Source organism: Streptomyces collinus, assembly GCF_031348265.1.
Taxonomy (GTDB): domain Bacteria; phylum Actinomycetota; class Actinomycetes; order Streptomycetales; family Streptomycetaceae; genus Streptomyces; species Streptomyces collinus.
The window spans coordinates 7,704,090-7,819,432 of sequence record NZ_CP133771.1 but is presented as its reverse complement, the minus strand read 5'-3'; the positions used below and the strand labels follow the sequence as shown (position 1 = coordinate 7,819,432).

90 protein-coding genes, 2 tRNA genes and 2 pseudogenes (1 of these 94 only partly in view) are annotated in these 115,343 nt (G+C 72.1%); 42 read left to right on the top strand and 52 right to left on the bottom strand.

Going from position 1 to position 115,343, the window contains the following annotated elements; translation table 11 throughout:
• The 8 genes from RFN52_RS35215 to RFN52_RS35180 all read right to left on the bottom strand — a co-directional run.
• Nucleotides 1-1,122 carry the 5' portion of an ABC transporter ATP-binding protein gene (locus RFN52_RS35215; protein ID WP_184852604.1) on the bottom strand. Its footprint begins 579 nt before the window's first position, so the window shows 1,122 of its 1,701 coding nt (coding positions 1-1,122); the start codon lies at nucleotides 1,120-1,122; its stop codon lies off the left edge, out of view.
• A complete protein-coding gene (locus RFN52_RS35210) occupies nucleotides 1,112-12,016 on the bottom strand; it encodes a non-ribosomal peptide synthetase (RefSeq protein ID WP_184852601.1) in 10,905 nt (3,634 codons plus the stop codon). Before RFN52_RS35210 ends, RFN52_RS35215 begins: the two co-directional genes overlap by 11 nt.
• Nucleotides 12,017-12,073: 57 nt before the next feature.
• On the bottom strand, nucleotides 12,074-13,861 hold the full coding sequence (locus tag RFN52_RS35205) for an ABC transporter ATP-binding protein (RefSeq protein ID WP_184852598.1): 1,788 nt from the start codon (nucleotides 13,859-13,861) through the stop codon (nucleotides 12,074-12,076).
• A gap of 4 nt (nucleotides 13,862-13,865) precedes the next feature.
• Nucleotides 13,866-14,924 (bottom strand): iron-siderophore ABC transporter substrate-binding protein, encoded by a 1,059-nt coding sequence (locus RFN52_RS35200; protein ID WP_184852595.1) that lies wholly within the window; start codon nucleotides 14,922-14,924, stop codon nucleotides 13,866-13,868.
• A 95-nt stretch (nucleotides 14,925-15,019) separates the two neighbouring features.
• The gene (locus RFN52_RS35195) at nucleotides 15,020-15,871 is read right to left on the bottom strand and encodes an ABC transporter ATP-binding protein (RefSeq protein ID WP_184852592.1); all 852 of its coding nucleotides are present in this window, start codon (nucleotides 15,869-15,871) and stop codon (nucleotides 15,020-15,022) included.
• Between the two features lie 39 nt (nucleotides 15,872-15,910).
• On the bottom strand, nucleotides 15,911-16,972 hold the full coding sequence (locus RFN52_RS35190) for a FecCD family ABC transporter permease (protein ID WP_184852589.1): 1,062 nt from the start codon (nucleotides 16,970-16,972) through the stop codon (nucleotides 15,911-15,913).
• Nucleotides 16,969-18,030: a FecCD family ABC transporter permease gene (locus RFN52_RS35185; protein WP_184852586.1), complete on the bottom strand. Its 1,062-nt coding sequence runs from the start codon at nucleotides 18,028-18,030 to the stop codon at nucleotides 16,969-16,971. The genes RFN52_RS35190 and RFN52_RS35185 overlap by 4 nt, the downstream gene beginning before the upstream one ends.
• Nucleotides 18,031-18,081: 51 nt before the next feature.
• Entirely contained in the window at nucleotides 18,082-19,440 is a 1,359-nt protein-coding gene (locus RFN52_RS35180) for a lysine N(6)-hydroxylase/L-ornithine N(5)-oxygenase family protein (protein WP_184852583.1), read from the bottom strand.
• A 247-nt stretch (nucleotides 19,441-19,687) separates the two neighbouring features.
• Between RFN52_RS35180 and RFN52_RS35175 the strand changes: the two genes are divergently transcribed.
• Complete coding sequence (locus RFN52_RS35175) at nucleotides 19,688-20,635, top strand: methionyl-tRNA formyltransferase (protein WP_184852580.1); 948 nt, start codon at nucleotides 19,688-19,690, stop codon at nucleotides 20,633-20,635.
• A 157-nt stretch (nucleotides 20,636-20,792) separates the two neighbouring features.
• Nucleotides 20,793-21,272: a MarR family winged helix-turn-helix transcriptional regulator gene (locus RFN52_RS35170; protein ID WP_184852577.1), complete on the top strand. Its 480-nt coding sequence runs from the start codon at nucleotides 20,793-20,795 to the stop codon at nucleotides 21,270-21,272.
• On the opposite strand, the gene RFN52_RS35165 is transcribed toward RFN52_RS35170, so the two are convergent.
• The 4 genes from RFN52_RS35165 to RFN52_RS35150 all read right to left on the bottom strand — a co-directional run bounded on the left by RFN52_RS35165 (nucleotide 21,254) and on the right by RFN52_RS35150 (nucleotide 26,143).
• On the bottom strand, nucleotides 21,254-21,955 hold the full coding sequence (locus RFN52_RS35165) for a response regulator (RefSeq protein WP_184852575.1): 702 nt from the start codon (nucleotides 21,953-21,955) through the stop codon (nucleotides 21,254-21,256). The two genes, RFN52_RS35170 and RFN52_RS35165, sit on opposite strands and share 19 nt — an antisense overlap.
• Nucleotides 21,952-23,580 (bottom strand): sensor histidine kinase, encoded by a 1,629-nt coding sequence (locus tag RFN52_RS35160; RefSeq protein ID WP_184852572.1) that lies wholly within the window; start codon nucleotides 23,578-23,580, stop codon nucleotides 21,952-21,954. The genes RFN52_RS35165 and RFN52_RS35160 overlap by 4 nt, the downstream gene beginning before the upstream one ends.
• A gap of 98 nt (nucleotides 23,581-23,678) precedes the next feature.
• A complete protein-coding gene (locus tag RFN52_RS35155) occupies nucleotides 23,679-24,170 on the bottom strand; it encodes a hypothetical protein (protein ID WP_184852569.1) in 492 nt (163 codons plus the stop codon).
• Nucleotides 24,171-24,247: 77 nt separating this feature from the next.
• Nucleotides 24,248-26,143 carry an ABC transporter ATP-binding protein gene (locus RFN52_RS35150; protein ID WP_184854150.1) on the bottom strand — a complete coding sequence of 632 codons (1,896 nt, stop codon included), beginning with the start codon at nucleotides 26,141-26,143 and terminating at the stop codon, nucleotides 24,248-24,250.
• Between the two features lie 300 nt (nucleotides 26,144-26,443).
• Here RFN52_RS35150 and RFN52_RS35145 point away from each other — a divergent pair, with 300 nt between their 5' ends.
• A complete protein-coding gene (locus tag RFN52_RS35145; protein WP_229856137.1) occupies nucleotides 26,444-27,343 on the top strand; it encodes a lysylphosphatidylglycerol synthase transmembrane domain-containing protein in 900 nt (299 codons plus the stop codon).
• Between the two features lie 263 nt (nucleotides 27,344-27,606).
• Nucleotides 27,607-28,704 carry a mechanosensitive ion channel family protein gene (locus tag RFN52_RS35140; protein ID WP_184852564.1) on the top strand — a complete coding sequence of 366 codons (1,098 nt, stop codon included), beginning with the start codon at nucleotides 27,607-27,609 and terminating at the stop codon, nucleotides 28,702-28,704.
• Nucleotides 28,705-28,717: 13 nt separating this feature from the next.
• Here the strand turns inward: RFN52_RS35140 and RFN52_RS35135 are convergent, their stop codons facing one another.
• Nucleotides 28,718-30,262 carry a M1 family metallopeptidase gene (locus tag RFN52_RS35135; RefSeq protein WP_184852562.1) on the bottom strand — a complete coding sequence of 515 codons (1,545 nt, stop codon included), beginning with the start codon at nucleotides 30,260-30,262 and terminating at the stop codon, nucleotides 28,718-28,720.
• 187 nt (nucleotides 30,263-30,449) lie between these two features.
• Here RFN52_RS35135 and RFN52_RS35130 point away from each other — a divergent pair, with 187 nt between their 5' ends.
• Nucleotides 30,450-32,669 (top strand): NADP-dependent isocitrate dehydrogenase, encoded by a 2,220-nt coding sequence (locus RFN52_RS35130; RefSeq protein ID WP_184852559.1) that lies wholly within the window; start codon nucleotides 30,450-30,452, stop codon nucleotides 32,667-32,669.
• A gap of 88 nt (nucleotides 32,670-32,757) precedes the next feature.
• On the opposite strand, the pseudogene RFN52_RS35125 reads toward RFN52_RS35130, so the two are convergent.
• From RFN52_RS35125 to RFN52_RS35105, 5 genes and pseudogenes are all read right to left on the bottom strand, one after another.
• Nucleotides 32,758-33,047 (bottom strand): annotated as a pseudogene (locus RFN52_RS35125) (DUF5713 family protein).
• Nucleotides 33,048-33,054: 7 nt separating this feature from the next.
• A complete protein-coding gene (locus tag RFN52_RS35120; protein WP_311241129.1) occupies nucleotides 33,055-34,674 on the bottom strand; it encodes an ABC transporter substrate-binding protein in 1,620 nt (539 codons plus the stop codon).
• 41 nt (nucleotides 34,675-34,715) lie between these two features.
• Complete coding sequence (locus tag RFN52_RS35115; RefSeq protein WP_184852553.1) at nucleotides 34,716-36,881, bottom strand: amino acid adenylation domain-containing protein; 2,166 nt, start codon at nucleotides 36,879-36,881, stop codon at nucleotides 34,716-34,718.
• Between the two features lie 178 nt (nucleotides 36,882-37,059).
• The gene (locus tag RFN52_RS35110) at nucleotides 37,060-37,965 is read right to left on the bottom strand and encodes an NmrA family NAD(P)-binding protein (protein ID WP_184852551.1); all 906 of its coding nucleotides are present in this window, start codon (nucleotides 37,963-37,965) and stop codon (nucleotides 37,060-37,062) included.
• 290 nt (nucleotides 37,966-38,255) lie between these two features.
• On the bottom strand, nucleotides 38,256-39,092 hold the full coding sequence (locus RFN52_RS35105) for an SDR family NAD(P)-dependent oxidoreductase (RefSeq protein WP_184852550.1): 837 nt from the start codon (nucleotides 39,090-39,092) through the stop codon (nucleotides 38,256-38,258).
• Between the two features lie 73 nt (nucleotides 39,093-39,165).
• Here RFN52_RS35105 and RFN52_RS35100 point away from each other — a divergent pair, with 73 nt between their 5' ends.
• Together RFN52_RS35100 and RFN52_RS35095 are read left to right on the top strand one after the other, a co-directional pair.
• A complete protein-coding gene (locus RFN52_RS35100) occupies nucleotides 39,166-39,756 on the top strand; it encodes a TetR/AcrR family transcriptional regulator (protein WP_184852547.1) in 591 nt (196 codons plus the stop codon).
• 172 nt (nucleotides 39,757-39,928) lie between these two features.
• Complete coding sequence (locus RFN52_RS35095; protein ID WP_184852545.1) at nucleotides 39,929-40,774, top strand: N-formylglutamate amidohydrolase; 846 nt, start codon at nucleotides 39,929-39,931, stop codon at nucleotides 40,772-40,774.
• On the opposite strand, the gene RFN52_RS35090 is transcribed toward RFN52_RS35095, so the two are convergent.
• From RFN52_RS35090 to RFN52_RS35080, 3 genes are all read right to left on the bottom strand, one after another.
• Nucleotides 40,771-41,280, bottom strand: coding sequence for a hypothetical protein (locus tag RFN52_RS35090; protein ID WP_184854149.1), 510 nt, complete (start codon nucleotides 41,278-41,280; stop codon nucleotides 40,771-40,773). The genes RFN52_RS35095 and RFN52_RS35090 overlap by 4 nt on opposite strands.
• A 92-nt stretch (nucleotides 41,281-41,372) precedes the next feature.
• Nucleotides 41,373-41,948: an RNA polymerase sigma factor gene (locus RFN52_RS35085; protein WP_184852543.1), complete on the bottom strand. Its 576-nt coding sequence runs from the start codon at nucleotides 41,946-41,948 to the stop codon at nucleotides 41,373-41,375.
• 62 nt (nucleotides 41,949-42,010) lie between these two features.
• Nucleotides 42,011-43,441, bottom strand: a complete 1,431-nt coding sequence (locus RFN52_RS35080) for a S8/S53 family peptidase (protein WP_184852541.1) — start codon at nucleotides 43,439-43,441, stop codon at nucleotides 42,011-42,013.
• A gap of 169 nt (nucleotides 43,442-43,610) precedes the next feature.
• Between RFN52_RS35080 and RFN52_RS35075 the strand changes: the two genes are divergently transcribed.
• Complete coding sequence (locus RFN52_RS35075; RefSeq protein WP_184854148.1) at nucleotides 43,611-46,169, top strand: CHAT domain-containing protein; 2,559 nt, start codon at nucleotides 43,611-43,613, stop codon at nucleotides 46,167-46,169.
• Nucleotides 46,170-46,370: 201 nt separating this feature from the next.
• Here RFN52_RS35075 and RFN52_RS35070 read toward each other — a convergent pair whose 3' ends face one another.
• The gene (locus RFN52_RS35070) at nucleotides 46,371-48,089 is read right to left on the bottom strand and encodes a LuxR family transcriptional regulator AbsR2 (RefSeq protein WP_184852539.1); all 1,719 of its coding nucleotides are present in this window, start codon (nucleotides 48,087-48,089) and stop codon (nucleotides 46,371-46,373) included.
• Nucleotides 48,090-48,188: 99 nt separating this feature from the next.
• Between RFN52_RS35070 and absR1 the strand changes: the two genes are divergently transcribed.
• The 3 genes from absR1 to RFN52_RS35055 all read left to right on the top strand — a co-directional run bounded on the left by absR1 (nucleotide 48,189) and on the right by RFN52_RS35055 (nucleotide 52,802).
• On the top strand, nucleotides 48,189-49,274 hold the full coding sequence (gene absR1 / locus RFN52_RS35065; protein ID WP_184852536.1) for a beta-glucuronidase AbsR1: 1,086 nt from the start codon (nucleotides 48,189-48,191) through the stop codon (nucleotides 49,272-49,274).
• A 475-nt stretch (nucleotides 49,275-49,749) separates the two neighbouring features.
• The gene (locus tag RFN52_RS35060; protein ID WP_184852533.1) at nucleotides 49,750-51,003 is read left to right on the top strand and encodes a cation:proton antiporter; all 1,254 of its coding nucleotides are present in this window, start codon (nucleotides 49,750-49,752) and stop codon (nucleotides 51,001-51,003) included.
• 83 nt (nucleotides 51,004-51,086) lie between these two features.
• Entirely contained in the window at nucleotides 51,087-52,802 is a 1,716-nt protein-coding gene (locus tag RFN52_RS35055) for an FAD-dependent monooxygenase (protein ID WP_184854147.1), read from the top strand.
• Nucleotides 52,803-52,904: 102 nt separating this feature from the next.
• Here the strand turns inward: RFN52_RS35055 and RFN52_RS40155 are convergent, their stop codons facing one another.
• From RFN52_RS40155 to RFN52_RS35045, 3 genes are all read right to left on the bottom strand, one after another.
• The gene (locus RFN52_RS40155; protein WP_370443954.1) at nucleotides 52,905-52,982 is read right to left on the bottom strand and encodes a 50S ribosomal protein bL37; all 78 of its coding nucleotides are present in this window, start codon (nucleotides 52,980-52,982) and stop codon (nucleotides 52,905-52,907) included.
• A gap of 210 nt (nucleotides 52,983-53,192) precedes the next feature.
• Nucleotides 53,193-53,266, bottom strand: a tRNA-Pro gene (locus RFN52_RS35050).
• Nucleotides 53,267-53,309: 43 nt separating this feature from the next.
• Entirely contained in the window at nucleotides 53,310-53,549 is a 240-nt protein-coding gene (locus tag RFN52_RS35045) for a hypothetical protein (RefSeq protein WP_184852530.1), read from the bottom strand.
• Between the two features lie 340 nt (nucleotides 53,550-53,889).
• Here RFN52_RS35045 and RFN52_RS35040 point away from each other — a divergent pair, with 340 nt between their 5' ends.
• Nucleotides 53,890-54,234, top strand: coding sequence for a cupin domain-containing protein (locus RFN52_RS35040; protein ID WP_161367280.1), 345 nt, complete (start codon nucleotides 53,890-53,892; stop codon nucleotides 54,232-54,234).
• Nucleotides 54,235-54,246: 12 nt separating this feature from the next.
• Here the strand turns inward: RFN52_RS35040 and RFN52_RS35035 are convergent, their stop codons facing one another.
• A complete protein-coding gene (locus RFN52_RS35035; protein WP_184852527.1) occupies nucleotides 54,247-55,245 on the bottom strand; it encodes a LacI family DNA-binding transcriptional regulator in 999 nt (332 codons plus the stop codon).
• 111 nt (nucleotides 55,246-55,356) lie between these two features.
• On the opposite strand from RFN52_RS35035, the gene RFN52_RS35030 reads away from it, so the two are divergent.
• Nucleotides 55,357-56,520 (top strand): Gfo/Idh/MocA family protein, encoded by a 1,164-nt coding sequence (locus RFN52_RS35030; RefSeq protein ID WP_184852524.1) that lies wholly within the window; start codon nucleotides 55,357-55,359, stop codon nucleotides 56,518-56,520.
• Nucleotides 56,521-56,529: 9 nt separating this feature from the next.
• On the opposite strand, the gene RFN52_RS35025 is transcribed toward RFN52_RS35030, so the two are convergent.
• Both RFN52_RS35025 and RFN52_RS35020 read right to left on the bottom strand, forming a co-directional pair.
• Nucleotides 56,530-57,141 carry a TMEM175 family protein gene (locus RFN52_RS35025; RefSeq protein ID WP_184852521.1) on the bottom strand — a complete coding sequence of 204 codons (612 nt, stop codon included), beginning with the start codon at nucleotides 57,139-57,141 and terminating at the stop codon, nucleotides 56,530-56,532.
• A gap of 63 nt (nucleotides 57,142-57,204) precedes the next feature.
• Entirely contained in the window at nucleotides 57,205-58,236 is a 1,032-nt protein-coding gene (locus RFN52_RS35020; protein ID WP_184852519.1) for a LacI family DNA-binding transcriptional regulator, read from the bottom strand.
• 108 nt (nucleotides 58,237-58,344) lie between these two features.
• Between RFN52_RS35020 and RFN52_RS35015 the strand changes: the two genes are divergently transcribed.
• The 4 genes from RFN52_RS35015 (at nucleotide 58,345) to RFN52_RS35000 (ending at nucleotide 62,445) form a co-directional block, all read left to right on the top strand.
• Nucleotides 58,345-59,502 carry a phytanoyl-CoA dioxygenase family protein gene (locus RFN52_RS35015; protein WP_184852517.1) on the top strand — a complete coding sequence of 386 codons (1,158 nt, stop codon included), beginning with the start codon at nucleotides 58,345-58,347 and terminating at the stop codon, nucleotides 59,500-59,502.
• Nucleotides 59,503-59,509: 7 nt separating this feature from the next.
• The gene (locus tag RFN52_RS35010) at nucleotides 59,510-60,286 is read left to right on the top strand and encodes an SDR family oxidoreductase (RefSeq protein ID WP_184852515.1); all 777 of its coding nucleotides are present in this window, start codon (nucleotides 59,510-59,512) and stop codon (nucleotides 60,284-60,286) included.
• 141 nt (nucleotides 60,287-60,427) lie between these two features.
• Nucleotides 60,428-61,432, top strand: coding sequence for a Gfo/Idh/MocA family protein (locus tag RFN52_RS35005; protein ID WP_184852513.1), 1,005 nt, complete (start codon nucleotides 60,428-60,430; stop codon nucleotides 61,430-61,432).
• Nucleotides 61,429-62,445, top strand: a complete 1,017-nt coding sequence (locus tag RFN52_RS35000) for a Gfo/Idh/MocA family protein (protein WP_184852511.1) — start codon at nucleotides 61,429-61,431, stop codon at nucleotides 62,443-62,445. The genes RFN52_RS35005 and RFN52_RS35000 overlap by 4 nt, the downstream gene beginning before the upstream one ends.
• Before the next feature lie 39 nt (nucleotides 62,446-62,484).
• Here RFN52_RS35000 and RFN52_RS34995 read toward each other — a convergent pair whose 3' ends face one another.
• Genes RFN52_RS34995 through RFN52_RS34975 form a run of 5 tightly spaced genes read right to left on the bottom strand, consistent with a single transcriptional unit; the run spans nucleotide 62,485 to nucleotide 67,439 of the window.
• Nucleotides 62,485-63,504, bottom strand: a complete 1,020-nt coding sequence (locus RFN52_RS34995) for a Gfo/Idh/MocA family protein (RefSeq protein ID WP_184852509.1) — start codon at nucleotides 63,502-63,504, stop codon at nucleotides 62,485-62,487.
• 18 nt (nucleotides 63,505-63,522) lie between these two features.
• Nucleotides 63,523-64,425: a sugar phosphate isomerase/epimerase family protein gene (locus tag RFN52_RS34990; protein ID WP_184852506.1), complete on the bottom strand. Its 903-nt coding sequence runs from the start codon at nucleotides 64,423-64,425 to the stop codon at nucleotides 63,523-63,525.
• 1 nt (nucleotide 64,426) lies between these two features.
• On the bottom strand, nucleotides 64,427-65,338 hold the full coding sequence (locus RFN52_RS34985) for an ATP-binding cassette domain-containing protein (protein WP_184852503.1): 912 nt from the start codon (nucleotides 65,336-65,338) through the stop codon (nucleotides 64,427-64,429).
• Nucleotides 65,339-65,343: 5 nt separating this feature from the next.
• Nucleotides 65,344-66,420, bottom strand: coding sequence for an ABC transporter permease (locus RFN52_RS34980; protein ID WP_184852501.1), 1,077 nt, complete (start codon nucleotides 66,418-66,420; stop codon nucleotides 65,344-65,346).
• Nucleotides 66,420-67,439 (bottom strand): sugar ABC transporter substrate-binding protein, encoded by a 1,020-nt coding sequence (locus RFN52_RS34975; RefSeq protein ID WP_184852500.1) that lies wholly within the window; start codon nucleotides 67,437-67,439, stop codon nucleotides 66,420-66,422. Before RFN52_RS34975 ends, RFN52_RS34980 begins: the two co-directional genes overlap by 1 nt.
• A gap of 322 nt (nucleotides 67,440-67,761) precedes the next feature.
• Between RFN52_RS34975 and iolC the strand changes: the two genes are divergently transcribed.
• The 8 genes from iolC to RFN52_RS34935 all read left to right on the top strand — a co-directional run bounded on the left by iolC (nucleotide 67,762) and on the right by RFN52_RS34935 (nucleotide 78,336).
• On the top strand, nucleotides 67,762-68,739 hold the full coding sequence (gene iolC / locus RFN52_RS34970; RefSeq protein WP_184852497.1) for a 5-dehydro-2-deoxygluconokinase: 978 nt from the start codon (nucleotides 67,762-67,764) through the stop codon (nucleotides 68,737-68,739).
• A gap of 13 nt (nucleotides 68,740-68,752) precedes the next feature.
• Nucleotides 68,753-69,631 carry a Cgl0159 family (beta/alpha)8-fold protein gene (locus RFN52_RS34965; RefSeq protein ID WP_184852495.1) on the top strand — a complete coding sequence of 293 codons (879 nt, stop codon included), beginning with the start codon at nucleotides 68,753-68,755 and terminating at the stop codon, nucleotides 69,629-69,631.
• A 13-nt stretch (nucleotides 69,632-69,644) separates the two neighbouring features.
• A complete protein-coding gene (iolB, locus tag RFN52_RS34960; RefSeq protein WP_184852493.1) occupies nucleotides 69,645-70,538 on the top strand; it encodes a 5-deoxy-glucuronate isomerase in 894 nt (297 codons plus the stop codon).
• Nucleotides 70,535-72,409 carry a 3D-(3,5/4)-trihydroxycyclohexane-1,2-dione acylhydrolase (decyclizing) gene (gene iolD, locus RFN52_RS34955; RefSeq protein ID WP_184852490.1) on the top strand — a complete coding sequence of 625 codons (1,875 nt, stop codon included), beginning with the start codon at nucleotides 70,535-70,537 and terminating at the stop codon, nucleotides 72,407-72,409. The genes iolB and iolD overlap by 4 nt, the downstream gene beginning before the upstream one ends.
• A gap of 42 nt (nucleotides 72,410-72,451) precedes the next feature.
• Nucleotides 72,452-73,945 carry a CoA-acylating methylmalonate-semialdehyde dehydrogenase gene (locus RFN52_RS34950; RefSeq protein WP_184852488.1) on the top strand — a complete coding sequence of 498 codons (1,494 nt, stop codon included), beginning with the start codon at nucleotides 72,452-72,454 and terminating at the stop codon, nucleotides 73,943-73,945.
• Nucleotides 73,946-73,966: 21 nt separating this feature from the next.
• The gene (locus RFN52_RS34945; protein ID WP_184852486.1) at nucleotides 73,967-74,752 is read left to right on the top strand and encodes a GntR family transcriptional regulator; all 786 of its coding nucleotides are present in this window, start codon (nucleotides 73,967-73,969) and stop codon (nucleotides 74,750-74,752) included.
• A gap of 106 nt (nucleotides 74,753-74,858) precedes the next feature.
• The gene (gene galE, locus RFN52_RS34940; RefSeq protein WP_184852484.1) at nucleotides 74,859-75,917 is read left to right on the top strand and encodes a UDP-glucose 4-epimerase GalE; all 1,059 of its coding nucleotides are present in this window, start codon (nucleotides 74,859-74,861) and stop codon (nucleotides 75,915-75,917) included.
• Between the two features lie 118 nt (nucleotides 75,918-76,035).
• Nucleotides 76,036-78,336 carry a putative bifunctional diguanylate cyclase/phosphodiesterase gene (locus RFN52_RS34935; protein WP_311241128.1) on the top strand — a complete coding sequence of 767 codons (2,301 nt, stop codon included), beginning with the start codon at nucleotides 76,036-76,038 and terminating at the stop codon, nucleotides 78,334-78,336.
• Between the two features lie 24 nt (nucleotides 78,337-78,360).
• Here RFN52_RS34935 and RFN52_RS34930 read toward each other — a convergent pair whose 3' ends face one another.
• Entirely contained in the window at nucleotides 78,361-80,199 is a 1,839-nt protein-coding gene (locus RFN52_RS34930) for a glycoside hydrolase family 15 protein (RefSeq protein ID WP_184852479.1), read from the bottom strand.
• A gap of 203 nt (nucleotides 80,200-80,402) precedes the next feature.
• Between RFN52_RS34930 and RFN52_RS34925 the strand changes: the two genes are divergently transcribed.
• The 10 genes from RFN52_RS34925 (at nucleotide 80,403) to RFN52_RS34880 (ending at nucleotide 93,588) form a co-directional block, all read left to right on the top strand.
• Nucleotides 80,403-81,143 (top strand): glycosyltransferase, encoded by a 741-nt coding sequence (locus RFN52_RS34925; protein WP_311241127.1) that lies wholly within the window; start codon nucleotides 80,403-80,405, stop codon nucleotides 81,141-81,143.
• Nucleotides 81,144-81,149: 6 nt separating this feature from the next.
• Nucleotides 81,150-82,625 (top strand): glycosyltransferase family 4 protein, encoded by a 1,476-nt coding sequence (locus RFN52_RS34920; RefSeq protein ID WP_184852476.1) that lies wholly within the window; start codon nucleotides 81,150-81,152, stop codon nucleotides 82,623-82,625.
• The gene (locus tag RFN52_RS34915; RefSeq protein WP_184852473.1) at nucleotides 82,622-85,063 is read left to right on the top strand and encodes a lipopolysaccharide biosynthesis protein; all 2,442 of its coding nucleotides are present in this window, start codon (nucleotides 82,622-82,624) and stop codon (nucleotides 85,061-85,063) included. Before RFN52_RS34920 ends, RFN52_RS34915 begins: the two co-directional genes overlap by 4 nt.
• Nucleotides 85,060-86,886: a glycosyltransferase gene (locus RFN52_RS34910; RefSeq protein WP_184852470.1), complete on the top strand. Its 1,827-nt coding sequence runs from the start codon at nucleotides 85,060-85,062 to the stop codon at nucleotides 86,884-86,886. Before RFN52_RS34915 ends, RFN52_RS34910 begins: the two co-directional genes overlap by 4 nt.
• Nucleotides 86,868-87,671: a PIG-L deacetylase family protein gene (locus RFN52_RS34905; protein ID WP_184852467.1), complete on the top strand. Its 804-nt coding sequence runs from the start codon at nucleotides 86,868-86,870 to the stop codon at nucleotides 87,669-87,671. Before RFN52_RS34910 ends, RFN52_RS34905 begins: the two co-directional genes overlap by 19 nt.
• Nucleotides 87,659-89,224, top strand: a complete 1,566-nt coding sequence (locus RFN52_RS34900; RefSeq protein ID WP_184852464.1) for an ArnT family glycosyltransferase — start codon at nucleotides 87,659-87,661, stop codon at nucleotides 89,222-89,224. Before RFN52_RS34905 ends, RFN52_RS34900 begins: the two co-directional genes overlap by 13 nt.
• Nucleotides 89,217-90,311 carry a glycosyltransferase family 4 protein gene (locus RFN52_RS34895; RefSeq protein ID WP_184852461.1) on the top strand — a complete coding sequence of 365 codons (1,095 nt, stop codon included), beginning with the start codon at nucleotides 89,217-89,219 and terminating at the stop codon, nucleotides 90,309-90,311. The genes RFN52_RS34900 and RFN52_RS34895 overlap by 8 nt, the downstream gene beginning before the upstream one ends.
• Nucleotides 90,308-91,618 carry a beta-galactosidase gene (locus RFN52_RS34890; RefSeq protein ID WP_184852458.1) on the top strand — a complete coding sequence of 437 codons (1,311 nt, stop codon included), beginning with the start codon at nucleotides 90,308-90,310 and terminating at the stop codon, nucleotides 91,616-91,618. Before RFN52_RS34895 ends, RFN52_RS34890 begins: the two co-directional genes overlap by 4 nt.
• Before the next feature lie 10 nt (nucleotides 91,619-91,628).
• Entirely contained in the window at nucleotides 91,629-92,696 is a 1,068-nt protein-coding gene (locus RFN52_RS34885; RefSeq protein WP_184852455.1) for a GNAT family N-acetyltransferase, read from the top strand.
• A 133-nt stretch (nucleotides 92,697-92,829) separates the two neighbouring features.
• Nucleotides 92,830-93,588 (top strand): TetR/AcrR family transcriptional regulator, encoded by a 759-nt coding sequence (locus tag RFN52_RS34880; protein WP_184852453.1) that lies wholly within the window; start codon nucleotides 92,830-92,832, stop codon nucleotides 93,586-93,588.
• On the opposite strand, the gene RFN52_RS34875 is transcribed toward RFN52_RS34880, so the two are convergent.
• The 7 genes from RFN52_RS34875 to RFN52_RS34845 all read right to left on the bottom strand — a co-directional run bounded on the left by RFN52_RS34875 (nucleotide 93,554) and on the right by RFN52_RS34845 (nucleotide 100,409).
• Nucleotides 93,554-94,378: a DUF427 domain-containing protein gene (locus RFN52_RS34875; RefSeq protein WP_184852451.1), complete on the bottom strand. Its 825-nt coding sequence runs from the start codon at nucleotides 94,376-94,378 to the stop codon at nucleotides 93,554-93,556. The two genes, RFN52_RS34880 and RFN52_RS34875, sit on opposite strands and share 35 nt — an antisense overlap.
• A gap of 54 nt (nucleotides 94,379-94,432) precedes the next feature.
• Entirely contained in the window at nucleotides 94,433-95,416 is a 984-nt protein-coding gene (locus RFN52_RS34870; RefSeq protein WP_184852448.1) for an aldo/keto reductase, read from the bottom strand.
• Nucleotides 95,417-95,625: 209 nt separating this feature from the next.
• A complete protein-coding gene (locus RFN52_RS34865) occupies nucleotides 95,626-96,813 on the bottom strand; it encodes an ABC transporter ATP-binding protein (RefSeq protein WP_184852445.1) in 1,188 nt (395 codons plus the stop codon).
• A gap of 90 nt (nucleotides 96,814-96,903) precedes the next feature.
• Nucleotides 96,904-97,737, bottom strand: coding sequence for a carbohydrate ABC transporter permease (locus RFN52_RS34860; RefSeq protein ID WP_308431886.1), 834 nt, complete (start codon nucleotides 97,735-97,737; stop codon nucleotides 96,904-96,906).
• Nucleotides 97,737-98,693, bottom strand: coding sequence for a carbohydrate ABC transporter permease (locus tag RFN52_RS34855; RefSeq protein ID WP_184852442.1), 957 nt, complete (start codon nucleotides 98,691-98,693; stop codon nucleotides 97,737-97,739). The genes RFN52_RS34860 and RFN52_RS34855 overlap by 1 nt, the downstream gene beginning before the upstream one ends.
• 70 nt (nucleotides 98,694-98,763) lie before the next feature.
• A complete protein-coding gene (locus RFN52_RS34850) occupies nucleotides 98,764-99,972 on the bottom strand; it encodes an ABC transporter substrate-binding protein (RefSeq protein WP_229856021.1) in 1,209 nt (402 codons plus the stop codon).
• A gap of 363 nt (nucleotides 99,973-100,335) precedes the next feature.
• Nucleotides 100,336-100,409 (bottom strand) — tRNA-Pro (locus tag RFN52_RS34845).
• A gap of 98 nt (nucleotides 100,410-100,507) precedes the next feature.
• On the opposite strand from RFN52_RS34845, the gene RFN52_RS34840 reads away from it, so the two are divergent.
• Nucleotides 100,508-101,047 (top strand): DUF309 domain-containing protein, encoded by a 540-nt coding sequence (locus RFN52_RS34840; protein ID WP_184852440.1) that lies wholly within the window; start codon nucleotides 100,508-100,510, stop codon nucleotides 101,045-101,047.
• Between the two features lie 94 nt (nucleotides 101,048-101,141).
• Nucleotides 101,142-101,912: a precorrin-6A synthase (deacetylating) gene (gene cobF / locus RFN52_RS34835; RefSeq protein ID WP_184852437.1), complete on the top strand. Its 771-nt coding sequence runs from the start codon at nucleotides 101,142-101,144 to the stop codon at nucleotides 101,910-101,912.
• A gap of 93 nt (nucleotides 101,913-102,005) precedes the next feature.
• On the opposite strand, the gene RFN52_RS34830 is transcribed toward cobF, so the two are convergent.
• Nucleotides 102,006-102,746, bottom strand: coding sequence for a cobalt-precorrin-6A reductase (locus RFN52_RS34830; protein WP_184852433.1), 741 nt, complete (start codon nucleotides 102,744-102,746; stop codon nucleotides 102,006-102,008).
• A gap of 162 nt (nucleotides 102,747-102,908) precedes the next feature.
• On the opposite strand from RFN52_RS34830, the gene RFN52_RS34825 reads away from it, so the two are divergent.
• A complete protein-coding gene (locus RFN52_RS34825) occupies nucleotides 102,909-103,709 on the top strand; it encodes an HAD-IIA family hydrolase (RefSeq protein WP_184852430.1) in 801 nt (266 codons plus the stop codon).
• Here the strand turns inward: RFN52_RS34825 and RFN52_RS34820 are convergent.
• Both RFN52_RS34820 and RFN52_RS34815 read right to left on the bottom strand, forming a co-directional pair.
• Nucleotides 103,695-104,468 carry a sulfite exporter TauE/SafE family protein gene (locus RFN52_RS34820; RefSeq protein WP_184852427.1) on the bottom strand — a complete coding sequence of 258 codons (774 nt, stop codon included), beginning with the start codon at nucleotides 104,466-104,468 and terminating at the stop codon, nucleotides 103,695-103,697. The genes RFN52_RS34825 and RFN52_RS34820 overlap by 15 nt on opposite strands.
• 105 nt (nucleotides 104,469-104,573) lie before the next feature.
• Nucleotides 104,574-105,761 carry a thiolase family protein gene (locus RFN52_RS34815; protein ID WP_184852424.1) on the bottom strand — a complete coding sequence of 396 codons (1,188 nt, stop codon included), beginning with the start codon at nucleotides 105,759-105,761 and terminating at the stop codon, nucleotides 104,574-104,576.
• A 213-nt stretch (nucleotides 105,762-105,974) separates the two neighbouring features.
• On the opposite strand from RFN52_RS34815, the gene RFN52_RS34810 reads away from it, so the two are divergent.
• The 4 genes from RFN52_RS34810 to RFN52_RS34795 are packed head-to-tail and all read left to right on the top strand — an operon-like array spanning nucleotide 105,975 to nucleotide 107,726.
• Nucleotides 105,975-106,205: a WhiB family transcriptional regulator gene (locus RFN52_RS34810; RefSeq protein WP_311241250.1), complete on the top strand. Its 231-nt coding sequence runs from the start codon at nucleotides 105,975-105,977 to the stop codon at nucleotides 106,203-106,205.
• A complete protein-coding gene (locus RFN52_RS34805) occupies nucleotides 106,202-106,678 on the top strand; it encodes a Dps family protein (RefSeq protein WP_184852418.1) in 477 nt (158 codons plus the stop codon). Before RFN52_RS34810 ends, RFN52_RS34805 begins: the two co-directional genes overlap by 4 nt.
• 52 nt (nucleotides 106,679-106,730) lie before the next feature.
• Complete coding sequence (locus RFN52_RS34800) at nucleotides 106,731-107,075, top strand: DUF3140 domain-containing protein (protein ID WP_184852415.1); 345 nt, start codon at nucleotides 106,731-106,733, stop codon at nucleotides 107,073-107,075.
• A 3-nt stretch (nucleotides 107,076-107,078) separates the two neighbouring features.
• A complete protein-coding gene (locus RFN52_RS34795) occupies nucleotides 107,079-107,726 on the top strand; it encodes an HhH-GDP family DNA glycosylase (protein WP_184852412.1) in 648 nt (215 codons plus the stop codon).
• Between the two features lie 24 nt (nucleotides 107,727-107,750).
• Here the strand turns inward: RFN52_RS34795 and RFN52_RS34790 are convergent, their stop codons facing one another.
• From RFN52_RS34790 to RFN52_RS40150, 8 genes and pseudogenes are all read right to left on the bottom strand, one after another.
• Nucleotides 107,751-108,440, bottom strand: coding sequence for an SDR family oxidoreductase (locus tag RFN52_RS34790; RefSeq protein ID WP_184852409.1), 690 nt, complete (start codon nucleotides 108,438-108,440; stop codon nucleotides 107,751-107,753).
• Nucleotides 108,437-109,318: a cupin domain-containing protein gene (locus RFN52_RS34785; protein WP_184852406.1), complete on the bottom strand. Its 882-nt coding sequence runs from the start codon at nucleotides 109,316-109,318 to the stop codon at nucleotides 108,437-108,439. Before RFN52_RS34785 ends, RFN52_RS34790 begins: the two co-directional genes overlap by 4 nt.
• Complete coding sequence (locus tag RFN52_RS34780; protein WP_184852403.1) at nucleotides 109,315-110,676, bottom strand: amidohydrolase family protein; 1,362 nt, start codon at nucleotides 110,674-110,676, stop codon at nucleotides 109,315-109,317. The genes RFN52_RS34785 and RFN52_RS34780 overlap by 4 nt, the downstream gene beginning before the upstream one ends.
• A gap of 41 nt (nucleotides 110,677-110,717) precedes the next feature.
• A complete protein-coding gene (locus RFN52_RS34775; RefSeq protein WP_184852400.1) occupies nucleotides 110,718-111,698 on the bottom strand; it encodes an alpha-ketoacid dehydrogenase subunit beta in 981 nt (326 codons plus the stop codon).
• Entirely contained in the window at nucleotides 111,686-112,663 is a 978-nt protein-coding gene (locus RFN52_RS34770) for a thiamine pyrophosphate-dependent dehydrogenase E1 component subunit alpha (protein ID WP_184852396.1), read from the bottom strand. Before RFN52_RS34770 ends, RFN52_RS34775 begins: the two co-directional genes overlap by 13 nt.
• Nucleotides 112,663-114,060: a M24 family metallopeptidase gene (locus RFN52_RS34765; RefSeq protein WP_229856023.1), complete on the bottom strand. Its 1,398-nt coding sequence runs from the start codon at nucleotides 114,058-114,060 to the stop codon at nucleotides 112,663-112,665. The genes RFN52_RS34770 and RFN52_RS34765 overlap by 1 nt, the downstream gene beginning before the upstream one ends.
• 52 nt (nucleotides 114,061-114,112) lie before the next feature.
• Nucleotides 114,113-114,754: a helix-turn-helix domain-containing protein gene (locus tag RFN52_RS34760; RefSeq protein WP_184852393.1), complete on the bottom strand. Its 642-nt coding sequence runs from the start codon at nucleotides 114,752-114,754 to the stop codon at nucleotides 114,113-114,115.
• 206 nt (nucleotides 114,755-114,960) lie between these two features.
• A pseudogene (locus RFN52_RS40150) lies at nucleotides 114,961-115,110 on the bottom strand (sensor histidine kinase); the annotation flags it as partial.
• Nucleotides 115,111-115,343: the final 233 nt, after the last annotated feature.

The window sequence follows — 115,343 nt, the reverse complement described above, 5'->3', positions numbered from 1 at the left end:
GTCGGCCGCCGCGCGGGGCTGGTAGGGGGCGATGGCGACGAACTCCCCCGCCTTCACCCGGAACTTCAGGTCGGTCAGGGTGCCGTGGCGGACGCAGTCGATCTCCAGGTCGCCGCCCGGGGACGGGTGTTCGGAGCCCGGGGTCATGACCGGCGGGGCCGACAGCACCAGCGCCATCCGCTCGGCCGAGGCACGCGCGATCATCACGTACTTGGGCATCTCCGAGAACAGCTTGAGCGGCTCCATGATGAACTGCGCCAGGCCCACGGCCATGACCAGTTCCCCGATGGTGATCCGTCCCTCGAACGCCAGCCAGCCCGCCGTCAGGGTCACGGCGCCGGCGAGGACGGCGTTGAGGGCCAGCGCGGTACCCGCGTAGGCGCCGTTCACCTTGGCGACGGTGATCGACTGGTGCTTCGCCTCGGTGCTGACCTCCCGGTAGGACCGGAAGGCGGCGTGGTTGCCGCCGAAGCCGTGCAGCGGGCGCAGGCCGGTGATCAGGTCGGCGACCTTCGCACCCGCCCGCGCCACCCGGGCCTGCTGCTCCTGGGTGCTGCTGCCGATCCGCTTCGACATCACGCTGAGGATCGACAGGATCGCGACGGTGCCCACGATCACCAGCAGACCGAGGCGGACGTCCGCCAGGCCCAGGGCGACCGCCGCGACCAGCACCGCGACGAGCGAGCTGATGAGCAGCGGCACCACCTCGATGATGTCGGCGGTCTGGTCGGCGTCCTCGGTGGCGATGGTCAGCACCTCGCCGGACTTGAGGTCGACGTCCCGGGCCACGGGCTGCAGGCCGCAGGCCGCGACCTTCACCCGCCAGCGGTGCGCCTCGGTCGTGTTGGCCTTCTGCAGGATCCGCATGCCGAAGCGCCACGACAGCGACACCGTCGTGATGATCACGGCGAGCGCGCCGATCGACACGGCGAGCGCCTGGAGGCTGCGGCCGCCGCGCATCGTGTGCTCGACGATCAGGCCGAGCGCGATGGGGAAGGCCGTCTCACCGGCCTGGTAGAGGCCCATGAGGAGGGTGCCCCAGGCCATGGCGCCGAGGTTGCGGCGCAGGGCGGTGCGGAGGATGGCGGCCCCTTCACGGGGCCGCTGCTTGTCAGTTTTCATCGAGGTGGCGGGCAATCGCTTCCGGGGTTCGCAGGGTGAACAGATCGCGGATCGTGATCACGGGACCATACTCGCGGCGGAGCAGCCCGACGAGCCGTACCGCCAGCATGGAGTGTCCTCCCAGGGACACGAAGTCGCTCACCGCGCTCACCTCGTCGTCGTCCAGATCCAGTGCCTCGGCGAAGTACTCGCACACCACGGTCTCGGTCTCGGTCTGCGGGCCCCGCTCCCCCGCCGTGGTCAGCGCGCCCAGCGGCTTGGCCTCGGGCAGCGCCTTGGTGTCAGCCTTCCCGTTCACCGTGAGCGGGATGCCGTCGACCTGGGCGTAGTGCGTGGGCCGCAGGAAGTCCGGCAGTCCGGCGCCCACTTGGGCGGCGACGGTCGCCAGATCCGCCCCGTCCAGGACCAGGTAGGCGGCCAGCCGGTGGGCGCCGTCGACCTGGGGGTCGGGCTGGGCGACCGCGGCGGCGAACCGTACCGCCGGGTGCGCGGCGAACACGGCCTCGACCTCGCCGAGTTCGACCCGGTGGCCGCGGATCTTGACCTGCTGGTCGGTGCGGCCCAGGTACATCAGGTTGCCGTCCGGCCGGCGGACCACCAGGTCCCCGGTGCGGTACATGCGCTCACCGGGAGCGCCGAACGGGCAGGCGACGAAGCGGTGCGCGCTCTGGGCGGGCTGCCCGAGGTAGCCGCGCGCGATGCCGATGCCCGCCACGTACAGCTCGCCGGGAACGCCGTCCGGCAGGGGCCGCAGCCACGGGTCCAGGACGTACACGTCCGTGTTGTCGATGGCCACGCCCACCACCGGGTCCTCGCACTCGAACGTGCCGACGCCGAGGGTGTTGATGGTGTACTCGGTGGGCCCGTACAGGTTGTAGCCGACCGTGCCCTCGGTGTCGGCGAGCCGCTGCCACAGCGTCGGTGTGACGGCCTCACCGCCGAGCAGCACCAGCGCCGGCCGCCGCGCCGGGTTGTCGAGCAGGCCCTCGGCCACCAGCTGCTGGGCGTAGGTCGGGGTCACGTTGACGACGTCGATCCCGTGCTCCAGGCAGTACTCGACCAGACGGGGCGCGTCCCGGCGCAACTCCTCGTCGCAGATGTGCACTTCGTGGCCGTCGGCGAGCCACAGCAGCTCCTCCCACGACATGTCGAACGCGAAGGACACGGTGTGGGCGATCCGGAAGATCCGGTGGCCGTGCTCGGCCAGCACCGGCTCGAAGATCCGGCGCTGATGGTTGATCAGCATGTTGGTGAGCCCGGCGTACTCGGTCACCACGCCCTTGGGCTTGCCGGTGGAACCGGAGGTGTAGATCGTGTACGCGGGGTGCCGCAGCCGGTCAGGGTCGTCCGGCGTGAACGTCACGAACGGCTCGGCCTCGGGAAGCGGCCGGTCGAGTTCGATCAGCTCGCCGGTCAGCCGGGGCGAGACCGCGCTCACGGTGAGGGTCACGTCCGGCCCGGCGTCCTCGACGATGGCGGCGATCCGCTCGTCCGGGTGGTCCAGCTCCAGCGGCACGTACGCGGCGCCGACCCGCAGGACGGCGAACAGGGCCACGATCCAGTCGAGGGAGCGCGGGATCGCGAGCCCGACGGTCGTCTCGGGGCCGATGCCGCGCGCGGCGAGCACACCCGCCAGGGCCCGGCTGCGGTCCCGGAGTTCGGCGAACGTCATCGTCGCTCCGTGGGCGACGAGCGCCACCCGCTGCGGGTCGCGGTCCGCCGCCTGGTCGAAGCGGTCGACGACGGTGTCCGTGCCGACGTCGGTGCGCTCGCCCGGTTCGGGCACCGGTCCGAGGCCCGGCAGCGCGCCGACCGGCCCGGTCGCCCGGGCCACGTCCTCCAGCACGCTCAGGTAGTCGTCCAGGAGACGGCGGGCGTTGGCCGTGTCACCGTCGCGGTACTCCAGCTTGACCGTGAGCCGGTCGCCGGGGGTGACGACCCAGGTGAAGGGGTAGTGCGTGGAGTCGTCGGCCTTGACCGCGGTGATGCCGTGCCGGGCGTTCATCTCGGCGAACGCGTCCATGTCCAGGAAGTTCTGGAGCACGAACAGGTTGTCGAACAGGGTGTCATGCCCGCTGGCCCGCTGGATCTCGCCGAGTCCGAGGTGCTCGTGTTCCATCGCCTCGACCCGGGCCGCCTGCACGGCCGAGAGGTAAGCGCGGACCGTGTCGTCCGGGCGGGCCCGGGTCCACATCGGCACGGTGTTGAGCAGCACGCCGACGATGCCGGACAGCTCCTCGCCGTCACGGCCGGAGACGGTCACGCCGAACACGGCGTCGCTCCGGCCGGTGTGCGCGCCGAGCAGCAGGCCGAACGCGCCGGTCAGCACCGAGTTCAGGGTGACGCCGTGCGCCCGGGCCGCTTCCCGGACGAGCGCGGACTGCTCGGCGGTCAGCGTGTGCACGAGGGCCTTCGGCAGGTCGTCCGAGAAGGCAGGTGCCGGTCCGGCGAGCAGGGTGGGTCCGGGCAGAGCCGCCAGGTGGTCCGCCCAGAAGCGCTCCGACACCGCCGGGTCCTTGGCGGCGAGCGCGCGGGCGTGGTCCTCGAAGCTCGGCGTGGCCGGTGACGGATCGAGGGGCTCGCCCGCAAGGACGGCACGGTAGGCGTCGAAGAGGTCCCGCAGCACGATCTCCCGGGACCAGCCGTCCCACAGGAGCAGGTGGTAGCTGAGCAGCAGGCCGTCCCGGTCGCCGGGCAGGTTCACCACGGTCAGCCGGATCAGCGGCGGCTCAGCCGGGTCGAAGCCCGTGTCACGGTCCCGGGCGCGCAGGGCGTCGACCTCCGCGTCCGTCGCGAGGGCGATCGTACGGACGTCGACCTTGCGGCCCGCCTTGAGGAGCTGCACCGGGTTTCCGTCGTCGTCGGTGCCGAAGCCGGCGCCGACGACCGGGTGCCGTGCGATCACATGGGCCATGGCCTCGGCCAGCGCGCCGGTGTCCAGGCGCCGGTCGAAGGTGAACCAGTTCTGCGCGACGTAGTGTCCGGCCGAACCCGCCATCTGGGCCTGGAAGAACAGGCCGCGCTGGAGCGGGGTGACCGGAGCGGTGCGCTCGGCCGTCGTCGCGGCGTCCGCGAGCTGCTGGAGCGCGTGCCGCCAGTGCTCGGTGATCTCGTCGGGGACGCCGTCGGCGAGGACGAACTCGGCGAGCAGGCTGCCGGTGGCCTCGTCGGTCCACGCGTTGACCTCGACGGCGTACGGGCTGCCCTGGTCGCCGCCGGTGAGGTGCAGCGCCTGGGACTCGCTGCCCCGGCCGAGGTAGTTGAACAGCACCTGCGGGCGGGCGGTCAGCAGCGGGGCCGTCTGCGGGTTGAGGTACCTGAGCCGGCCGTAGGCGACGTGCCCCTCCTCGTCCGGCTGACGCTCCACGACCTCGCGCGCGGCCGCGACGGGGTCGGTGTGCGGGGTGAGCCGTACGGGTGCGATGGAGGTGAACCAGCCGACCGTACGGGTGTAGTCGTGCTGTTCGACGACCGGGACCCGGCCGTGGCGCTCCAGGTCGATCGCGAGGTCGGTGGGCGACGGCTGGATCCGGGTCAGTGCGGTGCGCAGGGCGCCGCACAGCAGCTCGGTGAGGCCGACGCCGAGGGCGGCGGGGGCGGTGCGGGTGAGCTGGTCGCTCACGTCGGGGTCCAGTACGACCGTGGTCTCGCGCAGAGCGCCGGGGGCGGGCAGCAGTTCGGGCGCCTGGAGGGTGGTGATCCAGCCGCCGAGGTCGTCTGTGTCCTGGGCCGACCGGAGGGTCAGGGCTTCGGCGTACTCGGCGTAGGAGGTGGTCGGCGGGGCGAGCGGCTCGCCGCGCAGGGCCGTGGCCAGGTCGTCCAGCAGGATCAGCCAGGACACCGAGTCGACGGCGAGGTGGTGGACCGTGACGATGAGGGTCCTGCTCGCCTCCAGCCACGCGAACGCGACGATTTCCCCGGACTCGGGGTCGAGCCGTCCGGCGGCCTCGTTCGCGACGGCTGTCGCATCGGTGGTGTCGGGGCGTGCGAGGGTGATCTCGCGGGTGGGTTCGGTGCGGAGGGTCCACACTCCGTGTTCGGTGTGGAGTCGCAGGCGCAGGGCCGGGTGTGCGGCGACTACGGCGTTGGCAGCGCGTTCGATATCGGCGAAGGAGCTGCCCTCCGGGGCCGGGAGCGTCCTGGCCTGGGCGAACCGGGCCAGTGAGCCACCCAGTTCGCGCTGGCGCAGGATGATCGGCGTCGGGGGGAGCGGGCCGTCCTCACGATGGGTGGGGGCGGCGGTCTGCGGTGTGCTCGTCGCCAGGTGCGCAGCGAGTACGCGGGGGGTCTTGTGCAGGAACACGTCTCGGGGCGCGATCGGCAGGCCCAGTGCGCGGGCACGGTTGACGACCGTGATGGCGATGATGCTGTCGCCTCCCGCGTGGAAGAAGTCGGTGTCGGGAGTCACGTCCGAGCCGGGCAGCGTCTCTTCGAAGATCTTGGCAAGTGCGGACACCGCGATATCTTCGTCTGCGGGTGCGTAGTGGCTGGTCGCGCAGTTCCCCGCGCCCCTTGGGGCGTTCTCGGCCAAGGCCTTTCGATCCAGCTTGCCGTTCACTGTCAGCGGCAGGGCGTCGATCGTGAGCACCCTGCCCGGCACCATGTGCACGGGCAGCTTCCCGGCCAGCTGCTCGGCGAAGTCCGCCGGCGCCCGGCCCACCAGGTGCGCCACCAGGTGATCCCCGGTGTCCGCCACCGTCACCGCCACGTCGGTCACGCCGTCGAGTTCCCGGATCGCGGACTCCACCTCACCCAGCTCGATGCGGAAGCCCTTGAGTTGCACCTGGTCGTCGGCGCGGCCGGTGAAGACCAGCTCGCCGTCGAGGGTGCGGACGGCGAGGTCGCCCGTGTGGTACATGCGGGAGCCGTCGGCCGTGAACGGGTTCGCCACGAAGCGGCCCGCCGTGAGCCCGGGCCTGCCCAGGTAGCCGAGGGAGACCTGGTCGCCGGCGACGTAGATGGCGCCTTCCCGGCCCGGCGGCACCGGGCGGAGCCGGTCGTCGAGCAGGTAGGTGACCAGGCCGGGGATCGGGCCGCCGATGGGGCTGACGTCGTCGCCGTGGACGAAGTCGTCGTCGGTCAGCACCCGGTGGGTGACGTGCACCGTGGTCTCGGTGATGCCGTACATGTTGACCAGCTCGGGGGCGGCAGTGCCGTGCCGCTCGACCCAGCCGCGCAGCCGACCGAGGTCCAGTGCCTCGCCGCCGAAGATGATCCGGCGCAGTGCGGGCAGCGGTTCTCCTGCGAGCCGGTCGGCCTCGATGAACTGGTAGAAGGCCGAGGGGGTCTGGTTGAGCACGGTGACGCCCCGCTCCCGGACCAGCCGGTGGAAATCGACCGGGGAGCGCGTCAGTCCGTACTCGGGCACCAGCAGCTCGCCGCCGTGCACCAGCGCGCCCCACAGCTCCCAGACGGCGAAGTCGAAGGAGAAGGAGTGGAACTGGACCCAGACGTCGTCCGGGCCGAAGTCCATGTCCGGCTGAGTGTTCGCGAGCAGGGACACCACGCTGGAGTGCGGGACGACCACGCCCTTGGGGCGGCCGGTCGATCCGGACGTGTAGATCACATAGGCGGGGGTGTGCCAGTCGGGCTCGGGAGCGGGCTCCGTGGCAGCGGCCGGGGGTTCTTCGCCCTGCACCAGCACCCGGGCGGGCACCCCCGCCCGGGCCAGGAGTTCCGTGCAGCGCTCGCGCTGATCCCGGTCCACGAGGACGACCTGCGGGGCGGCGTCGGCGAGGACGTACTCCAGCCGTTCGTCCGGGTAGGCCAGGTCCAGCGGGACGTACGCGCCGCCCGCGCTGACGATCGCGACCAGGGCGACGACCTGCTCCAGGGAGCGCGGGACGGCCACGGCGACCCGCTTGCCCGGGCCGACCCCGGCCGCGCGCAGGGCGGCGGCCAGGTCGTCCTTGCCGGCGGACAGTTCGCCGTAGGTCAGGGAACGGGTGTCGCCGTCGAGTCCGCACTGGGTGACGGCGGTGGCCGCCGGGTCCCGGCGGGCGGCGGTGTCGAACAGTGCGCCCAGGGTGGCCGGGGTGATCGGTGCGGGACGCCGCTCGCTCTCGGGCGTCAGGTCGTCGACCGGGGTGTCCGGGTGGGTGAGCAGGCCGGTCAGGGTCCGGGTGAACGTGTACAGGACCGTCCGGGCGGTCGTCTCGCCCAGCAGTTCGCCGTCGTAGATGAGGTTGAAGCGCGGGCGGCCGTCGAGCGCGCGCTCGACCACGAGGGTCAGCGGGTAGTGCGGGGCGCCCTCGTTGACGAGCTCCGTGACGGTCAGGGTGTCGCCGGGGCGCCGCAGTGAGGCCACGTCGGTGGCCACGTCGAACACCACGAGCGTGTCGAAGAGGGAGCCGGCGCCGGCCTGGCGGCCGATGCGCGCCAGGGAGACGTGCTGGTGCGGCAGGACGGCGCTCTGGTGGTCCCGCACCGCGGAGAGCAGGTCCGCCGCAGTGGCGCCGGAGGCCCAACGGGCGCGTACCGGGACGGTGTTGATGAACAGGCCCACCATGTCCCCGATGCCGGGCACGTCGGCGTCGCGGCCGGAGACCGTGGAGCCGAAGACCACGTCACGGCCCTGGAGGATGCCGCCGAGGGTGACGGCCCAGGCGCTGTGCACTGCGACGCTCAGCGGCACACCGGCCTCACGGGCGGCCGCGTCGATGTCGCCCTCGGGCTCCATGGCGGTGTCGGCGAACCGGTCGGAGGGGGTGTGCCCCTCGGCGACCAGCGAGGGGCCCGGAAGTCCGGCGAGTTCCTCGCGCCAGACGCGGTCGCTCTCGTCGGCGTCGCGGCCGGCGAGCCAGTGCACGTAGTCGGCGAAACCGCCGGTCGGGTAGACGGTGCCCGGGGCGTGGTACTCGGCGAGCAGCGCGCGGAGCATGGGCGGTACGGACCAGCCGTCGGCGATGATGTGGTGCACGGTCTGCACCAGGACGCCGCGCCCGGAGCCGGTGCGGATGAGCGTGTACCGCATGAGCGGGCCGGTGGCGAGGTCGAAGCCGCTGCGGCGGTCCCGCTCGGCGAGGTCGCGTAGCTCCTCGTCGGTGATGCCGGGGCGGTCCAGGGTGGTGAAGGGGGCCTCGGCGCCGTTCTGCAGGACGGACACCACGCGGCCGTCGGCCAGGGCCGTGAAGCGCGCGGCCAGGTTCGGGAACAGGGTGAGCAGCCGGGTGGCCGCGGCCGCGAGCCGGTCGGCGTCCACCTCGCCGTCCAGCGTGAGCAGCTGCTGTTCGACGTAGGCGCCCGCGGAGTCGTCGTCGAAGACCGAGTGGAAGTAGAGGCCTTCCTGGAGCGGGGTCAGCGGCAGGACGTCCCGCAGCGACGGGCCGTCCAGGGCGTCGACGTCGGCCTGGGTGAGGGGCACCAGGGGGAAGTCGCTGGGCGAGTGGCCGCCCTGGTCGAGCGCGGCGAGTCCGGCCAGGGCCGTGCGGAAGTAGTCGCCGAGTGTCGTGATGTCGGCGTCGGTGAAGAGGCCGTCGGGCCAGGAGATGGTGGTGACCAGCTCGTACGCACCGGAGGCATCGGGTTCGGCGATCGCGTTGAACTCCAGGGCGCGCGGCAGGCGCATCCGCGGGTCGCGCTTCTCGCCCAGCTGGCCGGTGGTGCCGGCGAGTTGCCAGTCGCCGGGGGCGCCGGCGGCGAAGCGGCCGAGGTAGTTGAAGAGCACCTGGGGTGCGGGCGCGTCGAACTCGGTGTGGGTGAGGTAGCGCAGGGCGCCGTAGGAGACGCCGTTGTCCGGTACCCGGGCGAGGTCCTCCTTGACCGCCTTGAGAGCGGCGGTCAGGTACGCGGGCGTGGTGAAGTCGGGCGCTGTGCCGGGGTCCACGGTCACCGGGAAGAGGGTGGTGAACCAGCCGACCGTGCGCGACAGTTCCGGCTCGAAGCCGGCCGAACCGGCGACGAACTGCCCCTCGCGGCCGTGGCCTTCGAGTTCGATGTGGGCGAAGGTCTGGTCCTGTCCGAGGTCGCGGCGCCGCCGGGCCAGGGCGACGGCGAGCGCGGTGAGCAGCACGTCGTTGACGCCAGCGTGGAACTTCGCGGGGATCTCGTTCAGCAGCGCGGCCGTGACCTCGGGGCCGACGGAGACGGTCCGCAGGCGTTCGTTCGCGACGGTGTCGGTCCCGGACAGGGCTCGGCGGGCCAGCGGCTGGTCCTCACCGGGCAGGGGGCGCCGGTAGGAGGAGCTGTCGGCGTCGAACGCGGCGCGCTCCAGCAGCTGGGTCCAGCGCCGGAACGACGTGCCCACCGGGGGCAGTTCGATGGACTCGCCCGAGCTGAACTGCCGCCAGGCGGTGGCCAGGTCCTCCATCAGGACGCGCCAGGAGATGCCGTCGACGACCACGTGGTGGGCGACGAGGACGAGTTGACGGGCCGAGGGGCGCCAGACGGCCCGGAGCATCACGCCGTTCGCGGGGTCCAGGCCGGCGGTGGCGAGGGCGACGCAGTCGTCGAGCGGCAGGTCGCTCTGCTGCCCGGCGGGCACGGCCCGGTCCGCCTCGGGGATGTCGAAGCTCCAGCGCTCGCCGCGCACCAGCCGGGCGCGGAGCATGTCGTGCCGGGAAACGAGGGCGGTGAGGATCGCGTCGAGGGCGTCGGCGGTCAGGTCCGCCGGGGTGTTCAGGACGACCGACTGGACGAAGCCGTCGACGGCGTCCGTGGTCTCACCCAGCCACTGCACGACGGGCGAGCCCACGACGGTGCCGGTGGCGACGTCGGCGTGGTCGACGGTGGAGACGTCCTCGCGGCTCGCGACCGCTGCCAGCGCGCCGACGGTGCTGTGCGTGAAGATCTGCCGTGCGGTGACGTGCAGGCCCTGTTCGCGCAGTGCGCTCAGCAGGGAGATCGCCAGGATGCTGTCGCCGCCGAGCTGGAAGAAGTCCTGGTCGGCACCGACCTCTTCGAGGCGCAGCACCTCCGCGACCGCGGCGCACACCGCCCGCTCGTCGTCGGTGGCGGGGCGGACGAGGGAGCCCGTCTCGATCACGGGCTCGGGCAGGGCGTTGCGGTCGAGCTTGCCGTTGGCGGTGAGCGGGAACTCCTCCAGCACGACGATGTGGGCGGGCACCATGTACTCGACCATGTGTGCCGCGGCCCATGCCTTGACCTCGTCCGCCCGCAGTTCCTCCGCGCCGCCGGCGGCGGGTATGACGTAGCCGACGAGGTAGGTTCCGCCGGCCGCGTTCTTCTTCGCGACGACGCAGGTGTGCCGTACGCGGGGGTGTTCGGCGAGGCCGACCTCGACGTCCTCGATCTCCAGCCGCATGCCGCGGATCTTGATCTGGTTGTCGGCGCGGCCGAGGAAGTCCAGCGATCCGTCGGGGGCGAAGCGGGCGAGGTCGCCGGTGCGGTAGAGGCGGGAGCCGTCGTTCGCGAAGGGGTTGGCGACGAAGCGGGAGGCGGTCAGGCCCGGTGCGCCCACGTAGCCGCGGCCCAGGAGGAAGCCGCCGACGTACAGTTCGCCGCCGACGCCGACCGGGACGGGGCGCAGCTCGTCGTCCAGGACGTAGAGCTGGGTGTTGGGGTTGGCCTTGCCGATGGACGTCGACAGGCGCTCCGCGGCGCCCCGGTAGATGACGTGAGAGACGCCGATGGTCGTCTCGGCGGGGCCGTAGCCGTGGTACATGGGGACGTTGCCGAGCTTGGTGCGGAACCGCTCGTACAGCTCGGGGGTGAGCACTTCGCCGCCGCACCACACGTGCCGCAGGCTGTCGAGGCGGCCGGAGTCGCCGGCCATCTCCAGCAGTACGTCGAGCATGGACGACACCAGGTACGTGAAGGTGACCCGCTGTTCGGCGATGACGCTCAGCAGGTGGTGCGGGTCGCGTTCGCCGCCGGGCCGCAGGACGACGAGCCGGCCGCCGCAGACCAGCGGCAGGAAGATCTCGTTGATGGAGATGTCGAAGGACAGCGGCGCCTTGAACAGGGAGGCGTCGTCGTGTCCGAAGCCGAGGATCTCGTTCACCTGCCACAGCAGGCGCTCGCTGATCGCCTCGTGCCGGATCATCGCGCCCTTGGGGCGGCCGGTGGAGCCGGAGGTGAAGATCACGTAGGCCAGTGCGTCGCCGGGGACGGTGAGGCCGGGCGCCTCGGCCGGGTACGAGCCGTACCGCCAGTCGCCGAGATCGACGGCCACGGCGTCCGGTTCGGCCGGGTCGTGCTCGCCGGAGGCGTTGAGCTGGAGGACGACCCGGGCGTCCTCGATGACGACGGCCCGGCGCGCGGCGGGCCACTGCGGGTCGAGCGGTACGAAGGTGCAGCCGGCCTGGAGCACGGCGAGCAGCCCGATGACCATGTCGGCGGAGCGGGCCAGGGAGATGCCCACGACCTGCTCGGCGCCGAGTCTGCGGGCGAGCAGGTGGTGGGCCAACTGGCCGGCCCGCTCGGCCGCTTCACGGTAGGTCAGGGTGCGGTGCTCGTCGACGACGGCCACGGCGTCCGGCCGGGTACGGACCTGCTCGTGGAACATCTCCACGATGGTGGGGCGGACCCGGTCGGCCCGGTTGTCGTTCCACTCGGCCAGGGTGCGGAGCCTGGCCGCGACGCTGGAGGGGCCGATGGTGCCGAGCGGCCGGTCGGGGAAGTCGGCCAGGTCGTCCAGCGCGAGCTGTGCGTCCTCTGTTTCGACGCCGTGGGGGACGGTGATGCCGCGGCCGTCGGGGGTGATCTCCCAACCGCCGGGCGCACGGCCGCCGTTGTCGACCCAGCCGAGGACGTCGGCGAAGAGCGTGCCCGGGGTGAGGTCGATGCCCTCGGGGCTGCGGCCGGCCGCCCAGTACGACAGGCCGATGGCGCAGGCCTCGGTGATGGTCCTGTCCGGGTAGTCGCCGGTCCGCCGGCGGACATCGGCCAGGCGCGTGGGAGAAAGCAGTGCGAGACGAGCGCGCGGTTCCATCATCGAAGACTCAGCGTCCCTTCCAGAATGTGGAGTTAGGCTAACCTAAATTAGGGTTGCCTAACTACCCTCTCGCCAGGCCCGCCACAGTCGTGCGTACCGGCCGCCCAGAGCCACCAGTTCCTCGTGCGTCCCCTGCTCCACGACGCGTCCCGCGTCGAGCACGGCGATCCGGTCCGCGGCCATCGCCTGGGTCAGCCGGTGCGCCACGAACAGCGTGGTCCGGCCGGCGCACGCGGCCAGTACGGCCCGCTCCAGCTCGGCGGCGCCCTCGCTTCCGGCCTCCGCGGTCGACTCGTCGAGCACCACCACCGGCGCCCGGCCCAGCACCAGCCGCGCCAGGGCGATCTGGGCGACCTTGGTGACGTCCAGGCGCTCACCGCCCTCACCGACCGGCGTGTTCAGCCCGTCGGGCAGCGCGGCGACCCAGCCTTCGGCGCCGACGGTGCGCAGCGCGTCCAGCAGCTCCGCGTCGCTCGCCCCCGGCGCGGACAGCCGCAGGTCGTCGGCGAGCGGGCCGGAGAACACGTGCGTCTCCTGCGTCAGGATGCTCACCAGGGCCCGCGCCCCGGCCTCGTCCAGACCGGACAGATCCGTCGTCCCGATGCGCACCGAGCCGGCCTCCGGGGTGCCGATACCGGCGATCAGCGCGGCCAGGGTCGTCTTGCCCGCGCCCGTGGCGCCGACCAGGGCGAGGGATCCGCCCGCCGGGATGGCCAGGTCCACGTCCCGCAGCACCGGTTCCTCGGAGCCGGGGTAACGGAACGTCAGCCCCTGGACCGTCACCGGGTACGCCCCGGTCCCGGCCGCCGTGACGGACTCGTCCCCGACCAGCCGCTCCTCGGCGGACTCCCCCAGCACCCCGACCAGGCGGGTCAGGCTCGCGCCCGACTTCTGCGCCTCGTCGAAGGTGAACATGATGGCGCCCAGCGGGGTGAACAGCCGGTGGAACAGCAGCGGGGCCGCCGACACCTCGCCCAGGGTGGCCGCGTCGGCCTCCAGCAGGGCGTACCCGACGACGAGGATCAGGACCAGCCCGATGAACTCGGCGCGGTTCTCCCGGCCGACGAACCGGCCGAAGAACCGGAACACCTCGATGCCGAGCTCACGCACCCGCCACGACTCGGTGGTGACCTTCTCGCGGAAGGCCCCCTCCAGACGGTAGGCGCGCACCGTGTCGATGCCGTTCAGGCCGCTGATGAACGCCTGGGCCCGGTCGGCCTGGGCCACGCGCTGCTTGCGGTAGAGCGGGGCGGACCGGGGCAGGTACCAGCGCAGCGCCAGCGCGTAGGCGGGCAGCGCGCCGGCGCCGGCCAGACCGAGTCGCCAGTCAAGGCCGAACATGCCGAGCGTGGCGATGACGACCAGCACGCCGGCCGAGAACACCGTGGGGACGGCCGTGCGGATGCCCTTGGAGATGACGGCCACGTCGTCGCCGACGCGGGAGAGCACGTCTCCCCGGCCGACCTGCTCGATCCGCGCGCTCGGCATGCCGAGCACCGCCCGGACGGCGCCTTCGCGCAGCCGTGCCAGCAGATCCGCTCCCAGCCGTCCGATCAGGTAGGTGGAGACCGCGGTGGCCGCCGCGCCGAGCAGCGCGGCGGCACCGATCAGCACCCCGATCGTGACCAGGACCGAACGGTCCTCGCCCCCGACGACCCCGTCGACCACCCGGCCGAGCAGAAGCACCGGGAGCACCTGGAGCGCCGCCCCCGCGACCGTGGTGAGCACGGTCGCGGCCGAGAGTCCGGGCATGGCGCGGCAGTGTCCCGCGACCCAGCGGGCGGCCTCGCGTCCGGTCGTCGTGCGCAGGGCCGCCGGGGCGACGCGCGTGTCGGTGGTGCTCACTTCCCTACTCGACCGACTTGACGAGCTCGTCGATCGCGTACGGCATGGACAGCAGGGTGCCCTGGGAGATGGCCGCGCCGACGGCCGGTCCCTCGCTGTCGAGCAGGTAGGACACGTTGCCCTTCTTCACCGCGTCGAGGTTGGCGAACAGCTTGAACTTCTTCAGGGCCTCGGTGTCGGCCTTGTCGTTGATGACGAAGATGTGGTCGACGTCGACGAGGTCGATGCGCTCGGGCGAGAGCTTGGTGTAGAAGCTGCCCCCGGCGACCTTGTCGATCCCGGTCTGGTACTTGAAGCCGATGCCCGAGACGAGCCGGCCGCGCACGTCGGTGGAGGTGAACGGCGCCACCGAGTTCTCGTACCAGGACAGCGCGACGGCGGTCTGCTTGCCGAGCTCCGGGTGCTCCTTCTTGGCCGTGGCCAGCTTGCCCTCGATGTCGTCGACCATCTTCTGGCCCTCGTCGGCCTTGCCGAGGGCCTTGGCGATGTGCAGGGCGTTGTCCTGCCAGGGGGCGCTGAAGGGCTCCTTCTCGGCCTTGGTGCGGGCCACCGTGGGAGCGATCTTGGAGAGCTTGTCGTAGCCGGCCTGGTCGATCTCGGAGTAGACCGCGACGATCAGGTCGGGCCGCAGGGCCGCGATCTTCTCGTAGTTGGGGCCGGAGTCACCGTTCTTCATGATGACCTCGGGCTTGGTGTCACCCCACTTGTCCTTCACCCAGGGCCACTGGGTGTTGATGTCGGGGGACTTGCCCGGCGGGTTGGGGTACTGGTCGACCATGCCGACGGGCTTGATGCCGAAGGCCAGGATGGTCTGGTCGTCGGTGTAGCCGACGGAGACGACCCGCTGGGGCGCCTTCTCGACCTTCGTGGATCCGAATGCGTGCTCCACGGTGACCGGGAACGCGCCGGCCGCCGCGGCCTGGGTGCCCTCGTTCTTGTTGTCCGCCGTGTCCGCCGAGTCGGAGCCGCATCCCGCGAGGAGACCGACGCCGAGGGTGGCCGCGGACACGACCGCCGCCAGCCGCCGCCATGGCTTCCGGGACGTCGTTCGATGGAGGAGCATCCAAAACCCCTTGCTTTCGCGCTAGTTCGCTGCACCCTCGCCTAAAGGGCAGGCAAACCTTACCGTGACGGAGTGAGGTTAGCCTAGCCTTACCTCTACTCGTTTATCGGGATGTGTCCCGGTCGCACGTGCGTACGTCCGATGGGCACGATCAACGGCCGGTCGCCCACCGGGTCGTCGATCACCTGGGCGCGCAACCCGAAGGCCTCGTGCAGCAGTTCGGCGGTGACGACATCGTGCGGATGCCCCTGCGCCAGGATCGACCCCTCCCGCATCACGACGAGGTGGTCGCTGTAGCGCACGGCGAGGTTGAGGTCGTGGAGCACCATGACGACGGTGCAGCCCGACTCGTGCAGATCGTCGACCAGGTCGAGGACGTCGACCGCGTGCGCCAGGTCCAGATAGGTCGTCGGCTCGTCCAGGAGCAGCAGATCGGTGCCCTGAGCCAGCGTCATGGAGATCCACACGCGCTGCCGTTGACCGCCGGAGAGCGAGTCGACCGGGCGGTCGGCCAGGTCGGCCACGCCGGTCATGGCGAGCGCGCGCTCCACGACCTCGGCGTCGTCCGAGGACCACTGCCGCAGCCAGCTCTGGTGCGGGTGCCGGCCCCGGGCGACCAGGTCGGCCACCGTCAGCCCCTCCGGGGCGACCGGCGCCTGCGGGAGCAGGCCGAGCTTCTTGGCCACGTCCCGGGTCCGCAGCCTGCCGATGTCCTCGCCGTCCAGGACGACCGTCCCCTTGGTCGGCTTGAGCAGCCGTGACAGGGTCCGCAACAGGGTGGACTTCCCGCAGCCGTTGGGGCCGATGATCGTGGTGACGACCCCGGGCGGTATCGCCACGTCGAGGCCGTCGATGACGGTCCGGCCGCCGTAGCCGACCGTGACGCCTCGGGCTGCCAGCCGCGAGGCGTCGCCGACCGCGGCCTCGGTGACGGACTGTGCGACCACGGGTCCCCCCTTGCTTAGGTTCACCTGACTCTTGTACATCTACCGGAGGTTGGCCCGCACCAGCAGGTAGACGAGGAAGGGCCCGCCGATCGCGGCGGTGACCACGCCGACCGGGAGCGACACCGGCAGGACCGCCCGCGCGACGAGGTCCGAGCCGATCAGCAGCAGCGCGCCCACCAGGCCCGAGGCGAGCATCGGCGGTGTCGGGCAGCGCGCCAGCCGCATCGCCACCTGGGGGGCGACGAGCGCGACGAACGGGACCGGGCCCGCCGCGCTCACCGCCACACCGGCCAGCAGCACCGCGCACAGCAGCAGGACCGCCCGCACGGCCGCGTACCGCACCCCGAGGCCGGCGGCGACCTCGTCGCCGAAGTGCATCGGCTTGAACTGGAACGCCACGGCGGCCACGACGGCCAGCAGGACGAGCGTGCCCCACAGGGCCACCTCGACCTCGCCCCACGAGCGGTCGTCGAGCGAGCCGACCAGCCAGGCCTGTGCCTGGGCCACGTCCCTGATGTCGGCCGTGACGAGCAGCCAGGTGGTGATGGCCTCCATCACCGCGCTCACCGAGATGCCGATGAGAATGAGCCGGAAGCCGTCGATCCCGCGCCGCCAGGCCAGGAAGTACACCAGCAGCCCCGTGCCGAGACCGCCGGCGAGCGCCGCCGCCGACAGACCCACGGTCTCGGTCACGGCCGCGGCGGCCCCGCCCGACACCGTCACCAGGAACACCGCGACCGCGCTCGCGCCCGTGGTGATGCCCAGAACGTCCGGGCTGGCCAGGGGGTTGCGGGCGATGGACTGGGTGATCGCCCCGGACACCCCGAGCGCGATCCCCACGACGAGCCCGGCCAGGGCGCGCGGCATCCGCAGGTCCATGATGACGAACTCGTCGACCTGTTCGCCCCGCCCGAGGAGCGTGCGGATCACCTGCGGCAGGCCGATGGGGAAGTCCCCGACGCCGATGGACACGCAGAAGACCAGGAAGGCCGCCGCCGCCAGCAGCAGCGAGACCCCCACCAGCCAGGGCCGCCAGAAGAACGACACCCGGCCCAGCCGCACGCCCGGCGGCAGCGACGCCTTCACTTCGGTCACGTTCATGCGCTCCTGAACTTTCCGCGCCAGACGAGCACCGCGAAGAAGGGGGCACCGAGGAGCGCGACGACGACACCGGCGTCCAGCTCGCCCGGCCTGACCACCAGTCGGCCGATGATGTCGCAGACCAGCAGGACGACGGCGCCGAGCAGCCCGGCGCAGGGCACCAGCCAGCGGTAGTCGGGGCCGGTCAGGTAGCGGGCCACGTGGGCCACCATGAGACCGAGGAAGGCGATGGGGCCGCACGCGGCCGTCGCCGCCCCCGCCAGCAGCGTGATGGCGGTGATGCCGACGGTCCGGCTCAGCGCGATGTTCACGCCGAGCCCCCGCGCCACGTCGTCACCGAGGTTGAGCAGGTTGAGCGAGGGCAGCGTGGTCAGCCCCAGCACCACGCCGACGGCGATGAACCCGGTCACCGGCCAGATCACGTCGAAGCCGACGCCGGCCACGGAGCCCGCGTTCCAGAACCGCAGCGCGTTCAGCGAGGCCTGGTTCGACAGCGCGACGGCCGTGGTCATCGCCATCAGGAAGACCGTGATCCCCTGCCCGGCCAGGGCCAGCGTCAGCGGGTTGCCGGCGCCCCGGCCGATGCTCGCGAGACCGAACACCACCACACCGGCGACCGCCGCACCGAGGAAGGCGAACCAGACGTACTGGAACGGGTCGGAGAACCCGAAGACCGCGATCACCGACACCACGGCGAACGAGGCGCCGGTGTTCACGCCGAGCAGGCCGGTGTCGGCGATCGGGTTGCGGGTGAACCCCTGGATGAGCGCACCGCCGACCCCCAGGGCGATGCCCGCGACGATCGCGAGAACCGTACGGGGCACCCGTACGGTCTCCACGATGAGCCGGATCTCCGTGAGCCGCTGGTCGGACGTCGGGGCCCCGAAGAGCCCGTGCCAGACCTCGGCCGGACTCAGCGCCCGGGCGCCGACGGCGAGCGACAGCACCGCAACGGCCACGAGGACCGCCAGAAGGGTGCCCAGACCCATGACCCGTCGCCGACGGGTCTTCGCCGAGCCCCCGGGCGCGGGGCGCTCCATCACAGCAGTCGTGCCCATGTGGACGTACGTTATCCCTTGCGCCGGCGGTGAGTTGATCGAGCGCGGTGCTTACTGACGGGCCGTGCTGCCCGTGCCGTCGGCGAGCGTGCGGGCCTCGCCGGCGGCGGAAGCGGAGCCGCGTCCGAGGAGCGAGTCCAGGATCTCGCCCACCCTGATGGCCGTGTTGGACAGCAGGGACGAGGTGATGCCGTGCGTGTGCTCCGTGCCGCCCTGCAGGTAGATACCGCAGCGCAGGGCCGGGTCGGTCGCGATGCGCCAGTCGCGCTCGACGCGGACGCGGCCCTCCTCGTCGCGGACGCAGCGGTCGGCGACCTCGCCGAGCAGACCGGTCGGGTCGGCGGGGCTGTAGCCGGTGGCGAACACGACGACGTCGGCGTCGAGGTCGGTCTCCTCGCCGGTGACGAGGGACTTCACGGTCGCCAGGGCGCTGGTGGGGGTCTCCTTGACGGCGGTGAGGCGGGAGACGTTGAGGAAGCGCAGGCGTTCGGTGCCGAGGACCTTCTCCTGGTACGACTGCCGGTAGAGGTCGTCGATCAGGTCGATGTCCACCACGGAGTAGTTGGTGTTGCCGTGGTAGTCCATCAGACGGCGCTTGACGTCCTCGGGCGCCGCGAAGTACTCGTCGACGGCCTGGGGGTCGAAGATCCGGTTGGCGAAGCTGCTGTCGTCGGCGGGGCTGTAGCCGTAGCGGGAGAAGACGGCGCAGACCTCGGCCCCGGGGAAGCGGCGGTGCAGGTAGGCGACGTTCTCGGCGGCGCTCTGGCCGGCCCCCACGACGACGAACCGGGACGGCGAGGTGCCCTCCAACTCGTCGACACGTGCGAGGAGTTCGGAGTTGTGCCAGACGCGTTCGCCGCGCTCCACACCCTCGGGCATGAGGGGGCGCAGGCCGGTGCCGATGACGAGGTTGCGGGCCCGGTGGACCTCCAGGCCGCCGCCCGAGCGGACGGTCACCTCCAGGTGCTCCACGACGCCGTCCCGGGTCACGGGCGCGACCCCGACGACCTCGTGGCCGTAGGAGACCATGTCGTCGACCTGGGACGCGGCCCACTCGAAGTAGTCGTGGAACTCCACGCGCAGCGGGAACAGGTTCTTGTGGTTGATGAAGTCGATCAACCGGCCCTTGCTCTGCAGGTAGCAGAGGAAGCTGTACTCGCTGGCCGGGTTCCGCAGCGTCACCAGGTCCTTGAGGAAGGAGACCTGCATGGTGGCGTCGTCGATGAGCATGCCGCGGTGCCAGCCGAAGCGGGGCTGCTGCTCGAAGAAGTGAGCGGTGATCGCCTCCTGCCTGCCGACGCGGGTGTTGTGCTCGCGGAGCGCGATCGCCATGGCCACATTGGACGGCCCGAAGCCGATACCGATCAGGTCATGAACCGGTGATGCGTCATCAGGAAGAACCTGCGACATGTCACTCCCATCGTGCGGGGCAGCCGCGTGTCAGGTGTGGAGAGAACGAGAGATGGGCATGCAGACGGAGCAGCACCCCAAGGAACTTAGGTGAGCCTAAGCTAAACCCGGGAGGGTGTCGACAGGGCAAAACGGACGGCCGGACGTGCAGGGCCTCTCAACTGCGGCGGAACGCCCACCCGTTGCGGACTAAGGTAAGCCTTGCTTTACTGGCGTCGGCCAACACCTTGCTCTGAGGAGGAACCCCATGCGGGTCGTCATGTTCGGTTACCAGACCTGGGGGCACCGCACCCTGCAAGCCCTCCTGGAGTCCGAGCACGACGTGGTGCTGGTCGTGACCCACCCCAAGAGCGAGCACGCCTACGAGAAGATCTGGAGCGACTCCGTCGCGGACCTCGCCGAGGAGCACGGCGTCCCGGTGCTGATCCGCAACCGCCCGGACGACGACGAGCTGTTCGAGCGCCTCAAGGAGGCCGACCCGGACATCATCGTGGCCAACAACTGGCGTACGTGGATCCCCCCGCGCATCTTCGGCCTGCCGCGCCGGGGAACGCTGAACGTGCACGACTCGCTGCTGCCGAAGTACGCCGGGTTCTCCCCGCTGATCTGGGCGCTCATCAACGGCGAGCCCGAAGTGGGCGTCACCGCCCACATGATGAACGACGAGCTCGACGCCGGCGACATCGTCCGGCAGGAGGCCGTGCCGGTCGGCCCGACGGACACCGCGACCGACCTCTTCCACAAGACCGTCGACCTCATCGCCCCGGTCACCATCGGCGCGCTCGGCCTGATCGCCGCCGGGCAGACCGAGTTCACCAAGCAGGACCGCTCCCAGGCGTCCTTCTTCCACAAGCGCGCCGACGACGACAGCCGCATCGACTGGAGCTGGCCGGCCGAGGACCTGGAGCGCCTGGTGCGCGCCCAGTCCGAGCCGTACCCCAGCGCCTACACCTTCCACAAGGGCAAGCGGCTCGACGTCCTGGCCTCGTTCGTGTCCGAGGGCCGCTACGGCGGCACGCCCGGCCGCATCTTCTACCGCGAGGGCGAGGGCGTGGTGATCGTCGCCGGCGCCGACGCCCGGACGGGCCGCAACCACGGCCTGGCCATCACGCGCGTCCGCACCGAGGACGGCCGGGAGCTGCCCGCCGCCGAGTACTTCACCTCCATGGGCGGCTACCTCACCACCCGCCCCTGACGTGCCGGCCCCGGTACGGTCCCGGGGCCGGCCGGCATCGTCGCCGCGCGGCACGGGTCCGCGCGGCGACGGTCGCGTTCGACGCCCCTGAATCCTCCAAGTGACCTGTTTGCGGACGGCGTTCACAGGAAGGGCACAGCCGGGCTAACGTTCACGCATGACCCCGCCCAGCGTGCTGAACCTCAGCGCGTACCTGATGTACGCGACGGGAAAGGCCGCCCGCCGCACCCTGTCGGAGAAGCTCACCGCCCGAGGGCTGCGGCTGTGGCATCTGACCGTCCTGACCCTGGTCGCCGACCTCGGTCCGCAGCCCAAGGGCGTGCTGGCCGCCCGGCTGGACATGAACGCCAGCGACCTCGCGAAGATCGTGAAGGACCTGGCCGACGCGGGGCAGGTCACATGCGTCCGCAGCCTGGCCGACCGCCGCCGCGTCGATGTCCTCATCACCCCGGAGGGCAGACTCGCCCTCGACCATCTCAGCGCCGACATCGCGTCCGCGGACGACGACCTCCTGACGCCGCTGAGCGAGGCGGAACGGGAGCAACTCGCCTCCCTGCTGCGGCGCGTGCACGCCCACCACGAGGACACCGGTCCCTCGGCAGGCTTCCGGCCGGCGGCTCAGGCCCGCCAGCCGTAGCGCCGTTCGGGCCGGCCGGCGGCGCCGTAGCGCAGGGACACCTCCGCGCTGCCCGTGCCGTGGAAGTACTCCAGGTAGCGGCGGGCGCTGACCCGGGACACTCCGGTGAGGGCGGCGCACTCGGTCGCGGACAGCGTGCCGTCCGCAGCGCGCAGGGCCCGCTCCACGAGCCCTGCGGTCTCCACGCTCATGCCCTTGGGCAGGGTGGACGCCGGGGCGGGGGCGAAGGCACCGGCCAGGACCCGGTCCACGTCGGCCTGGCCGCGGACCACCGTGGTGAGCAGCCGGCCCCGCTGGGCGGCGTAGCGCTCCAGACGCAGGCGCAGATCCTCGAAGTCGAAGGGCTTGAGGAGGTAGTCGACCACACCGCGCCGGACCGCGCCGCGTACGGTGTCGGCCTCCGTCGCCGCACTGATGACCATGACGTCGCAGTCGTGGCCGGCGGTGCGCAGCCGGGGGATGACGTCGAGTCCGAAGAGGTCGGGCAGGTACAGGTCGAGCAGGATGAGATCGGGGCGCAGTTCGTCGGCCGCCTCGATGGCCTGTCCGCCCGTGTGGGCCGTACCGACGACGCGGAACGGCTCGACGCGTTCGACGAACGCGCGGTGGACCCTGGCCACCATGAAGTCGTCGTCGACCACGAGGACGTCGATCGCGTCCGCCTTGTCGCTTGCCGCGGTCATCGGGCCGCTCCTTCCGCCACCGTGCCCGGGAGGTGGCTGACGGTCATGCGTGCGGTGAACACGGCCCCCTCGGGGGTGTTGGCCACCGAGATCTCTCCCCCGTGCCGTTCGCAGACCAGCTTGGTCAGGGCCAGTCCGATGCCGCGCTCACCCTCCCGCGCGGCCTTGGTGGTGAAGCCGTGGGAGAAGACCTCGTGGGCCAGTTCGGGAGCCACGCCCGGCCCGGAGTCACGGACCGCGATCTCCACGCTGGAGGCGTCCTGCCGCAGCGCCACCTCCACCCAGGCGTCGTCGCGGGCGGCGGCTGCGTCGACGGCGTTGTCCACGAGGTTGCCCACCACGGTCGCCACGTCGGCGGCGTCCTCCGGGGCGAGGCGCTCCAGCGCGGTGTCGTCCGAGATCCGCAGGCTGACCTTCCGTTCCGCCGCCAGGGACGCCTTCGCCATCAGCAGCGCGGCCACCGCGGTGTCCCGGACACGGCGGCTGAGGGTGACGTCCAGGGACTGGCGGTGCCGGCTCAACGCGCGGATGTAGCTGACGACTTCGTCCTGCTCGCCGATCTGGATCAGCCCGGAGATGGTGTGCAGCTGGTTGGCGAACTCGTGCGCCTGCGCGCGCAGCAGCTCAGAGGAGCTGCGGAAGGAGCCGATCTCCCGCTCCAGCCGGGCCAGTTCGGTGCGGTCGCGCAGGGTGGTGACCGAGCCGAGGGACCGCCCGTCCTTGGTGACGGTCATCCGGTTCATCACCAGGACCCGGCCGTGGCGGACGACGACCTCGTCACGCTCGCCGGCGGCCGTGCCGGACAGCACGTCGCGCAGCCGCCCCTCGATGCCGAGGCCCGTGAGGCTCTGGCCGACGCAGTCCTCGGGCAGGTCGAGCAGGCGGCGTCCCATGTCGTTGACGAGGGTGAGCCGGTGCTGCGGGTCCAGGGCGATCACGCCCTCGGCGATCCCGTACAGCATCGCCTCCCGGTGTTCGGCGAGCCCGGCGATCTCACCCGGCTCCAGCCCGAGGGTCTGCCGTTTCACCCGCCGCGCCAGCAGCCAGGAGCCGGCCACTCCGAGTCCGCTGGCGATGCCCAGATAGGCGAGCAGGTAGGAGGAGGCACCGCTGAGCCGCTGCCACACCGTCGGATCGGCCTCGCCGATCATCACGGTGCCCAGGATCCGGCCCAGGTTCTCCTCGGTCGCTCCGAGGACGGGCACCTGGGCCGCCAGCTCGCGGTTGCCGTCCAGCGTCAGCTGCCCGGACCAGCCGCGCCCCCGGCCGGTGCCCGGGCCGAGCCGCATGCGCTCGCCGACGACCGTGGGATTCGTGGAGCTGACGATCCGCCCGGCCCCGTCGGCCACCGTCACCGACGTCACCCCCGCCTGCGCCTGCGTGGCGAGTACCAGCGGGGCGAGCGCCTCCCCCGGCGCGGGACGCACCAGCTGGCTGCGCACCAGGGGGTTGGCGGCCAGCTGCTCGGCGAGCGCGCTCACCCGGCGTCCCTCGACGCGGTTGAAGGTGGCCTGGGACTGGGCGAGGGAGACCGCGGCGACGGCCAGCAGCACCACCACGACGATGGCGAGCTGGAGCACCAGCATCTCGCCCGCGAGCGAGTGGCGGCGGAAGGTGGCGACCACGACGATCTCAATCTCCGATGCCGCCGCGATGGGGGCGGCTCATGTGCCGAGCCGCACCATCATGACGTCCACCAGCCGAAATCGAAAGGGAGCCGTCGCTACCCGGTGGGCTTGGGCCCGATCCCCCGCAGCTCCCTGATCGTGCCGCCGAGCTTGGCGCGGAAGGACTCCAGCAGCGCCGGCTTGGCACTGACCACCCAGCGCGTGCCGACGAGGTACTTCCCCCCGTAGACCCGCGCACTCTCCAGCCAGGTCTCCTTGAGCTTCTCCTCGGGGAAGGTGGTGATGAGGTAGTCGGCCTTCTTGGTGCGGCACAGCCCCTGGCGCAGCTCGTCGGCGTCGATGCGGATCTTCGCCTTGCAGCCGGTCAGCCCGGCGATCACCTCCACCTTGGCCGGGGCGACGACTCCGGCGTCGGGAGCGGCCGTCACACTCGGCGCCGCCTTGCCGCCGCCGGCGTCCTTGTCGCCGCCGCACGCTGTGACGAGGGGAAGCAGGGCCAGGACACCGGCCGCAGCGAGGGCGCCCGGCCGGTGGACGCGGGACGGGCTGCGGCGGGTGGATCGTACGGGCGGTTGCTGCTGGGACACGTCGCCTCTCCGGGTGCGGGCTGTCGGCGGGAGCACTGCACAGAAGTACGCACAGGTCCGGGCGGGTGTTCACGCTGCTAGGCGGCCGCCTCCACGGCTGCGCCCCGCGTGCCGCCGGCCGGTCCGGCGAACTGGGTGCGGTACAGCTCCGCGTAGCGCTGCCCCAGTGCCAGGAGTTCCTCGTGCGTGCCCCGTTCCACGATCCGGCCGGCCTCGACGACCAGGATCTGGTCCGCCGCGCGGACGGTGGACAGGCGGTGGGCGATCACGACGGCCGTGCGGCCTTCGAGGGCTTCGGTGAGGGCTTCCTGGACGGCCGCCTCGGAGGTGTTGTCGAGGTGCGCGGTGGCCTCGTCGAGGATGACGACGCGCTGGCGGGCCAGCAGCAGCCGGGCGATGGTCATGCGCTGGCGTTCGCCGCCGGAGAGGCGGTAGCCGCGCTCGCCGACCACGGTGTCCAGCCCGTCGGGCAGGGACCGTACGAGGTCGTCGAGCCGGGCCCGGCGCAGGGCGTCCCACAGCTCGTCCTCCGTGGCCTCCGGGCGGGCGAGCAGGAGGTTGGCGCGGACGGTGTCGTGGAAGAGGTGGCCGTCCTGGGTGACCATGCCGAGGGTCTGCCGCAGCGACCCGGCCGTGAGGTCGCGGACGTCGACGCCTCCGATGCGCACGGCCCCCTCGTCGGTGTCGTACAGCCGGGGCATCAGCTGTGCGATGGTCGACTTGCCCGCGCCGGAGGAGCCGACGAGCGCCACGGTCTGGCCGGGTTCGGCGCGGAAGGACAGGCCGTGCAGGACCTCGTCGCCGCCCCGTTTGTCCAGGGACGCGACCTCCTCCAGGGAGGCCAGGGAGACCTTGTCGGCGGCCGGGTAGCCGAAGCGGACCCGGTCGAACTCGACCGCCACGGGCCCGTCGGGCACCGGGCGCGCGTCCGGCTTCTCCTCGATGAGCGGCCGGAGGTCGAGCACCTCGAAGACCCGCTCGAAGCTGACCAGGGCGCTCATCACCTCGACGCGCGCCCCCGCGAGCGACGTCAGCGGCGCGTAGAGCCGGGTCAGGAGCAGCGCGAGCGAGACGACCGCGCCCGGTTCCAGGGCGCCGCGCAGGGCGAACCAGCCGCCGAGGCCGTAGACCAGGGCCAGGGCGAGGGCCGAGACGAGGGTGAGGGCGGTCATGAAGGCCGCCTGCGCGGTCGCCGTGCGGATCCCGATGTCCGCGACCCGGCGGGCCCGCTCGGCGAACTCCTGCGACTCCTCCTCCGGCCGCCCGAAGAGCTTGACCAGCGTGGCCCCGGGGGCGGAGAACCGTTCGGTCATGCGGGTGCCCATCGCCGCGTTCAGCGTCGCCGCCTCGCGCTGCATCCGGGCCATCCGGCTGCCCATGCGCCGGGCCGGGATCACGAACACCGGCAGCAGCACCAGCGCCAGCAGGGTGATCTGCCAGGACAGCGTGAGCATCACCGCGAGGGTCAGCAGCAGGGTGACGAGGTTGCTCACCACTCCGGAGAGGGTGTTGCTGAACGCGCGCTGGGCTCCGATGACGTCGTTGTTGAGCCGGGAGACCAGGGCGCCCGTACGAGTACGTGTGAAGAACGCGACCGGCATGCGCTGCACATGGTCGAAGACGGCGGTCCGCAGATCCAGGATGAGATGCTCCCCGAGCATCGCCGACAGCCTGCGGCCGAGGACGCCGAGCGCCGCCTCCACCACCGCGATCAGCGCGATGAGCAGGGCGAGACGTACGACGGTGCCCTCGTCGCCGTGCGACACGATCGTGTCCACGACCGACCCGGCCAGCACGGGGGTCGCCACGGCCAGCAGGGCGGTGCCCACCCCGAGCAGGACGAAGAGGGCGATGCGGCGCCGGTGCGGGCGGGCGAACGCGCCGATGCGGCGCAGGGTCGCCAGGGCGAAGGGGCGGTGCTCCCGTTCGGCGTTCATGACGTTGTGCAGCTGTGTCCACGCTGTGGTCTCCATGCTCATGGCAGCGACCGTAGAACCTCAAGCAATGTTGAGGTCAAGGAGCTCGCGTTCGGGCCCCGACATCCCGCACAATCAGCCCGATCCCCCTCTTCCCCGTCCCTTCGCGCAAAGGCCCCGATGACGCTCCCCACGCAGCCGCTTCCCGCGCGCAATCCCCAGTCCCCGCTCCCGCAACCCGCAGTTGGCCCGTCGTGGTCAGGCTCTGGGGATGTGACAGCGGTACAACTCCCCGACCTCCGCCCGGAACGACTCCCCCGTCGCGTCCCGGTGCGCCGCCTGCGGCAGATCCTGTGCCTGCTCCCGCTCCTGCTCGTCACCGTCGTCGCCGTGCAGCACCGGTCGGTGCTGGCCGCGGGTTTCGCGCATCTGCGCACCGCCGAGTGGCCCTGGCTGCTGGCCGCGGCCGGAGCGACCTGTCTGACCTGGGTCGCCGCCTCCTGCACCCGGCAGGGCGCGGTGGTCGAACGGCTGCCCCGACGGCGGCTGCTGGCCACGCAGTTCGCGGCGGGAGCGGCCAACCACCTGCTGCCGACCGGTCTCGGCGCGAGCGCGGTCAACCTGCGGTTCATGACAGTGTGCGGGCTGCCGCTCGCCCGCTCCTCGGCCGCTCTCGGCCTGTACCTGCTGGCCGAGAGCATCGGCCGGGTGGCGCTGCTGGGTGCCCTGCTCATCGCGTTCCCCGACGCGCTGAGCCTCGGCACCCTGGTGCCGGAGACGGCGTTCGGCCCCCTGCTGGCCGGCGTCGCGGTGGTGGTCGTGATCGCCGCGGCCGTGCTGGTCCTCGTCCGCAGGCTGCGCTCGGCCCTGGTGTCCTTCCTGCGGACGGCGCTCGGCGAGGCGCGTTCGGTGCACACCCGCCCGGCCCGGGCGCTGGCGCTGTGGGGCGGGTCCTTCGCGTTCCCGGCGCTGCAGGCGTCGGTGCTGGTGCTGACCGGGCGGGCGCTGGGGCTGGACATCCCGCCCGCGCACATGGCGGTGGCCTACCTGGCGGCGACGGTCGCCGTCGCGCTGGTGCCCACGCCGGGCGGGATCGGCTCGGTGGAGGCGGCGCTGGTCGTGGCGCTGGTGGCGGCGGGCGGCCCGGCCGCGGTGGCCACCGCCGTGGTCCTGGCCTTCCGGGTCATCACCGTCTGGCTGCCGCTGGTGCCGGGCGCGCTGACGCTGGCGGCGCTGGTGCGGCTGAAGGTGATCTGACCCGGGGGCGCACCGGCGCGGTCACGCGGCAGGAGCGCGCGTGACAGCGCGTCATGTGCACTAACTCACCCTCCCCCGCCCCCCGTCCGCGGTTCGGAACCCCGTGCGGGATGCGGCAGGATGAACGATCGTGCCGACCGCGGGTCAGGGTGGTCGGGCACCTTCGAGCATCCCGGAGAACGAGCAGGTGACGACGTGACGCGATTTCACATCCGGCCGTTGACGACGGCGTTGGCCGTGGTTTCCCGCCCCGGAGGTGACCGGTGAACCGGGACCTCACCGTGGACGACCTAGTGTTCGCCGGCATCGCCCTCGCCTCGGGCCTGCTGGCGGCGTTCGCGCTGCGGATCCTGCTGCGCTGGCTGGGCGGGCACGCCGACCGCACCCGCTGGACCGGCGACGACGTGATCGTGCACGCGCTGCGGGCCGTGGTCCCCTGGGCCGCGGTCGTGGGCGGCGCGGCGGGCGCGGCGGCCGTGCTGCCGCTGACCCGCACGGTGCAGCACACCACCAACCAGGTGCTCACCGTGCTGCTCATCTTCGTGGCCACGGTGTCGGTGGCCCGGGTGGTGACCGGACTGGTGCGCACGGTCACCCAGTCCCGCTCCGGGGTCGCCGGATCGGCCACGATCTTCGTCAACATCACCCGGATCCTGGTCCTGGCGATCGGCTTCCTGGTGGTGCTCCAGACGCTGGGCATCTCCATAGCCCCGCTGCTCACCGCTCTGGGTGTCGGTGGTCTGGCGGTCGCGCTGGCGCTCCAGGACACCCTCGCCAACCTCTTCGCGGGCATTCACATCCTCGCCTCCAAGACCGTCCAGCCCGGTGACTACATCAAGCTCAGCAGCGGCGAGGAAGGCTACGTCGAGGACATCAACTGGCGGCAGACGACCATCCGCAATCTGTCCAACAACCTCATCGTGCTCCCCAACGGTCAGCTCGCGCAGGCGAACATGACCAACTTCATGCGCCCCGAGGAGCAGCTGACCATCCTGGTCCAGGTCGGGGTGGCCTACGACAGCGATCTGGAGCACGTGGAGCGGGTGACCAACGAGGTCATCGCCGAGACGATGACCGAGGTCGAGGGCGCCGTGCCGGACCACGAGCCGATCATCCGGTTCCACACCTTCGGCGACTCCCGGATCGGCTTCACCGTCATCCTGGGCGTCGGCGAGTTCAGCGACCAGTACCGGATCAAGCACGAGTTCATCAAGCGCCTGCACAAGCGCTACCGCGCGGAGGGCATCCGTATCCCCGCCCCGGCCCGGACGGTGGCGCTGCAGCAGGGCTCGGTCGGCATCCCGCAGCAGCGGACCGGCGAGATCGAGCCGGGCGGGCTGAGTCCCGCCCGGTTCGACTGAGGCGCTCCGGCCCTTACAGCGTCGCGGAGTTCTCGTGGTGACGGCTGTCCCTCCGGTCGCGCGGTGCCGAGAGGGACGCCTTCGCCGGCGTCACGGTCCAGTCCGGGTGGCCCGGCATCCGAGGCGTCTTCGTGCCGTACAGCCAGTCCCGCAGGAAGCCGGTCAGATCCTGGCCGGAGACCTCCGAGGCGACGGCGATGTAGTCCTCCGTGGAGGCCGAGGAGTCGCGGTACCGCTCCAGGAACGTGCGCTCCAGGGCTGTGAAGGCCGCCTCGCCGACCTGCTGGCGCAGCGCGTAGAGCACGAGCACGCCGCCCAGGTAGCGCTGGCTGTCGAACAGGTTGGCCGCGTTGGGTGCGGCGACCGGCCCGGAGGTCTGGCGCCACTGGTCGCCGAAGGCGTAGGTGTCCTTCATCCGGGCTTCCATGGTGGTCATGCCCTTGGAGTCGGGCCAGCCGCGCTCGTAGCGGTACAGCAGGCCGTAGAAGTCGGCGTGGCCCTCGTTCAGCCACAGGTCGGCCCAGGTGGCGGGGCTGACGCTGTTGCCGAAGTAGGAGTGGACCAGCTCGTGCATCATGTGCGAGCCGATCTTGCTCTCCTCCTGGAGGAGGTAGTTCGGCTTGTAGATCGTGAGCGTCTGGGTCTCCAGACCCGTGAAGTCGAAGGCGTCCGGGGCGTCGTTGTTGCAGGGCAGCAGGCCGTACGTCTCGAAGGGGTACGCGCCGAGCCGCTGCTCGACCCAGGACACCAGCGCCGGGGTGAGCGCCAGGGCCGGCTCCAGGGCGGTGGCCCGGGCCACGGGGACGACGTCCCGCAGCGGCAGGCCGTGCGGGCCCTGCCGGTCCTTGATCACATAGTCGCCGACGGTGATCTGCACCACCTCGGTGGCGATCGGCGAGCGGGAGCGGTACGTGTACGCGGTCCGGTCGCCGGACAGCTGCTCGGTGCGCACCAGTGTGCCGCTGGCGACGCCCCGCAGTCCGGCGGGAACGGTGAGGCGGAAGGTGAAGTCGGCCTTGTCGGAGGGGTGGTCGTTGCAGGGGAAGACGGTGTGCGCCAGGTCCGGCTGGCAGCACACCGCGAATCCGTCCGGGGTGGCCACCCAGCCGCCGGCGGGCGGCGGGGTCCGGCGCGGGTCGGCGCCGTAGGTCACGCACACCGTGGCCCGGGTCTTCGCCGGGAGCTTGCGTGCGGGGGTGACCCGCAGCTTCTCGGCCACCTGCTCGAAGGCGGCCGTGCGGCCGTCGACCCGGACGGAGCGTATGTCCAGGCCACGTGCGTCCAGGGAGAGGCGGCTGAGGGCCTGGGTGGTGCGGATGGTCAGGGTCGCGGTGGCCTCGACGAGCTTGGTCGTGGCGTCGTACACGAAGTCGAGGTGGTACGCCGAGACCCGGTATCCGTCATTGCCGAGGGCGGGGTAGACGGGGTCGCCGAGGGTCTCGGGGCCCGGGGCGGCGCCGGTCCGGCCGGCCGCCTGAGCAGGGATCCCCGTGGTCAGTGCCGCCGCCGTGCCGAGAAGGGCAACCGCCGGGGCCGTCACTCTGGTGCGATATCTCATGGTCCGCTTTCGCTCGGACGGCCGGGTGGTCAGATCCGGCCGTGGCTTGGAGTGAGTGATCTCTCTCCCAGACACGGGAACAGGGCGATCGGTTGCACGAAACTGGTCGTGGACCCCTGTCGAGCCGAGGCCGGTCACGAGATATCTTGATGTCGAGCAATGTTGCAGACGTGGAGCGGAGCACCCGGTGACTGACTCGACCATCATCTATACGCACACTGACGAGGCCCCCGCCCTGGCGACGTATTCCTTCCTGCCGGTGGTCCGGGCGTACGCGTCGCAGGCCGGTGTCGCCGTGGAGACCCGCGACATCTCGCTGGCCGGGCGCATCATCGCCGTGTTCCCGGAGTACCTGACCGAGGACCAGCGCATCCCGGACGCCCTCGCGGAGCTCGGTGAGCTGGCCAAGACGCCCGCCGCCAACATCATCAAGCTGCCGAACATCTCGGCGTCCATCCCGCAGCTCAAGGCCGCCGTCGCCGAGCTGCAGGGCCAGGGCTACGCCCTGCCGGACTACCCGGACGACCCGAAGACCGACGAGGAGCGCGAGATCCGCGCCCGTTACGACAAGATCAAGGGTTCCGCCGTGAACCCGGTCCTGCGTGAGGGCAACTCCGACCGGCGCGCCCCCGCCTCGGTCAAGAACTACGCCAAGTCCCACCCGCACCGCATGGGCGCCTGGACCTCCGAGTCCAAGACCAACGTGGCGACCATGGGGCAGAACGACTTCCGCTCCACCGAGAAGTCCGTCGTGATCGCCGAGGACGGCGCGCTGCGCATCGAGCTCGTCGGCGACGACGGCACCACCACGGTGCTGCGTGAGTCCGTACCCGTGCTCGCCGGTGAGGTCGTCGACGCCTCCGTGATGCGCGTCGCCGCGCTGCGCGAGTTCCTGACCGCGCAGGTCGCCAAGGCCAAGGCCGAGGGCGTGCTGTTCTCGGTGCACCTGAAGGCGACGATGATGAAGGTCTCCGACCCGATCGTCTTCGGCCACGTGGTGCGCGCCTTCTTCCCGAAGACGTTCGCGCAGTACGGCGACAAGCTCGCCTCGGCCGGCCTCACCCCGAACGACGGCCTGGGCGGCATCTGGAAGGGCCTGGACGCCCTGCCGGAGGGCGCCGAGATCAAGGCCTCCTTCGACGCCGAGCTCGCCGAGGGCCCGGAGCTGGCCATGGTCGACTCCGACAAGGGCATCACGAACCTGCACGTCCCCTCGGACGTCATCGTGGACGCCTCCATGCCGGCCATGATCCGCACCTCCGGCCACATGTGGGGCCCGGACGGCCAGGAGCACGACACCCTCGCGGTCCTGCCGGACTCCTCCTACGCGGGCGTCTACCAGGCCGTGATCGAGGACTGCCGGGCCAACGGCGCCTACGACCCGTCCACCATGGGCTCGGTGCCGAACGTCGGCCTGATGGCGCAGAAGGCCGAGGAGTACGGCAGCCACGACAAGACCTTCGAGGTCCCCACCACGGGCACCGTCCGCCTGGTCGACGGCAACGGCACCGCGCTCATCGAGCAGGCCGTCTCGGCCGGCGACATCTTCCGCGCCTGCCAGACCAAGGACGCCCCGATCCGGGACTGGGTGAAGCTGGCCGTCACCCGCGCCCGCGCCACCGGCGACCCGGCGGTGTTCTGGCTGGACGAGACCCGCGCGCACGACGCCAACCTGATCGCCAAGGTCAACACCTACCTCGCCGAGCACGACACCGAGGGCCTGGACATCCGGATCCTCAACCCGGTCGAGGCGACGAAGCTGTCGGTGGAGCGCATCCGCCGCGGCGAGAACACGATCTCGGTCACCGGCAACGTGCTGCGTGACTACCTGACCGACCTGTTCCCGATCCTGGAGCTGGGCACCAGCGCCAAGATGCTGTCGGTCGTCCCGCTGATGGCGGGCGGCGGCCTGTTCGAGACGGGTGCGGGCGGCTCGGCGCCGAAGCACGTGCAGCAGCTGGTCAAGGAGAACTACCTGCGCTGGGACTCCCTGGGTGAGTTCTTCGCCCTGGTGCCGTCCTTCGAGCAGCTCGCGAAGGTGGCGGGCAACGCCCGCGCCCAGGTCCTGGCCGACACCCTCGACCGCGCCACGGCTACCTTCCTCAACGAGGACAAGTCCCCGACCCGGCGCGTCGGCGGCATCGACAACCGCGGCAGCCACTTCTACCTGTCCCTGTACTGGGCGCAGGAGCTGGCCGGGCAGAGCGACGACGCGGACCTGGCGAAGGCCTTCGCCCCGCTCGCCGAGACGCTCGCCGCGAACGAGCAGAAGATCGTCGACGAGCTGATCGGCGCCCAGGGCAAGCCGGTCGACATCGGCGGCTACTACCAGCCCGACCCGGCGAAGGCCGCGGAGGCCATGCGCCCGTCCACCACGTGGAACGAGGCCCTGGCGTCCCTGAGCTGACGCCCCGGGCCCCTGCGGCCCGCTGACTCCGCCCCGGCCGGCACAGCACCCGGCCGGGGCGGAGCCGTGAGCGCCCCTCCCCCGGCGCTCACCATTCCCGCGTGGCGATCAGCTCCTCCACGTCCGCGTCCGGGAAGCCGTAGGCACGCGCCACGAAGTCGAAGTCCTCGGCTATCTCCTCCCGGGCCACCGTCTCGATCTCGCTGCCCGCCGCCTCGAACGCCGCCTCCAGGTCGTTGAACTCCTCCGTGGCCGCCTGCGTCAGCGCGTACAGCGCGGCGAGGCCGGCCGCTCCCGCCCGCTGCGCTCGCACAAGGCGAGCGGCACCGCGCGGCCCCGGGTCACGACGTGATCCGGGCAGTAGCCGTCTTCGTACAGCTGGCCTTCAGGGTGTCCTGCTCGGGATCACACAGTTCTTCGGCTGTTCCCGGCCGGTGGGCCAGCCGATGCCGACGAACTTCAGCGTGCCGCGGCCCTCCTGCCCTGGGTCCAGTTCGACCACGGCGACCGGCTTGTCGTACGGATTTCCGCCGCTGGTGAGGCAGATCAGACCGCTCGTTCCCTTCACCCGGTGCCGGGACTGGAGCTTGGACCACTCCGTGCCGACGTCCTTCAGACCGGGTACCTGCTCGGCGTCGTCGCCCTGTACCTCGTGCAGGGCGGTGCCGATGGTCAGGAGACCGTCGTAGACGAGCATCGTCCGGGAGTCCTCGAGGTACGGGACGGAGCCGAGATCGGTCCCCTCCTGGAGGGTGGCCTCGATCAGCTTGTTCAGGCCGTCCAGGGCCGCCTTGGGTTCGGTGAGGTACTGAGGGAGTTCGTCGGCGGTGGGCTCGCGGTCGTGGCTCGCGTCCCACCTCTTCTTCCATGCCTTCAACTCGGTGCTCCAGGCGGCCGGGTGAGCGGGGGCGGCGTACTGCACCGTCACCTTCGCTTCGCCGCCCGTGCCGCGCAGCTGCGCCCAGTCCTTCTCCGACATGCCCTGCCGCAGCGAGGCGGCGTCGGATCCGCTGATGATCGTGTAGTGCCGGTCCCCGCAGGGCTGTTGGGCGAGTTTGAGCGCGAATATCCGCAAGTGCAGTGTGCGGCCGGCGAAGTAGACGGTGTCGGCCGGCGAGTCACAGATGTTGTTGGCGATCTGGGTGAACTGGTTGCCGGTCGACCCCGCCTCGTAGATCCCCGGGGACTCGAAGGGCATCGCGGCGGGCCCGGCCGGGCCGGCCTCCTTGATGCCCCGGAACGCGTTCGCCAGCGACTCGTCGTAGGCGTCCTGGCGGGTGTCGAAGACCATGACCGTTCGGGCGTCCTGCCGCCCGCGTTCACCGTTGAAGTCTGCCAGGGCCTTGGCCGCGCCGTTGTTGGTGGGGATGATCCGGGCCAGACCGGGGAATCGCTGCTTCACCGCGCCGTCAATGCCGTCCCCGTTCGCGATCCGGTCGCCGCTGATCCGGGAGGCGAGCACCGGGATCCCGTGCTTCGTCAGGCGTTCGACGGCCTTCTCCGTGGCGTCAAGGCTGAGGTTGAAGCCCGTGACGGCGCGCAGCCGGTCCTTCGACGAGCCGGCCATGCCGATCAGGGTGTCCACGACCTCGCTCTGCCGCCCGTAGTTCCGTCCTGGATTGGCCAGAACCAGCCGGATCCTGGGCAGTTCGCCCTCACCCGCGTTGGCCTGCCGCTGCCCCAGGTACGCGCCCTGGAGGTCGCTGCGCATCTGCCGGCGCAGTGTCGGCTGGTCCGACTGGAGCGGCAGCATCATCGCCACGGTGACATGGGGCTGCTGGGCGATCCGATCGTTCTCCTTCTTGATGGCCCGGGCCACCGCCCGGATTTCGTGTGTGCCGAAGTCGTATCCCTCGCCGTTGACACCGATGCACTCGTCGTCGATCCGCTCGACGCCGTCGGCGCAGGTGTCGGGTTTCTGGGCGGCGGATCTTCCGTACACGACGGCGGCCACGAGCACCGTCAGGCCGAGCAGCGCGTAGAGGATCTGCCGCCACCTGGGCATCCCCGTCCATCTGGGTCTCGACAGCCGACTGGGCATCCCCGTTACCTCCGTCGCCCGAGCTGATCGGTGCAGGAACAGCGGAGCAACGGCCGCTGGTTCGCCGCCAGGCCGCTCCACTCGGTGGCCGTCGGGCCGAGATCCCCGGCGCCGTCGAACTCCATGATCGACAGACGCTCCAGCAGGCCGGCCAGTGTGCGGGCCATCTCGCTCCCGGTCGGTCTGGTCCGCTCCTCGCACAGCCACACCGCGTGCAGCAGCTGGTCGACGGTGCGGCGCAGCGCGGGTCCCTCGATTGGCACCAGACCCTGGGCGCGCACACGGCGGGCGTCCGCACCGCCCGGATACGGAGCCTGCGCGATCTCCAGCAGCTCCGCGCACCACTGCCGGGGGCGGCTGGGCAGCGTGGCGGCGAGGTGGCGGACCACGTCGTCCGCGCCGCCCGAGACCAGGTGGTGGTTCATCCGGTGCGCCGTGAGGGAACGGAACGCCTCGCCGCTCGCCGCCCCGTCGTCCGCCGCGCGCAGGGCGTAGTGGTCGCGCAGAAGATGGTGGTCGGCGTGCCAGGCGGCGCCGTCGGGGCGCAGCCCGTAGAGCCGGTGCACGAGCAGCTGACGCAGCCCGAAGTCCCCGATGAAGTGCCGTTCACAGCCTGGCCACCCGGTTTCGGTGAGCAGCTTGGCAATCTGATGCGCTGTCAGGATGGACACGCGGTGGGCCTGATGGTGGAGCAGCAGGACGTCTGCGCACTCCGTGTCGTGGGCCACCGACAGATGGGTGAGCAGATCGAGCCACTGGTCACGGTGCTCGTCCGGCAGCCCGACCGGCAGTTGGTCCAGGATCAGCTCCTCGAGCAGTACGTCTGTCACCGGCCGTTCGGCGGCGCCGTCCGGGTGGCGCAGCGGAGCGTCGAGGAGGTCACGGTCGTTGGCGTCCGCCGGCATCCGGAAGGTGGCGGCTGCTGCGGCCAGCCGGATCACCGTGTGCGGACGCCCGCCGCTCAGCCGGGCCACCGCGGCGACGACACGGCGGCGGTTCGCGCCGCTCTCCGGCTCCGTGCGCCGCTGTCTTCGCAGGGTCTCGTCGCGGAGCTGGTCACCGGTGAGAAAGGGCATCCGCAGCAGGAGTACCCCGTCGGCCAACGGCGCCTGGTCGGGTTGCGGGTCCGTGTTCCGGGACCATGCGGCCGGTATTCCGTCGGCGGGCCGGTACTCCGCCGGGTACCCCGCGTCCTCGGGCGACAGCCCTCCGTACAGGAAGGCGCCGCCGTCCTCCTGGCGTGCAGTGCCCACGATCACCACGCGGTCGCGCTGTCCGTCGCGCCGGTCGGTGAGCACGGCCCGCAACAGTCGCTCTCCCAGCGGCGAGTCGGCGTGGTCCAGGAGCAGTGCCGGGCGGCCGACGCGGCTCAGCCAGCCGACCGTGCCCTCGTACGCTGCCTCGATGTCCTCGCGCAGCGCCCGGAAGAGGAAGCGCTCCGCCACCTCCCGTGCCTCGCCGCCGGCCTTGAAGTCCGTGGCGAGATCGAGCAGCCCGTGCTCCGGCTGACGGCCCGCGGTGGGATAGGCGCCGTAGATCCGCGTCAGTTCCCTCCTGCCCTTGGGGGCCGCGTTCGCGAAGAGGGCCTCCAGCAGGGCGCCGGCCACCGAGGCGCCGTATGCGCCGAGCAACTGTCCGGCGAGGGTGTTCAGCAGATTGCGGATGACTCCGGTGAGCACGTTCCGCCAGAACCCACCGGTTCCCAGTCCGCGCAGGCCCTGCTGCTGGGGCAGGTTCTCGTAGCGTTCGACTTCCGTCCTGACCGCTTCGGGGCTGCGATCCGCGGCGCCGGTCGCGATCATCGTGAGACCTGCGAAGAACCGCGGAAAGACAAACGGGCCGCCGGTTCCCTGCCACGCGCGCAGCCGCCCGGCGACATCGACCAGGGCCTCGGTGAGGTCCGAGCGGGCTTCCGGTTCCGGCCCCGCGTCGTCCTCGTACGCCCGTGACGCGCAGTCCAGATAGATCACCGGCACTTTGGCGGCGAAGCGGTCGCGCACCAACCGCAGCAGCCGCCCCTTGCCCATCCCCGGGCCTCCGGTGAGCAGCACAACGGGAAGGTCGGGGCCGTACAACAGCTTGCTGCCACCGCCGGAAGGCGACCGCCCGAGCAGGCGCGCGAAGAAACCTTCCTCTTCGAGAAGTCTCTCGAACCCCAGATCCTCACCCACGGATCCCCCATGGAGACTCTCCCGCCCGGGAGCGGGTGATCGACGTTACGGAGGGAGATCAGTGGAACACGAAACGCCCGCTGGGACAACGCCCCTACTGTGAAGGGACGTTGGCGATGAAGCGCACCCAGGCGCAAGGACTGCCCGATGCCCCTTTCACCCGGGATTCCTGCGGCAGTCAGCCGAGGTAGAAGTCCCTGCGGACGGCGACGAACTCCTCGACGGTCAGGGGCCGCTTCCCGGTGACGCGCTCGACGTCGATGGTCGCCCTGTCGTAACGGTTCGCGCGGTGCAGCTGCGCCATGGTCGCGATGTGCTGCTCGGTGTGTCGTGGCAGGCCCGCGTTCGCGAGAACCTCTGTGCGCCACCATTGCGGGGGGACGTCCAGATAGGTCACCGTGCGGCCGAGTGCCTTGGAGAACTCCTGGGCTACTTCGGTCATGTCGAGCGCCCGCGGTCCGGTCAGCTCGTACACCTTCCCGGCGTGTTCCCCGGGATCGCGCAGGATGGTCGCGACCACCTGGGCGACGTCGTCGGCAGCGACTGGCGAGGTGCGTCCGGTCCCGAACGGCAGCGCCAGCGTGCCGTTCTCGCGGATCGACCGCGCCGCGAGGGCGGTGAACAGCGGGTTGTCGAGGAACGTCGTCGGGCGCACGTGCACCACGGGCAGGCCCGACCAGTCCAGCACCTGCTCCGCCAGCCAGTGCAGCCGCTGCTGGTGGGATTCCGCGGTGCTGGTGGCGGTCATCTGCGACACCGTCATCTGCGACATGTCCACCAGCACGTCGAGTTCGCCGTGCGCCTTCGCAACCGTGGCCATGACGGTCGCCGCCAGCAGGTGGTCCGGGGACACACTGAGCCCGAAGTACGTCCGGCGGACGCCGTCGAGCGCGGCCGCCACCGTTTCAGGCCGGGTCAGGTCCCCGGCGACGACCTCGGCGCCCAGTGCCCGTACCTCGGCCGCGCGGTCGTCCTCGCGGCGGACCAGGACGCGGACCGGCACCTTCTGCGCGCGCAGCCGCTCGGTGACCAGGCGGCCCATGCCGCCGGCGCCGGTGACGAGAACGAGGTCGTGATCAGCCATCGGTGGCTTCCTTCCGGAGGTGTTCGCCTCGGCCAGACCCTGGCCGCTGCACGGGCGGTGGTGCGTCGTGGTGCTCAAGGTCGCCGCTCGGGGTGAACACCAATTCCGCCGATCCGCCGATCGGTCTCGCCGAATGGCCGGCCGCACTTGTGTGTGGAGGTGTGGTCTGAGGGCCGGCGGGCGCCGGTGATGCCTTCTTCATCTGAGGAAGTAGGCGGCGCGCTGAGCGCGGAGGATGAGAGTGAAGCGCTCCGCGTCAGTGGGCTTTCTGGTGACGTCGGTGCTGGTCATCAGGGTGTTACTTGGCTGTTGGTGGGAGCGACGGGGAGCTGCGTCTGCCGGCGGCGGGCCATCCAGCCCATGAGCCGGACCATCGGGCGGCGTGGCAGGAGTTTGCTGGCGAGGGCGAGCGGCCGGCCGTTGGTGATCACCGAAGGGGGCGCGGACCGGCGGTCGAGCGTGTCGAGGGCAATCGTCACGACCTGCTCGGGGGTTACCCGTTTCGTGCCGTAGTCGGCGGACTGGCTGCCGGCGACGTCGTAGAACTCGGTCCGGGTGGCGCCGGGGCACACGGCCAGGACGCGCAGGCCGGTGCCGCGGGTCTCCTCCCACAGCGATTCGGTGAAGCTGAGGACGAATGCCTTGGTGGCGCCGTAAACGCTCAGGTAGGGGGTCGGCTGGAAGCCCAGCAGGCTCGCGACGTTGATCAGGACGCCGGTGTCGGCGGAGGTCAGCGGGTCGATGTAGGCGCGGCTGAGGTCGACCAGCGCGCTGACGTTCAGCGCGATCATGCTTTGCAGGCGGTCGGGATCCTCGTCGGTGAACGCGTCGTGGGTGCCGAAGCCGGCGTTGTTGACCAGTCCGGTGGCGTGGATGCCGCGGGACTCGAGTTCGGCGCGCAGCCGACGGCCCGCATCGGGCAGGCCGAGGTCGCGGGCGACGGCGGTCACCGTGACGCCGTGGGCGCGGGTGAGTTCAGCGGCCAGGTTCTCGAGCCGGTCCGCCCGGCGGGCCACCAGCACGAGGTTCGCGCCGCGGCGGGCCAGCTGGCGGGCGAATTCGGCGCCGAGGCCGGAGCTGGCGCCGGTGACGATGACGGTCTGGCGGTGGTAGTCGATGTCACTCATACCATTCACTCTACGCACGCTTTTGCACTGAGTGCAAGAGACTGCATGGTGTGAGACGACGTACCATCGGTGCATGGTTCAGAAACCGACACCTATTCGGGAACAGACCCGCTCCGTGGTCCGATCGCTGCTGGCCCGGACCGCTATCGAGCTGTTCGCCGCCAAGGGCTACGACAACACGACCCTCGATGAGGTCGCCGCCGCCGCGGGCGTCTCCCGGCGGACCCTGTTCAACTACTTCCGCAACAAGGAGGACCTCGCGCTCAGTGGCCTGGACGAACAGGGCGAACTGATCGCCGCGCGTCTCGCCGAGCGCCCGGCCGACGAGGATGCCTGGACGGCGCTGCGCGTGGCGTTCCAGGTGCTCGAGGAGATCGACATGTCAGCCGAAGGGCGCCTGGAGTTCATCACGCTGCTGTTCGGCAACGATTCCCTACGCGCCGGACACGCCGAGAAGCAAGCCCGCTGGCAAGACCTGTTCGCACCGCTGATCGAGCCGCGGCTGCCCGACTCCGACCGCCGCACCCTGCAAGCCCGCGCGATCGCAGCCGCAGCGATCATCTGCCTGCAGGCAGCCAACGAGGAATGGGTACGCCTGGGCGGACATGTCGACCTGTTCGACCTCTACGACACCGCCGTACAGGCCATCCGCCGCCCTGCCTGAAACCGGCCGCATCCAGCTCCACCACGCTCGTTGACGTGGGGACCAGGGCAAAACGATCGTGGCTCCGGGCCACGCACACCGCTGACCTGCTGACGAGCACCTTCACCGCTGTCAGGAGCCCTCAAGGAACCTGCACGTCATCCACCGACTGACAACGCCCCTGGAGCCCCTCGTGACCGACGTCCCGCCTTCCTTCGAGCTGCTGCCCGGCGACCGGCAGTCGCCTGTGATCCTCCATGTTCCGCACTCCGCGCGGGAGATACCGGACGACGTACGGGCGGGCATCGTGCTGGACGACGGGGAGCTGGCGCGGGAGCTGGACCACATCACCGACGCCCACACCGCGCGGATCGCCGGGGCGGCGGCGGAGCGGGCGGGTGTCACACCGTGGCGGTTCGTCAATCGGCTGTCGCGGCTGGTCGTCGATCCGGAGCGGTTTCCGGACGAGCGGGAGGAGATGCTGGCCGTCGGGATGGGAGCGGTGTACACGCGGACCACGCACGGCGGGGTGCTGCGGTCTGACGGCGTTGACGCCACGCCCCTCGTCGAGCGGTACTTCGAGCCGTACGCGCGGGCGATGACGCGGGCGGTTGCGGACCGGCTGGAGGCCACCGGGCGGGCTGTGATCATCGACGTGCACTCCTACCCGAGCCGGAGGCTGCCGTACGAACTGCACGGGGCGGGGCCGCGCCCGCCGGTCTGCCTCGGTACCGACTCCTTCCACACGCCTCCCGCGCTGCTCGACGCGGCCCGGGAGGCGTTCGGGGAGACGGAGCTCGACACACCGTTCGGCGGGACCTACGTCCCGTTGGAGTTCTACGGGAAGCGGCCCGAGGTGAGCGCGCTCATGGTGGAGATCCGCCGGGACACCTATATGACCGAGCCGGGCGGTGGCCCCGGACCCGGCCTGGAGCGATTCGCCGCCGCGCTGGCCGGCCTCGTCGACGCCGTGTCCCGCTGCACGGGCTCGGAGCGGTCCCCCTCGGCACCCCATAGGCCCCCCTCAGGCACCCCCTAGGCCCGCAGCCACTCCGTCACCACCACGTCCCCGCCGGTGCGCAAGCGCAGGGCGAACGGGCCGGACAGTGGCACGTCGCCCGTGAAGCGGCCCAGGTCGTCAGCGGTGAGCGGGGAACCGGGCCGCGGTCCGCCGAGGACCTCGATGCGGGCCGGCTGCGGCGGCAGCACCTGCCCCATCAGCCCCTGCGCGGTCACCTCCACGTCGACGGTCACATCGCCCGCCCGGAAGGTCAGCATCCGGGGCGTATCGGTGACGCCCCGGACGGGGAGTGCGTCGACCAGCGAGTCGAAGGTCAGCTCGGCCACGCGCGCGTCGAGGTCGTGCAGCGCGTAGGCGTCGACCGCGATCTGCTGGAGCTCCGCCGGCACCGGGTCGAGCACGGCGGCGGCCTGTCGCAGCTCCTCCTCCAGCATTCCGGCGTCGAACTCCTCGTCGCCCCGGTCATGTTCGCCGGACGCGTTGTCGCCGGACGGGTCGTCGTCGGACGGGTCGTCGTCGGACAGGTCGTCGTCGTACAGATCGTGGTCGTACAGGCCGTCGCCGTACCGGCCGCCGTCGTACCGCTCGCCGTCGTACCGGTCGCCGTTCATGTCGCTCATATCGCCCCCCGTGCCTCCAGCCGGGCCCGCAGACGCCGCAGACAGCGCTGGCGCAGCGGACCGATGCTGCCCACCGCGATCCCCAGCGCGGCGGACACGTCCTGGTAGCTGGGCGGCGGCGTGGCCATCAGCACGCGCAGCAACTGCCTGCACCGCTCGCCCAGTTCCTCGAACTCCTGCCACAGCCGCCGGACGCGTTCGCTCTGCGCGGCGGCCTCCTCCGAGTCGAGCAGCGACTGTTCCGGCGTGCCGTCCTCGCTGACCCGGTCCAGCAGCCGCGGATCGTCCGTCAGGGTCAGCCGCTGGGAGTTCCTGATGACCTTGAGACACTCGTGGCGCGCGGTACTCGCCAGCCACGCGCCCGCCTTGCCGGGCTCGCGGATCCGCCCGAGGTGCTGGGCGAAGCGGAACCAGGCTGTCTGGTAGACCTCGTGGGCGTCGGCGTCGGAGAGCCGGTGGGCCCGGACGACGGACCAGACCAGCGGGCTCAGCCCTTCCACGAGCGCCTTCCAGGCCGCCGCGTCACCGTCGGCGGCTGCCTGGACGAGCGCGCCGGCATCAGTACGGTCCACGGCAGCCCCACCCCTCGAATACGGCACGTCATCGTACGCCGTGGAGGGGGCGGCCCCGGCCCTCACAGCCCGGGGCCGAGGCGCACGACCGGGACCGGGCGCCAGGTGGGCGGACGCAGTGCCGGGACGTGCGCGCCACGCACTTCCGCGAACCCCGCTTCGGCGGCCAGGAGTTGCCGCCGGGCCGTGCGCGGATCGGTCTCCTTGTGGGCCGCCATGTGGGCGGCGACCAGGCCGGCGGTCACGGGGGTGGCGAAGGAGGTGCCGCTCCACTGCGCGTACCCCTCGAACATCACCTGGTCCGGCTTGGCGGCGTCGCCCTCGTCGCTCAGCACGCCGCTGTGCCGGGGGTGCTGGCAGGTGCAGCCGTAGGAGAAGCCGTAACGGCAGGCGTCGTACGTGGAGTGCTGGTACACGTACGGGACGGGTGCCTCGAAGCCGGTGAGGGCGCTGGTGAGGCGCTCTCCGGGGGCGTAGACCTTCACCCAGGGGCCGTGGTTGGTGAAGCAGGCGCCGGACTCGCCGTCGCTGCGCAAGGCGCCGACCGACAGCACGGAGTCCTCCCAGCCGGGCAGATCGGCGTAGGCGGCGGGCCAGAAGGGCGCCGCGCTGGCGTTGTTGCCCGCGGCGGCGACCAGCAGGGTGCGCTGCTCGCGCAGTTCCCGCATGAAGTTCTCGACGCCGAGCAGGCCGTCGGTGCGGCCGTTGGAGGTGCCGGCGGAGAGGCTCAGCACATCGGGCCAGCCGCCGGCGTCGACGGCCTCGAAGAGCTTGTCGCCGAACTCCGACTCCAGGATGGCGCCCGCGTCGTTGAGGCTGCCGCGCACGGTGATGTCGGTGTTGGGCGCGACGGCGGCGACGAGCCCGGCGATGAACGTGCCGTGGCCGACGTACTGCTGGAGGACGCCCTGGTCGTCGCACTCCTGGACCTGGGCGTCGCCGCCGGTGTGGGCGAGCAGGCCGCAGGAGCGGTAGTCGTGCATGAGGCCGGTGTCGACGACGAGGACGCCGACGGCGGTGTCCGGGTCGTGGGGCGTGCCGGCGGCGGCCGGGTTGGGCGGCTCGCTGAGCGGGGCGGGGACGGGTTCGTCGCCGGGGCAGGCGTTGACCGCGATGTGCACGACGTGGTTGCGGGCGACCATCCGGTGCCCGGCCCGGGACTCGTGCTCCCGGACGGAGCGCAGGGCGTGGGCGACGGCGCGGTCGGTGCCCCGGCCGCCCTCCCCGGGGTCGCCGACGCGGATGCGGGTGATGCCGCTGCGGTTGGTCTGCGGGCCCGCGCGGCGGATCTGCTCCTGGTCGAGGTCGGGTGCGGCCGTGAAGTGCGCCCGTACCGTGTCCTCGACGATCCGGGCCTCCTCGCCGTCGCGGACGAGGACCACACCCTTTTCGTACATGAACTCCGCCGAGTCGTCCGGGCCCATCGCCAGGGGGACGTCCGGCATCGAGCGCTGGATCTGGTCGAACTGCTCGTGGAATCGCTGAGGTGCCATGCGGGTCCTCCCGTTGGTGCGACGGCGTCGGCCGGTTCCGCTGAGCGGTCGTCAACATGAGCCGTCTCGGCGTCCCTTGATACAGCTCGACACCTGTGGGGTGCGCTCCGGGACCACTACCATCCGAGGAGTGACAGCGGGAAGCGACTCGGTGACGGAACTGCTGCCGATGGTGTTCGCCGACCCGGGCGAGGCTCTCACGAGGGCCCGGGCGCTGCTCGACGCCGACCCCTCCCCGCTGGACGCCTCGGTCGCCCACCAGGTGATCGGCATCTGGCAGCGGGACTTCGGCGATCTGCGGCTCGCGCTGCACCACCTGCGGCGGGCCCGGGAGTGCGCGGCGCGCGCGGACTCGGCCGACCGTGAGGCGGACGTGCTGGCCACGCTGGGCGTGGCGCTGGTGCACGCGGGCCGCACCCGGGAGGGCCTGGCGGCGTTCGAGCGGGGTGTCGCGCGGGGCGCGGGGCACACCAGGGCGCGGGTGCTGTACCGGCGGGCGTACGTGTGGTGGGTGCTCGGTCACCATCGCGAGGCGCTGGAGGACGTGCGCCGGGCGGTGCCGGTGCTGCGGCAGGCGGAGGACGTGATCTGGACGGCGCGGGCCCTGACCCTTCGGGCCACCGTGCATCTGGCGCTGGGGTCGGTGGAGCGGGCGGAGGCGGACTTCTCCGCGGCGGAGGCGCTGTGGGACACCACCGGCCAGGAGCACGACAAGGCCGACGCGGTGGAGAGCCGGGGCCTGGCCGCGTTCCGTTCGGGGGACGTGCCGGTGGCGCTGCGGCTGCTGGACGAGGCGGAGGAGCGGTACGCCCGGCTCGGCACGCCGACGTTCATGCTGAACATCCGGCGCTGCGAGGTGCTGATGGCGGCCGGCCTCGCGCCGGAGGCGCTGGCCGAGGCGGACGCGGCGATCGGGAAGCTGGACGGGATCGGCGGGCAGTCCACCCGCAAGGCGGAGCTGCTGCTGGCCGCCGCACGGGCCGCGAGGCTGGCCGGCGACGCACACACGGCGATCGCCCGCGCGGCCCTCGCGGTACGGCTGTTCGCCGGGCAGCGGCGCACCTGGTGGGAGACGCACGCCCGGCTGGTGCTGATCGAGGCCCGGCACGCGGCCGGGCGCGGCTCGGGGCGGCTGGTCGCCGACGCCGCCGCGGTGGCCGGGACGCTGGCCTCCTTCGGCGCCCCGGCCGCGCCGGAGGCGTCGCTGCTCGCGGGCCGGATCGCGCTGGACCTGGGCTGGACGGCGGACGCGGAGCGGCACTTGGCGGTGGCCGCGCGCAGCCGGCACAGCGGTCCGCCGCTGGCGCGGTTGACGGGCTGGGCGGCGCAGGCGCTGCGGGCCCAGGCCGCCGGGTCGGCGCGGGGCGTGCTGGAGGCCTGCCGACGGGGCCTGGACGTGCTGGACGACCACCGGATGACGCTGGGCGCCTCGGAGCTGCGGGCGCGTGCCACCGAACAGGGCGCGGAACTGGCGGCGTTGGCGCAGCGGGCCAGTCTTGTCTCCGGCGGGCCACGGCGGCTGCTGGTGTGGAGCGAGCGCTGGCGGGCCACGGTGCTGTCCACCCCGCCGACGCGGCCACCGGCCGACCCGGAGCTGCTCAGCGGCATGACCGCCTTCCGTGAGATCGCCGCGCGTGCCGAGGCCGCCCGGATGGAGGGCCGGCCGGTCCCGGCGCTGGAGCGCGAACAGCGGCGCCTGGAGCGGGAGATCCGCTCCCGGACCCTGCACATACGGGGCGAGGCGCTCGGGGACGGGGCCCGGTTCGACGTCGGCCTGCTGCTGGAGCGACTGGGCGACGAGGTCCTGCTGGTGGAACTCGCCGTGCTCGACGGCCGGGTGCAGGTGCTGCTGTGCGGGCGGGGACGGGTGCGCCGGTTCGAGGCCGGGCTGCTCGCCGAGGCGGAGACCGAGGCCGAGCACGTCCAGGCGGGGCTGCGGAGGCTGGCCCACCCCGGGGCGGAGGCCCGGCTTCCGGTGGTGGAGGCGGCGGGGCGGCGGCTGGAGGAACTGCTGCTCGGGCCGGCCGCTGCGCATCTGGGCGGCGGTCCGGTGGTGATCGTGCCGCCGGGGCGGCTGCACCGGGTGCCGTGGGCGCTGCTGCCGTCGCTGCGGGAGCGGGTGCTCAGCGTGTCGCCGTCGGCGGGCAGCTGGCTGCGGGCCCGGGAGACCGCGCCGCCGCCGGACGGCTGCCAGGTGCTGGTGCGCGGGCCGGGCCTGGCGACCGGCGGTGCCGAGGTGCCCGAGCTGGCCGGCCGGTACGGCTGTGCGACGGTCCTGGAGGAGGACGGGGCGCGGGTGCTGGAGGAGCTGGACGGGGCGGCGCTGGCGCACATCGCCGCGCACGGAACGTTCCGCGCGGACAGTCCGCTGTTCTCGTCCCTGCGGATGGCCGACGGGCCGATCGTCGTGCACGACTTCGAGCGGCTGGACCGCAGCCCCTATCGGATCATCCTGTCCTGCTGCGACACCGCCCGCCTCGCCTCCGTCGGCGCCGACGAACTGCTGGGCCTGGTCACGGCGTTGCTGCCGCTGGGCACGGCCGGGGTGGTGGCGTGCAGCGCACCCGTCAACGACGCCGCGGTGGTGCCGCTGATGCTGGCGCTGCACAAGGGCCTCGACGCCGGCCTGTCCCTGGCGGAGGCGCTGCGCGACGCCCGGGCCGCCCAGCCGGGCGACGCCCTGCACCAGGCCACGGGGTGGGCGTTCTCGGCGTTCGGCGCGGCCTGACCCCTCCCCCGCCCGGGGTCGACGTTCGGCGCGGCCTAACCCGCCCCTGCCCGGGCTCGACGTTCGGCGCGGCCTAAACCCCTCCCCCGCCCGGGCTCGACGTTCGGCGCGGCCTGACCCCTCCCCCTGCCCGGGCTCGACGTTCGGCGCGGCCTGACCCGCCCCCTGCCCGGGTCAGGCCGCCGGTCCCGGGTGCTCGGTTCAGGCCGGCTGGGCCTGCGGCGCGTCGGCCGTCCACGGCAGGGCGCCGCGGTCGCTCGCGCCGAGCCGGGCGTAGGCGCCGTACAGGTGGTTTCCGACGGTGCGGACCGACAGGGTGAGGCGTTCGGCGATCTGCCGGTTGGTCAGACCGGCCGCCGCGAGGGTGACGATCTGCCGTTGGCGGGCGGTGAGTTCGCCGAGGACCAGCCCGGACAGCGCGGGAGTGCGGGCACCCTGGCAGCGCCGGGCCAGGGCGACGGCCCGGGTGCGGGAGTGCCGGGCGGCGCGCGGGTCGCGGTGGGCTCGTACGGCCTGGGCATGCGCCTCGGCGGCGAACAGCAGGAAGCCGCGCCGCTCCAGTTCCCCGGCCACCTCGTCCAGGTCCGGGCCGTCGGCGCGGGTGAGGGCATCGGCGTGCCGGGCGAAGACGCCGTCGAGCCTGTCGACGACCTTCTCGGGGGCGCCGAGGCGGACGGCGTCGTAGGGGTCGGCGAGGGCCTGGTCGAAGCCGCCCGGGCTGTCCACCGTCGCCGAGGCGCGGTGGAGTTCCGCCCGGCAGGAGGCGTCCGCGGGGTCGCTCCGCAGGCCTTCCCGGGCCCAGGCCGCGGCCTCCCGCACCTCCCCGCGCAGCCGCGCGTAGCGGGCGCGCACCGCGGCGTACCCGCCCGGCAGCGGGCCGCCCTCGGCGACCTGCCACTCCCCCACCGGTGCGGCGCTCGCCCGTACGTCGGCCCGGTCGATCCGGCGGGCCAGGGCCGCGCACTCGGCGTCGAGGGCGGCGGCGTACTCCTCGGGTGCCCGGGCCAGCCGACGTGCCCGCAGCCGGCCCGCCGCGGCCCGGAGCACCGGCCCGTACAGGGGGTGGGCGAGTCGGACGCCACTGTGGTCGTCGACCTCGATCAGGCCGTCCGACTCCAGCGCTTCGAGAGCCCCGAGGTCCAGGTCGTCCAGGTCCGGGGGCAGGGGCTCGGCGAAGGCGAGGCGGTCCAGGGCCTCCCGTTCGAGCGGGCAGCTCCGGCCGAGGACAGGGGCGGTGCGTTCCCGTACGGCCGTGGTCAGCGGGACCGGCCCCCGCCACGCGCGTTCGCCGGTGTCCGCGACGGGGGTCAGCTGCCCGCGCACCGCGCCCAGCAGGTCGCGCAGCAGCCGCAGGTCGCCCCGGCTCAGGCGGAGCAGCCGGTTGAGGGTGAGCGCGTCGAGCGGGCCGGCGCCGGCCGTGAGCAGCCGGCCGGTCTCCTCCTCCGGCAGTGGCTCCAGCGCGAGGCGCGGCAGGAGTTCACCGGTCCACAGCCGGGAGATCGCGCCGGGCACGGGCGCGCCGTCGGTGGCGACGACCAGCAGCCGGGTGCGCCCGTGGACGGCGAGCTGATGGACCAGGGCGGCGGACGCGTCGTCGAGAAGGTGCGCGTCGTCCACCAGCAGTGTGCGGACACCGGACAGCAGCCGGACCGCGCGGTGCAGGGTGACCGACTCGGGGAGCAGATGCGCGAACGCCGCGAAGGGGATGGCCCGGGTCTCGGGCGTGCCGGCCGCCCGGGCGCAGTCGGTGCCGCGGATCGCCTCGGTCACGAGGCGGGTCTTCCCGCAGCCAGCCGGGCCCGTCACCACGATGCCGCGCCGCACGCCGGCCGACGACCGGCGGACCAGCTCCAGTTCGTCCTCCCGCCCGGCGAACGGCCAGGGCAGCTCCAGCGTCGTCGCGTCCCGCTCGTAAGTCATCACACAGACATGAGCGCGGCTACTCACCTTTGATACAGGGCGACTTGAGTAGCCCTCGACTCAGGCGCCGGGGGCGGGCCGCAGGGCAGGCTGTGGCCCATGACCGCACGCTACTGCTCGCTGGCTCAGGCGCCGGCGCCCGCCTTCGCACCGGGGCTGGCGGCCGAGCGGCTGAGCGCGCTCGCGAGCGGGCGGCGGATGTGGGTCAACGGCACCGTCCTGCACTACTGGTTCTTCGACGGCGACTCCGACGCGTCCGTCATCCCCGTGCCGGGGAGGGGGATGACGCGACGGGTGTCGTGGGCCGGCGCCGAGGAGCAGCGGGACGTGGTGCGCGCGGGTTTCCGTGAGTGGCAGGACCTCGGCATCGGGATCACCTTCGCCGAGGTCGGCGACCGCTCGGAGGCCGAACTGCGCATAGGGTTCCAGGCCGGCGACGGCTCCTGGTCGAGGGTGGGCCGGGAGGCGCTGCCGGCCGGGCGGCGGGAACGCACCATGAATTTCGGCTGGGACCTGACCGCGCCCGGGGAGCGCGGGACGGCCCTGCACCAGATCGGCCACGCGCTCGGCCTGCTGCACGAGCACCAGAGCCCGTTCGCGGGCATCCACTGGGACGACGAGGCCGTGTACGCCGAACTGGCGGGCCCGCCCCACCACTGGAGCAGGGAGCGGACGCACTACAACATCCTGCGCAAGCTCGGCCCGGACGAGGTCGGCGGATCCGTCTGGGACCCCCAGTCGATCATGGGGTTCCCGTTCCCGCCGGGGCTGATCCTGGAGCCGGAGCAGTACCGCGGGGGCCTGAATCCGCCCGGCACGCTGTCCGCCGCCGACAAGGAGTCCGCGCTGCGCTGGTATCCGCCGGCGCATCCGCAGGGTTCTCCCGCGCTGGTGCCGTTCCGTTCGGCGCCGCTCGGCATCGGCCCCGGCGAGCAGGCGGACTTCGTCGTCGACCCGCCGGAGACCCGCACCTACACGCTGGCCGCCTTCGGCGACTGCGACGCCGTCATGGTGCTCTTCGAGGAGCGGGACGGGGAGCCCCGCTACCTCGCCGGGCAGGACGACGGGGGAACTCCGCACAACGCCACGATCGGCGCCCGGCTCGTCAAGGGCCGGCGCTACGTCGTCCGCGTACGCCTGTACTCCGCCTGGGGTTCCGGCGGGACGGCGGTGATGTGCTGGTGACGGCACGGATCCGCCGCGCGGACACCTGAGCCACAGTCCGGCACCGGGGGAGCGGTCGAGGACGTCGCCCATGGGGGTGGGTGACGTCCTCGACCACGCCATGTGCCGGGGGCACCGGCTCTCATGGGCCGCGTGCGGCCCGCAGACGCATGCGCCGCCACCCGCTCCTTCACGCCGATGTCCCGCCGGGGCAGGGGCGCACGATCGACAGCCGTGCTACCGCCGGGGGCGGCCGGAGGCGAAGACGGGTACACCGGCCGAACCCCGTGAATCCGCCGGGCGGGTGACGGGCGTTCCGCGGCCGCCGGCCCCGGGCATGGTGCAAGGAAGAACGGCCGGCAATGGTGTTACGCCGTCCTGGCACCGGCATCTACGCTTGATTGCTCTCGCGGTTGCACGTCCGTATCAACAAGCGCACGAGGCGCCTACGGCCCGACTACGCTCGCGGCGTACCACCCGGGGGATGGGGGGACAGGTGGAGAGGTCTCGGCACGACCCTGACCGGCGCTCGAAGCTGCCGGCGGTTCCGGCCGTTCTGCTCGGAGCGCTGGCCACGCTGCTCGGGGGGACCCTGACCGGCCTGGCCGCGGACCCGACGCACCTCGTCGGCACCACCGGGTACGTCGTCACCACCGGACTGCTGCTCGCGGTGGGGCTGTACGGCAGCACCTACGGCATCGACCTCGCCGATCTACGCCGTGACCTGCGGGGCGTGGTGGCCGCCGTCACGCTGGGGGTCGTCCTCAAGGCGGGGCTGATCTCGGGCGTCATGGTCCTGGCCTTCGACCGCCCGGAGTACCTGATTCTCGGCATCGTCGTCGCGCAGATCGACCCGCTGTCGGTGACCGCCCTGAGCAAGGACGGGCACATGTCGCAGCGCGCCCGGTCCCTGCTCACGGCGTGGGCGTCCTTCGACGATCCGATGACGGTCCTGCTGACGCTGTACGTCGCCGGCTACGCCTACACGGCGGCCGGCCACGCGGGCACGCCCTCGGTGGTGGGCGGCGGTACCGAGGGGTACGTCCTCGGACTGGCGCTCAACGCGCTGCTGCTGGCCGGTGCCCTGCTGGCGTGGTGGGCGGGCGGCAGGCTGTGGCCGGCGCGGCGGTCCGGGAGGGAGCCCCTGCGGCCCCGGCGCCCGGCGACGCCACTGGCCGTCGTCCTGGTCGTGGTCATGCTGCTGCTCGCCGCCGCGAACATGCTCATGCTGGCCGTTGCGGTGGCCGGACTGTTCCTGCGTACGCCCGCGTTCGCCCGTCCTCTCGCGCGGGCGGTCACCAGTGCCTTCCTGCTCGCCACCGCCCTGCTGGGCCTGTTCGTCGCCCAGGGGGTGTCGCTCGGGCCGGGACTGCTGCTCGGCACCTCGGCGTTCCTGGCGCAGACGGTGGTGGCAGCGCTGCTGATGCCGCTCTTCGTCCGCGGCCTGTCCGGACGTGACCGCGTGCTGCTGGGACTCGGCCAGCAGAACGGGCTGACGGCCGTGCTGCTCGCTCTCACCCTCGAACGCGACTTCCCGAAGACGGTCGGCATCGTCGCCCCGGCCGTGGTGACGGTCAATCTGCTCCACTACGCGGCGCAGACCGCGTTCGGCTGCTGGTCGCGCCACCGCGCCGGGAAGAACCGCCGGCCCGCGGCCCCGCAGCAGCGTCTCCCCCGGCATCCGGCGGCCGGCGAACCCAGACAGGGCGAGGTGCCGCCGGCGGCCGACGGACTGCGCTCCTCCGCATAGCGGCGGCGGGGGGGCGTCCCGGACGCGCCGGCGGACTCGCCCCGGCCCCCGTGAGGTCGCTGACCGTCTCGCGGCGGTGGACCATGGAGGCGGAGCGGAAGGGGGGCTCTCGGCAGGAGACGCCGGTGGTGGACACAGATGTGCTGGTCGTGGGCGCGGGACCGGTCGGGCTGACCGCGGCGGCGGAGCTGCGGCGGCAGGGGGCCGCCTGCCGGATCATCGACAGGCTGCCGGCCCGGCTGCCGTACGCCAAGGCGGTGGGCGTCCAGCCGCGGACGCTGGAGGTCTGGGACCGGATGGGCATGGTGCGCGCCGCCCTGGAGGCGGCCGTGCCGCTGCGCGGGCAGGTGATGTACGCCGACGGCGTCGAGCAGGCCCGCTTCGAGCTGCGGCTGCCGCCGGAGGTCCCCTACGCCTTCGCGGCCCTGCCGCAGTACGAGACGGAGCGGATCATCGAGGAGCACCTCGCCCGCTTCGGCACGGGGATCGAGCGGGGCACCGAACTGCTGGACTTCACGCAGGACGAGGACGGAGTGGTGAGCCGGATCGTCACGGCGTCCGGTGCTCGGGAAGAACTGCGGTCGCGGTTCCTGGTCGGCTGCGACGGGGCGCACAGCACCGTACGGAAGAAGCTCGGGCTCACCTTCGAGGGAGGTGCGTTCCCGGAGGAGTACATGCTCGCCGACGTGGAGGTGGACTGGAGCCTGCCGGAGGGCTACGGCGTACGGTCCCTGCACCACGACGCCGACGGCCGTGTCGACGACGCCCTGGTCTGCATCCCGCTGCCCGGGGACCGCCGGTACCGCATGTCGATGCTGGTGCCGCCCGAGCTCTCGACGCGGGGCCAGAACGCCGCCCGGGGCGAGACGCCTCACGGCCTGGAGGGCGGGCGCGCACCGCGTCTGGAGCACATCCAGGCGGTCGTCGACCGGCTGTCGCCGGAGCCCGCCACCGCTTCCGCCCTGCGCTGGTCGTCGGTGTTCCGCATCAGCCACCGCCTGGTCGACCGGTACGCGGCGGGACGGGTGTTCGTCGCCGGGGACGCCGCGCACATCCACCCGCCGACCGGAGCGCAGGGCATGAACACCGGCATCCAGGACGCCTGCAACCTGGCGTGGAAGCTGGCCCTGGCCCTGGACGGCGGCGCCCGTCCCCGGCTCCTCGACAGCTACGACGCCGAACGCCGCCCGGTCGGTGAGGAGGTGGTCGGACGCACGGTCCGGCATACCACGGCGGGCGGCGTCCAGAGCGCGAAGGACGACAGGGCGACGGTGATGCTGCGCGAGGCGCAACTGCTCGTCGCCTACCCGGACAGCCCCCTGACCGCGAACGGCGCGGGCCCCGCGGACGCGGACTCCCCCGCCCCGGGCGACCGGGCTCCGGACTGCCGCGGCCTCACCACCGGCCTGGCCATGACGCCCCTGCGCCTCTACGACCTGCTGCGCGACCGGGGACACGTCCTGGTTCTCTACGCCGACTCGGCCGACGCGCTCACCGCCTGCCGTGACACCGCAGCCGCCACCGGCCGGCTGACGGGCGGCACGCTGCCCGCGTTCCTCGTCGCCGCCCGGGAAGCGGACACGGCGACGGCCGTGCACGTCCCGGCCGGCGCGGACGGCAGGCACCTGCCCGTGTTCCGCGACGAGGCGGGAGAGTTCGCGCGACTGTACGGCGCGAAGGGTGCGGCGGCCTTCCTCATCCGCCCGGACGGCTATCTCGCCGCCCGCCTGACACGGCTCGCGGCCGGGGAGACGGAGCCCGCGCTGGCCGACGCGCTCGGGCGGGTCTTCCGCCTGTGACGGCACCGGACGGCCGGGAGGGGCTGTGACGCACCTGCGAACGCAAACGGGTGGGTGGCACCCGCCACCCACCCGTTTGCGTCGGCGCTCCCGCAGAACCCTTCAGGACTGCGGACGGCTGCCGTGGTTCGCGCCGTTCTTGCGGCGGGCCTTCTTCTTACGACGTCGCTTCGAGGACATCGGACCTCCTCTTTCCCGGCTTTCGGTCACATGACTACAGAGCCACTTTCCAGCCGACGCGAACGCAAACACACACGCTGCGGATGCACACGGGTGGCCTATGTCACGGCTGATGCCCCGGCTCGGCCGCGGGCGAACCGGAACACCGACATACCGAAGGGCTGTTTCCGGATACCTCCGAAAACAGCCCTTACTTGCGACTCATATGAGTCGGGACGACAGGATTTGAACCTGCGACCCCTTGACCCCCAGTCAAGTGCGCTACCAAGCTGCGCCACGTCCCGTTGCGCATCGCGCGGACGAACCGCGTGATCACGCAGGTCAACCCTACCGCATGGGGAGCCGTCCTCCGGCCCGCGCCGACGGCCGGTCCGGGCGCCGGGTCCAGCCGGCGAGACCCACCGTCGAGACGGCGACGGCGAGGACGGCCCACCAGGGGAGATCCGCCTTCGTCGCGTGGCCGGCGCAGGCCGCCACGGCCAGGAGCGCCGTGACGGCACCTCCGGGCAGCCCGGCCCGCCGGGCGGGTCGTCGCCCCGTCTCGTCCACGTCCTGCTCCTCCTTCACGCATGCAGTCGCATGCCCTCGGGCATCTCAACTCCCGGGCATATGCCGCAAACAATACGCCAATCGGCGGGAACTCCCGACCAGGGCATAGGGGTTGAGACGGACAAAGGCGTTGTACGGGGTGCCGTTCCGGTCTCGCCCCCCTCCCGCTCCCCCGCAGCCCCGCGCCCGCGCCCCACGCCCCACGCCCCACGCCCCACGCCCCACGCCCCACGCCCCACGCCCCACGCCCCACGCCCCACGCCCCAGGATCGGGGCCGACGGTGTGTCCGCCCGGACCGCCCGGCACCCCACACTCTGTCGAGGCCTCTCCCCCGCCCACCGGGACTAAGGTCGCCGCATGACGCACAGCTTCGTACTCCACATCCCCGACGCCGAGCTCGAACCCGAGCCCCTGGCGCCCGAGCAGATCGTCTCCGGGACGCCCGAGGTCACCGGCAAGGTCGTCTGGGAGTCGGAGGACGGCCGGCAGGTCCGGGGCGTCTGGCAGATCACGCCCGGCGTGGTCACCGACACCGAGGCCGACGAACTGTTCGTCGTGATCAGCGGATCGGCGACGATCGAGGTGGAGGGCGGGCCGACGCTCACGGTCGGGCCCGGCGACCTGGCCGTCCTGCGCGAGGGAGACCGCACGACGTGGACAGTGCACGAGACGCTGCGCAAGGCATACGCGATCAACCTCTGAACGAGGGGGCGATCAGGGCGCCGGAGCCGTCGATCCCCGGATCTCCAGGGTGGGCGTGGCCAGTTGGGTCCGGCCCGCTCCGCCGGGGCCCTCGAAGCGCTCCAGGAGGCAGCGGGCCGCGCGGCGGCCGACCTCGTGGCTCGTGTTGTCGACCGTCGTGAGCCACACGTGCCGCAGGCGGGCGATGCTCGTGTTGTCGTAGCCGACGACGGACAGGTCGCGCGGGACGCGCAGCCCCAGTTCCTCGGCCGCCGAGAGCACACCGATGGCGGCCATGTCGTTGACGGCGAAGACGGCCGTGGGCCGTTCGGTGCCGCTGAGCAGCCGGACGGTCGTGCGGTAGCCGCCCTCCTCGGTCATGTCGCTCGGCTCGACCACCGCCCGCTCCGCCAGGCCGTGCCGGCGCATGGCGGCCTCGAAGCTGCCGCGCCGCAGCTCGCCCACCGCGCCGTAGCCGGCGATGTGCGCGATACGGCGGTGCCCGAGGCCGATCAGGTGCTCGGTGACCAGCCGGGCCCCCCGCTCGTCGTCGCCCGCCACCACGTCCACGCCCGGCGGCGCCGGTTCGCGGGAGCCGGCCAGCACGACCGGGATCCGCTCGGCCACCGCGCCGAGGGCCGCCGGGTCGGGCAGCGTGCCGACCACGACCAGGCCGTCGACGCGCAGGTCCAGCAGCGGGTCGGCCGGGTCCTGGCCGGTGCGGCGGTTGAGACGGGCGTCGGCCAGCAGCATGTGCAGGCCGTTGGCGTGCAGCAGGGAGTTCAGGCCGTCGAGGAGGTCGACGAACCAGGGGTTGCGCAGGTCGTTGAGGAGGACGCCGACCGTGCGGGTCCGCTGCTCGCTGAGGCTGCGGGCGGCGGCGTTGGGCCGGTAGCCCAGCTCCTGGGCGGCACGGAGCACGGCGTCCCGCTTCTCGGGGCGTACCTGGTCGGAGCCGCGCAGCACGAGGGAGACCAGCGACTTGGAGACACCGGCCCGTTCTGCCACGTCCCGGATCGTCGGCTGTCTCATGGGATGGACCGTTCCATGCGGCGCCACGGCTTGTCAAAGGGTTGACAGCGTCGGCAAACCCCGCTCAGGGTGGCATGGACAGGTTCTGGAACGGTCCAAAGAGGGGCTCTCATGGTGGACACGCTCGGCGTCGCCGTCGTCGGATTCGGCTGGATGGGGCGGGTGCACACCCAGGCGTACGCGCGTGTGCGGCACCACTATCCGCAGCTGCCCCTCGTTCCGGAGCTGGTGACGGTCGCCGAGGAGGTGCCGGGCCGGGCGGAGGAGGCCGCCGCGCAGTTCGGGTTCGCCGCCACGGCCCGCGACTGGCGCGAGGTGGCCGCCGACCCGCGGGTCGAGGCGGTCAGCATCACCGCGCCGAACTTCCTGCACCGCGAGATCGGCGTCGCCATGGCCGAGGCGGGCAAGCACATCTGGATCGAGAAGCCGGTGGGTCTGACCGCCGAGGACGCCCGTGCGGTGGCGGACGCGGTGGCCGCGGCGGGGGTGCAGGGCGCGGTCGGCTTCAACTACCGCAACGCGCCCGCCGTCGAGGCGGCCCGCGAGCTGATCGCCTCCGGGGAGATCGGCACCGTCACACACGTGCGCGTACGGCTGTTCAGCGACTACGCGGCCCACCCCGAGTCCGCGCTGACCTGGCGGTACGAGCGGGAGCGGGGCGGCAGCGGGGTGCTGGGTGACCTGGCCTCGCACGGCGTGGACCTGGCCCGGTTCCTGCTCGGCGACATCACGTCCCTCGCGGCCGACACGGCGGTCTTCCTCCCGGAGCGGGCCCGCCCGGCCGGTGCCACGGCGGGCCACAGCCGCGCCGCCGGAGGTGAACTCGGCCCGGTGGAGAACGAGGACTACGTCAGCTGCCTGCTGCGCTTCGCCTCGGGGGCGCGCGGTGTCCTGGAGGCCTGCCGGGTCTCGGTCGGCGAGCAGAACAACTACGGCTTCGAGGTGCACGGCACCAAGGGGGCGGTGTTCTGGGACTTCCGCCGCATGAACGAGTTGGGCGTCAGCCGCGGCACGACGTACCAGGACCAGTCCGTCACCACGGTCTACGTCGGCCCGGGCCACGGCGAGTTCGCCGCGTTCCAGCCGGGCGCGGCGAACGCGATGGGGTACGACGACCTGAAGGTCATCGAGGCGTACCGCTTCCTGACGTCGGTCGCCGAGGGCTCCGCGCACGGGGCGACGCTCACGGACGCCGTGCACAGCGCGGCCGCTCTGGACGCGATGGCGCGGTCGGCGTCGAGCGGTGCGTGGGCACAGGTGGCCGGAGCGGCGTGAGGCCGCTCCTCAGCGCGCGTTCTGCAGCCGCCGGCCCAGGTAGACCTTCACCGGGACGAGGACGAGCCACAGCCACATGATCCTGGGGCCGGTCACCATGACCAGCGGAACGGTGGCGAGGAAGACCACCACCGACGTGGCGCTGTCGGTGAGGTAGAGCGTGGTCGCCGCATCGGAGGGCCTGTCGTGGCGCAGCCAGGGGCGCCGCGCCAGGACGGTGGCCACCCCGAGGTGGCAGGCGCCCAGCGCGGCGACGGCGCCCGCGTAGACGGCGACCGACACGGACTGCGCGCCGTACTCGGCGAGCAGCCGGGTCGGGAAGGGCACGAGGGCCGCGACGCCGAGGCCGGCGATCGAGATGCCGATCACCTGGCCGTCGATCTCCCGGACGTCCTGGAAGATCCGCCGGTGGTCACGCCAGAAACTCCCCAGCACCGCGACGCTCAGCGCGTAGGCCCCGAGGTCCGGGAGCAGCTCGCCCAGGGCCCTGCGGTAGGCGGCGGGGTCGAGCTCCCGGGGTACGGAGAGATCCAGGACGAGCAGGGTGATGGCGATGGCGAACACACCGTCGACCAGGGTCACCAACCGCTCGGGGCCGCCTTCCGGGCGCGAGGTCCACATGCGCCCGACGGTAGGGGCCGGCACGGGGCTCCTCCCGGACCCACGCCCGGCATCGCCCGCGGATCACACGGCCGCCTGCGGTGGCATGTTGTACGGCGTCACCACCTGGATCGCCGACGGCAGGGTCGGTCCCGCCGGCGGCAGCGCGTCGTGGGCGCGCATGACGGTGTGGCAGGCCTCGCGGACGTCCTGGCGCAGGTCGTGGTGGAGCACGGCGGACAGGCGGTGCTCGCGCAGCAGCCGGGTGTTGTCGTGGTCGAGGTCGTGCGCGACGAACACCGCGCAGTCGCGGCCGAGGTCGTCGAAGGCGCGCAGCGTGGCGATGTTGCCGCCGCCGATCGAGTACACGGCGCGGATGTCCGGGTCGCGCTCCAGTGCGGCCCGGACGAGGTCGTACTGGGTGGCGTCCAGGCCCTGGCCCTCGGCGATCTCGACCAGCGTGCGCTCGGGGTGCCGGGCGCGCATCGCGCTGCGGAAGCCCATCTCGCGCTCTTCCTCGTTGCGGAAGAAGCCGCTGCTGAGGCTGGTGAGGATGTTGCCCGGGCGCTCCCCCAGCCACTGGTCCATCAGGTAGGCGGCCGTCGCTCCCGCCGCCCGGTCGTCTATGCCGACGTAGGCGCGGCGGGCGCTGGCGGGCAGGTCGGTCACCAGCGTCACGACCGGGACGCCGGCGGCTTCGAGCCGGCCGACCGCGGCGGTGACCTCGGGGACGTCCGGGGCTTTGAGGATCACGCCCTGGGAGCCGCGTCGGGCGATGCGGTCCAGGGTCCGCACCAGCTCCCCGGCCGGGCCGGTCTCGCGGAAGTGGAAGCGGGAGCGCAGCACCGCCGGACGCAGCGACGGCAGTTCCGCCTCCAGGGCGGCGCGGATGGCCGTAGTGAACCGCTCGGGCGCCTGCATCACGATGTCGACCATGAACGTGCGGCCGACGAGCCGGACCTGGGTGCGCTGCCGGTCGAGGTCGGCGATGGCCTGGCGGACCTCCCGCGCGGTGCTCTCGCGCACGCCTCCCCTGCCGTTCAGCACCCGGTCGACGGTCGCCTCGCTCAGGCCCGCCTGACGTGCGATCTCCCGGATCGGGAACGGGTGGCCCATGCGCCGGCTCCTTGAGGGGTTTTTGATGGCTCACTGCTGGTTGTTCGAGGTGTTTGTACTGACAAGAATGACAGGGCTGCGTCGCTCCGTGACCCCGAAGGGACGACGATGTCCTTCACCTCCGTCCACCACCGTTCCTGGCTGTCCGAACAGGACTGCGATCTCGACGCGTTCCGCGCGCTGGTCGAGCAGGCCACGGACCCCGTCGACTATCCGCACGCCTCCGCCGTGGAGCGGAACGTGCTCGTCTACGACTGCGGCCTGCTCGAAGGCGACCGGGTGGTCCAGGCCGAGCTGGTGCGGGCGCTCGCCGACGGGCCCGGCATCGTGGTCTTCCGCGGCGCCTTTCCCGACCCCCGGGTCGTGGACCGGGCCACCGAGGTGTTCGAGGCGCTGATCGCCGAGCAGCGCGCCTCGGGCGCTGCCGCCGGTGACCACTTCGCCAAGCCGGGCGCCAACGACCGGGTGTGGAACGCGCTGGAGAAGGCGGCACTCTACGACGCGGAGGCGTTCGCCGACTACTACGCGAACGAGATCCTCGCCCTGGTGGCCACCGCCTGGCTGGGCCCCGGTTACCAGGTCACCTCCCAGCTCAACGTGGTCAACCCGGGCGGCGCCGCGCAGAGCGCGCACCGCGACTACCACCTGGGATTCCTCACGAACGAGGTCGCCGCCGCCTACCCGGCGCACGTGCACCGCCTCTCCCCCGTGCTGACGCTCCAGGGCGCGGTCGCGCACTGCGACATGCCGGTGGAATCCGGGCCGACGATGTACCTGCCGCACTCGCAGAAGTACGCGCCGGGCTACCTCGCCTGGCGGCTCCCGGAGTTCCGGGCGTACTTCGAGGCGCACCAGGTGCAGCTGCCGCTCGCGAAGGGCGACGCGGTGTTCTTCAACCCGGCCCTGTTCCACGCGGCCGGAACCAACCGCTCCGCGGACATCCGGCGCATGGCCAACCTGCTCCAGGTGTCGTCGGCGTTCGGGCGTGCGATGGAGACGGTGGACCGGGAGGCCGTGTCCAACGCGGTGTACCCGGCTCTCCTCAAGCGCAAGGCCGAGGGCGCCGACCAGGCGTGGCTGGACCACGTGGTCGCGGCGAGCGCCGAGGGCTACCCCTTCCCCACCAACCTCGACAGCGACCCGCCGGTCGACGGTCTGGCCCCGCCCTCGCAGGCGGATCTGATGCGGCGGGCGCTGCGCGAGGAATGGACGCCGGAGGCGCTCCGGGCGGAGCTGCGGGCCGGTGCCGAACGGCGAGAGAGCTGAGGAACCGATGGGACTTCTCGACGACAAGGTCGTCCTGGTCAACGGCGGAAGCCAGGGGGTCGGCGCGGCCATCGCGCGGGCCGCGGTGCGCGAGGGGGCGGTCGCGGCCGTCACCGGGCGGCGCCCCGGGCCCGGCGAGGCCCTGGTGGAGGAGCTGACCGCCGCGGGCGGCAAGGCCCTGTACGTGCGGGCCGACCTGTCGGACGCCGGGCAGGCCAAGGACTCCGTGGCGCGGGTCGTGCAGACGTACGGCCGTGTCGACTGCCTCGTGAACTCGGCCGGGCTGACCTCCCGCGGAACGCTGCTCGACACCACGCCCGAGCTGTTCGACCAGCACATCGGGATCAATCTCAAGGGCCCGTTCTTCGCGATGCAGGCGGTGGTGGCGGACATGGTGGGGCGTCAGGCGCCCGGCACGATCGTCAACATCATCACCTCGTCGGCGCACGGCGGGCAGCCGTTCCTGGCGCCGTACGTCGCCGCCAAGGCGGGGCTGATCGGCCTGACCCGCAACGCCGCGCACGCCCACCGCTGGGACCGGGTCCGGATCAACGGCCTGAACATCGGCTGGACCGCGACGGAGGGCGAGGACGCCACGCAGAAGGCGTTCCACGGGGCGGGGGACGACTGGCGCGAGGAGGCCGCAGCGAAGCTGCCGATGGGCAAGCTGGGGCAGCCGGACGAGATCGCCGACTTCGTCGTGTTCCTGCTGTCGGAGCGGTCCGGGGTGGTCACGGGATCGGTCATCGACTGGGATCAGAACGTGTTGGGGGGACTCGACTGAGGATTTGCCGCGCTTCGTCGTCCAGTCGTGCGCGGCGCCTTCGTGGCGTGCCGCGCCCACGCGGCGGAGCCGCACATCGAAACAGCCCCGCGCCCCTGACGGGGGTGCTTTCCCCCACCCTGCAACAAGGAGCAACACCCCATGCGTATCGGAATCCTCGGCCTCGGCCGCATCGGCGCCTTCCACGCCGAGACCCTCTCCGGACTCGACGCCGTCGACTCCCTCGTCGTGACCGACCCGTTCGCCGATGCCGCGAAGGCCGCCGCCGAGCGGTTCGGGGCCGACGTCGTGGACTCGCCGGAGGCCCTGCTGGCCGCCGGTGTGGACGGCATCGTCGTCGCGGCCGCCACGGACGCCCACCCCGCGCTGATCCTGGCCGGTGTCGAGGCCGGCGTCCCGGTGTTCTGCGAGAAGCCGGTCGCCAGGACCATGGCCGAGGGTGTCGAGGTGCTCAAGGCCGTCGCCGGCCGGGACGTGCCGATCCAGGTCGGCTACAACCGCCGCTTCGACACCGGCTTCGTCAACGCCCGCGCCGCCGTGCAGAGCGGTGAGCTCGGCAAGCTGCACACGGTCCGCTCGACCACCCTCGACCCGGCGCCCCCGCCGGCCGCGTACATCGCCGCTTCCGGCGGCATCTTCCGCGACTGCTCGGTGCACGACTTCGACATCATCCGCTGGGTGACCGGCCGTGAGGTGACCGAGGTGTACGCCGTCGGCGGCAACCGCGGCGCGGACTTCATCAAGGAGGCCGGTGACGCCGACACCACCGGCGCGATCCTCACCCTCGACGACGGCACCATCGCGGTCGTGTCCAACTCCCGCCACAACGCCCGCGGTTACGACGTCCGCATGGAGATCCACGGCTTCCAGGACTCCATCGCCGTCGGCCTGGAGGACAAGCTGCCGCTGCGCTCGGTCGAGCCGGGCGTGACCTTCCCCGCGGGTACCCCGCACGACTTCTTCATGGACCGCTTCACCGACGCCTACCGCGCCGAACTGACAGCGTTCACCGAGGTCGTCGCCGGCACCCGCCCCTCCCCCTGCACCATCGAGGACGCGCTGGAGGCGGGCTGGATCGCCGACGCGTGCACCCTGTCGCTGAACGAGCACCGCCCCGTGACGATCGAGGAGGTACGGCAGGCATGAGCGAGACGGGCCGGGAACCCCTGCGCATAGGTGTGCTGGGAGCCGCGCGGATCACCGAACGCTCCCTCGTCGACCCGGCCCGGGCGACCGGCCACCGCCTCGTCGCGGTGGCCGCCCGCGACCGCGCCCGCGCCGAGGCGTTCGCCGCCCGGCACGGCGTGGAGCGGGTGGCGGGTTCGTACGCCGAGCTGATCGCCGATCCCGAGGTCGACGTCGTCTACAACCCGCTCGCCAACGGCCTGCACGGCCCGTGGAACCTGGCCGCCCTCGCGGCCGGCAAGCACGTGCTGTCGGAGAAGCCGTCGGCGAGCAACGCCGAGGAGGCGGCCGACATACGGCAGGCCGCCCAGCAGGCCGGGACGGTCTTCATGGAGGCCTTCCACTACCTCTTCCACCCCGTCACCCGGCGGCTCCACGAGCTGCTGGCCTCCGGCGAACTCGGCGAACTGCGGCACGTCGAGGCCCTGGTCGCCATCGCCGCGCCGCCGGACACCGACCCGCGCTGGTCGCTGCCGCTGGCCGGCGGTGCCCTGATGGACCTCGGCTGCTACAGCCTGCACGCGCTGCGGATGCTCGCCCCCTGGGCGGGCGGCGCCCCGCACCTGACCGCGGCCCGGGGCGGGGAGCGCGCGGGCGCGCCCGGCGTCGACGAGTGGCTGGACGCCGACCTGGAGTACCCCGGCGGCGCGACGGGCTCGGCCCGTTGCCACATGGCACACGACGGCCTGGACATGAGCATCCGGATCGTCGGCTCCCGGGGCGAGGCGACCGCCCCGAACTTCGTCCTGCCTCAGATGGACGACCGGGTCGTGATCCGCACGCCCGAGGGTGAGCGCACGGAGCACCTCGGCACCCGCTCGTCGTACACGTACCAGCTGGAGGCGTTCGCGGCCCGGGTGCGGGGCGGTGCTCCGCTGCCGCTGGACGCGGACGACGCGGTGACGGCGATGGAGCTCATCGACGCCTGCTACCGGAAGGCCGGCTTCGGGCCCCGGCCACGGACCAGGATCTGACGCACACGGAAAGGGCCCGGGGCGTGCCCCGGGCCCTTTTCACGCGTACAGCGCGGGTCTCTCCACGAGTCCGACCTCGACGCGGCCGCCGTTCTCCAGCGCCCGCACCCCCGCCTCGCACACCACCGCCGCGGCATAACCGTCCCAGGTGCTCGGGCCGGTGACCTCGCCGCGGCGGGTGGCGTCGACCCAGGCCTGGATCTCCTGGTCGTAGGCCGCCTCGAAGCGTTCGGTCCAGTCCTGGGCGATGGTGCCGCCCCAGCGGCCGGCCATGTTGGTGACCAGGGCGTGGCCGTCGCCGATGCGGGCGGTGCCGCGTTCGCAGACCACCTCGGCCTGGACCTGGTAGCCGAAGCCGCAGTTGACGAAGATCTCGACGTCGCTGAGGGCACCGCCGTCGGTCTCGAAGACGACGAACTGGGGGTCCTGCAAGGCGTCCGGGGCGCTGACCGAGGGGGTGGGGCGCAGCACCGTGACGGCGGTGATCTCGTGGCCCAGCAGCCAGCGGGTCGCGTCGGCCTCGTGGGCGACGGAGTCGCTGATGAGCATGGAGCTGGTGAAGAAGGGCGGGCTGGCGACGTTGCGGTGCCGGTTGTGCAGCATGAGCGGACGGCCTAGCTGACCCGTCGTCAGCAGGGCCTTCAGCTTCGCGTACTCGGGGTCGTAGCGGCGCATGAAGCCGACCTGGACCCGGCGGTGGCCGAGTCGTTGTTCGGCTTCGAGGACGCGCAGCGCGGAGGCCGCGTCGGGGGTGAGCGGCTTCTCGCACAGGACGGGCAGATCGTGCTCGAAGGCGGCGAGGAGGGTGGCTTCGTGGGCCGGGCCGGGTGAGGCGATCAGGACGGCGTCGACGTCGGCCGCCGCCATCGCGGCCGCCGGGTCCGTGTGGGCGGTGCAGCCGTCGACCCGGGCGGCGACGGCCTTCGCGCGCTCCGCGTCGATGTCCACGACGGCCGCCACCCGTGCTCCGCTGGTGACTTCGTGGACGCGGCGCACGTGGTCGGCGCCCATCCTTCCGGTACCGATGACCGCCACTCCGAGTGGGGCGCGCTCCGTCATGGCCGTCCTTTCGGGTCGTCAGGCGCCGCAGGACCTCAGGAACTTGCGGGTGCGCACCGCGATCGGCAGCGGCTTGTCCGGCTCGCAGGGGTACATGTCCTGCTCGACGATGGCGAAGAGGTCCACGCCCAGCTTCTGCGCGGCCGTCAGGACGGGGCCCAGCTCCGGGACGCCGGCGGGCGGTTCGCACATCACGCCGCGTGCGACGGCCGGGCCGAACGGGACCTCGTTCTTGACGACGTCCGCGAGGATCTCCGGGTCGACCTGCTTGAGGTGCAGGTAGCCGATGCGCTCGCCGTACGTCTCGATCAGCTTGACGCTGTCGCCGCCGCAGTAGGCGTAGTGCCCGGTGTCCAGGCAGAGGTTGACGGCGTCGGAGTCGGTCGAGTCGAGGAACCGCTCGACGTGCTCCTCGGTGTCGATGTGGGTGTCGGCGTGCGGGTGGACGACGATGTCCAGGCCGTACCGGTCCTTCACCTCTCGGCCCAGGCGCTCCATGCCGGTGGTGAGGTTGCGCCACTGCTCGGTGGTGAGCTCCGGCGCCTCCAGGATCTCGGCGGTCTTGTCGTCCCGCCAGAACGACGGGATGACCACCAGGTGCTTGGCGTCCATAGCCTGGGTGAGGGCGGCCACGTTGCTGACCTGCTCCCAGGTGGAGTCCCACTCGGAGGGGCCGCGGTGCAGTCCGCAGAAGATGGTGCCGGCGGAGACCTTCAGGTTCCGCTTGGCCACCTCGTCGGTGAGCCGGGCCGGGTCGGTGGGCAGGTAGCCGTAGGGGCCGAGTTCGATCCAGGAGTAGCCGGCCTCGGCGACCTCGTCGAGGAAGCGTTCCCAGGGCACCTGCTGGGGGTCGTCGGGGAACCAGACGCCCCAGGAGTCGGGGGCGGAGCCGACCCGGATGCGGTCGAGCGCGTGGGCCATGTCAGGACTTTCCTTCCGAGGACGTGGCTACGGGAGCGGTGAGGTCCCCCTCTTCGGGGAGCTCTTCGACGTCGACACCGTGAACCTGGCTCAACTCGTGCTTGAGGGAAGCCAGTTCGGCGCCGCCCGCCATGTGGTTGGTCAGCTCTTCGAGGCTGACGTCACTGCGCGAGGCGGAGAGTTCCATGGTGCCGAGCCGCAGCACGCTGAAGTGGTCGCCGACCATGTAGGCGTGGTGCGGGTTGTGGGTGATGAAGATGACGCCGAGGCCCTTCTCGCGGGCGGCGGCGATGTACTTCAGCACCACACCGGACTGCTTGACGCCGAGGGCGGCGGTCGGCTCGTCCAGGATCAGCACACGGGCGCCGAAGTAGACGGCGCGGGCGATGGCCACGCACTGGCGCTGGCCGCCGGAGAGGGTGCCGATGGGCTGCTCCATGTCGTCCAGGACGATGCCCATGGCGCGCAGTTCCTCGTCCGCGGTCTTCTTCATCTTGCCGATGTCGAGACGGCGGACGGGCCAGGGGCCCTTGGTCATCTCGGAGCCGAGGAAGAAGTTGCGCCACACCGGCATCAGCGGGACGACGGCCAGATCCTGGTAGACCGTGGCGATGCCCTTGTCGAGGGCCTCGCGCGGGGTGGAGAAACGCACCGGTTCGCCGTCGACGAGGAACTCGCCCTCGGTGTGCTGGTGCAGACCCGAGATGATCTTGATGAGGGTGGACTTGCCGGCGCCGTTGTCACCCAGGACGCAGGTCACCTTGCCGGGGTGGACCTCCAGGCTCACGCCGTGCAGGGCACGGATGTTGCCGTAGGACTTGCCCGCGCCGCGCAGTTCGACGAGGGGACGCTCGCCGTCGGGCGGGGTGTCCTTCAGGACGGCACCGTGGGTGCCGGTTTCTTTGCTGGTCATCGCGGTCACCTCCGGGTCGCCGTGCGCTGGACCCACAGATTGATGAGGACGGCACCGAGGAGCATCACGCCGAGGAAGGCCTTGAACCAGTCCGGGTTCCAGCCGGCGTAGACGATGCCCTGCTGCACCATGCCGAACATGAAGGCACCGAAGACCGGGCCGATCGCGGAGCCGTAGCCGCCGGTGAGCAGGCAGCCGCCGATGACGGCCGCGGCGATGTAGATGAGCTCCTGGCCCACGCCCTCGCCGGACTGCACGGTGTTGAAGGAGAACAGCTGGTGCATGCCGACGAACCAGGCGCCGAAGCCGACCAGCATGAACAGGGAGATCTTGGTGAACGTCACGGGCACACCGACGGCCCGCGCGGAGTGCTTGTTTCCGCCCACGGCGAAGATCCAGTTGCCGTACTTGGTGCGCAGCAGCACCCAGGTGGCGAGGGCGGCGAACACCAGCCAATACACCACCGTGATCTTGACGTTCACCCCGCCGACCTCGAACGACGAGGCGAAGATCTTCTGCGCCTGGGCGAAGCCGTCCATGTCGCTGATGTCGTCGGTGGCCACGTTGCCCGTGACCAGCTTCGTGATCGCGAGATTCACGCCCTGGAGGATCAGGAAGGTGCCCAGGGTGACCAGGAAGCTCGGCAGGCCGGTCTTCACCAGCAGCCAGCCGTTGAAGGCGCCGATCGCGAGCGAGACGAGCAGGGCGACGATCACGCCGACCCAGACGTTCATGGTCAGCTGGTAGCTGAGCATCGACGCGGTCAGCGCCGAGGTGATCACGGCGACACCGGCGGACAGGTCGAACTCGCCGCCGATCATCAGCAGGGCCACGGGCAGCGCCATGATCCCGATGGTCGACGACTGGTACAGGATGTTCGCCATCGAGCTGCCGTCACGTACCGGCGGAGCGGCGAACAGGAAGAACACGAGCACGGCGACGGCGCCGAGGAAGACCCCGACCTCGGGCCGGGCCAGCAGCCGCAGCGCCAGCGGGCGCTGCCGCGTCCGGCCGTCGGACTGCTTCTGGCCGGGGGCCGGCGGTGTTCCCACCGCCGGCGTGGCCTGCTGGGTCATGCTCATCACCGGGTGCCCTTCGCGGCGAACTCCCCGATCTTGTCGACGTTCGACTTGTCGACGAAGGCCGGGCCGGTCAGCACGGGCTGCTCGCCGCCGCCGCTGTAGTTGCCGTTGTTCTTGTAGAGCCACAGGCCGTCGACGGCCAGGTAGCCCTGGAGGTAGGGCTGCTGGTCGACGGCGAACTGGATGTCGCCGGCCTTGATGGACTTGATCAGGTCCTTGTTGAGGTCGAAGGTGGCGATCTTCGCCTTGCTGCCGGCGTCCTCGGCCGACTGCACGGCCGTCAGCGCGAAGGGGGCGCCGAGCGTGACGACGTAGTCGATGGACGGGTCCTGCTTCAGCTTGGCCGTGATCGTCGACTTCACGGACGGCATGTCGGTGCCGTTGACGTTCTGCGGGTCGACCTTGCCCTCGAAGGTCTTCGCCACACCGTCGCAGCGCTGGGTGAGGCCGACGTTGCCCTGCTCCTGCATGACGCAGAGGACCTTCTTGGCACCGACCTCGTTGAGCTTCTTGCCGAAGGCCTCGCCCGCGACGGACTCGTCCTGGCCGAAGAACTCCAGCAGGTTGAGCTTCTTCCAGTCGCTCAGGCCGGAGTTGAGGCCGACGACGGGTATCCCGGCGCTCTCGGCCTTGCCTATGACGCCCTTGAGGGCGTCCGGCTTGGCGAGGGTGACGGCGATGCCGTCGACCTTCTGGTCGATCGCGTTCTGGACGAGGTTGGCCTGGTTGCCCGCGTTCGGGTCGGCGGAGTAGACGAGCTTGATGTTGTCCTTGGCGGCCGCGACCTCGGCGCCCTTGCGGACGGTGTCCCAGAAGGTGTCGCCGGGCGCCTGGTGCGTGACCAGGGCGACGGTCATGCGCGGGGTGGTCGCCTTGCCCGCCGAGGCGTTCGCGGCGCCTTCCTCGGACTTCTTGCCTCCGGAACTGCTGGAGCAGCCGGCGAGGGTCAGGGCCGCTGCTGCGGCCACGGCGATGACGGGCGCGAACCTGCGGGAGCGGGGGTGAGAAGAGCGGTCCATCTTTCCTGGCACCTCACTGTGCTACTGCGGGGGAAAGGAAGGGATCACGAAGGGATCCGTGGTCCCGGAGCCTTACGGAGTCCGGATCATGATGCCGCAAACCGACTGTTGCGATGGCACGGGATACAAGTCGCTGCCAGGCCCGCTGTCAATACTTTGTTAAGACATCATTTCACAAGCAGGTCCGAATGTAAGTACAAACTATTGACAGCACCGCCCTCCGAGACCTACACCTGGGAGGCGGCAGGTCCCGTGGATCCACGCCCCCACCGTGTCAGGGCGCCCCAGGACCCGCATCCCCAGCTTCCCGAGGAGGTCGCGCATGGCCGAGCCAGCCCAGTATTTCGATGTGATCACGATGGGCCGCATCGGGGTCGACCTCTACCCCCTGCAGACCGGCGTCCCCCTGGCCGACGTGGAGACTTTCGGAAAATTCCTGGGAGGTTCCGCGGCCAATGTGGCGGTCGCCGCAGCCCGCCTCGGACGCCGCACGGCGGTGATCACGCGCACCGGCGACGACCCCTTCGGCACGTATCTGCACGAGGCGCTGAAGGACTTCGGCGTCGACGACCGCTGGGTCACCCCGGTCGGCGCGTACCCGACGCCGGTCACGTTCTGCGAGATCTTCCCGCCGGACGACTTCCCGCTGTACTTCTACCGCCGCCCCAAGGCGCCGGACCTGGAGATCCACACCGACGAGCTGGACTTCTTCGCCATCCGCGGCGCCCGGATCTTCTGGATCACCGGCACCGGCCTGAGCGAGGAGCCCAGCCGCTCCGCCACGCTCGCCGCCCTCAAGGCCCGCGACAAGTCCGGCATCACCGTCTTCGACCTCGACTGGCGCCCGATGTTCTGGCGCGACCCGGAGGAGGCCCGCCCGTACTACCGCGAGGCCCTGCGGCACGCCACGGTCGCCGTCGGCAACCTCGACGAGTGCGAGATCGCCACCGGCGTGCGCGAGCCGCAGGCCTGCGCGGACGCGCTGCTGGAGGCCGGCGTGGAGCTGGCCGTCGTCAAGCAGGGCCCCAAGGGCGTCCTGGCCGTGCACCGCGACGGCACCCGGGCCGAGGTGCCGCCGGTGCCCGTCGAGGTGGTCAACGGCCTCGGCGCGGGCGACGCCTTCGGCGGCTCGCTCTGCCACGGTCTGCTCGGCGGCTGGGACCTGGAGAAGACCATGCGCCACGCCAACGCCGCCGGCGCCCTCGTCGCCTCGCGCCTCGCCTGCTCCTCCGCGATGCCCACCGAGTCGGAGGTCGCGGACCTCCTCGCCGGGGTGCCGTCGCCGAGCACGAGCCACTGAAACGGAGCCTTCCTTGAACATCGGCATCCCCGACCTCACCACGGTCCGGGCCCGCAATCCCGAGGCCGTCGCCGAGGCGGCGGCCCGGCGGACGCGGCGCCCGCTGCTCGGCGACAGCGGCCGCCTGATGATCGTGGCCGCCGACCACCCGGCGCGCGGCGCCCTCGGGGTCGGCGACCGGCGCCTGGCCATGGCCAACCGCGCCGACCTGCTGGAGCGGCTGTGCACCGCGCTGTCGCGGCCCGGCGTCGACGGGGTGCTCGCCACCGCCGACATCCTGGAGGACCTCCTGCTCCTCGGCGTCCTCGACGACAAGGTTGTCATGGGCTCCATGAACCGCGGCGGCCTGGCCGGAGCCTCCTTCGAGATGGACGACCGCTTCACCGGCCACCGCGCCGAGGACATCGCCCGGCTCCGCTTCGACGCGGGCAAGCTCCTGGTCCGCATCGACTACGACGACCCGGGCTCGCTGACCACGCTGGAGTCCACCGCGCGGGCGATCGACGCCATGGCGGAGCGGCGACTGCCCCTGTTCGTCGAGCCGTTCATCTCCCGGCGGATCGACGGCAGGGTCGTCAACGACCTGTCCGCCGAGGCCGTCACCCGGTCCGTCGCCATAGCCTCCGGGCTCGGCGGCACCTCCGCCTACACCTGGCTGAAGCTGCCCGTCACCGACGACCCGGAGGACATGGCCGAGGTGCTGGAGACCTCCACCCTGCCGGTCGTGCTGCTCGGCGGCGAGGTGGGCGAGGACCAGGAGGGCGCCTACGAGCGCTGGCGCAAGGCCCTGCGGCTGCCCACCGTCCAGGGCATGGTCGTAGGACGGTCGCTGCTCTACCCGGCCGGGGGCAGCGTGGAAGAAGCGGTCGACACGGCCGTCGGTCTGCTGTGATCCGGAGGATGCCATGACGTACCACCTTCCCGCCGGCAAGGCCCTCGGCGGCCCTTACGCCGTCGACGTCACGCCCGAGAAGGCAGGCTGGGGGCATTCCAGCCTGCGGGTCCTGGAGCTGCCGCCGGGCGGCGCGCACTCCTTCGACACCGGTGACAGCGAGTGGATCGTCGTCCCGCTGAGCGGCGGCTGCACGGTCGCCGCCGGGGACGACTTCGGCCAGGAGACGTTCGAACTCCAGGGACGCGCCGACGTGTTCAGCGGCGTCAGCGACTTCGCGTACGTGCCGCGCGACGCCCGCGCGACCGTGACGTCCGCCGGCGGTGGCCGGTTCGCGCTGACCGGCGCGCGCTGCACCCGCCGGCTGCCCGCGCGCTACGGCCCCGCGTCAGAGGTCCCGGTGGAGCTGCGGGGCACCGGGAACTGCTCCCGGCAGGTCAACAACTTCGGCGCGGCCGGGGTCTTCGAGTGCGACAAGCTCATCGCGGTCGAGGTGATCACGCCGGGCGGCAACTGGTCGTCGTTCCCGCCGCACAAGCACGACGAGCACCGGCCGGGCGAGGAGTCCGTGCTGGAGGAGATCTACTACTTCGAGTTCGCCGGCCACGACGGCACCCCGGGCCTCGGCTACCAGCGCGTCTCCCCCTCCGGCCCGGGCCGGGACACCGATGTGCTGGCCGAGGTCCGCGACGGCGACGTCGTCCTGATCCCGGACGGCTGGCACGGGCCGTCGATGGCCACGCCCGGCCACCACATGTACTACCTCAACGTCATGGCGGGCCCGGAGGCCGAGCGCGCCTGGCTGATCTGCGACCACCCCGACCACGCCTGGGTCCGCGACACCTGGCCGGACCAGCCGGTCGACCCCCGCCTCCCCCTCTACACCGCCCCGGAGACCTCCGTATGAGCGCCCCCACCCGCCGACTGACGACCGCCCAGGCACTGGTGCGGTTCCTGTCCGCCCAGTACACCGAGCGCGACGGCGTGCGCCGCCGGCTGATCGCCGGGACCTGGGGCATCTTCGGACATGGCAACGTTGCCGGGGTCGGCCAGGCGCTCTTGGAGGCGGGCGAGGAGGTCATGCCGTTCCACCAGGGGCGCAACGAGCAGTCCATGGTGCATGCGGCGGTCGGCTACGCCCGGCAGCTGAACCGCCTGTCCGCGCAGGCGGTGACGACGTCGATCGGCCCGGGCGCCACGAACCTGGTCACCGGCGCGGCCCTGGCGACGATCAACCGGCTGCCGGTGCTGCTCCTGCCCGGTGACTACTTCGCCTCGCACGCCCCCGACCCGCTGCTCCAGCAGCTGGAGCACCCGGTCGAGGCGGACGTGTCGGTCAACGACACGCTGCGCCCGGTGTCGAGGTACTTCGACCGGATCACCCGCCCCGAGGCGCTGATCCCCTCGGCGCTCCAGGCGATGCGGGTGCTGGCCGACCCGGCCGAGACCGGCGCCGTCACCCTCGCCCTGCCGCAGGACGTGCAGGCGGAGGCATACGACTGGCCGGAGGAGTTCTTCGCCGAGCGGGTCTGGTACGTACGGCGTCCCGCGCCGGACCCGGTGGAACTGGCGGCCGCCGTCGAGGCGATCAGGTCGGCGGAACGGCCGCTGATCGTAGCGGGCGGCGGCGTGCACCACAGCGAGGCCGAGCAGGCGCTGCAGGCGTTCGTGGAGGCCACCGGCATCCCCGTCGCCTCCACCCAGGCCGGCAAGGGCTCACTCCGCCACGACCACCCCGCCGACCTCGGCGGCATCGGCCACACCGGCACCGCGGTCAGTGACGAACTCGCCCGCACCGCCGACCTGGTGATCGGCGTCGGCACCCGCTACACCGACTTCACCACCGCCTCCGGCACCCTCTTCCAGAACCCTGACGTGCGGTTCCTGAACCTCAACATCACCGCCTTCGACGCGCACAAGCTGGCCGCGCGGACCCTGGTGTGCGACGCCCGGTCCGGTCTGGAGAAGCTGGCCGGGGGGCTGGCCGGGCACCACGTGTCCGAGGCCTACGAGGCCGGGTACCGCGCCGGCAAGGAGCGCTGGGACGAGGTCGTCGAGGCCGCCTACCGGGCCGGCGACGACAGCGCGGTCCCGACCCAGACGCAGGTGCTCGGCGCGCTGGACGCGGCCGTCGGCGACGACGACGTGGTGATCAACGCGGCCGGTTCGCTCCCCGGCGACCTGCACAAGCTGTGGCGCTCCCGCAGCCCGCGCCAGTACCACCTGGAGTACGGCTACTCCTGCATGGGCTACGAGATCCCGGCCGGCATCGGCGTCCAGCAGGCCGCCCCGGGCACCCCGGTCTGGGCGCTGGTCGGCGACGGCACCTACCTGATGATGCCGACGGAGATCGTCACCGCCGTCCAGGAGGGGCTGCCGGTCAACATCGTCCTGATCCAGAACCACGGCTACGCCTCGATCGGGGGCCTGTCGGAGGAGACCGGCGGCGAGCGGTTCGGCACCGCCTACCGCTTCCGGGCCGCCGACGGCACCTTCACCGGCGCCCCGCTGCCCGTCGACCTCGCCGCCAACGCCGCGAGCCTCGGCATGGACGTGCTGCGCGCCAAGACGGTGCGCGAGCTGCGCGAGGCGCTCGCCGCGGCCCGCGCCTCCGACCGCCCGACGTGTGTGTACGTCGAGACCGACCCGGCCCCGACCGCTCCCCCGGCCGAGGCCTGGTGGGACGTGCCGGTCGCCGAGACCGCCTCCCGGGAGGCGGCCGTCGAGGCCCGTGAGCGCTACGACCGCCACGTCGCGGACCGCCGCCGCCACCTCTGAACTCCCCCTGACCTCAAGCTCCACGAAAGGCCCTTGCGCACCATGAAGACCATCACCCACTGGATCGACGGCAAGCCCGTCGAGGGCACCTCCGGCCGGTTCGGCCCCGTCTACAACCCGGCGACCGGCGCCCAGGAGAAGCAGGTCGCGTTCGCATCCGTCGACGAGGTCGACGCCGCGGTCGCCTCCGCCAAGGCCGCCTTCGAGAGCTGGGGCGAGTCCTCCCTGGCCAAGCGCACGGCGATCCTGTTCAAGTACCGCGAGCTGCTCGACGCCCACCGCGACGAGATCGCCGAGCTGATCACCGCCGAGCACGGCAAGGTGCACTCCGACGCGCTCGGCGAGGTCGCGCGCGGCATGGAGATCGTGGAGCTGGCGTGCGGGATCTCCGTCCAGCTCAAGGGCGAGCTGTCCACCCAGGTCTCCACCCGGGTCGACGTCGCCTCGATCCGCCAGCCGCTGGGCGTCGTCGCCGGCATCACGCCGTTCAACTTCCCGGCGATGGTGCCGATGTGGATGTTCCCGCTGGCGATCGCCTGCGGCAACACCTTCGTGCTGAAGCCCTCGGAGAAGGACCCCTCGGCCTCCTTCCGGCTGGCCGAGCTGGCCACCGAGGCGGGCCTGCCGGAGGGCGTCCTGAACATCGTGCAGGGCGACAAGACGGCCGTGGACCGTATCCTGGAGCACCCGGACATCGAGGCGGTGTCCTTCGTCGGCTCGACGCCGATCGCCAAGTACATCCAGCTGAAGGCGGTCGAGCACGGCAAGCGGGTGCAGGCCCTCGGCGGCGCCAAGAACCACATGCTGGTGCTGCCCGACGCCGATCTGGAACTCGCCGCCGACCAGGCGATCAACGCCGCGTACGGCTCGGCGGGCGAGCGCTGCATGGCCGTGTCGGTGGTCGTGGCCGTCGGTGACATCGGCGACGAGCTGGTCGGCAAGATCGCCGAGCGGGCGAGGAACCTGAAGATCGGCCCCGGAAACGACCCGGCCTCCGAGATGGGCCCGCTGATCACCCGCGAGCACCGCGACAAGGTGGCGTCCTATGTGACGTCGGCCGCCGAGCAGGGCGCCGAGGTCGTGGTCGACGGCACGGGCTTCTCGGTCGACGGCCACGAGGACGGTTTCTTCCTCGGCGTCTCCCTGCTGGACCGGGTGCCGCTGACGGCGGACGCGTACCGGGACGAGATCTTCGGCCCGGTGCTGGCGGTCGTCCGTGCGCAGACGTACGAGGAGGCCATCCAGCTGATCAACTCCTCCCGCTGGGGCAACGGCACGGCGATCTTCACCCGGGACGGCGGCGCGGCGCGCCGCTTCCAGCTGGAGGTCAAGGCCGGAATGGTCGGCGTCAACGTGCCGATCCCGGTCCCGGTCGGCTACCACTCCTTCGGCGGCTGGAAGGACTCCCTCTTCGGCGACCTGCACATCTACGGCAACGACGGCATCGCCTTCTACACGCAGGGCAAGGTCATCACCACCCGCTGGCCGGACCCGTCCGACGGCGGCATCAACCTCGGTTTCCCGAGCAACTCCTGACACCCTAAGGGGGGTTCATCCATGGCGAAGACCGGTGACCGGGCCCGCACCACGGCGGCCTCCGCGCTCGGCTCGCTGGACTTCGCCCTGGACCGGGGCAGCCCCGTGCCGCTCTACCACCAGCTCGCGCAGCAACTGGAGGCGGCGATCGAGCACGGGGTCCTCGCCCCGGGGAACCTCCTGGGCAACGAGGTCGACCTGGCCGTGCGCCTCGGCCTGTCCCGCCCCACCGTCCGCCAGGCCATCCAGTCCCTCGTCGACAAGGGGCTGCTGGTCCGGCGGCGCGGGGTGGGCACGCAGGTGGTGCACAGCCAGGTCAGACGCCCGCTGGAACTGAGCAGCCTCTACGACGACCTGGAGACGGCGGGGCAGGCGCCGACCACCGAGGTCGTGCGCAACGAGGTCGTCCCGGCCGCCGGGGACGTGGCCGCCGCCCTGGGGGTGCCGGAGGGCGGCGAGGTGACCGTCCTGGACCGGCTGCGCCGCACGCACGGCCGGCCGGTGGCGCTGCTGCGCAACTACCTGCCGGCGCCCCTGCTGGACCTCGACAGCGCACGCCTGGAGTCGACCGGCCTGTACCGCATGATGCGCTCGGCGGGCATCACGCTGCACAGCGCCCGCCAGACCGTCGGTGCCCGCGCGGCCACCGCCCGGGAGGCGTCCCGTCTGGACGAGGAGGAGGGCGCGGCGCTGCTCACCATGCGGCGCACGGCGTACGACGACACGGGGCGCCCGGTCGAGTACGGAACGCACATCTACCGGGCCTCGCTCTACACGTTCGACTTCCAGTTGCTGGTGAGGCCGTAGCGGATGGCGCGGATGGGCCCGAACAGCTTGACTCCACGGCACAACCGGGCGCAAAGTCGTATATATACACCGTAAACGTACGAGTCCCCGGGGAAGAGCCTGGCTCATGAGCCCACCGTCCACCGTGCTGGTCACCGGCGGAGCCGGTTTCATAGGCAGTCACGCCTGCGCCGAACTCCTGGACCACGGCTACGAGTTGATCGTCGTCGACGACTACTCCAACAGCACCCCGCAGGTCTTCACACGGATGCAGCGGGTCGCCGGACGCTTCGTGGGCGCCGTGTACGAGCTGGACATCCGCGACCGGCAGGCCCTGTCGGCGGTGTTCCACCGGCACGCCGTGGACGCCGTCGTGCACTTCGCCGCCCTGAAGTCGGCCGGCCGGTCGGCGCGCCTGCCCTTGGAGTACTACGACACCAACATCGCCGGCACCACAGCCCTGCTGCGCACCATGCAGGAGCACGGGGTGCACCGGCTCATCTTCTCGTCCACGTGTTCGATATACGGTGAGGCCGCGCACGGGCCGCTCGACGAGTCCGCACCGGCCCGCCCGGCCAACCCTTTCGCCGCTTCCAAGTGGGTCTGTGAGCAGATCCTGGCCGACGTGTGCGCCCGCCGCCCCGAGTACGCCGTGATGTGCCTGCGCTACTTCAACCCGGTCGGCGCCCACCCCAGCGGACTGCTCGGCGAGGCCCCCCACGACCCGCCCGGGAAGCTGATGCCGTCCCTGGCCAAGGTGGCAGCGGGACAGCGGGACCGGCTGCGCGTGTACGGCACCGACTATCCGACCCCCGACGGGACCGCGATCCGCGACTACGTGCACGTCATGGACACCGTCGAGGCGCTCCGGGTGGCGCTGGACCGCCTCGGCGACCAACCGGGCATGCGGGTGTACAACCTCGGCCGGGGCGAGGGCAGTTCGGTCCTCGACGTGATCACCCAGTTCTCGCGCACGACCGGCCGCCACATCCCCACCGAGGCCGCCCCGCGGCGCCTCGGTGACGTGGCCGAGTACGTCGCCGACGCGCGCGCCGCCGCACGCGACCTGTGCTGGCGCCCCACCAGGGACCTGGACGCCATGTGCCGGGACGCCTGGCGGTTTCAGCGCCTCCATCCGAACGGCTACGCGGAATCGCCGCGCCGCCTCAAGCCGAAGGAGTACTGAACGATCCGTCCGGAGATGACCGCGGAAGAGCCGTGACCGCGATGCGCCGCCCATGTCGAGGGCGGCCCCCTCGTGCACGGCCGCTCCGGAATCCTCCGACCCGAGGAGGCGAGTGTCCATGCCGCCGGCCCAATGGCTGATGGCCGCCCTCGTTGCGCCGGCCGGAGGAGCCGTCTGCCTGTATCTGGCGGTCCCGGGGCTCCGCGAGCCGCTGTGGACGGCCATCGTGCCGACCGCCCTCTCCTGCGTCCTCTTCCTGCTGCTGGTCCTGCGTCTGGCGGGCATGATCGCGGAACACCGCAGGGCCCGGGCCCGTGAGCGGGTGCTGCTGGCGGCCATCGCAGCGCTGGCCTCGGCGAAGAGCCCGGATCAGGTCTCCCGGTGCTGCGAGGCGGCGGTCGCCGCACTGCTCGGGGCGCATGTCCCGCACGGATCCCTCCTTCTGCCGGCCGGGGAGGTTCCCGGTCTCCCGCCCGGCACCGGACGCGCCTCCCTTCTGCTGCCCGTCGACCGGCTGCCGCCGGGCATCGCCGCGCGACTGGCCGGTCTGCCCGCCGCCCTGGTCTGCTCCCCGGCAGAGCCCGGCCCCGCCTCCGGCCGCGCGGACGTGCTGCTGGCCGCCGGGCCGGAGCGCCGGCTCGTCGGGGCGCGGGCAGCACTGGAGACCCTCGCCGCACACGCCGGGCCGGCGGCACACCGCGCCGAACTCCGGCCCGACCGCCCGCACCCGGGGGGCGAGGCGTACTTCCGCACCCTCCTGAGCAGCGCCTCGGACGTCGTCCTGGTCGTCGGCGCCGACTCGACCGTCCGCTATGCCAGCCCCTCGGCACGGACCCTGTTCGGCCGCAGCGAGGTGACGGGGACCCCCCTGCGGAGTCTGGTCGAACCGCAGGACCGGGAGCGGGTCGACCGGACACTGGCCGCGCTGGACAGCGATCCGGGCCGTGACGTCCACGACCACTGGAGGGTGGGCGGTCCGGGCGGGCGCGCCGAGGTGGAGGCCCGCTGCCGCGACCTGCGGGCGGACGGGTCCGTCGGCGGACTCGTCGTCACCCTGCGGGACGTGACCGAGCAGCGGAAGCTGCGGTATGAACTCTCCCGCCGGGCCTTCCACGACCCCGTCACCGGCCTGCCCAACCGGGCCCTGCTGCTGGAGCGCATCGGCAGGGCCCTGCTGCACGACCGCCGGGAGTCGCCCCTGGCCTGCGTCCTCTTCATCGACCTGGACGATTTCAAGACCGTCAACGAGACCCTGGGGCACGCGGCCGGCGACCGGATCCTGAAGGCGGTGGGCGAGCGGCTGTCGCAGACGCTGCGGCGCACCGACACCGCGGCCCGGCTGGGCGGCGACGCGTTCGCGGTCCTGATGGAGGAGGCCCGGCAGCCCGAGGACGCCGAACTGCTGGCGCAACAGGTGATCGAGGTACTGGACCGCCCCTTCCGGCTCCCCGAGGGCACCGTCACCGTCTCCGCCGGCGTGGGCGTGGCCACCACGTGGGACAGCACCGACCCCGACGAACTGCTGTCGTGCGCCGGCCTGGCCGTGTACGCGGCGAAGTCCGCGGGGAAGCGGCAGTGGAGCCGCTTCGTACCGGGGCTGCGGGTCCGCGTCACCGAGCGGCACGACCTGCGGGCGCGCCTGGACCGCGCGATCTCCCGGGAGGAGTTCGCGCTGCGCTACCAGCCCGTCGTGGACATCACCGGGGGCCAGGTCATCGGCTTCGAGGCGCTGGCCCGCTGGCCGCAGGGCCGGTGCGGACCGGTCCCACCGGGGCAGTTCATCCCGCTCGCCGAGGAGACCGGCCACATAGCGCCCCTGGGCGCCTGGGTGCTGCGCAACGCCGTCGCCGACATGGCCCGGCTGCAGCGGACTGCCGGCCGGGGCCTGGCGCCGTACATCAGCGTCAACGTCTCCGGCCGCCAGTGGCAGGACGCGGACTTCCTGGAGGAGGTGAGCAAGGCCGTCGAGACACCGGGCCTCGCCCCCGGCTCGCTCCAGCTGGAACTCACCGAGTCCGTGCTCCTGCACCGTGACGACCGGCTCGACAGGGTCATCCGGTCACTGAAGGAGCTGGGCGTACGGATCGCGGTCGACGATTTCGGGACCGGATTCTCCTCCCTGCGCTACCTGCGCGACTTCCCCGTCGACACCCTCAAGCTCGACAAGACGTACATCGACGACATCCCGCGGGATCCCCGGCAGGCCGCACTCGTCCACGGCATCGTGTGCCTCGCCAGGACGCTCGGGCTCCAGATCATCGCCGAGGGCATCGAGCAGCGGGGACAGCGGGACCTGCTGACCTCCATGGGCTGCCGGTTCGGGCAGGGTTTCCTGTTCGCACGGCCCCTGACGGTGGAACAGAGCGCGGTCGCGCTGCGCAAGCACTACGGCGGGGGCCCGGGCCCGGCGCTCCGGTGACCGCCGTGCAGGCGGGACGATGGGCTATCCGCGCCCGGCCGGGCGCCTCGGCAGGCCCCGGCGCGGCTGCGCCGCGGACAGGGCGAACGCCGTCTCCGCCAGCGCGAGGTGGCTGAACGCCTGTGGGGCGTTGCCCAGTTGCCGTCCGGCGTCCGGGTCCCACTGCTCCGCGAGCAGGCCGACGTCGTTGCGGATGGCGAGGACGCGTTCGAAGACCTCCTGGGCGTGCTCGGTGTGACCACCGGCCGCGAGGGCGGCGGCGTGCCAGAGGGAGCAGGCCACGAAGGTGCCCTCGCCGCCGGGCGTGCCGTCCGCTCCGCCGCCGTCGCGCCCGTAGCGCCGCAGGAAGCCCCCGTGATCCAGGTGGCTCATCGCCCGCAGGGTGCCGCGCACCCGGGGGTCGGAGGCCGGCAGGAAGCCCAGTCTGGGCATCAGGAGGCCGGAGGCGTCCAGGTCCGGCGAGCCGTAGGCCTGGACGAACGACTGCTGGCCGGCGTCCCAGCCCTCCCGCAGGACCTGCCTTCGCACCTCGTCCCGCATGGCGCGCCATTCGGCCGACGAGCCGTTGCGGCCGAGGAGTTCCCCCATGCGTACGGCGCGGTCGGCGGCCACCCACGCCATGACCTTGGAGTGCACGAACTGGCGCCGCGGCCCGCGCACCTGCCACAGCCCCTGGTCGGGTTCCCGCCAGTGCCGGAGCAGCCAGCCCATGAGCGCCTCGACCAGGTCCCACACGTGGGCCGGCATGGGGATGCCCGCCCGCAGCGACAGGCAGAGCGTGTCCATCACCTCGCCGTAGACGTCCAGCTGGAACTGGCCGACGGCGCGGTTTCCGAACCGTACCGGCTGCGAGCCCTCGTAGCCGGGGAGCCAGGGCGCCTCGGTCTCCGGCAGCAGGCGCTGGCCGCCGACGCCGTACACGGCCTGCAACTGGGCAGGGTCGCCGGCGATGGCCCGCACCAGCCAGTCCAGCCAGGCCGTGGCCTCGTCCCGGTAGCCGCTGCGCAGGAGGCAGGACAGGGTGAGGGTGGAGTCGCGCAGCCAGCAGTAGCGGTGGTCCCAGTTGTGGTCGCCGCCGATGCGGCCGGGCAGTGAGGTGGTGGGGGCGGCGACGATGCCGCCGGTGGGGGCGTAGGTGAGGGCCTTGAGGGTGATCAGCGAGCGCACCACGGCTTCCCGCCAGGGCCCCCGGTAGCGGCACTGGCCCGCCCAGCGGCGCCAGAAGTCGACGGTCTCCTTCAGCGCCGTCTCGGCGGGGACGGACAGCGGCGCGGGCGGATCGGGCCGGTGGGACGGCGACCAGGCCAGGGTGAGGGCCAGCCGCCGCCCGGCGGGCACGGTGAACTCCCACACCGTGGCGTCCGTGTCGCCGAGCGCGGTCACCGGCCCGTCGGCGCCGAGCCAGACGGCGTCCGGCCCGGCGACCGCGACGGTGCACTGCCCGGCGTCCCGCACCCAGGGCACCACCCTGCCCTGGTGGAAGCGCAGCCGCAGTTCGCTGCGCATCGGGACGGCCCCGGACAGCCCCTCGATCACGCGGACGAGGCAGGGCAGCTGGGTGCGCGGGGGCATGAAGTCGGTGACGCGGACGGTTCCGTCCGGGGTCTCCCACCGCGACTCCAGCACCAGGGTGTCCTTGCGGTAGGCGCGCTCCGCGCACCGGTCGGAGTGGGTTCCGGCGGATGCCTCGCCCGCGGGGGCGACGCGCCAGCAGCCGTTGCCGCGGTCGCCCAGCAGCGCGGCCAGGCAGGCGGGTGAGTCGAAGCGGGGCAGGCACAGCCAGTCGACGGAGCCGTCGCGGCCGACCATGGTCGCGGTCTGCAGATCGCTGAGGAGGGCAAAGTCCTCGATCGGTGCGCTCATGTTCACCGCCCTTGCCGTTCCCGCGATGGACGCCATCCGATGTTTACGACGTATACATACATCGTCGCCCGGACAAGCGTGCCCGTCAACCCATACCCGGCCCCACTTGACGCATGAGAACAAATCGGCACAAGATGCTCGTATACGTCGTAAACGTACGGCGACGCATCGGCGCCGCCGGATCACGACGGAGGTGAACTCCTGTGCACACACGCGAGGGAATTCCCCCGTGCCTCAGGCGGCCCCCGGTCGAGCTGGAGATCGTCATCCCGGCCGTCAACGAAGAGCGCCGCCTTCCCCGCACCATCGGGACGACGGTGGACTACCTCCGGGAACAGGTCTGGTCGTCGGCCGTCGTCGTGGTCGACAACAACTCCGTGGACTGCACGAACGACGTACCGGATCGTTTCGACAGCCCTCTCACCCGCGTCCACGTCATCGGGTGCAGCGAACGCGGCAAGGGCGCGGCCGTACGACGGGGCATCGTCACCTCCACGGCCCGCTTCGTCGGGTTCCTCGACGCCGACAACGCGACCCCGGTCGAGACCCTCGGCAAGGTGCTGCCCCTGTTGCAGGACGGCTGCGCCGCGGTGATCGCCTCACGGCACGTCGACGGGTCCCGGTTCGAGGTCGAGGAGTCGGCGATGCGCCGCTGCGGCGGCTGGATGTTCCGGCGGCTCACCCGCCTGACGCTCCCTGAGATCGCCGACACCCAGTGCGGGTTCAAGTTCTTCGACGGGCGGCTCGCCCGGGAGGCGGCGGCGACCTGCCGGGTGGACGGCTTCGCCTTCGACGTGGAGCTGCTCGCCCGCATCGTGCGGGCCGGCGGCACCGTCGTCGAGGTCCCGGTGGCCTGGACGGACATGCCCGGATCGACCTTCTCAGCCCGACGCGACGGCATTCGCTCCATGGCGGACGTGTTGCGCATCTCCCTCTCACGGTGACTGTTCATGACTGCACTCGAGCACCTTGCCCGGACCAACGTGCTGTTCCTCAACTGGCGTGACCCCGCCCATCCGCAGGCCGGCGGGGCGGAGGCGTACTGCTTCGAGATCGCCCGGCGGCTGGCCGGTTCGGACGCACGGGTGACCCTCTTCTCCGCGCGCTTCCCGGGCTCCCGGGCCGCCGAGTGGGCCGACGGTGTGCGCGTGCTGCGCGGCGGGGGCACCTACGGCGTCTACCGCGCCGCGGCCCTGCATCTGCTGAGGAACCGTCACACCTACGACGCGGTGGTCGACTTCCAGAACGGCATACCGTTCTTCTCACCGCTGTTCACCCCGCGCTGGACCGCGGACGTGTGCGTCATCCACCACATCCACCAGAAGCAGTTCGACCTCTTCTTCCGGTGGCCCATGAACACCGTCGGGCGGCTGCTGGAGAAGCAGGTCAGCCGCCTGGTGTACCGCGGGCACTCCATCGTCGCCGTGTCCCCCTCCACCCGGGAGGGCGTCCGCGCCGAACTCGGTTTCCGCAACCCCGTCTACCTGGTGCCCAACGGCAGCCCCCGCCCGTCGTCCACGCCGGTCGCCCGGGCCGCGGCGCCGACCCTCGCCGTCGTCACCCGGATGACGCCGCAGAAGCGGGTGGACCTGCTGCTGCGGGCCCTTCCCTCGCTCCGCGACCGGTGGCCGGACCTGCGGGTGGAGCTGGCCGGGGACGGCGGCGAACTGCCGGACCTGCGCGCACTCGCCTCCGCGCTCGGCCTCGACGCGACCGTCACCTTCCACGGCCACGTCAGCGAGGAACGCAAACAGGCGCTGCTCGGCGGCGCGTGGCTCACCGTGGTGCCGTCCGTCGCGGAGGGCTGGGGCCTGACCGTGATCGAGGCCAACTCCATGGGCACGCCCGCCCTCGCCTTCGACGTCCCCGGCCTGCGCGACGCCGTCCGTGAGGGCTACAACGGCTGGCTGGTCCCCGACGGCGTACCGCTGGCCGACGCCCTCGACTCGGCCCTCACCGAACTGTCCGACGCCGGTGCCCGCGACCGGGCCGCGCAGCGCTGCCGCGCCTGGAGCGGCCGGTTCTCCTGGGACGACAGCGCCGAGCGGCTCGCCCAGGTGATCCTCGAAGAAGCCCGGCGGGTCCGCCTGCACCGCAGATCGCGCCGCCGGGCCAGCGACCTGACGGTCCTCACCTGGTTCCGGTCCCCCGACGGCGACCACGTCGAGCGCACCCTCAAGACCCTCCTGCGGGAGACCGACCGGTGGACCCGCCAGGGCGACACCTTCCGGGTGCTGCTGCACGGCTGCGACGAGCTGCGCGCGTTCCAGGCGCTGCGCCGGCTCGGTGTACCCGATGCTGCCTTCCGGCTCGCGCACCGGCGCGAGGAGCTCGTGCCCCCTCCGGCGGACGGGTCCGGTGCGGACGACACGGGCTGGCCGGCCACCCCTCGGCCGGCCGCCCGGGAACGGCGGGGGCCCGCATGACCGCCCCGCGCACCGCGACGATGCAGCGCTCGGCCAGCCGGCCGGACGTGGTGAAGGCCGTCCACGGCGCCCGCTGGTTCACCGCGGCGGCCCTCGCCGTGGGGGCCGTGAACTACGGGTACGCCCTGCTGCTGACCAGACTGCTGGACGTCGGCTCCTACGCACGGTTCGTCGCCGGGCAGTGGCTGCTGCTGAGCGCGGCCACCGTGGCGACGGTGACCGTGCCGTGGGTGCTGGCGCAGGCCCTGGCCCGCGCCCGGTCGGACGCCGAGCGGGGCGACGCCGGCCGCTTCTCGGTCATCACGAGCATCGGCGGCGGACTCGTCATGGGCACGGTCGTCGCCGCCGTGGCCACCCGGTTCGCCGGGCCCGCCACGACGCTGGCGCTGGCGCTGAGCACCTTCCTGATCTACACGACGACGGTGACCGCGGGCTGGCTCCAGGGCCAGGAGCGGATGCGGACCCTGTCGCTGCTGCACGTGGCCGAGGTGCTGGCGAAGATGGCGGTGGGGGTGTTCCTGGTCGTGGCCCTCGGACTGGGCGACACCGGCGCGCTGGCCGCCTTCGGGATCGGCGCGCTGCCGTTCCTGCTCTGGTGGCCGTCCCTGCCGCGCGGCAGTGGCCGGCCCTGGCGCAGCGCGACGGCCAACCGGGACCTGTGGCGGCGGGCCCTGGGCATCGCCCGGCTGCAGGGGCTGGTGGCGCTCATGGCGGCGGTGGACGTGGTGCTGGTGACGATGCTGCCCACCGAACCGGCACAGGCGGCGAGTTACCAGGCGAGCGTCACCCTCTCGCGTGTGCCGCTGTTCGTGGCCGGCGCGGTGTCCATGGCGTTCTTCCCCGCCCTGTCCCGACGGCGGGCGGGCAGCCGGCTCAGCGCGAGCGCCGTACGGATGTACGTGCTCGTGTCCCTGCCGCTCATGGCGGTGCTGGCCACCGTGCCGGGCCCCGTCCTGGGCGTGTTGTTCCCCGCCGACTACAGCATGATGAGCACCCTGATGGCCTTCACCGCGCTGACGGGGTTCGCCATCGGAGCGGTCAACCTCACCGTCACCTTCTCCCAGGCCGTGGACGACTACGCGTGCGCTCGCTGGCAGATCGCAGGGCTGGTGGTCTTCACCGCCGCGTTGCTGGCGGGCTGGCGGATCGACGGCGTCCGGGGCATCGCCGTCGGCGGGGCGCTGGGTGCCGCCGGTGCCCTCGCCCTGCTGCTGGGCCGGCTCCTGCACCGGCAGGGAACGGCCTTCCTCCGGCACACGCCGTGGGTGGAGCCGTTGCTGCTCACGGTGCTGCTGGTGCTGCTGCGCCCGTTCCCGCTGGTGTGGCTGATCGCGGCCACGGCCATCGGAATACGGGCCGTGGAGCGGTTCCTGCGGCGGCCGGGGGCGCCGGACCCCGCGGAGGACCAGACCGAGGTCACCGTCGGGGACTCGTCGGCGGATCCGTCCGCCGGCCCACCCGAGACGACCACCGACCGACCGGGCGGAGACATGACGCCTATGAGAACCGACCTCACGAACACCGACACCCTGCGCGCCGAGGAGCGACCCGACCGCCTGCTCGTGCAGGCCGTCTGGCGTGGCGACGCTCCGCCGGCCGGTGACGCCGCTCTGCGTCACGCGCTGCGGCTCGCCCGCGAGAACCAGGTGGAGGGCCGCCTCGCACGCGCCTACCCGCGCCGGCTGGCGGACGTCGTGGCCGAGGTGGACACCGCGAACGAGCAGTTCCGGGAGAACCTGACGGAGGTGACCGGCCGTCTGTACGCGGCCGGCATCCCCACGGTGCTCATCAAGGCGGACCTGGCCGGCGACTACGTCTACGGCAACTTCGACCTCGTGGTGCCCGACGGGCGCTGGGAGGCCGCGTGCACCGCCCTGGAGGGCTGGTACGCCGACCGTTCGACGTACTGGCTGGAGCGCTCGTCGAAGGTGCTGCTGGAACCGCGCAGCGGCCCGGCGGCCCATCTGCACACGGCGGTGTCGTGGTTCGGTGTGCCGGTGCTGCCCACCCGCCGGCTCTTCCAGCGGGCCGTTCCGTCCGGGGGTGCGTGGCTGGTGCCCCGCCCGCCGGACGAGCTGCGGATCTGGCTGGCGCACGGCCTGTTCCAGAACCTCACCTTCGACCTGTCGGAGCTGTTCGCCCTACGGAAGCTGCTGGCGCCGGACATCGTGGCCGAGGCCCGGCACGAGGCGGCGCGCGAGGGCTGGGCCGCCGGGGCGGACCGGGCCCTGGCCGTGGCGGTCGGGGCGATGCACCGGCTGGACGTGGGCGCGCCGGTCCGGCTGCCGGTGCCCCTCCCGGTGGGCGCGTCCCTGCGCGTGGGTGCGGTGCACGCGCTGCACCTCCTGCGCCATGGACGTGCCCGGGTCGCGGCGCGAGAGGCGGCCCTGCGGGTGCCGCTCGTCGTCGCCAAGAGGCGAAGGATGCTCCTGTCATGAAACAACGCCCCCTGCTGGTCTGTGTGTCCGGGCCGGACGGCGCCGGGAAGTCGTCGCTGGTGGGTCGGATGACGACGGACCTGCGTGAGCACGGGTACGCGGTGGCGGCCCAGTACTGCTACGGCTGTGTCGTGTGCCGGCGCCTGCCCCAGCGCATCCGGTCTCGGTTCCCCGCCTCCCCCGGCAGGCCCAGGTCGATCGCCTCGGGCATCGGCCTGTGGGCCGGCCGGCTGCACGGCTGGGTGGACGCCGCGGAACTCGTCGCGGGTCTCGCACAGGCCACGGTGCGGGCGCGTCTGACCTCCCGGGGGCGGCCGACGGCGGTGGTGACCGACCGCGGTCCGCTCGACGCCCTCGTCAAGTTCGATCCGGAGCCCGGTTCACGGCTGGCGGCCGCTTTCGCCCGGCTGGCGAGGACGTACAAGGTCACCCTGCTGCTGGACGCGGAGCCCGAGGTGCTGGCGGAACGCGACGGCGTGTACGCGCTCGGGCCGCTGGCGAAGTGCCGGGACCGTTACCGGAACTGGGCCGTCCGGCTGCCGTACGTCCGCCGGGTGGACGCCGCGGCGTCGGCCGACGCGGTCGCGGCCGAAGCGCTGGGGTGTCTGCCGGAGCTGCGGCCGGCACCGGCGACGGCGCCGGGACCTCCCCCCGGCGGCGGACCGCACGTGGTGATCTCCACCTTCGACGACCTGCGCAATCCGCACTACCACGGCGGCGGGGCACTCCTCGTCGACAAAGTCGCCCGCCGCCTCGCCGAGGACCACCGGGTCACGGTCGTCACGGTGGCCTCGCGCGGTGGCACCGAGACCCGCGACGGGGTGCGGTACCACCGGCTGCCGCTCGGCTGGGCCGGACCGCGCCTCGGGCAGCTCCTCTACCACGCGGTACTGCCGTTCACGGCCCGCAGGCTGCCGCACGACGTGTGGCTGGAGAGCTTCACACCGCCCTTCTCCACGGGGTTCCTGCCGCTGTTCGCCCGCGGCCCGGTGGTGGGCCTGGCCCAGTCGCTGAGCGGGGCGGCGATGACCCGGCGCTACCATCTGCCGTTCAGCCTGGTCGAGCGGTACGGACTGCGGTTCTACGAGGACGTCGTCGTCCTGAACGAGGCGGACGCCGCGACCGTGCGGCGCCACGCCCCCGAGGCCGCCACGCACGTCATCCACAACGGCGTCGACCCGCCGCCCGCCGCCCCGCGGAGGGCCGGGGAGGGCGAGTACATCGCCTTCCTGGGGCGGATAGATGTCCGGCCGAAGGGGCTGGACCTCCTGCTCGCGGCTCACGCCGCCGACCCGCCGTCGCTGCCCCTGCTGCTGGCCGGCGGGGGCACCCGCGGCCAGGAGGCCGAGCTCACCGCACTGATCGCCGCTGCCGGAGCGGACGCCCGCTGGGTGGGTGAGGTGAGCGGAGTCGGCAAGCAGCGCTTCCTGGAGGACTGCGCCTTCCTGGTGCTGCCGTCCCGCAGCGAGTCGTTCGGTCTCGTGGCCCTGGAGGCCATGTCCCACGGCAAGCCGGTAGTGCACTTCGATCTGCCCACGCTGCGCTGGATGGACGGCGGCGGGAACGTCACCGTCCCGGCCTTCGACGTGGAGGCCCTGGGACGCCGGCTGCGGGCCCTCACCGCGGACGAGGAGACCCGTCGGCGGCTGGGGCACCTGGCGCACCGGGCCGCGCGATGGCTGTCGTGGGACCGGACCACGGGTCAGTACCGGAGCCTCGTCCAAGAACTGCTGGACCGGCCGGCCGCAGCGGGAAGAGCCACAGCGACGCCGCAGGAGGCGGCCGAGAGGAAGGAGGCCGGGTCATGGCAGCCGATCCGCTGACCGCGGCGATCGACGAGGGCGCTCCGCTGGTCGTGCTCTCCCCGCACCTCGACGACGCGGTGCTGTCCTGCGGGGCCCTGATGGCACACGCCGCGAACCGTACATCCGTGCGCGTGGCCACGTTCTTCACGGAGGCGGGCGCACCGCCGTACACGCTCTCCGGGCGGCACTACCTCCGGCTGGCCGGCCGGCCCGACGCGGAGTGCCTGTACCGGGAACGGCGCGCCGAGGATGAGGAAGTGCTGCGGCGGCTCGGGGTGGCCTGGGTCCATCTGGGGCTGACCGACGGCCTGTTCCGCCGCAAGCCCATGGTCTCCGGCCGGCACCGGGAGTGGCTGCGCCGTGCGCTGCCCGAGCCGTCCCACATCTACCCGACCTACCGGCTGCACGTGGCCACGGGCCGGATCTCCCCCTACGACACCGGCACCCTGGACCGTGCGCGGGCCGTGCTGGAGACACTGGCGTCGACGCCCCGGACGATCCTGCTGGCCCCCTCGGGCGTGGGCCGGCACGTGGACCACGTCCTGGTGCGCACGGCCGCCGAGCTCAGCGGTCACCGGGTGGTGTTCTACAGCGACTTCCCCTACAACCAGCAGCACCCTCTCGACCCCCGCTTCGTCGAGCGCAACGGGCTCGCCGGGGTGGAGTGGTCACGAGGGCTCGCCGCCAAGGCGGCGCTGGTGCGCGGGTACCGCTCGCAGGCCGACGCGCTCTTCCCCGGCGGCCGTATTCCGGAGGTCCCGGAGACCTACCTGTTCGCCGGGGGTGCGCCATGGCTGTCGTGAGCAAGGCCCTGCCGGTGTCGATGGCGTGGCTGCGCAGCCGGGCGGTCCCCCTGTGGCTGGTGGCGGGCCTCTCGGCCGCTCTCACCGGGGTGGTCCGTCTGGTCGGCTTCGGGCAGACACCGGACGTGTTCGGTGACGAGGTCTACTACTGGCACATCGGCCACTCGGTGGAGTCCGGGGGCTTCCCCCGGTACAAGGGCGGGCTGTTCTTCCTGCACCCGCCCGGCTACTTCTACCTGGAGGGCGGCTGGGAGAAGCTGTTCGGCGCCCATGCCGACGTCATCTCCGGTGTGCACCAGATGCGGCTGCTGAACGCCGTCCTCGCCATGATCACCGCCGCGGTGCTCGTCTTCCTGATCACCCGCGTCACCCGGTCCGTCCCCGCCGCCGTCGCGGTGAGCCTCGTCTTCGCGTTCGACCCGTTCATCCTGCGGCTCAACGACCGTGTGCTCATCGAGACCTCGATGATGCTCTGGGTCCTGCTGGGCTATCTCGTCCTGCTGCCGTTGACGGAGTCCGACAAACGGCCCAGAGCGCGCGGCCGGGCCGTCGCCGGCGGGCTCCTGTTCGGCCTGGCCATCCTGACGAAGGATGTGGCCTCCCTCATCACGGTGCTGCCGCTGGTCGCCGCCGCGCTGTTCACCTGGCGGTCGCGCAGGTCCCTGCCGCTGCTCGCCGCCGCGGCGGCGACCGTGCCGTACGCGGTCTACGTCGCCGTCGTCGCGGCGGCGGGCCACTTCGACGAGCTGTGGGCGGTGAAGACCCACGGCATCAGACGGCTGCTGGGCCAGGTCCAGGAGACCGGCTTCAACGCGGCGGGCGCGCCTCCCCTCTCCCAGCGCGTCACCGAGGAGCTGAGCAACTTCGGCGGCACCTACGTGCTGCTGGCCCTGGGCCCCCTCGCGGTGATCCCGCTGCTGCGCCGCGGCGGCCGGGCGCAGCGCCTGCTGGGGCTCTGGTACCTGTCGGCGGGCATCGCTCTCGCCTATGCCGTGACCAAGGGCACGCTGGAGGAGCAGGCGCTGTACATGCTGCTCGTTCCCACGATCGTGGTGGTGGCTCTGGCGGGAGTGCGGTTGTGGGAGGGGCGGGCCGGGCGCCGGGCGCTGCGGGCCGGTATCGCGCGGACCACCACGGTCCTCGTGCTCGCGGCCGCTCTGGCCGCGTCCGGGTTCACCTATGCGCAGACCAGGACCACGCCGGACGACGGCTACCCGCAACTGCGCCAGTACATGCTGGACCACGTGCCCGAGGGCAGCCGGGTCATCTCGACGAGCGGCTCGGTGGACCTGGTCCTGGAGGACCGCTATCGCGTCGGGCGCTGGCGCACGCCGCAGGACCGGGCCAGAATGAGGGCGGCGTACGTCGTCGCCACGTGGCGGCTGATCGATCAGGGGTACTCCCCGTTCACCCAGCGCCAGGCCCGGGACCTCACCCGGCAGGGCGACCTGCTCTTCTCCTTCCACGGCCGCACGTACGGCACGGTGTCGGTCTACCGGCTTCCGGTGCCGCCGGTGTCCCACGCGGCCGGGGCGGGCGGCGGCGGTGGCTAGCCGCCCGGCACCGTCCCGGGTGCTGCTCTTCACCAGCGGTCCGTGGGAAGGCGGGGCGGGAGCCGACACACAGCTGGCGGCGTCGATCACCGACTGCATGCCGGACCGGGAATTCCTGTGGTTCAGCCGGTGGCCGCGGCACGGGCCGCCCGGGACGGCCCGCGCAGGGGGCGTCCCCCTCGTCTCCCGGGACGGGGCCCCGCACGTCCCGGAGCGGCTCCAGGCCGCCCTCGCCGGGAGCGTCCTGGCGCGCCGCACGGACCTGGTGCACGCGATCCTGACGATCGGCGGGACCTACCCGATGTTCTCCCGGCTGCGGCGGGGTCTGCTCGGCCGCGGACCGGTCATCCACACGGTGCCCGGGGTGATGGACACGGCACTGCTGGAGCGGGCCCGGCCGCTGGGCGTGACCGTCGCCCTCTCGGAGGCGACGGCCGGGCAGCTACGCGCCGCGGGGTTCGGGGACGTACGGGTGATACCGCCGACGATCCCGCTGGAACGGTGGCCGTGGCGCCCGCGTGCCCTGGGGGCTCCCCTGGTGCTGTTCGCCGGCCATCACGACCCGGCGGGCGGTGCGCGCGAAGCGATCGCCGCCGCGGCGCAGGCGCACCGCTCGGGGGCGCGCTTCCGCCTGGTGCTGGCGATGCGGGGCCGGCCGGGGCAGGACGAGCGCGCGCTCAACAACGGGCTGCGCGCGCTGGCGGCTCGCGAGGGCCTGCCCCCGCCGGATGTCCTCGGCCATGTGCCGGACATGCCGGGACTGCTGGCGGCGGCCGACGTCGTGCTCTTCCCCCCGCGCTCGCTCGGCGGGAAGGCGGACGTCCCCTTCATCGTGCTGGAGGCGCTTGCCACGGGACGCCCCGTGGTCCTCAGCGACCTGCCCCAGTTCGCCGCGCTGGGCTCCGCGGCGCCCCGGGCCCCCGTCGGCGACGCGGTCCACACGGGTGAGCTGCTGACCCGGCTGCTGGAGCAGCCTCGGCGCTGGGAGATGCTGGCCCGGCGCGGCCGTGCCACGGTGGAGGAGCGGTTCGGACCCGACCGCTTCCGCACGCAGTACGAGCGTCTCTACCAGGAGTCCCTGGCATGAACCCGGCACGGCGACAGGCTGCCGGCACCGGCAGCGGGGCCGCACCGTACCGCAGGCACCTCAGTGTCCTCGCGGCGGCGCTGCTGGTCGCCGCGTGCGCCCCGGCGGCCGTGGAGCGCGACGAGGGCCGGAGCCACGTCTTCGGCACGTTGCAGACCATGCCCGAGAAGGCGCGACTGGAACGGAGCAAGGGCATCAGGGTCGCCCATCTGCAGATCTTCTGGGACCGGTACGAAACGCGCGAAGGCCACTTCTCCTCCCGGTACCTGGACAGCGTCAGAGGGTCCCTGGAGCGGCTCCAGCGGGCGGGTTCGCTCATCGAGGTGAGCCTGGGTCTGCATCACGCGCCGGGCTGGCTCTTCGACGAGTACCCGGAGGCCGCCTACGTCGACCAGGACGGCAACCGGCTCACCGACGCGCCCAACATGGTCTTCAGCCAGACCGTGCGCGAGAAGGCGCAGCGCTATGTGGAGCGGGTGGACCGGGAGATCGGGCTGGACAACTTCTGGGCGATCCGCGTGGGCGTGAGCGGCACCGGCGAGTTCGGCTATCCCTCGGGCGACGGGGACAACTCCTACTGGGCTTTCGACGCCAACGCCCAGAGCCCGGACCGCGCGGGCCGGCCGCCCGGCACCCCCGCGAACCCGTCCCCCGGCTGGAAGCCGGGCCAACGCGACTACCGGGGAAGGGAGTTCACCGAGGCTCAGGTCAGCACGTGGTACGACTGGTACCTGCTGGCCCTGTCGAACGCGGTGAACTGGCAGATCGAGTACTACAGATCGTTGCGCTACAGCGGCTTCCTGAAGGTGCTGGTGGCGGGCAGCGGCTACTACCCGCGCGACTACAAGCGTGCCGTCCAGCGGCACCTGGACGAGTCGGCGGGGAACCGGCTGGTCGCCCTCGGGGTCGGCTTCTTCCGCACCCTGGGAGAGATCCGCCACCGTCACAACGTGCAGATCGTGCCGACCTCCCTCGTGGACGGCACGGGCAAGCCCCGGAACAACGGCTGCTCCCCCGAGGACCGCCACGTGAACGTCCTCGCCCCGCCCCACCGCGTGCACGACGAGTGGTCGTCGATGCGCTGGGTCACCCGGATCGCCCGGCAGCACGGCTTCACGCTGCTCAGCGGAGAGAGCGCCGGAACGCGGGTCAGCCCCTACTACCCCGGCGTCATGTCCGCCGCGGCCCGGCAGATGGACACCTGCGGGCTGCGGGGCCTGATGTGGGCGTTCGACAACAACCTCTACGACGGCACCCCGGGTTCGTCACTCGCGGACTACTCCGCGATGATCTCCGGCTACGACTGAGGTGATCGCAATGGACGTCACCGTTCTGCGTCCCGACGAACTGACCGCCGCCGACCTCGGCGCATGGAGCGAGATGCAGCGCGCGGAGCTGGGTCTGGCCAGTCCCTTCCTGGCCGGCGAATTCACCCGGGCCGTGGGCCGTCGGCGTGCCACCGCCCGGGTGGCACGCCTGCGCGAGGACGGCGACACCGTCGGGTTCTTCCCCTTCGAGCGGCACGCCCTGGGAGCCGGCAAACCGATCGGCTCCGGCTTCTGCGACTGCCAGGGCCTGATCCACCGGCCGGGCCTGGACTGGGACCCCGTGGACCTGCTCGGCGCATGTGGTCTCGCGCTGTGGGAGTACGACCACCTGGCCGCGGGCCAGACTCCCTTCGAAAGGGCGGGCACGCCGCGCGCCCGGGCCGCGTCCCCGGTGATGGAACTGAGCGGCGGCCACCAGGCCTACCTCGAAAGGCTGCGGCCCAAGGTACTGCGTGCCGCTCGGGGCCAGGAACGCAGGCTGGCCCGCGATGTGGGGCCGCTCCGCCTGGACTTCAACGCGCCCGACCCCGTCCTGCTGGACACCCTGATCCACTGGAAGTCCGCCCAGCTGCGGGCCAGAGGGGAGCGGGACCCGCTCTCCCAGGGCTGGTTCCGGGCGCTCCTGCGGGAACTGCTCGACCTGCCGTCCGAGTCCTGCTCGGGCACCCTGTCCGTTCTCCGCGCGGGCGACACCCCCGTCGCCATCCTCTACGGACTGCGCTCGCGCGAGGTGTACGCGACCTGGTTCCCTGCCTACGACACCCGGTTCGCCAAGTACTCACCCGGCATCCTTCTCCACCTCAAGTGCGCCGAGGCCGCCGCGGAACGCGGCATCACCCACATCGACATGGGCAAGGGCACCTCCCGCTACAAGGACGCGCTGAAGACGGGGGACCTGAGCGTCACCGAGGGGTACGTCGGCCGGCACACACCGGCAGCGGTGCTGTGCAGGCTGCGCATGGCGTCGAGCCGCACCGCCCACACGGCCCTCAACGCCAGCCCCCGGGTGCACCGCGCCGCGGTCAGAGCCGTCGGCGCCGTCGACCGCCACCGCTGACTGCCGTCGCCGCTGCCCCCGGCACGGCCTCCCGGACGGCCTCAGCCCTCCGGCCTACGATGTGCGTGTACGCGTCCGGCCCGCGGATGCCGGATCGCGCCGGGGGCCCAGGCCCCGAGACGAGGAGGCGGTCATGGCCGAGCAGCGAGCCCAGGGCCGCGGCAAGGGCGGAGCGGCCGCGCCGACCCCGGCCCGCCGTGCCAGCGACCGGGGGCGCTACGGCCGGCTGAGCCGGGAGCGGGTGCTGGCCAGCGCCCTGGCGCTGGTGGACCGTGAGGGGCTCTCGGCGCTCAGCATGCGCCGCCTCGGCACCGAGCTGGGCGTGGAGGCCATGGCGCTCTACCGGTACGCGTCGAGCAAGGACGCCCTGCTGGACGGGCTGGTCGAGGCGCTGTACCTGGAGCTGGAGGAGCGGCTGACCGCCGACACCGACGAGGCCCCCGACTGGCGGGCCGGGCTGCATCGGAACGCCCGGGCCACCTACGAGGTGTGCCTCACTCATCCCCAGGCCGTGCCGCTGCTCGCGACGCGTCTGCTGGCGGTCCCGCTGGCCCGCAGGCCCGGCGCGGTCCTGCGCGATCACGAGAGGGTGCTGTCCCTGCTGCGGGGCGCCGGTTTCGACGAGGCGACCGCGGCCGAGGTGTTCCGCGCCTTCACGGCCTGGCTGCTGGGCTACGTGTCCGTGGAGCTGCGCCCCACCGTGGACAACCCTGACGAGACCGACCCGGCCTTCCGGCTCGGACTGCACCGGCTGTCCGCGAAGGAACTGCCGACGCTGCGGGAGACGGCCGCCGCGCTGGCCGAGCAGGGCGGCCCGGAGGGCCTCGCGGCCGGTCTTGACGCCCTGCTCGACAGCTTCACGAGCGGCTCCGCCTCCGCAGCATCCGGCTGAACGGCGTCTCCGGCCGCTCCAGGCGCTCGCCGTCCAGGGTGATGTCGACGACCTCGTTGAAGAAGGCGACGCGCCCCTGGATCGCCGCCACCGCGGGCAGCGGCTCAGGGTAGGTCCACACGAGGTCGGGCGGTACATCGGCCTCGCCACGCAAGGACCAGTACGAGGCGGTGCCCTTGTAGGGGCAGCCGGTGTGGTGGTCGGTGACGTCGAACAGGTCGAGGCGCACGTCCTCGCGGGGGAGGTAGTAGCGGGTGGGCAGCGAGGTCTCGAAGAGCAGGACGGGGTCCTGGCTGTCCGCGACGACCTGCCCGTCGATCTCGACCCGTACGTGCCTGCTGCTGGGCAGCGCGTCGACGCGCTTGTGCGGGTCACGGGGGTGGATGAAGATCTCCTCGTCCTCCTCGTACCAGTGGTCGAGGCCCGTGTCGGTGCGCAGGAACCACTCGAAGGCGATGTGGCCGGCCAGGTCGTCGGCGGGGAACGTCCAGGCCGCGTTCCGGCGCACCTCGCCGTCGGCGTCGAGGTCGTAGAAGATCCGGGAGCCGGTGTGGGCGCCCGTGGGCGGGCTCTCGGCCGGGCGGAGGAGGTCGGTGCGGACGTCCTCGCGGGGGAAGACGTACTGCGGCACGGGCAGGTGGGGCTCCCAGACGAGCACCGGGTGCCGGCTGTCGACGACGGTGACGTCGCCCTTGCGGCCGCGCACCCAGCGCTCGCTGGGCTCCCACATGAGGCCTTCCGGCGTGGTTCGGATCGAGCGGGCGGCGGGGTGGGCCGGGTGGGTGGTCATGGCCGGTGCTCCTTCCGGAGGTCCGGTTGCCGTTCCCTCCACGGTCCCACGGTCTCAGTGCGCCGCGTCCAGCCGGGCGCGCTGCTCCGGGGTCAGTTCCAGGTCCACCGCGGCCAGATTCTCGTCCAGCTGGGCCACCGAGGAGACCCCGGCCAGCGGCAGGACGGGCAGTTCGCCGCCGATCTGCCAGGCCAGCACGACCTGGTTGACGGTCGCGCCGGTCTCCCGGGCCACGTCGCGCAGTGCCGCCAGCCGTGCCGGGGTGCCGGGGTGGTCGAAGTCGGCGGGGAGCCTCTCCGGGCGGGTGTAGGCGCCCTTCAGCAGCGGCGAGTACGCGACGAGGGTCAGGCCGGGCTCGGCCCTCAGGTAGCCGAGCAGGTCGGGGCCGGCGTGGCCCAGGCTGCCGTCCGGGAACAGGTCGCCGGGGACGTCGGCGCGGGGGCGCAGGTGGGTGTGCGCGTACTGGAGGACCTCGTAGCCGGGCAGTCCGGCCGCCGCGGCGAGCGCCCGGGCCCGCTCCACGCGCCACACGGCGTGGTTGCTCACGCCGAGCAGTCCGGCGGTGCCCTCGGCGACCAGGGCGGCGAAGGCCTCGACGGTCTCCTGGAGCGGGACGGTGTGGTCCTCTATGTGCGCGTAGAGCAGGTCCAGTTTCTCCAGGCCGAGGCGTTCGCGACTGCGGTCGGCGGACTCACGGATCACTTTCGCGGACAGGCCCTCCGGGTTGTCGGTGTAACTGGTGCCGGGGGCCAGGGGGCGGGCGCCGAGCTTGGTCGCGACGACGATCTCGTCGCCGATGCCGCGGCTGCGCCGCCAGCGGCCGAGGAGTTCCTCGCTCTGGCCGCCCTGGCCGCCGTCGGCCCAGAACGCGTAGTTGTCGGACGTGTCGATGAAGTTCCCGCCGGCTTCGACGTAGCGGTCGAGCAGGGCGAAGGACGTCGCCTCGTCCGTAGCCGAGCCGAAGAGCATCGCGCCGAGCGCGAGGACGCTCACCTCGCGGCGGGTCGTGGGATCCGTGCCGATCGTGCGGTACTTCATGTCGCTCCCTCCGGTGCCCGGATCTCGGGCACGCAGGGGAGTCTTCAGCTTGGAGTGCTCTCGAGGTCAAGGGAGTACGCACGGCGCGCACGCATGACGTGTACGCACGACGAAAGGGCGCCGCCGGTATCGGCCTGCGCGGCGCCGCACCGCGGCCGTGGCGGGTGCCGCCGGTGAACCGGCCGCCGTCGTGCCCCGTGTGGTGCTCGTCAGTCCGCCCTCGCTGGATGCGTGAGGTTCGCTCCGGTCGCCGGGTCGAACACGTGAGCCTTGGACATGTCGACCCGCAGCTCGATCGGTGCGCCCTCACGGGCACGCGTGGCGGCGCCCAGGCGGGCCACGATGTTGTGGGTGTCGGCGCCGGTGTCCCGCAGGCCCGAGTCCGCGGCGAGTTCCTCCAGCTCGGTGGTCGTCGCGGGCCCGCCCTCCGCCGTGAAGTAGACGAACACGTCGGAGCCCAGCGACTCCAGTACCTCCACGGTGGCGGTGAAGACGGGGCCCGTCCGGCCCCGGTCGGGTGACAGGGCCACGTCCTCGAAGGCCTCCGGTCGCAGCCCGACGATGACCTCACGGGGCGCGTTCTGACGTTCCAGCATCTGCCTCGTACGGTCGTCGAGGGTCAGCTCGCCCAGGGACGAGCGCAGGGCTCCGCCCTCCACGACGGCGTTCAGGAAGTTCATGGCCGGAGAGCCGATGAAGCCCGCGACGAAGATGTTGCTCGGCAGGTCGTACAGCTCGGCAGGGGTGCCGATTTGCTGGACCAGGCCCTGTCGCATGACCACGACCCGGTCGCCGAGCGTCATCGCCTCGGTCTGGTCGTGGGTGACGTACACGGTGGTCGTACCGAGGCGCCGTTGCAGCCGGGAGATCTGGGTGCGCATCTGCACCCGGAGTTTGGCGTCCAGGTTGGACAGCGGCTCGTCCATCAGGAACGCCTTGGGGTCCCGGACGATCGCCCGCCCCATGGCCACCCGCTGGCGCTGACCGCCCGAGAGGTGGGCGGGCTTGCGGTCCAGATGCTCGGCCAGGTCGAGGATCCGGGCGGCTTCCGTCACCTTGGCGTCGATGGTGGCCTTGTCCACCTTGGCCAGGCGCAGCGGGAAGCCCATGTTCTCCCGGACGTTCAAGTGCGGGTACAGGGCGTAGCTCTGGAACACCATGGCGACGTCGCGCTCCTTGGGAGCCAGGTCGTTGACGACCCGGTCTCCGATGCGCAGGGTGCCCTCTGTGATGTCCTCAAGTCCGGCGATCATGTTCAGGGTGGTGGACTTGCCGCATCCCGACGGTCCGACCAGGATCACGAACTCGCCGTCGGCGATCTCGAGGTTCACGTCCTTCACGGCGAGGGCCCCGTCGGGAAAGCGCTTGGTGACTCCCTCAAGGATGATCTCGGCCATGGTTGGTGCCTCCTTGCCTTCATGCCTTCCGGGTCCGAGCACTGCGGTCGGTGTCTCGGGCCGGTGGCCGGTCTGCCGCGGTCGGCCCGTTCACCCCTTGACTGCCCCGGAGGTCAGTCCGGCGACGATCCGCCGCTGGAAGAGCAGGACGAAGACGATGATCGGGATGGTGATGACCACAGCGGCGGCGGCGATCGACCCTGTGGGCTGCTGGAACTGGGAGCTCCCGGTGAAGAACGCGATCGCGGCCGGCACGGTGCGTGCGGACTCGGTGGACGTCAGCGAGATCGCGAACAGGAAGTCGTTCCAGCAGAAGATGAACACGAGAATGGCCGTGGTGAACACGCCCGGCGCGGCCAGCGGCGCGATGACCAGCCGAAAGGCCTGCGCAGGAGTCGCCCCGTCGACCTTCGCGGCCTTCTCCAGATCCCAGGGGATCTCCCGGAAGAACGCCGACAGGGTGTAGATCGCGAGCGGCAGGGAGAAGGTCATGTAAGGGATGATCAGCCCGATCCAGGTGTCGAAGATTCCGATGAACCGCTCGATGTTGAACAGCGGTGACACCAAGGAGATCGGCGGGAACATGGCGATCAGCAGTGACATGCCGATGAGCACCCGCTTCCCGGGGAAGCGCAGCCTGGCCACCGCGTAGGCGGCGATGGTGCCCAGCACCACCGCGATCACCGTGGCGATCAGGGCGATGCCGATCGAGTTGATCAGCGCACGGGTGAACTCGGCGGTCGCGAAGATGCCCCGGTAGTTCTCCCAGGTCCAGTCCCTGGGGATGTAGTCGCCGTCCGTGAGGGTGCCGGGGTCCTTGAAGGACAGTGCGACGATCCACCACACCGGGAACAGGGCGTACAGCACTACCACGACGTTCAGGACAACCCATCGGGTGGCATGTGTCTTTCCCACTGCGGCCATCAGCGCTTCACCTCCGCGCCGGGTGCGGCGGCACCGAAGAGTTTGACGAAGGTGAAGGCGATGATCCCGACGCAGATGAAGATCAGAACCGAGATCGCCGACCCGATGCCCAGGTTCAGCGCGGTGAACAGGTTGTCGTACCCGAGGATCGACAGAGAGCCGGTCCCGTGGGCGCCCGCCGTCAGGATGTAGATGTTGTCGAAGATCCGGAACGCGTCCAGGGTGCGGAAGAGAAGTGCCACCAGGATGGCCGGTTTCATCAGCGGCAGCATGATCTTGGTGAAGCGCTGCCAGGCGGTGGCACCGTCCACCATGGCCGCCTTCAGGGTCTCCTCGGGGACCAGCGCCAGACCCGCGAGCAGCAGCAGGGCCATGAACGGCGTCGTCTTCCACACCTCGGCGAGAATGATCAGCCAGAGGGCGGACCACTGCTCGGTCAGGGGTGCCTCTCCGGTGGGCAACAGCTCTGCGAGGTATCCGAGTTCCGGGGTCCAGGCGTACTGCCACGAGAAGGCGGCGACCACGGTGACGATTCCGTACGGAATGAGGACCGCCGTGCGTACGGTGCCGCGCCAGAAGATCGTGCGGTGCATGACCAGGGCGAGCCCCATTCCGAGGACCAGTTCGATGGCCACGGACACGGCGGTGATGAAGAGCGTCACCCAGAAGGCGTCCCACCAGAACGGAGAGGAGAGCACCGCCCCGTAGTTGCCGAGGCCCACGAACTCCGCCTGCCCGGGAAAGCGCAGGTCGTACCGCTGGAGGGACAGATAGACGGCGTACCCGATGGGGTAGGCGGTCACGGCGATCATGACGACGACAGCAGGCGCGCAGAGCAGCCAGCCGAGTCGCCGCTCCTGCCTGGCGCCCGCCGAGAGTGCCGCCTGGTCAGGCGCCTGCCCCGTCTCCGTCTCGGGGGGCGGCGGGGCTCCGGCCGGCTGCGCGCGCGTGCTCATCTCAGGCCGTCCGAGGACGAGACCCGCGCACTGCGGCGCCGGCTGACGGGGTGGTGCGGGAGGAGGTGGTTCACGGGATCACACCCTCGGATCGCAGGGCATCGTCGATCTGCTCCCTGATGGTGGCGACGGAGCTCTCCGGTTCGATCCCGGACGGCGGGGAAAGCGTGTGGGAGACCGCGATCGACACGTTCTGGTAGACCGGAGTGATCGGGCGCACGCTCGCCGACTCCAGGGCGGCCAGCACCTCCGTGGAGAAGGGGTACTCCTTCATGAACGCGGAATCGTCGTACAGGGCGCGCAGGGTGGGCGGCAGACCGCCCTCGAGCGCGGCGGTGAGCTGGTTCTCCCGGTTGCGCAGGCACAGTGCCGCCTCGAAGGCAAGATCGGGGTGGCGCGAGTAGGCGCTCACGGCGAGATCGATGCCGCCGATGGTGGGCCGTGCCGGGCGGTTCGCGTCGACCCGCGGGTACGGAGCCCAGCGGAAGTTCTTGAACAACTCGGGGTTGTTGCTCCTCATCGACGGATAGACGAACGGGTAGTTGAGTTCGAACGCCGCCACCCCCGACTCCATGGCGAGGCGGTTCTGGTCCTCCATCTGGTTGGACAAAGAGGGGTCCGCGGCGGGGGAGTTCGCCAGGTCACGCATGATCCCGGCTGCCCGCTCGGCAGGAGGACCGAGGGAGGGCTCGGTCGCGCTCGCGTTGAGGATGGAACCGCCCGCACTGTTGATCAGCGTGTTGAACCAGACGGTCAGGCCCTCGTACTGGGCGCCCTGGACCTCCACGAGGTGCGGTTTTCCCTGACGGGAAAGGGCGTCGGCCATGTCCAGCATCTCGGCCCAGGTCCTGGGCGGGGTGGGCACCAGGTCCTTGCGGTACCACAGGAGCTGGGTGTTGGTGTTGTACGGGACCGCGTACAGCTTGCCCTTCCACGTCGAGGTCTGCAGCGGTACGCGCAGGGTGCCCTCGACGGCCTCCTGCTTCGCCTTCCCCGTCCATTCCCGGACCCAGCGCGCCTCGGCGAACTCCGCCGCCCAGGTGACGTCCAGGCCCAGGATGTCGAGCGAGTCGTCCTCGGCGGCGAGTCTGCGGACGAGTTGCTGGCGCTGGCCGTCCGCTGCGCGCGGAAGCTTGTTGTAGCTGATCGAGTAGCGGCCGCCCGACGCCTGGCTGCACCGGTCCGCCGCTTTCTGGAGCGCACCGGAGTCGTCCGGGAAGTTGTACCAGTTGAGGGTGGGCCGGCCGGAGGCCTCGTCACCGCCACAGGCTGCGAGCACCGACGCCAACAACGGCAGTACGGCGAACGCCCGCAGCCATCGCGTCCCTCGGGGACGTCCCCTCTGACCCGAAACGGGTCGGCAGCCGCACCTCGCGTGCACCGCTCCACACCTCGCTTCCGGACGGGGGCACGAGATTCGGCCCTCGTAGCGTGTCCCTCGCAGGGAACACTAGAGATCACCGAAAGCGACATCAAGGACATAACGCAACGAAATGGCTTATTGATCTGGGCGCGCATCTGACCGAGCCACCGTGCGTTACACGACTGCCTTCTGGCGTTCGGTGCCCAATCAGTCCCCACCAACGACGAAGAGGCCACCTCCGATCAATCGAAAGTGACCTCCGACCTGCTACGTCGCAAGTCGGGACGACAGGATTTGAACCTGCGACCCCTTGACCCCCAGTCAAGTGCGCTACCAAGCTGCGCCACGTCCCGGTGCGCGCTACCCGCGGTGAGCCGCGTGATCGCGCGAACAGCACTTTACCCCACACCCCTGGCCGCGCCGAAAGCGGGCCGGGCGGGACAATCGGCGTATGGGCAGCACAGGAGAGACCTCCCCGGACCGGCCGGGCGACGCACGGGACCGTGACAGTGAGGGGCGGGCGCGCAACGCCCGGCCCCGGGACGGGCTCGGGCGGCCCCTGCCCTACGGCGTGGACGGTGTGCCGCGGCAGCCCGAGGGCGTCGTCCGCACCCCGGAGGAGACCGTCGCGGAAGCGCAGCGGCTGCTGGACGAGGGCAAGCCGTTCCACGCGCACGAGGTGTTCGAGGACGCGTGGAAGTCCGGGCCCGACCAGGAGCGCGAGCTGTGGCGCGGGCTCGCCCAGCTCGCCGTGGGTCTCACGCACGCCGCCCGGGGGAACCTGACCGGCGGGGCCCGGCTCCTGCGGCGCGGGGCGGGAGCGGCCGAGGCGTGGGCGTCGGGGGCCGGGCAGGACCTGCCGCACGGGATCGACGTCGTGGGCGTGGCCGCATGGGCGCGGGAGCTGGCTGCGGACGTGGAACGAACGGGTCGGCCTGTGGACGCGGGCGGCCGGGCACCCCGGCTGCGGGGTCCCGAAGCCGGGCGCTGAGCTGCGGCGACGGACGATCGTCTCGCCGACTCCCAGGGGGCGTGACACCGACCGCGGTGTACCCGTCCGGATCTCCGTGCGGCAGACTCGGGCCGTGCGAAAGATTCATGTCATCGGTATCGGCGCGGGCGACCCCGACCAGCTCACCCTCCAGGCGGTCAAGGCGCTGCGGAGCACGGACGTGTTCTTCATCCTGGAGAAGGGCGAGGTGAAGGCGGATCTCACCGGGCTGCGCCGGGACATGCTCGACGCCCACGTACCCGAGGGGTCGTACCGCGTCGTCGAGGCACGCGACCCCGAGCGGGACCGCAGCGCCGGCGGCGCGGCCTACTCGCCCGCCGTCGGGGACTGGCGCAGCGCCCGGGCCGGCATCTACGAGCGGCTGATCACCGAGGAGCTCCGCGAGGAGCAGACCGGCGCGTTCCTGGTGTGGGGCGACCCCTCGCTGTACGACAGCACGCTGGGGATCCTGGAGGAGGTGCTGGAGCGGGGCACCGTGGCGTTCGAGTACGACGTCGTGCCCGGCATCAGCAGTGTCTCGTCGCTCGTCGCCCGGCACCGCACGGGTCTCAACCGCGTGGCCCGGCCGGTGCAGATCACCACCGGCCGGCGGCTGGCGGAGGGCTTCCCGGAGGGCGTGGACGACGTGGTCGTGATGCTCGACGCCCACCAGACCTTCCGGCAGTACGCGCAGGAAGACGTCGACATCTACTGGGGCGCCTACATCGGCACTCCGGACGAGATCCTCGTCTCCGGCCCGATCGCGGAGGCGGCCCCCCGCATCGAGCGGCTGCGGGCCGAGGCCCGTGAGCGCAAGGGCTGGATCATGGACACGTATCTGCTGCGCCGACACCCCCGCGGCTGAGGGGACGGGCGAACACGTCACCGGGCACCCGGGGATCCATGGGCTGTCGCCCGGTCGGGAGACGTCCCTCCCCACCGGCTCGGCGTGAGCGTCCTATCCGATCCCCAGCCGTTCCAGCACGCCCTTCACATCCGGTACCGCCGCCACGCCGTCCGGCAGCGGCGGCCGCCGTACGACCACGACCGGCAGTCCGAGGTCCCGGGCCGCGGTCAGTTTGGCGGCCGTCGCCGCTCCCCCGCTGTCCTTGGTCACCAGGACGTCGACGCGGTGCTCACGCAGCAGCGCCGTCTCACCGGGGACGGTGAACGGGCCGCGGGCGAGCAGCACATGCGTGTCGGGCGGCATCGGCGGTTCGGGGGGATCCACCGACCGCACCACGAAGTGGAGGCGCGAAAGATGGGCGAAGGAGGCCAGGCCGAGGCGCCCGGTGGTGAGCAGCACCCGGCGGCCGAGGCGCGGGAGCAGATCCGCGGCCGCGTTCAGTGAGGGGACGCAATGCCACCGGTCCCCGGGGCCGGGCCGCCATCCGGGGCGGCGGAGCACCACCGCGGGCACGCCGGTCTCGGCCGCGGCTCGGGCCGCGTTGGCCGTGATCGACTCGGCGAAGGGGTGCGTGGCGTCGACGAGCGCGTCGACACTCTCCTCCCGCAGCCAGTCGGCCAGTCCCGGTGCCCCGCCGAAGCCTCCGACGCGCACCTCCCCGTCGAGCGCCCCGGGCTTGGCCACGCGCCCCGCGAGGGACGTCGTGACGCGCACGCCGGGACGCGTGCACAGCGCGGCGGCCAGGGCTCGGGCCTCGGCCGTGCCGCCGAGGATCAGGACGTGAGAGGACACGACGTCGAGCGTACGAGGTCGGGTGCGGCGGTGCCGGGACGGGTGCCGACCGGCTGACGGCAACGGGACGGGTGGTTCCGGGCGGCGAGCAGGCGAACCGGAGAGCCGCAGCGCGACGGCTACCGACCGGCGAAGGCCGCTCCCCGTGGTTATCGTCCTGCCATGGAGTCCGTGCAGGCCGTGCTCATCGACATCGACGGGGTGCTCACCGTCTCGTGGCGGCCGTTGCCCGGGGCCGTCGAGGCGTTGCGGGAGGTCCGGGAGGCCGGGTTCGGCGTCCTGCTGGTCACCAACACCACCTCCCGTACCCGGGCTTCGATCGCGGGGACGCTGGCGGAGGCGGGATTCCCGGTGTCCGCCGGGGACATCCTGACCGCGCCCGCCGCCACCGCCGCGTATCTCGCCGAGCACTGTCCCGGCGCCCGGTGCGCGCTGCTGAACAGCGGCGACATCGCGGAGGACCTCGACGGTGTCACGCTCGTCGAAGCGGGTGACACCGGGGCCGCGCCGGATGTCGTCCTGGTCGGCGGGGCCGGTCCCGAGTTCGGGTACGCGGAGCTCGACCGGGCCTTCGGGCATCTGCAGCGCGGGGCCCGGCTGGTGGCGATGCACCGCAACCTGTACTGGCGTACGGCCGAGGGGCTGCGGCTGGACTCCGGGGCGTTCCTGGCCGGGCTGGAGCGGGCCGCGCGGGTGGAGGCCGAGATCACCGGCAAGCCGTCGCGGGCGTTCTTCGCGTCGGCACTCGCCCGGCTGGGCGTCGGCGCGGAGGAGGCGGTGATGGTGGGGGACGACGTCGAGTCCGACGTGCTGGCGGCGCAGCGGGCCGGGGTCACCGGCGTACTCGTGCGGACCGGGAAGTTCCAGCCGGAGACGCTGCGGGCCGCCGACGGCACGCCCGACCACGTGATCGACTCCTTCGCGGACCTCCCGGCACTGTTGCGGGGGTCAGCGCAGCAGTAGTTGCAGACCGCCCACGACGGTCGCCGCGATGACGAGCTGCTCGAACAGCCGCTGGTTGATCCGGTGCACGGCCCACTTGCCGAACAGCGCGCCGGGCACCACGAACGCCACGAGCGCGAGGTCGAGGAGCAGCGAGCGGCCGTCGATCAGGCCGAGGCCGGCGCTGAAGGGCAGCTTGGAGACGTTGACGATCAGGAAGAAGAAGGCCGAGGTGCCGAGGAAGCCGAGCTTGCGGAAGCCGGCGGAGAGCAGGTACATCGACATCACGGGGCCGCCCGCGTTGGCGACCATGGTGGTGAAGCCGCCGAGTACGCCGTAGGAGCGGGCCTTGAGGCGGCCCGACCGGGTGGTGACCGACTCCGGCTCCTCCTCCTTGTCGGCCGTACGGCGGCGCCACACCGTCACGGCCGACATCAGCAGCAGGATCGCGCCGATCGAGGTCCGTACGACCGCGTCGTCCGCCCAGAGCAGGAACACCGTGCCGACGACGACACCCGCGGCGACCGCCGGGAACAGCCGCCACAGCGTGGGCCAGTGGGCGTGCCGCCGGTAGGTGGCGACGGCCAGGAGGTCCCCGGCGATCAGGATGGGCAGCAGCACACCGGTGGAGGCGCGGGCGGGCAGCACGGCGGCGAAGATGGCGAGGCTGACCGTGTTGGCCCCGCTCACGGCGGTCTTGGAGAAGCCGACGAGCAGGGCCGCGAAGGCGAGGGCGGCGAACTCCCAGCCGGTGATGTGCCAGAGGGTCATGGTGTTCATGCGAACACTGATGCTATATGCAACGAACAGGTGCCGGTAAGCGCCGTCTCGCCTGGTGGGCCCGCCGGGGCCGCCGGGCCCGCCAGGACCGCCGCCCGGCTGCCGCTACGTCCGCTCGACGAGGACCGCGCTGCCCTGCCCGACCCCGACGCACATCGTGGCGAGCCCGCGCCCCGCCCCCGTACGCCGCATCCGGTGGAGCAGCGTCGTCAGGATGCGGGCGCCGGAGCAGCCGAGGGGGTGGCCCAGCGCGATGGCGCCGCCGCTGGGGTTGACCAGGTCGGGGTCGATGCCGAGCTGGTCCACGCAGGCCAGGGCCTGGGCGGCGAAGGCCTCGTTGAACTCGGCCTCCTCCAGGTCGCCGACGCTCCACCCGGCGCGGGTCAGCACCTTGCGGGTGGCGGGGACGGGGCCGATGCCCATCACGTCGGGGTGGACACCGGCGGAGGCGCCGGCCACGTAGCGGCCCAGGGAATCGAGGCCCAGGTCGTTCAGGGCGTCCTCGCTGACGAGGAGGAGGCCGGCGGCGCCGTCGTTCATCGGCGAGGCGTTGCCCGCGGTGACCGTGCCGCCGTCGCGGAAGACCGGCTTCAGCCGGGACAGCTTCTCGTACGAGGTGTCCTCGCGGACGCATTCGTCGGTGTCGACGACCACGCCGTCGGGGCGCTCCACGGGGAGGAGTTCGTCGTCGAAGTGGCCGTTCTTGCGGGCCAGGGCGGCGCGCTGGTGGCTGCGCAGGGCGAAGTCGTCCTGGCGTTCGCGCGGGATGCCGTACCGTGCGGCGACCTCCTCGGCCGTCTCGCCCATGGCCAGCAGGCCGTGCAGGTCGCGCATCGCCGGGTTGACCAGGCGCCAGCCGAGCCGGGTGTCGGCGGTCTCCATGCGGTGCGGCAGGGCGTCGTCGGGGCGGGGCAGGACGAAGGGGGCGCGGCTCATCGACTCGGAGCCGCCCGCGATCACGATGTCGGCCTCGCCGGCGGCGATGGTCCGGGCGGCCGTGGTCACGGCCTCCAGGCCCGAGGCGCAGAGGCGGTTGACGGTGGCGCCGGGCACGGAGTCGGGCAGGCCGGCGAGCAGCGCGGCCATGCGGGCGACGTTGCGGTTGTCCTCGCCGGCCTGGTTGGCGGCGCCCCAGTAGACGTCGTCGATCCGGGCGGGGTCCAGGGCGGGCACGCCGGTCACCAGGGCGCGGACGACGGTCGCCGCGAGGTCGTCGGGCCGTACCGAGGAGAGGGATCCTCGCAGCTTGCCGATGGGGGTGCGGCGGGCGGCCGCGAAGTGGACGGGACGCACGAGAGGCTCCTCACGCTGCGCGTCAACGCGCATTAATTAGCACTGCTAGTTTCGGACTATAGACCCTCGCCCCGCCGCCTGTGAAGATTCTGCGCCTCCCCGGCATCCCGGCAGGTCATATCGCAGGCCGGACGACCCTCGTGCGACGCGTTTGCACCAGTGCGCCCAGGGCACCCGCGCGTTCATGGAGAGTGGTTGCGGAGCGCCGCCTGCGTGGACGAGGACCCCGAGCTGTTCTTTCCTGTGGGCACCGCCGGTCCCGCCCTGCGCGACGTGAGCGCCGCCAAGCGGGTCTGCGAGCGCTGCCCGGTGACCGACCAGTGTCTGAGTTTCGCGCTGAGCAGCGGCCAGGCCTCGGGCGTGTGGGGCGGCACCGGCGAGGAGGAGCGCGACGCACTGATCCGGACGACCAGGAACGACGCGAGAAGGAGAAGCGCCCTATGACGACTGTGAGGAGCACACTGCCCGACGACGCCCGCAAGGTCGCCTGCGAGGCACTCCAGGACACCCTGGTGGATCTGCTCGGGCTCTCGCTGGTCGGGAAGCAGGCGCACTGGAACGTCGTCGGCCCCCGCTTCCGGTCCATCCACCTCCAGCTCGACGAGGTGGTCACGGCAGCACGGGACTTCGCCGACACCGTCGCGGAGCGGTCCGCGGCGCTGGGCGTCCCGCCGGACGGCCGGCCGGAGACCATCGCCAAGGCCTTCACGCTGCCCGCCCCGAAGGAGGGCTGGGTGCGCGACTCGGACGCCGTGCAGGTGATGGTGGAGGCGCTGCAGGACGCGGTCGGCCGGCTGCGCGAGCGCATCGACGCGACCGAGAAGGCGGACCCGGTCACCCAGGACCTGCTGATCGGCGTCACGGCGGAGCTGGAGAAGCAGCGCTGGATGTTCGACGCCGAGAACTTCCCCCGCTGACCCGCCGGGGACGGGCACACGACATCCGACGTACGTACGGAAGGGGCAGGCGATGACCGACGCCCTCGAACTCGACGCGCTGTGGGAGGACTTCCACCGCGTGGTGAACATGACCTCGCAGGAACTCGCGGCCTGGCTGCGGGTCCGCGACGCCGACGAGGCCACCGAGCCGCTGCCGGACCAGGCCGGTACCGCGACCGGGCAGCACGTCCTGGCGATCCTCCAGAAGCGGCGCACCGATCTGACCGAGGACGACCTGCGCGTGATGCTGAAGGTCGTGGAGACGGTCACCGACCAGGTGGACCTGGAGAACGAACCCGAGCCCGAGGTGACGGCCGAGGACACCCGCCGCCGGCACCGGCTGATGACGGTCGGGCACGACCCGCTGAAGGGGTAGGCCGTGGGGCGCCGGGAGCGTGTGGTACGGGAACTCGTCGGCGCGCACGGCCGGACGTACGCCGAGGAAGCGGGCATCGCGCTGAAGGACACCCCGCAGCCGCTGTACCGGCTGCTGGTGCTCTCCCATCTGCTCAGTGCCCGCATCCGCGGCTCGGTCGCGCTGGCCACCGCCCGTGCCCTGCACGAGGCGGGGCTGCGCGATCCGCGCCGTATGGCGGAGGCCGGCTGGCAGCAGCGCGTCGACGCCCTGGGCCGGGGCGGCTACCGACGCTACGACGAGCGCACGGCCACCCAGCTCGGCGACGCCGCCGGGCTGTTGAGCGAGCGGTGGGGCGGCGATCTGCGGCGGCTGCGCCGGGAGGCGGACGGCAAGGTCTCCGAACTGCGCCGACTCCTCCAGGAGTTCCCCGGAATCGGGCCCGCGGGCGCAGACATCTTTCTGCGCGAGGCGCAGGGCGTCTGGCCGGAGGCGGCCCCCTACCTGGACACCAAGGCCCTCCAGGGTGCCGAGCGGCTGGACCTGCCGAAGGACCCGGAGCGCCTCACCGACCTGGCCGGTGACACCGACCCGGCCGTCCTCGCCGCCGCGCTGGTGCGGGCGGCGTTGGACAAAGGGGTCGCTGAGGACACGCTGCGGCGTGCCGGGTGACCGGCATCTCCGCCCGAAGGCCGCTCACCCCAGCAACCAGCCGCCGTCCACCGTCAGTTCGACGGCGTTGACCGACCGGTTGCGCAGCAGGAAGTCGACGGCGTCGACCACGTCCGCCATGGCGGCGAGCCGTCCCGTGGGAGTCTCGGTGCGCAGCGTGGCGAGCACCTTCTCCGGCTTGGCCTGCCAGTACGGGCTGTCGCCCACGACCCCGGGGTGCACGGCGTTGACCCGCACCGGAGCGAGTTCGACGGCCAGGGTGTTCATCAGGCCCCGCACCCCCGCGTTGACCGTCGCCACCGTCGTCGCGCCCGGGTAGGGGCGTTCCTTGGCCTGGCCGCCGAACAGCACGATGGAGCTGTCGTCGTGCAGCCGGCTCCGCAGCGTGTGCACCACCTCCGTGTAGCCGACCAGCTTCAGGGTGACCAGGCGCAGGGCGGCGTCGATGTCGTACTCGGTCACCTTGTTGTCGTCCCGGGTGACGCCCGCGATCACCAGATGGTCGACGCGCCCCATGCCGGCCAGGGCCGCCGCGATCTCCAGCGGCCGTTCCAGGTCGACGGCGAGTCCGCGCGCGCCCACCTCCTTCGCGACCACGTCGGCGCGCTGGGCGTCGCGGCTGGTGAGCACCACGTCGTTCCCGCGCTCGGCACATGTACGGGCGAACTCCAGCCCGATCCCGGACGTTCCGCCGACGACGAGCACACTGCTCATGACTTCTCCTCCAGTGCCGCGCGCAGGTAGTCCCAGTCCCGCGTGAACCGGTATGAGTGCCGTGACGGCGGTTGCGGCGCCTGTGTCTCCAGCCAGCGCAGCGTCCCCTGCCCCGCGTTGACGAATCCGTGCACGCATCCGGCACCCGCCCAGGCCAGATCGCCGGGCTCCAGCCGGTACCGCTCGCCGTCCAGGGTGGCCTCGGCCACGCCCTCCAGGATCAGATAGGTCTCCTCGAAGGGATGGTCGTGGGTTCCGATGACCCCGTCGGACGCGTACTGCACCATGAACATGGTGGAGGCGACCGCGCCCAGATCGCCGTCGATCATCATCTTCACCGTGATCCCGCTGTAGACCAGCAGGGCGGTCCGCATGCTCGCCGTGGCGGCCAGCAGGTCCTGGGACTGCCGGCCGGGATCCATCTGGGCGGGCTCGAAGTGGCCGAAGGAACGGGTGCGCGGGTCGCGGACGTCGACCCGGGCCGGCTCGCGCGCGGGCAGGTCCGGCACGGCCTGGGTGTCGTGTCCGTAGCGGGCGCGCGGCACCGGGGCCAGCATGTCCGCCCAGCGGCCTCCGGTGCCCCCGGCCCCGCGCCAGGCGTGCGGAACGCCGGTCGGCAGCAGGCCGTGATCGCCCTCCTCCAGCAGGTACGACCCGTCCGGCACGTCGAGGATCACGGCTCCGTCGAGGACGAAGAAGGTCTCCTCGTAGGAGTGCACATGGGCGGGCACCCGGCCGTCGGGCCGCAGTTCGCACAGGCCGAAGCCGGTGTGGACGCTGCCGTCGTCCTCGCCGACCAGCGCCCTGCGCCGGTGGCCGTGGCCGTCGTACGGCGGCTCGGGCAGGTCGGCGGCGTGGCGCACCAGGTGGTTCGTCATGCCGGTGCCTTCGCCCCCTTGGCCTCCTTCGCGGCGAGGAGCCGGTCCCGGGATGCGCCGACGAGCCGCAGCGCACGGGCGGTGTCGCTGAGGAGCCGGCCGTCACGCTTGTGGATCACGCCGTCGACGAGGACCGTGTCCACGTTGGAGACGTCGGCGCACAGCGTCACCGCGGCCACCGCGTCGTGCACGGGGGCGACGTTCGGGGCGGTGGCGTCGATCCCCACGATGTCGGCGCGCTTGCCCGGGGTCAGGGAGCCGGTGCGGTCCTCCAGCCCGGCGACGTGGGCGCCGTTCACGGTGGCGATCTCCAGCATCTGACGCGCTGTCAGCATGTTGCTGGGGACCGGCATGTTGGCCTGCCAGCAGTCGGCGTTGACGCGGGCGCGCTCGGCGCCGAAGGCCGCCCGGATCTGGGTGAACATGTCGCCGGGGACGGTGGTGACGACGTCGATGCTGAGGGACGGCCGCAGACCGTGCTCGATGGCCTGCATCACCGGCGGCCAGCCGTGTCCCATCTGGAGCTCCACCTGCGGCGCGACCGACACCGTGCCGCCGCTGTCGGCGACCATCCGCCACTCCTCCTCGCTGAGGTAGCAGCTGTGGACGTAGGTGGTGTCCGGGCCGAGCAGCCCCAGGCCGTGGAGCTGTCTGACCATGCCGAAGCGGCCGGCGAGGCGTCCCATGGCCACGTGCACGGTGATCGGGAGGCCCAGCTCGCGTGCCATGGCCCACTCGGCGGTGACGACCTCGTCGACGCAGAAGCCGGGCCCGCGGGTGGCGAGGCCCATGGTGAGCAGGCCGTCGTCGGAGGCGAAGTGTGTCGACCGGATCCGCCGTACGTCGTCCGCCGGGATGGCGATCGTGCTCTCGAACCAGTACTCGGCGAGGGAGGTGTTGGCGCTGCCGTACGCGTACCGCGCCCGGATCCCGGACTCCGCCAGGCCCTGGATCGCCGCGTCGGGGTGCTCGGGGGTGTTGTTGATATGCGACCAGTCGACGAGCGTGGTGATGCCGGCGTTGAGGCACTCCAGCGCGCCCGCGAGGTTGCCCGCGTACACGTCCTCGGGGGTGTACAGCGGTGCGAAGGTGTCGAGGATGTCGACGAAGTAGTCGTCGAGGGTGGCGTCGGGGGCGACGCCCCGGATGGGTGCCTCCCAGGTGTGGCGGTGGGTGTCGACGAAGCCGGGGATCACGATGTGTCCGCTCATGTCGAGGACCTCGGCGTCGGCGCTGATCTCGGGTTCGACGGCCGCGATCCTGCCGTCCTCGACGAGGACGTCCCCCTGGGGCAGGTCCCCGATGTCCGGGTCCATCGAGATCACGTGACCGGAGCGCAGCAGTGTCCTGGTGGTCATCGCGCTTCCTCCCATGGGGTGTTCGGTGGCGGGTGTGCGGCTCAGTACGCGGCGAGCCTGCGGACCTCCGTGACGATCTTGTCGACGGTGGGGATGACCTGCTCCTCCAGCGAGTCGGCGAACGGCAGCGGGACGCACTCCCCCGCCACCCGCCGCACGGGCGCGTCCAGCAGGGTGAATCCCTCGTCGGCGACGACCGAGACGACGGTGGCGCCCCAGCCGCCCTGGTACGGGTTCTCCTCGACGGTGACGAGCCGGGAGGTCCTGCCGAGCGAGGCGAGGACGGTCGCGGCGTCCAGCGGGACGAGGCAGCGCAGGTCGACGACTTCGGCCTCGATGCCCTCCCCGGCCAGGACGCCGGCCGCCTTCAGGGGCAGGGGAACCGTCGAGGCGAGCGCCACGAGCGTGACGTCGGCGCCCTCGCGGACGACCGCGGCCCGGCCGAGCTCGACGACGTGACCGGGCGGGGGCGGCGGGCCCTTGGTGGCGAACAGCCCCTTGTGCTCGAAGAAGACCACCGGGTCGTCGCTGCGGATGGCCGCCGCCAGCATGCCGACGACGTCGGCGGGCGTGGCCGGTGCCGCGATCTTCAGCCCGGGGACGGTCAGGGCCCAGTTCTCGGTGGCCTGGGAGTGCTGGGCGCCGAAGCCGAGTCCGCCGCCGTTGGCGGTGCGCACGACGAGGGGCACGGTCACCTGGCCGCCGGTCATGTAGCGGACCTTGGGGATCTCGTTGGCGAGGTAGTCCCAGCAGCAGGCCAGGAAGTCGGAGAACATGATCTCCGCGACGGGCCGCATCCCGGTCATGGCGGCGCCCATCGCCGCGCCCACGATGGCCTGTTCGGAGATGGGCGTGTCCCACACACGCCCGGGTCCGAACTCCTCCAGCAGGCCCGTGGTCGTCTTGAACACCCCGCCGGCCGCGGCGATGTCCTCCCCGAGGCACACCACCGACGCGTCCCGCCGCATCTCCCGGGCGATGCCCTCGGCGACCGCGTCCCGGTAGGTGATCACGTCCGCCATGCGGCACCCCCGTCCGCCCACACGTCGGTCAGTGCCTCCCGCGGATCGGGCGGCGGCGCCGCCTTCGCCGCCTCAACGGCCCGCTCCACGACGGCCCGGGCCCGCTCGTCGGCCCCGGCGACCGTCTCCTCGCCCACGCCCAACTCGGCCAGACGCCCCCGCGCGAGGTCCAGCGGGTCGTGCTTCAGCCAGCGTTCGACCTCCTCGGCCGGGCGGTAGGCCGCCGGATCGGCGCGGCTGTGCCCGAAGTGGCGGTAGGTCTCGGCCTCCAGCACGGAGGGCCCGTCTCCGGCGCGGGCCCGTCGCGCGAGCCGCCCCACCGCCTCCTCGACCGCCACGACGTCGTTGCCGTCGACGACCTCGCCCGGGATGCCGTGGGCCGGGGCCCGGTCGGCGGCTGGGCGGGGCACGGCCGTGACGTCGGCGATCGGCGTGTACTCCATGTACAGGTTGTTCTCGCACACGAACAGCACCGGCAGTTTCCACACGGCGGCCAGGTTGAGGGACTCGTGGAAGGCGCCGATGTTGGTCGCGCCGTCGCCGAAGAAGGCGACCGCGAGCTGCTCGGTGCCGCGCAGCCGGGCCGACCAGGCCGCACCCACCGCCATCGGGAGATGGGAGCCGACGATGGCGTACGAACCGAGCATGCCGGTGGCCGCCTTGGTCAGGTGCATGGAGCCGCCCTTGGCTTTGCACAGCCCGGTCGCCCGGCTCATCAGCTCGGCGAGGCACTCCTCGGGCGTGGCGCCCCGGGCGAGGGCGTGGTGGTGGCCCCTATAGGTGGCGAACACATAGTCGTCCGGGCGCAGGGCGGCGCTCGCCCCCACGGCGATCGCCTCCTGCCCGGCGGCCAGGTGCGTGGTGCCTTTCACGAGGCCCTGGAGGAACAGGTCGTGGGCGGCCTTCTCCGTCCGGCGGATGACGTTCATCCGCTCGTACCGGTCGAGGAGGGCCGTGGCGTCCATCAGCGGTCCCGGCCGGTCGTCCGCCGGCGGTCCGTGGTGTGCGCGTGTGAGCGCTCCCCTGTGTCCGCCCGCGCGCGGTCCCCGGTGTTGAGGTGGGACTGCGCCTCGCGGCGGGTGTTCAGCTCGCCGCCCACCGTCCAGTACTTGCGCCCGGCCACCAGCAGTTCCTCGGCGGGGAACTTGGTGATGACCTCGCAGCCGTCGGCGGTGACGACGAGTTCCTCCTCGATCCGGGCGGCGGACCAGCCGTCGGCGGCCGGCCAGTACGTCTCCAGGGCGAACACCATGCCCTCTTCCAGGACTTCGGGGTGGTCGAGGGAGACCAGCCGGCTGAAGATCGGCTTCTCCCAGATCGACAGGCCGACGCCGTGTCCGTACTGGAGGGCGAACGCGGCGGTCTCGTCGGCGAAGCCGAACTCCTCGGCGCGCGGCCACACCCGGACGATGTCGGCGGTGGTCGCACCGGGCCGGACGAGCGCGATCGCCTCGTCCATGTACTCCCGGCAGCGCACGTACGCGTCCCGCTGCGCCCGCGATGCGCTGCCCACGGCGAACGTGCGGTAGTAGCAGGTGCGGTAGCCGAGATGGCTGTGCAGGATGTCGAAGAAGGCCGGGTCGCCGGGGCGGATCAACCGGTCGCTGTAGACGTGCGGGTGCGGTGAACAGCGCTCGCCCGAGATGGCGTTGACGCCCTCGACGTACTCGCTGCCGAGGTCGTAGAGCACCTTGCTGACCACGCCGACGCACTCGTTCTCGCGCACGCCCGGGCGCAGGTACCCGTACAGCTCCTCGTAGGCCGCGTCGACCATGGCGCAGGCCTGGGTGAGCAGGGCGATCTCGTCACCGGTCTTGATGCGGCGGGCCTCCAGGAAGACCTGCTGCCCGTCGACGACGTCGATGCCCTCGGCGCGCAGCGCGGCGAGGACCGGCATCTCGGCGACGTCGACGCCGAGGGGTTCGTTCGCCAGCCCGTGCTCGCGCAGCTCGGCGGCGATCTTGGCGGCCACGTCCTCGGGGATCCCGGCCTCCGGGTGGAAGGCGCCGCGCAGGGTGGAGATGCCGGCCCGGGCGCCGGTGGGCGGGCCGCCCTTGCCGTCGCTGTAGTCGAGCCACGGGTTGTACAGCTGGTGGTGGCGGGCGGCGGAGCCGAAGTCCCAGACGACCGGTTCGCCGTCGCGCACCAGCAGGGCGAAGCGGATCAGCTTGTCCATCGCCCAGGTGCCGATGTGCGTGGCCGTCATGTAGCGGATGTTGGCGAAGTCGAAGCTGAGCACCGCGCCCAGCTCGGAGCGGTTCAGTGCCTCGTGCAGCCGGGCCAAGCGCTGCCCGCGCAGCCGGTCCAGGTCGATGCGCTCTTCCCAGTCGACGGCGTTGGGGCCGTATGTGCGGATCGCCATGGCGACCACCCCCACTCCGGAGTGAACGCCCGTGCGCGATGGGTGTCAAGTGTCACTGAACATCGCCGGACACGAACCAGACGCCCACCGCCGGTACCTCTCCATCGTTGCGGTAGCGGTGGGGTGTCGTCGACTCGAAACAGACGGAATCGCCCGGCCGCAGCGTGTACTCCTCGAATCCGAGGGTGAGGACCAGCTCGCCGGAGGTGAGGTAGCCGTACTCCGTGCCCGGGTGCCGCATCAGCGCGCCGGAGCCGGAGGAGGAGCCGCCGGGCCGGTACGTCACCAGCAGGAAGCCGGTCTCCGCGCCCGGCACGCGCCCCAGACGCTCCCAGACGACCCCCGAGTCCAGTTCCAGCGTCTCGCGCCCGCCTGCGCCGACCAGCGGCCCGATCCGCCGCCCCGGCTCGGCGGCGAGGGCGGCCAGGGCGTGCGGCACGGTGCCGGGTGACGCCCCGGGCGAGGACGCGACGACGCTCTCCCGCATGTCGAAGAGGGACTCGACGGAGATGCCCAGGGCCGTCGTGATCGCGTAGAGCGTGCTGACCGACGGCTGGCTCTTGCCGGTCTCGATCTGCGACACGAGACTCGGCGACACACCGACCTCCCGGGCCAGCGCGCGCAGGCTCCTGCCGCGCTCCAGGCGCGCCTGCCGGATGCGTGCGCCGAGGGGCGGCACGACGGCGGGTGACACGGGCGGCTCCTCTGCTCGAACGGCGTGTGCAATGTGTGCAGCCTCATTGAACAGCGTGTGCGGGCTCCGGCGCCAGGAGTGGAGCCGTCCCGAGGTCCGTTCCTACTTCCCCGCCGGGAACACCGCCCGCACCTGCCACCCCGCTGCCCCATCCCCGCACGCGGCCCGGCGTGCAGCTCGCCTCCCCGTGCCGTCACCCGTTCCGTGAGGCCGACGATGCCGAAGCCACCGCCGTGCGCGGCCTCCGGGAACTGGGTGCCGCCGTGGCCGTCGTCGGTCACGGTGACCTCCAGACGGCCGGCGGGGCAGGTCAGGCGGACGGTGACCTCCGTGGCGTCGGCGGCGTGCCGGCGCACGTTGGTCAGCGCCTCCTGGACGACCCGGAAGGCCGCCGCCTGGACTTCGTGCGGCAGGGCGCCGGACACCGCCGGGTCGCGGTGCAGAACGCACCTCTGGACGGGGCCCGCGAAGCCCTCGACCAGGTCGGCGATGCCGGCCAGATCACCGACGGGACGGCGGTCGCGTGAGCCCCGGGCGCCCCCGGCGGCGCTCACCCGAACGGTCCGGCGCCGGTGGTGGGCGTTCGGCG

Coding starts and splice junctions, on each gene's coding strand:
- RFN52_RS35210 (WP_184852601.1), bottom strand. CDS start 12,016: ATGATGGAACCGCGCGCTCGTCTCGCACTGCTTTCTCCCACGCGCCTG.
- RFN52_RS35200 (WP_184852595.1), bottom strand. CDS start 14,924: ATGCTCCTCCATCGAACGACGTCCCGGAAGCCATGGCGGCGGCTGGCG.
- RFN52_RS35190 (WP_184852589.1), bottom strand. CDS start 16,972: ATGAACGTGACCGAAGTGAAGGCGTCGCTGCCGCCGGGCGTGCGGCTG.
- RFN52_RS35185 (WP_184852586.1), bottom strand. CDS start 18,030: ATGGGCACGACTGCTGTGATGGAGCGCCCCGCGCCCGGGGGCTCGGCG.
- RFN52_RS35180 (WP_184852583.1), bottom strand. CDS start 19,440: ATGTCGCAGGTTCTTCCTGATGACGCATCACCGGTTCATGACCTGATC.
- RFN52_RS35175 (WP_184852580.1), top strand. CDS start 19,688: ATGCGGGTCGTCATGTTCGGTTACCAGACCTGGGGGCACCGCACCCTG.
- RFN52_RS35170 (WP_184852577.1), top strand. CDS start 20,793: ATGACCCCGCCCAGCGTGCTGAACCTCAGCGCGTACCTGATGTACGCG.
- RFN52_RS35165 (WP_184852575.1), bottom strand. CDS start 21,955: ATGACCGCGGCAAGCGACAAGGCGGACGCGATCGACGTCCTCGTGGTC.
- RFN52_RS35150 (WP_184854150.1), bottom strand. CDS start 26,143: ATGGAGACCACAGCGTGGACACAGCTGCACAACGTCATGAACGCCGAA.
- RFN52_RS35135 (WP_184852562.1), bottom strand. CDS start 30,262: ATGAGATATCGCACCAGAGTGACGGCCCCGGCGGTTGCCCTTCTCGGC.
- RFN52_RS35120 (WP_311241129.1), bottom strand. CDS start 34,674: ATGCCCAGGTGGCGGCAGATCCTCTACGCGCTGCTCGGCCTGACGGTG.
- RFN52_RS35110 (WP_184852551.1), bottom strand. CDS start 37,965: ATGGCTGATCACGACCTCGTTCTCGTCACCGGCGCCGGCGGCATGGGC.
- RFN52_RS35105 (WP_184852550.1), bottom strand. CDS start 39,092: ATGAGTGACATCGACTACCACCGCCAGACCGTCATCGTCACCGGCGCC.
- RFN52_RS35100 (WP_184852547.1), top strand. CDS start 39,166: ATGGTTCAGAAACCGACACCTATTCGGGAACAGACCCGCTCCGTGGTC.
- RFN52_RS35080 (WP_184852541.1), bottom strand. CDS start 43,441: ATGGCACCTCAGCGATTCCACGAGCAGTTCGACCAGATCCAGCGCTCG.
- RFN52_RS35075 (WP_184854148.1), top strand. CDS start 43,611: ATGGTGTTCGCCGACCCGGGCGAGGCTCTCACGAGGGCCCGGGCGCTG.
- RFN52_RS35070 (WP_184852539.1), bottom strand. CDS start 48,089: ATGACTTACGAGCGGGACGCGACGACGCTGGAGCTGCCCTGGCCGTTC.
- absR1 (WP_184852536.1), top strand. CDS start 48,189: ATGACCGCACGCTACTGCTCGCTGGCTCAGGCGCCGGCGCCCGCCTTC.
- RFN52_RS35055 (WP_184854147.1), top strand. CDS start 51,087: ATGGAGGCGGAGCGGAAGGGGGGCTCTCGGCAGGAGACGCCGGTGGTG.
- RFN52_RS40155 (WP_370443954.1), bottom strand. CDS start 52,982: ATGTCCTCGAAGCGACGTCGTAAGAAGAAGGCCCGCCGCAAGAACGGC.
- RFN52_RS35040 (WP_161367280.1), top strand. CDS start 53,890: ATGACGCACAGCTTCGTACTCCACATCCCCGACGCCGAGCTCGAACCC.
- RFN52_RS35035 (WP_184852527.1), bottom strand. CDS start 55,245: ATGAGACAGCCGACGATCCGGGACGTGGCAGAACGGGCCGGTGTCTCC.
- RFN52_RS35030 (WP_184852524.1), top strand. CDS start 55,357: ATGGTGGACACGCTCGGCGTCGCCGTCGTCGGATTCGGCTGGATGGGG.
- RFN52_RS35025 (WP_184852521.1), bottom strand. CDS start 57,141: ATGTGGACCTCGCGCCCGGAAGGCGGCCCCGAGCGGTTGGTGACCCTG.
- RFN52_RS35020 (WP_184852519.1), bottom strand. CDS start 58,236: ATGGGCCACCCGTTCCCGATCCGGGAGATCGCACGTCAGGCGGGCCTG.
- RFN52_RS35015 (WP_184852517.1), top strand. CDS start 58,345: ATGTCCTTCACCTCCGTCCACCACCGTTCCTGGCTGTCCGAACAGGAC.
- RFN52_RS35010 (WP_184852515.1), top strand. CDS start 59,510: ATGGGACTTCTCGACGACAAGGTCGTCCTGGTCAACGGCGGAAGCCAG.
- RFN52_RS35005 (WP_184852513.1), top strand. CDS start 60,428: ATGCGTATCGGAATCCTCGGCCTCGGCCGCATCGGCGCCTTCCACGCC.
- RFN52_RS35000 (WP_184852511.1), top strand. CDS start 61,429: ATGAGCGAGACGGGCCGGGAACCCCTGCGCATAGGTGTGCTGGGAGCC.
- RFN52_RS34995 (WP_184852509.1), bottom strand. CDS start 63,504: ATGACGGAGCGCGCCCCACTCGGAGTGGCGGTCATCGGTACCGGAAGG.
- RFN52_RS34990 (WP_184852506.1), bottom strand. CDS start 64,425: ATGGCCCACGCGCTCGACCGCATCCGGGTCGGCTCCGCCCCCGACTCC.
- RFN52_RS34985 (WP_184852503.1), bottom strand. CDS start 65,338: ATGACCAGCAAAGAAACCGGCACCCACGGTGCCGTCCTGAAGGACACC.
- RFN52_RS34980 (WP_184852501.1), bottom strand. CDS start 66,420: ATGAGCATGACCCAGCAGGCCACGCCGGCGGTGGGAACACCGCCGGCC.
- RFN52_RS34975 (WP_184852500.1), bottom strand. CDS start 67,439: ATGGACCGCTCTTCTCACCCCCGCTCCCGCAGGTTCGCGCCCGTCATC.
- iolC (WP_184852497.1), top strand. CDS start 67,762: ATGGCCGAGCCAGCCCAGTATTTCGATGTGATCACGATGGGCCGCATC.
- iolB (WP_184852493.1), top strand. CDS start 69,645: ATGACGTACCACCTTCCCGCCGGCAAGGCCCTCGGCGGCCCTTACGCC.
- iolD (WP_184852490.1), top strand. CDS start 70,535: ATGAGCGCCCCCACCCGCCGACTGACGACCGCCCAGGCACTGGTGCGG.
- RFN52_RS34950 (WP_184852488.1), top strand. CDS start 72,452: ATGAAGACCATCACCCACTGGATCGACGGCAAGCCCGTCGAGGGCACC.
- RFN52_RS34945 (WP_184852486.1), top strand. CDS start 73,967: ATGGCGAAGACCGGTGACCGGGCCCGCACCACGGCGGCCTCCGCGCTC.
- galE (WP_184852484.1), top strand. CDS start 74,859: ATGAGCCCACCGTCCACCGTGCTGGTCACCGGCGGAGCCGGTTTCATA.
- RFN52_RS34935 (WP_311241128.1), top strand. CDS start 76,036: ATGCCGCCGGCCCAATGGCTGATGGCCGCCCTCGTTGCGCCGGCCGGA.
- RFN52_RS34930 (WP_184852479.1), bottom strand. CDS start 80,199: ATGAGCGCACCGATCGAGGACTTTGCCCTCCTCAGCGATCTGCAGACC.
- RFN52_RS34920 (WP_184852476.1), top strand. CDS start 81,150: ATGACTGCACTCGAGCACCTTGCCCGGACCAACGTGCTGTTCCTCAAC.
- RFN52_RS34915 (WP_184852473.1), top strand. CDS start 82,622: ATGACCGCCCCGCGCACCGCGACGATGCAGCGCTCGGCCAGCCGGCCG.
- RFN52_RS34910 (WP_184852470.1), top strand. CDS start 85,060: ATGAAACAACGCCCCCTGCTGGTCTGTGTGTCCGGGCCGGACGGCGCC.
- RFN52_RS34905 (WP_184852467.1), top strand. CDS start 86,868: ATGGCAGCCGATCCGCTGACCGCGGCGATCGACGAGGGCGCTCCGCTG.
- RFN52_RS34900 (WP_184852464.1), top strand. CDS start 87,659: ATGGCTGTCGTGAGCAAGGCCCTGCCGGTGTCGATGGCGTGGCTGCGC.
- RFN52_RS34890 (WP_184852458.1), top strand. CDS start 90,308: ATGAACCCGGCACGGCGACAGGCTGCCGGCACCGGCAGCGGGGCCGCA.
- RFN52_RS34885 (WP_184852455.1), top strand. CDS start 91,629: ATGGACGTCACCGTTCTGCGTCCCGACGAACTGACCGCCGCCGACCTC.
- RFN52_RS34880 (WP_184852453.1), top strand. CDS start 92,830: ATGGCCGAGCAGCGAGCCCAGGGCCGCGGCAAGGGCGGAGCGGCCGCG.
- RFN52_RS34875 (WP_184852451.1), bottom strand. CDS start 94,378: ATGACCACCCACCCGGCCCACCCCGCCGCCCGCTCGATCCGAACCACG.
- RFN52_RS34870 (WP_184852448.1), bottom strand. CDS start 95,416: ATGAAGTACCGCACGATCGGCACGGATCCCACGACCCGCCGCGAGGTG.
- RFN52_RS34865 (WP_184852445.1), bottom strand. CDS start 96,813: ATGGCCGAGATCATCCTTGAGGGAGTCACCAAGCGCTTTCCCGACGGG.
- RFN52_RS34860 (WP_308431886.1), bottom strand. CDS start 97,737: ATGGCCGCAGTGGGAAAGACACATGCCACCCGATGGGTTGTCCTGAAC.
- RFN52_RS34855 (WP_184852442.1), bottom strand. CDS start 98,693: ATGAGCACGCGCGCGCAGCCGGCCGGAGCCCCGCCGCCCCCCGAGACG.
- RFN52_RS34840 (WP_184852440.1), top strand. CDS start 100,508: ATGGGCAGCACAGGAGAGACCTCCCCGGACCGGCCGGGCGACGCACGG.
- RFN52_RS34825 (WP_184852430.1), top strand. CDS start 102,909: ATGGAGTCCGTGCAGGCCGTGCTCATCGACATCGACGGGGTGCTCACC.
- RFN52_RS34820 (WP_184852427.1), bottom strand. CDS start 104,468: ATGAACACCATGACCCTCTGGCACATCACCGGCTGGGAGTTCGCCGCC.
- RFN52_RS34805 (WP_184852418.1), top strand. CDS start 106,202: ATGACGACTGTGAGGAGCACACTGCCCGACGACGCCCGCAAGGTCGCC.
- RFN52_RS34800 (WP_184852415.1), top strand. CDS start 106,731: ATGACCGACGCCCTCGAACTCGACGCGCTGTGGGAGGACTTCCACCGC.
- RFN52_RS34790 (WP_184852409.1), bottom strand. CDS start 108,440: ATGAGCAGTGTGCTCGTCGTCGGCGGAACGTCCGGGATCGGGCTGGAG.
- RFN52_RS34785 (WP_184852406.1), bottom strand. CDS start 109,318: ATGACGAACCACCTGGTGCGCCACGCCGCCGACCTGCCCGAGCCGCCG.
- RFN52_RS34780 (WP_184852403.1), bottom strand. CDS start 110,676: ATGACCACCAGGACACTGCTGCGCTCCGGTCACGTGATCTCGATGGAC.
- RFN52_RS34775 (WP_184852400.1), bottom strand. CDS start 111,698: ATGGCGGACGTGATCACCTACCGGGACGCGGTCGCCGAGGGCATCGCC.
- RFN52_RS34770 (WP_184852396.1), bottom strand. CDS start 112,663: ATGGACGCCACGGCCCTCCTCGACCGGTACGAGCGGATGAACGTCATC.
- RFN52_RS34765 (WP_229856023.1), bottom strand. CDS start 114,060: ATGGCGATCCGCACATACGGCCCCAACGCCGTCGACTGGGAAGAGCGC.